Source organism: Prevotella sp. P5-50 (assembly GCF_002251295.1).
In the GTDB taxonomy this organism is placed as follows: domain Bacteria; phylum Bacteroidota; class Bacteroidia; order Bacteroidales; family Bacteroidaceae; genus Prevotella.
The window spans coordinates 1-115343 of sequence record NZ_NPJA01000033.1; the positions used below are offsets into that span (position 1 = coordinate 1).

The window sequence follows — 115343 nt, forward strand, 5'->3', positions numbered from 1 at the left end:
GAAGAATACGGCACAGATTGTACATTCACGCCATAGATCTGTAAGCAACTTTATCATGAACCTTATTTCTGCCTTGGGAGCATATTGTTTCTTTGATAACAAGCCAAAGGCATTGCAAGGATACTGCTTCGAAGACACGAAGCAACTTACATTGTTCTAAGGACAGAATAATCTCTTTCGATTCTTTATATATAGCCCATGTCTGATGGTATGGGAAGAGAGTTCACGTATCTGTCTTCACATGCAACTAATCGCTATTTTATCCCGAATTGGGGTCTGACACTATACGTGACAGGGAAGATGAAGTACTCAACTATTTTATCAACCGTGCAACAAATGCATCTGCCGAGTCACTCAACTCAAAGATAAAGCAATTTAGAGCTCAGCTCAGAGGGGTTGTAGATCTTGACTTTTTTCTCTATAGATTGTCTATGATCTTTGGGTAGACACAGGATTTTACGGGTGAGCCAGAAAAATCCTCAGAATAGTTGCTTGCGAAAGTTTAAATAAAAAAGTCGATAATTTTTGTCGTTATGAAATAAATCGTTATCTTTGCAGCGGACATCGTGACGGAGTGTTTTGCACGAAGGAAACGAGTCTAAGTCTCTGCGCATACCATGCCTCTAAGATTGAAGTCTTTAAGGTGGAAAAGGGGTGGGTGGAGATACGACATATGGAAGGCGTTTACTTGACGCTTTGTTCTTGACGAATCGGAATCTAGCAAATTACCAGTATTGTAGTCATGAACATAGCAACGGTAGATGCTCATGGTTGTGATTATGTTGCAACCAGTGGAGGCTTATACCCTGCGTATGGGCTTTCCATTTGGTGCGATAATCATATCGGCGTGGGCTCTAACGTTGTCTGTTCTACTACAACAGGCAATGCTAGCGTCTTGATTCGTGGAATAGACAATAGGAAGTTCCCACGCCTCTTTTGTGTCCAAAAGAAACCTATAACTTAATAAAAAATGTATTGGGGACGTACAAAGGAATATTGCATATGGAACAAAATGTCTAATCAATTTTAGGATTGTTGCTTTTGTCGCTTTAGCAGGAGTAAGTCGTTGGGCAATGAAAGGAGTATTGCATCTGCTTTTATACATATGACCTGCAGTAATTTGTTGGGTAGATGAACTATTTGACGAGACGACAATTAATCAAAATCTGGAAGATGATCGCCAAGTTTCGCTATGGTGAAACTTAACCGGTCAGTAGTGATATGAAAAATAAATAAAATATGAGAAATTTACGTAAGAAAGCGGTTTGCATGCTTAATTTGATAGTATCATTCTTGTTTCCTATTGTAGGTATCGTCTTTTATTTTATGTATAAGGAAAAAATTGAAAATGCGAAGTAGTGCTTATGAGTATCTTTGCTTTCTGTGTGTCTTTTGGGCCTTGGCGGAATTTTGTAAGTCAGCCATCTGTGTTTTGTGTGGATTATGGAGTGGAATTGCCGTAAGGATCGATAAGCCACAGGTAGAAAACACCTGCGTACATGGCAAATCACTACAATGATGTTTTGATTGTCGCCTTTGTCGTTTGTAATAACATTTTTTTATTGCTTATCGCTAAAAAAATATTGAAAACTAATGTGCTGTGAAATTAAAAGTCAATTTAAGTGATATGAGAAAAGGCCTCATAAATATAATCCGGCATGACTATAAGAAGGAATCACTACTGATGTTTTTCCCTTTTATGAACCTGTTGTTCATGCATTATTATTTTTACGTAAACAATTTTATAGAATGGACATGGCTTTATTCGAAAGTTATCAATCTCTGTGCCATCACTTTTGACGTTTCTGTCATGTTTCTTTTATGTCTTCTGGTCGTAAAACGAAATATGAAGTTGGCTTTGCTCATGATTCAAGTTGTTACGTTGGCTTGGGCATTTGTCAACGTTGTTTATGGTCGTTTTTTCTTTCAATACCTGCCATTGTCTGTCATTCAAGAGACATCTGGGCTAGGCAACAGTCTCGTCATTAACAGTATTTTGCCTGAATTCCATTGGTATGATTCCTATTTCATATTTACATCTATTTGCTTTTTCCTCATATACAAAAAGACTACAGACAGACGAATTGATATAAAAGTAATGGTCCGTCTTATCGTGATACCTCTTATGTCTGTCGTCATTTCTATTGTGGCATATTCCGCATATCATTTTGCTCACCCCCGTTATCGAAACAACAGCGACCTGTATTTTTTTCGTATAAAAGAATTGCTCTATGACTCCAGTTGTGGGGGGACTCCCAATTTGGCTCATTTCCAGACGGGATCTTTACGCGTAGCCTGTTTTGAAATATATGATTTGCTGAAGACCACTAATTTGACTTCCGAAGAGAAAAAAGAGATAAATGATGTTGCAACCGACTATTCTCTACGCACGACCCATCATCCACGTAATCCTGAAATACGTAATGTCATTTTTGTCTTGCTTGAATCTTTCTTGTCAGAACCGATAGGATTAGTGGTTGATGGAAAAGAGATAACACCTTTTCTCAATCAGCTAAAGAGAGAGGAGAATGTCTTCTATAATGGTTATATGAAATCTGATATAGGGTGTGGCGAATCAGGTGATGGCCAATTCATATATATGAACGGAATCCTTCCTCTCAAAACCCAGATGACTATCGGGCAAATAAAAGACAAAGCTCTGCCTTCACTTCCAAAACTTCTTCAAAAGACATGGAAAAATTGCCGTACAGAGATTTACTTTCCCACTTCTCCGAATCTTTGGCAACAGGCACACATGAACCATGTCTATGGAATAGATTATTCATATTCTATTGAAGACATCAAAGACGGCAAAGACGGCGATGTTGACGATGAGATGATTTTCGACTTCGTTTCGAAATCATTAAATAAGAATGATGTGCCATTTTTCTCTTTGATATTGAGCTTGTCAACGCATAGTCCCTATGACAAATATCATGGGGAAGATTATCTTGCAGGAAATAAAACACTACCTGTTGAATACAAAAATTATTTGAACACTTGCCATTATACGGACAGTCAGCTAAGGAAATTCTTCGATACTATCAAACAAAAAGGACTATACCATCAGTCGCTAATTGTCATCGCATCTGATCATTATGCACATGTTGATATGCTGAAAATGCAAGGAAAGCTATCAGATCGCACGCCTTTATTTATTGTAAATGGGGATATCGACAAACAATCTGCATGGGACAAAGATTTCCATCAAATTGATGTCTTTACTACTCTTCTTGATATACTGAATATTGATAGCAAATGGAAAGGACTTGGACATACACTCCTGAATCCTCATTATAAGAGTTCTGTAGATGCTACATCATATCGTGTCTCAGAATGGATTATTAATGGAGATTACTTCCCATCACGGAAATAGGGCGTAATTCCGCTTGACGATAAGAATACATAACCTGTGGGCGGAATTAATTTAGTGCATACTTAATTCTGCCAATGGGTATGATTTCTATTTCATAGAGCTGTACCAATACTTCATTCCAGGGAAAGACATGATCTGTGTTGATAATCTTAAATGAATAGAGAGGCTGTTATCCATCCACATAGAAACATGAAGAGCTTTGATAGCCGATATTATACTTAAAAACACAAAATATGAGGCATTTTTCACAATATTAAACTTTATTAACTTTCAAACTATTGCAAAGGGACACAAAATAGAGTACTTTTGTATAAGCAAAAATTTTATATATGAGGGACGAGTTACTAAAACACATTAGGAACATAAATAAAAAATCATCAGTTCAGGGTCGAATCTTGGAACAGTTTGTATCACAAGGTACTTTTACTATTCCAGAAATGTCAAAGGCTGTTGGCGTTAGTCTTCCTACTGCGACAAGCGCCATCAACGAACTCATCAAAGCAGGACTCGTAAGAGAGGTCGGAAAAAAAGACATCTCTTCCGGTCGCATTCCTATGGCTTATGATCTTGTTCCTAACGCAGGCTATTTTGTTGGTGTAAACCCTGAAATGGACTGTCTTGCTCTTGCTGCAAGCGATTTCTGCGGCAATCTGATTACAGAAAAGATAAGAGTTCCTTATACATACGAAAATACTCCAGAGAATCTGGAGCAAATGGCTAAGATTATCAACGATTTCATTGCTACACTTCCTTACGCTAAAGAAGAAATCCTCCAAATTTGCGTGAATATTGCAGAGCGTGTGAATCCTTTTGAGGGAAATGCCTACAACATGTTTACCTTCCTTGAGGAGTCGCTGACCAGTAAACTCACCAAACTCATTCAGATTCCCGTCTGCATCGAAAACGACACAAGAAGCATGACATTTGCTGAGTTTATCAAGGGACGAAGCAAAGGACTGAAGAATGTCATTTTTGCCAACGTATGTTGGGGCTTAGCCATCGGAATTATTATTGACGGAAAGCTCTACTACGGAAAGTCGGGATATTCTGGCGAATTTGGCCACATGACAGCCTATAATAATAATATCATCTGCCATTGCGGAAAGATCGGTTGCATAGAAACAGAAGTTTCAGGAAGGGCACTCAAGAGAAAACTGACAGAAAAAATCTTAAATGGCAAGACCTCTATCCTCTCGGATAAAGTGCTCAACCAAAAAGAGGAACTCACACTAAAGGACCTACTGGAAGCCATCGACAAAGAAGATGTGCTCAGCCTTGCAACGTTACAGAACATCGCTGACGAACTTGGTAAACAGCTGGCTGGTGTCATCAACATCTTCAATCCTGAAATGCTGGTCATCGGCGGCGAAATGTCGGCAACGGGCGACTACCTCACCCTCCCTGCAAGAATGGGCATCAAGAAATTCTCTCTCAATATTGTAAATGAAGATTCGCAGATTGTGACTTCAAGTCTAAAAGGACTTGCCGGCATTACAGGAGCATGCCTCATGGCAAGACACAGACTGTTGAATGATAGTATCAAAGGCTAAATAAACACTTTTTTTGTTTACAAAAAACTCCCGGCAAGCAACCGTCAACTTGTACAAATAGTCTAAAACGTTGCAGACGGGAAGTCACTCCCACCTGTCTCCCATAAATGAACATCTTTTGAGGACTCACTTGGGACTTACTTGGGACTTACTTGGGACTTACTTGGGAAGAACTACGCACATAAAAAGGATAGTTATAACCCGAATGCATCCCGAATGCATCCCGAAGACATAGAGAGAGCAATCCATTGGACGACAAGCACAAACCGCACTTTGGATTTGAGACGAAAAACTCCACAAGATAACAATTCATCCGACAATTGTTTGGAATTTCGGGAAAGAACATGTAAATTTGCAGTATCAATACAAAAAACTTAGAGCATGAAGAAATACGATTACCTCATTGTGGGAGCTGGACTATATGGATGCACCTTCGCATACTTTGCCCAACAACAAGGAAAACGCTGCCTTGTGATTGATAAACGCCCACAACTGGGTGGAAACGTCTATTGCGAAAATATAGAAGGCATCAATGTCCACAAATATGGAGCACATATCTTCCATACATCCAACAAGAAGGTATGGGATTTCGTCAACTCATTTGTAGAATTCAACAGATACACCAATTCACCTATTGCCAACTACCAAGGCAAGCTCTACAACCTGCCTTTCAATATGAATACCTTCCACGAAATGTGGGGAATCAACACACCTGAAGAGGCTTTAAACATTATCGACGAGCAGAAACAGCAAGCCGTAGAAAAGATGAAAGCCGACGGAGTGACAGAACCTCGTAATCTGGAAGAACAGGCACAATTGCTTGTAGGCCGAGACATCTACGAGAAACTCATCAAAGGATATACGGAGAAACAATGGGGAAGGAAATGTACAGAACTGCCCGCATTTATCATCAAACGCCTACCTATCCGACTGACCTACGACAATAATTATTTCAACGACAAATATCAAGGTATCCCCATCGGAGGATACAACAAACTGATTGACGGTCTGCTTGAAGGCATCGACACCCAAGTCAACGCAGACTTCTTTGAAAATCGTGAAAATTGGGAAGCGCAAGCGGACAAAATTCTCTTTACCGGAAGAATCGATGAATTCTACAACTTCCGATTCGGAAAGCTCAACTATCGTACCGTACGGTTTGAACATCAGACCTTAGACACTCCCAACCACCAAGGTAATGCCGTAATAAACTATACCGAACGCGACGTACCATACACCAGAATTATTGAGCATAAGCACTTCGAGATGTTCGGACAGGCCGTATATGACCTGCCCAAAACAGTTATTTCCAAAGAGTATTCCACAGAATGGAAAGATGACATGGAGCCCTACTACCCCATCAACGACCAAGCAAATACTGCTGTTTACCTACAATACGAAACGCTGGCAAAACAAGAAGCCAACGTGATGTTCGGTGGTCGTTTGGCAGAATACAAATACTACGACATGGCACCTATCGTGGAGAAAGTCATGAACTTGCCACTATTTGCCTCTGAAAGAGAATAGCAACTTAACTACAAAACTCAAAAACAACGGCTACATGATGTTGAGAATAGAAGCACCATTACTTCCCGTAGCCATTGCTTTGATAGTCGGCATCGTCATAGGCGAGTGGATAAAAGCCCCAATAGTGGTTTTCGCCGCAATGGCGGGAATACTTATCATAACACTCTTCCTCCGTTATCATCCCCGTTGGCAGACCACTACTATATTAATATGTGTAACGCTGTTCGGTTGCATCATACGACAATACCAAGAAAACAACATGAAAGTCTGTTGGCCGGAATATCCTGCAGAATGGCAAGCTGTAGTAATTGACGAACCGATAGAGAAAACAAAGACCATGACGGTTGATGTATTGCTGGCAAACTCCCGACAAAAGGTACGTTGCCATATTGCCAAAAGCAACGACAGCCAAGAAATATCCGTTGGCGACGGACTGATTCTGACAACACACATCCATGAGATTAGAAACAAAACATCCAATTTACACCATTCCACAACACGCCAAGACTCTAACAAGATCGCTTCTGATCATTTGAAACAACAAAATCATTCTAAAAACCAAAACCACAGCACCTTCGACTATCAACGATTTATGGCAAGCAGAGGATTCACAGGCGAAGCATACGTACGCCCCTTTGATTGGGACTGGGGAATTGTGGATATCAGCCACCTCTCACGCATCGAACGCCTACGGCTGCGCTTCATGACCTATCGCAGCATCCTGCTCAAGCATATCCAAGAATGGAAACTGGACAAAGCAACAGAAGGAGTCATCAAAGCCATGACATTAGGCGACCGCTCCGACCTCTCTCCTACCGTCAAAACCACCTATACTCAGGCTGGAGCCTCCCATATCCTCGCGCTGAGCGGCATGCACCTAACCATCATTTTCTTCATCATCAACCTTTTGATGAACTGGCGAAAAGCAGAACTCATTTCCCAAGCCATCATCGTGACCACATTATGGGCCTATGCCTTACTGGTAGGACTATCGCCAAGTGTCACACGTTCGGCATTCATGATATCTGTCTATGCCTTGCTTTCTGTTGGCTATCGTGACTCTGCCCCTATCAACACATTATCATTCACAGCCATTGTCATGCTAATAATCAATCCATTAGCATTATACGACGTCAGCTTCCAACTCTCCTACGTTGCCGTATGCGCAATACTATTAGGAAACAGTTTCTTTAAAAAAGTCATCCCCATCGAATGGCTCATGAACCATCGGATAGTCAAATGGATATGGGGCATAACCCTTGTATCCCTTGCAGCACAAATAGGAACGGCCCCTTTGGTGGCTTATCACTTCGGAGTTTTCAACCCCTGCGCCTTGTTGGCAAACTTCTTTCTTATACCCCTTGCCACCCTAACCATTATCCTCACCATCCTCGCCCTGACAACAATATGGTTTCCGTGGCTATCCGACCTATTTGTCATGGCCCTTTCGTTCGTGGTAAAAACCATGAACCACCTACTTCAATTTGTCACAGAAATACCATACAGCCACCTCAATTTTGAGCCTTTTAGTGTGGTTTTGACACTATTTATTTACATACTCATGGGATTTGCATTTATTTTATATATAAAATATCTTAAAATGCATTGTATTATCAAATAATTGTGTACTTTTGTAACCATAAAACAAAAAAAACAATATTAGTACTAAACAACAAATTCATTATGACAAGTAACAACATTCCTCAAGTCAAGCTCGGCATCGTAGCCGTTAGCCGTGATTGTTTCCCCATTGCGTTGTCAACACAGCGTCGTGAGAACATCGTTAAAGCCTACAAAGGCGAAGTTTTCAACTGCCAGACAACAGTAGAGAACGAACAAGATATGCTCAAGGCCATTGAAGAAGTAAAAACTGCAGGTTGCAACGCATTGGTTGTATTCCTCGGCAACTTCGGTCCTGAGACTCCTGAAACTTTGATTGCTAAGAACTTCGACGGTCCTTGCATGTTTGTCGCAGCAGCAGAAGGCGACGGCGACATGATCAACGGCCGTGGTGATGCTTACTGCGGTATGCTCAACTGCTCTTACAACCTTGGCATGCGCCACTTGAAGGGCTATATCCCTGAGTATCCTGTAGGTACTGCAGAAGAAGTTGCCAAGATGATGGCAGACTTCGTTCCCGTTGCTCGTACCATCATTGGTTTGAAGGGTTTGAAGATTATCACCTTCGGTCCACGTCCTCAGGACTTCTTCGCCTGCAACGCTCCTATCAAGGGTCTCTACGAACTGGGTGTTGAGATTGAAGAGAACTCTGAGCTCGACCTGCTCGTTGCCTATAAGGAGCACGCGAACGACCCACGCATCGATGCCGTTTGCGAGGATATGGCTAAGGAAATGGGTGAAGGTCGCTACTATGCAGACCTCAGCCGTCGTATGGCACAGTTCGAGTTGACTCTGCTCGATTGGGCTGAAGCTCACAAGGGTTCACGCAAGTATGTCGCATTTGCCGACAAGTGCTGGCCTGCATTCCCAAGCCAGTTCGGTTTCGAGCCTTGCTATGTCAACAGCCGTCTCGCCAGCCGCGGTATTCCCGTAGCATGTGAGGTTGACATCTATGGTGCACTCTCTGAGTACATCGGTATGTGTGCTTCTGACGATACCGTTACTCTGCTCGACATCAACAATTCTGTACCTCAGTACATCTACGACGAGGACATCGTGAAGAAATACGACTACAAACTGACCGATACCTTCATGGGCTTCCACTGTGGTAACACTCCTCAGTGCAAGATGTGTGCAAACCGCGCCATCAAGTTCCAGCTCATCCAGAACCGTCTGTTGGAGAACGGCTGCAAACCCGACTTCACACGTGGTACCCTGGAAGGCGACATCGCTGCAAGCCCCATCACATTCTATCGTCTGCAGTGCGACTCAGAGGGCAACCTTCGCAGCTACATTGCAGAAGGTGAAGTACTTGACGTTCCCACACGTTCATTCGGTGGTATCGGTATCTTCGGTATTCGCGAAATGGGTCGTTTCTATCGTCACGTCCTCATCCAGAAGGGTTATCCTCACCACGGAGCCGTTGCCTTCGACCACGTTGGCAAGACCCTCTTCGAGGTATTCAAGTATCTCGGCGTGAAGGATATCGCTTACAACCAGCCTAAGTCTCTGCCTTATCCCACAGAGAATCCATGGGCATAATACGAAAGTAACATTTCCCAAATAAAATCAGCAACGGCTGCCTCCATATCGGATGGCAGCCGTTTTCTTTATTTCCAATCTTTAAGCCCACATCTACAGAAAGGCCTATAAAACAGAAATCATTTCTATATTTGGAAACGTCCCAGACAATAGTCATTTGGTTTCACATCAATATAACCACCTTTTCCACGCACATACTCCATCAACTGACTGAAGGTATGGTTCATGCTGAGCAAAGCAGGATTGCCAACCATAATCAGATTCAACCGAGCACGAGTCATAGCCACATTGAGTTTGCGGTCGATAATCACGCCATTCTCTTCAAAAACATTATTGGTCAAGAAGTTGAGTTGATAGGGCTGATGAACAGTAAAACCATAAACGATATAATCGCGTTGACTACCTTGATAACGTTCCACCGTATCGATGGTAATATCGTGAAGGACGGAGATACCGTACTGATCGATTGCATTACGCACAGTTGAAATTTGGTTTCTATAGGGTACGATGACGCCAACAGTCGCTTCTATAGAAAACGAATGTTCCGTCAGTTTATAGATCTGAAAAACCGTTGCAGCAATCATCCGTGCCTCAATAGCATTTGTTTTTACCGATGGAGACAGACGTGGACGTTCTGCTGCCACGAAAGCGATACGATGTGTTGCCAACATCTTGACAATACCATTATCGGACTTCACTTGGAGCTGTGGCAACAACTGATGGCCGAGCGGCACTACATCGAGTTTGTCACCATAGAAGGCATGGTTTGGAAAATCGGCAATATCACGATGCATACGTCCCTGTTTGGTAAGCATATAGACAAATCGTGAATCATAACCACCTAGGGTCTTGAAATGAGCCAGCAAGCGTTCAAACAACGAATTACGACAGTCTGTGAGATGAATATCATGTAGTATGGTTTCGCTGACAGCCGACTCTCTTTCCGATTGCTGCACAACAGCGGGCAACTGTTTGTGGTCACCAATCATTACGATGCGATCTATAGCTTCCTTAGGACCATCATGCGCACTTAGCAATCCTATGAGATGTGGTTCGAGAATCTGTGACGATTCGTCGATAATGGCCAGCGAGAAATGTTTGAGAGAGAAGATAGACAGACTGGCGTTAAATGCCGCTGTTGTACCACAGAACACCCTTGTAGTATCTATCAACCGTTTGACAGCATTTCCTGTTTTCTCCTTGACTTTATTGCTGAGCAGATAATCACGATACTCTTTGGCGCAAGAGAGTTCACTACCAATACGTATAAAATCGAAATCAGCATTCTCTTCACGTATTTCCACCAGTTTGCTGCATATCTCATCAACAGCTCTATTGGTATATGACAACAACAGCACGCTGGTACCTTCTTCCAACAATTCTTCCTTGAGGAGATTGACGAGTCCATAGGAAGTTTTTCCAGTTCCTGGCGGTCCTATAATCAAGAAGAGGTCGCGTGCTTGCTTTGCACGAAGAGTCAAGGTATTGAAGTTACCATAGTTGCCTTTCAACACACACGAAGTATCAATCTTAGGATCGCGTTGCAATAGAATCAGATCACGCCGACTTTTGGTCGCAGAAAGAAAACTATGCATACCGCTATATAATGCATTGGAAGATGATTCAAACATATCATGTTCTATCGCCCACCAATCATCTTGATGGTCATCAAAGATTCTGGGATTCTGGGCATAACGAAGTCGAAGACGTATCTGTTGCTCACCAATATCCTCGATGTTCGCCCTGATAATCATCTGCTGGCAGGCATCAGGCACCTGTTCTTTCTCATAACGATAGAGGATAACGATATCGCCCACACGGAAATTGGTTGCATCAGCCGACTCCGTGTCGTTGAACTTGAAAGTGACACTACAAACACCTATTTGATTACTCTCCATACTATCGATACTGAGGCTATCAAAAATATTTCCTGCCGCTTTTTTATCTTCAAGAGTGGCATGCCAGATATTGGCAAACCCAGAGTCCTCCTTTTCTCGGTTACCCATTTTTGAGAGGAGAGTCTCATTCTCGATAAATCGCATGAATCGAAGATAGTAAGCACGCTCAAGATCTGTAGCCCGTCCGATGGGATCAAGCAAGTCCGATAGTTCTTGCCGTGTATATCTCTCCCACAATCCTGTAGTCGACTTTTTGCTGTTTAGCTTATCGGGGGTGAGTTGGGTTAGGATATCCATACCTTCTTGGGCATACATAATTTCCGACCATGCGATCATATTACGTATCTTAATGGCACGCAACAGCAGTTCGGGACTTTGCGGTACCATGAGCAGACCTTTTTCATACTTGGAATAGAGCAGCATCAGATGTTTGAGTTGTTCGGCATATTTATTGAACTGATACTGGAAAAGTGCACGATACAGGATAATCTGTACAGCATGGCATTCACGAGCTCGTGGCACATCGGGATCATAACCAGGAGTATTATAGCCAACAAACTCGCCTTTTCCTGATTTCTGCTCTATAATGGTATATGCCCCATCCTTTTCATAGAGCAGGTCGAAACGACCTTGTATGCCGAGCACATCGCTGAAGAAAGTCGGTTCGAGCATGACATCATTACTGTTATATTCACCAATAGCCTGAGGCAAATCATGTCCAATGAGTTTATCGATATTCCGCTGTTGCACGGCAGCATCATTTTTAAACTGTGCGAAACCCTGCCTAACCTCGCTACAGGCTATCAGCGCCAACACATTATCTTTAACGAACTCACGGACACTCTCATCAACAGACACATGGCGACCATGAATGGTATCGTCAAGCATACGACCAGCCAGAAGGCCGAGATGGATGGCAAGTGTATTAGACTGTGGTTTGATTTTATTGATAAGGTTGACGACAGCCGACTCTGCATAAGTGGTGAAACAGTTGGCAATATTGGTGATATTGACCAGATAGTCAGGTTCTAGGATTATTAATTCTGGATAATATATTTCACCCCTATCGTCCTTACGGAGACGCACCAGATTGAGCTGTGCTCCATCCCATAAAGCATCTTTCAAATAGCCCCAATCAAACTTTCCCTCACGCGTCAATATTCTATTGTCTTTACCATAGCAAATCTTCAGCGTACTGTTGTTTATCTCTTCCGTTGCCCAGATATAATCATCGTCCCACCGTTCGACAACTACACGCATGACACGCTCATCGAATTTTCCCCAAGTGGTTTTTCTGTCAGCAATGGGGAAATACCGCTTTAACGATTCCGGCAACGGTTTCTTTCCACAGATATGATAGACCAACAATGCAGTTGCCTTGAGGTTATGAGGGAAAGCATCTGCCAGCTTCGACTCCGTAAGAATGCCCTTTCTGTTATATTCAGGGAAGAGTTCTTTTCGCGTCAACTGTATGAGCGATGCCACCCGATATGGTATCTGATATTCCTTGATACAATAGTCTAATTTTGCAAATGCTCCCACAAAGGCGATGCGGCAGTCAGCAATGCCCTGTTCCACAACACGTCGGAACACATCTCTGACCATATCATATCTGACATTGACGGGATCGGCAGTAGTGCATGCCTTTTCTAGCAGCAGATAGAACGATGAAGCAGTATCCGGAGCTATGGTTTTTACTGCTGTATGGTTTTGCCCTACCTTTCGTTCCCATTTTTTCTGACTATATACCTTATATTTCATAATTTTGGCATTTCTTTCATATCCTTCGACGTGCAAAGATACAAAATCTATCTCACACGTCCTACACATTGACAGGATATCATGACACAAGGAAACAAAAACAAAATAGAAAAGGTAGCCTTTCGCTTGGTTGTTTCAAAAGAATTGCTTATTTTTGCAAACACATCACAAGATCCCCCCTAAGGATGTAATAGATTATCTACTAAAACAAACTACATAAACAAAATGACAAACAAGAAAAACATTTACCCATCCGGTGTCTTTAAGTTCATCATCATGGTCACACTGTTTCTGACCACTATAACAGTTGAAGCCAAAAAGAAAGCCACACCAGCCACATGGCCTGACGGAACAGTCATGGACGCATGGTTTACAAACAAAACAAAGATCAATCCGGAAACACTCGGCAGACAGTATATGGTTACTGACTACGGCGTGAACAACGACAGTACTATCGTACAAACAACAGCCTTGCAAAAGGTCATAGACAAGGCCGCCAAGGAAGGAGGCGGTGTGGTAGTTGTACCTGAGGGCACATTCCTCACCGGCGCACTTTTTTTCCGTCAAGGCACACATCTGCATATAAAACAAGGTGGAAAGTTGAAAGGTTCAGACAACATCATCGATTTCCCTGTACTGACCACCCGCATAGAAGGAGAAACCTGCAAATACTTCCCTGCCCTCATCAATGCTGACGGAATCGACGGTTTCACTATCACAGGTAACGGCACTATCGACGGTAATGGTCTGCGCTACTGGCAGGCATTCTGGACACGTCGTTCATGGAATGCCAAATGCACCAACAAGGATGAGCAACGCCCACGACTGACCTATCTATCCAACTGCCGCAACGTTACCATTCAGGATGTGCGACTTATCAATAGTCCCTTCTGGACCAACCACATCTACAAAAGCGACCACGTGCGCTACCTCGATTGTTATATCTATGCTCCTACAAGTGGCATCTATCCTCCAGATCCGAAACGCGGTGCCCCCAGTTCAGACGCCATTGACATTGATGCCTGCACCGATATTTTAGTTAGCGGTTGCTATATGAATGTGTGTGACGATGCCGTGGTATTGAAAGGCGGAAAGGGAACATGGGCCGACCGTGACTCCACCAACGGTCCATGTGAACGCATTCTTATAGAAGACTGCCACTATGGTACTGTTCATGGATGTCTGACGCTAGGATCAGAATCTCTCCACGACCGCAACATCATACTGCGCCGTTGCCATACCGACAATGCCAACCGCGTGCTGTGGCTCAAGATGCGACTCGACACCCCTCAGCACTATGAATATGTGACGGTAGAAGACATTACAGGCTATTGCCGTCGGTTCCTATTCATCCACCCATGGACACAGTTCTTCCAAAAAGGAGACCGTGATCTGCCTCCATCCCGATGCAACAACATCTCCATGCAACGCATAAAGGTAGAAACACCAGATATGTTCGATGTGAAGCCATCCGACAAATACATCCTTGATGATTTCACATTTGACGGGAAACCCATGACATTCTAACAAAAAAACGACGGATGACCTATGACAGAAACGGCGGTCATCCGTCTTTCTTTTAAGAAAACCGTCATACCATCTACTGACTCAAGAAACCAAAGACAATGCAACAACAATACCACTTTGCCGTTGACCTCGGAGCAACAAGCGGACGCACCATCATCGGTGCCATTGCCAACGGCAAACTACAACAAGAGGAACTGACACGCTTCGACAATCCGCTCATCACCACTGGCGGACATGTCTATTGGGACATCTTCGCCCTTTATCAGGAAATCATCAAGGGACTCACAACTGCTGCCAAACGACAACTCAACATCGTCAGCATAGGCATCGACACATGGGGTGTGGATTTCGTACTCGTGGGCGAAGATGATGCCATCATGCGCAATCCCCTATCCTATCGCGATCCATATACTATAGAACGCATGGAGGAATACTTGGAGCAAGTGTGCAGCAGACAACAAGTATATGAGACAACAGGAACACAATTCATGAATTTCAACTCGTTGTTCCAACTCTATGCCATGCGACAGGAAGGCAATGTAGCGCTAAGTCACGCCAAAAAGATTCTCTTCATTCCAGATGCCCTAACATGGATGTTGACAGGAACAAACATCTGTGAACGTACCATCGCATCGACATCACAAATGTTGAACCCAAGGACTGGAGACCTCGACCCGGCACTGTTAGAAAGTGTAGCATTACAACGTAATCAGTTTGGCGACATCGTAGAACCAGGCACTATCGTAGGCCATTTGACAGAAGAGGTACAGCACCTCACTGGACTGGGATCCATACCCGTAGTGGCAGTAGCTGGACATGATACCGCCAGTGCCGTGGCAGCCGTACCTGCTATTGACAAGCACTTTGCCTATCTTTCCAGCGGTACCTGGAGTCTGATGGGTATAGAAACACCAGAGGCCATCATCAACGAACAAAGTCAGGCATACAACTTCACCAATGAAGGCGGTATAGAACATACGACACGTTTCCTCAAAAATATCTGTGGCATGTGGCTCTACGAACGCTGCAGAAAGGAATGGAGTGAAGAGGTCAGACAGATGGGGCACGCCCAACTGCAGGCATTGGCCATGAAAGAGACGCCGTTCCGTTCGCTCATCAATCCCGACGACACCTCGTTTGCCAACCCAACAAGTATGACCACAGCCATACAGGAGTATTGCCACAACACCAACCAACCCATACCGCAAACCCCAGCAGAGATCTGCCGTTGTATCTTCGATTCTCTGGCACTTCGCTACCGACAGGTATTCGGATGGCTGAAAGACTTTGCGACAAGTACTATCCACGTGCTCCACATCATCGGCGGAGGATCACTCAACAAGCATCTGAATCAGATGACAGCCAATGCCATAGGCATTCCCGTTATAGCAGGACCGCAGGAAGGTACAGCCATCGGCAACATCATGATGCAAGCCCAAGCAACAGGAGGTGTGACTACTATCTGGGAGATGAGACGCATCATAGCCGATTCCATCGAGATGCAACGCTACGAACCTAAAGACAAAGACGCATGGGATGCCGCATACTCGAAATTCTTGAAAATTACAAAACAACAATAATAAAACTAACAAAACAATGAAAACAGATCTGATAGAAAAGGCTTATGCCGTAGCGAAAGAGCGCTACGCTGCCATCGGTGTAGATACAGATGAGGCTATTGCACTACTCGAAAAGCAACAGATTTCACTACATTGCTGGCAAGCTGACGATGTAGTGGGATTTGAGCGCAACGATGCCTTGAGCGGTGGCATACAGACCACGGGAAACTATCCAGGAAGAGCCCGAAACATTGACGAGGTCAGAAAGGACATCGAATTTGTAAAGACCCTGATAGCAGGAAACCATCGTCTCAACCTCCATGAAATCTATGGTGACTTCGGTGGAAAGTTCGTTGACCGTGACCAATGCGGTGTAGAACATTTCCAGAGTTGGATAGACTGGGCAAAAGCCAACAATATGAAGCTCGACTTCAACTCCACATCATTCTCACATCCCAAGAGCGGCAGTCTCTCGCTGTCTAACCCCGACCAAGCCATTCGCGACTTCTGGATAGAGCACACCAAGCGCTGTCGCCGTATTGCCGATGCCATGGGCAAGGCACAGGGCGACCCCTGCATCATGAACATCTGGGTTCATGACGGTAGCAAGGATGTTCCTGTACAGCGTAAGAAATACCGTGAACTGTTGGCTGACTCGCTCGACCAAATCATGGCAGAGAAACTCGATGGAGTGAAAAACTGCTTCGAAGCCAAACTCTTCGGTATCGGACTGGAATCATATACTGTAGGATCACACGACTTCTATACCGCCTACTGTGCTACCCGCAAACAGATGTACACCCTCGACACCGGTCACTACGAACAGACCGAGAACGTTAGCGACTTTGTATCGACCCTTCTCATGTACGTGCCCGAACTGATGCTCCATGTCAGCCGTCCTGTACGTTGGGATTCAGACCACGTGACCATCATGAACGATCAGACGCTCGACCTCTTCAAAGAACTGGTTCGCTCAGACGCGCTCGACCGTGCACACGTCGGCCTCGACTATTTCGATGCCTCCATCAATCGCATCGGCGCCTATATCGTAGGCACTCGCGCCACACAGAAATGTATTCTCCAGGCACTGCTTGAACCCAAAGCCCTGCTCCGTGAGTATGAAGACAACGGCCAGTACTTCGAGCGCCTTGCCCTGATGGAAGAAGCCAAATCAATGCCTTTTGGTGCAGTATTCGACTATTTCAACATGAAGAACAACGTGCCCGTAGGTGAAGAGTATATGGCCTGCGTGCAACAATACGAGAAAGACGTGACATCAAAACGCTGATATTTGTCACAGAGATAACACGAAAAATCACCCCAAACCGCCTCCCCCTGCATCAGAGTGAGGCGGTTTCACCTTATTTATATAGGCTGTTTTTGAAGAATACCACAAACATGGTATGCGGAATGCCCCATATAGGGTATTTCGGGTATGCAGATTTCGCCGTACCTTTGCATCGTCAATCAGACAAACAGGATGAAGCGACAGCATAACATTCCATCACCTGTTACAGAGAACGACACAAAATAAAAAACAATATAAACACAAACTAAAAAGAAAGGAAACAAGTTATGAGCAACAACAAGAAACTTCACTTCGAGACACTCCAACTGCATGTAGGTCAAGAGCAACCCGATCCAGCAACCGATGCACGTGCCGTACCCATCTACCAGACTACATCATACGTGTTCCGCAACTCACAACATGCTGCCGACCGTTTCGGTCTGCGTGACGCAGGAAACATCTACGGCCGACTGACCAATTCAACCCAAGGAGTCTTCGAAGACCGCGTTGCCGCATTGGAAGGCGGTGTGGCAGGACTGGCTGTAGCCAGTGGAGCAGCTGCCGTAACCTACGCACTGCAAAACATCGTATTGAACGGTGATCACATCGTTGCTGCCGATAACCTCTATGGTGGTTCGTTCAATCTCATCACCCATACACTTGCCAACCAAGGTGTGACAAACACGATTGTCAATGTAAACGACCTTGATGCACTTGAAGCTGCCATTCAGTCCAATACCAAGGCAGTATATGCCGAAACCTTTGGCAACCCCAATGCCGATGTCACCAATATCGAAGCAGTAGCAGAAGTGGCACACCGCCATAACATCCCCCTCATCATTGACAATACCTTCGGCACCCCATACCTCATCCGTCCTATCGAACATGGAGCCGACATCGTCGTTCACTCAGCCACCAAATTCATCGGTGGACATGGTTCAAGTCTTGGCGGCGTGATCGTTGACGGTGGAAAATTCGACTGGAAAGCCAATGCCGATAAATATCCCACACTGGCCAAGCCGGATCCCTCATACCATGGTGCAGTATTTGCTGATGTTGCAGGAGCAGCAGCCTTCGTCACCCGCATCCGTGCCGTCATTCTTCGTGACACCGGTGCCACAATCTCTCCCTTCAATGCCTTCATCCTGTTGCAAGGTCTGGAGACGCTGAGTCTGCGCGTAGAACGCCATGTAGAGAACGCGCTGAAAGTGGTAGAATTCCTCAGCAAGCATCCCAAGGTGGCTAAGGTCAACCATCCTTCGCTCGCCTCACACCCCGACCACGAGCTCTACAAGCGCTATTTCCCTCAAGGCGGCGGCAGCATCTTCACCTTCGAGATCAAGGGTGACGAGAAAGACGCATGGAAGTTTATCGACTCACTGGAGATTTTCTCCCTTCTCGCCAACGTTGCCGACGTGAAGAGTCTGGTCATCCACCCCTATACCACCACACACTCACAGATGAGTCCCGAAGAACTGGCACAGCAGCACATCACCCCCAGCACCATCCGCTTGAGCATCGGTACAGAACATATCGACGACATCATCGACGACCTATCCCAGGCATTCGACAAAATATAAACCGTAAATTCTAAATAAATATGGCAAGAATCGCAAAACAACTGACCGAACTGATCGGCCATACCCCATTACTCGAACTCACTAAGTTCTCTGCTTCCCATGGACTGCAGACCCCCATCATTGCCAAGGTGGAATATTTCAATCCTGGCGGCAGTGTAAAAGACCGCATCGCATTGGCGATGATAGAAGATGCCGAACAGCGGGGAATCCTCAAACCCGGTGCAACCATCATCGAGCCGACCAGTGGCAATACTGGTGTAGGCCTTGCATTGGTATCGGCAGTAAAAGGCTACAAACTGATCCTCACCATGCCCGAAACAATGAGCATCGAACGCCGCAATCTGGTGAAGGCATACGGTGCCGAGGTTCGGCTGACCAGTGGCAAGGACGGTATGGCAGGAGCCATCAAGGCCGCCGAAGAACTGCGCGACAGCATACCAGGCAGTGTCATCCTGCAGCAGTTTGAAAACGGTGCCAATCCAGCACGCCACTATGCCACAACTGGTCCTGAGATCTGGCAGGACACCGATGGAAAGGTAGATATCTTCGTAGCCGGTGTAGGCACAGGAGGAACCGTCAGCGGTATTGCCAAATACCTCAAGGAGCAGAATCCCAACGTAAAGATTGTTGCCGTAGAGCCCCTCTCTTCGCCTGTTCTCAACGGTGGTCAGAGCGGTCCACATAAGATTCAAGGCATTGGTGCAGGTTTCGTGCCCAAGACCTATGATGCCTCGCTGATAGACGAAGTGCTCGACATCGACAACGACGATGCCATCCGCACAGGTCGCGAACTGGCACAGCAGGACGGTCTTCTGGTAGGCATTTCTTCTGGAGCAGCAGCCTATGCCGCCTCGGTATTGGCCAAGCGCCCGGAGAACGCAGGGAAAACCATTGTCACCCTATTGCCCGATACCGGTGAACGATACCTCTCTACTGTGCTCTATGCTTTCGACGAATACCCACTATAAGCTTCATATTGACGTTATTTGATAAAAAAGAATAATAAAATTTTGTAATGTAACCTATTTTGGTTATCTTTGTGGCTGAATAACTATAAAGATATTCTCAGCAACAGATGCAAAGAAAACCAAACAAAAGGTTCATATATACATTGGTAGCCATAGTCCTTTTCAGCACTATGGCTGCCAATGCTTCGTCTTCCAACAATCATACAAGAACATACACCAACGAACATCCGCTGATCTATGAAGACTGTTGGGATATGTACCCCTACTCCTTTCTTAACGAGCAGGGCAAGCCCGACGGCTACAACATCGAGGTCATTAAGATGATCTTTGAGAAGCTCAAAATCCCTTATACCATTGTATTAAAGCCAGCCACACAAAACCAGGCAGACCTCAACCATGACAATGCCGACCTTATCGTCGTCAGATCAACAGGATTCTTCAGTCGCTTCGGCCATTATAGCCGCAACTCCATATCACTCATCACCATGAGTCTGGCAACACCAATCGACAAACCCGTCAACATCCATACGTTCAGCGACCTGAGCAAGCAGCGGGTCACTGTCCTCGACAGCGGTATGGTGCATCGCCTGATGATTGACTACGAATGGGGAGCGAATGCCATCCCCGTGAAAGACATCAACGAGGCCATTCTCAGAGTGAGCGATACCGAACAGGGGCAGGTCATCTGGTACAAGCCGTCGCTGGAGTATCTGAAGCGGACGTACGACCTCGACAACATCCAGATTACCGATGTCGATATCCCCCTGGGTGAGGCGCGTTTTGTATCCCACAACCAGCAATTACTAAACCAGATAGACAGTGTCTATACCCTGCTCAATTCCGAAGACCGCTTCGAACCGCTGCAGAACAAATGGTTCTACCCCGATCGTGGCGAATGGCAGATGCCGGCATGGGCATGGTGGCTGATGGGCATTGCCACACTGCTGACCATACCATTGCTGTATAGCCTATACTACTTCCGTCGCAAAGACAGGCAGCTTGCCAAGTCCTACGACTTGCAGAACCAGCGTATGTCGCTGATTCTTGAAGCCAGCGGCGTAAGAATGTGGACCTACAACGTCCACACCGAGTCCTTCAACTGGTATGATCGCGACAGCATGAACTATATCACCTATCCTGCGGAAGAATTCTCCCACCGCTACTACCCTGGCGACTTCAACCGTCTGATGCGTGTCATAGAGCAACTCATAGACGGGAACATCACCGACGAACAGGTATCGCTTGACATCAAGGCGATGGATGCCGAAACAGGCGACAATCAGGAACACGACTTCCAGATACAGCTCTCCGTCCTGCAGCGCAACAAGAAAGGCAACCCTATTGTCATTCTTGGCACGAAGAAAGACATTACCGACGAACTCCGCATGGAGCAGGATGCCGAAGAGCGACTCATTCGCTACAAGACCATCTTCGACAGTTCGACGATCGGCATCATCGTGTTCAACGCAGAAGGACAGCTCACCAATATCAACGAAAAGGCATGCAGCCTCTTCCAGTGCGACAAGAAAGACATCATCCGCCAGTCGCCCTCTTTCCGTACAATTTTCGAACTCGAAGAGGATCACATCGAAGCGTTGGACGGTGTATCGATGTGTCGGAAGGTGGACTTCGACAATCATCTCACCAGCAAGGAGCTGGGCCATATCATCAACCAGAGCGGCACACAGATCTTTGAGATTCACATGATGGTGGCTTGCGACGAAGCCAACGAGCACGCCAACAATCTGTTGGTGGTCGTAGAGGACATCCGCCAGCACATCGAGATCAAGAAGCAATGGAAAGATAAATTGGCAAGGAAACGAGACCTGCAGCATCAGCTCGACAACTATATCGACCATACCAACTACCTCTTGAAGGTCAGCGGCATGCGCATAGTGCACTATTCTCCAGAAACCCATACGCTGTGTGTCAAAGACAATCTCAGCCATGTGCAGTACGAACTGACCCAGACCCGTTGCATGACATTGGTTCACGAGCGTTCGCAGAAACGCGTCATGCACCTGTTGAGCAAGATGGACAACCGTTCGCAGGAACCTTTCTGCATGGAGGTGATGACCGTCATCCGTTCGGGCGAGAACCCGTTGTGGCTCAGATTCTGCATGACACCTGTTCATGATGATATTGAAGAGAAAGACGCCTATTTTGGCATCTGCTACGACATCAGCGAACTGAAAGCCAACCAACTGCGTCTGGACGAAGCCTACAGCACCGCTCGCGAGATTGAGCATGCCAAAAACAGCTTCCTCAAGAATATGTGTTACGAGATACGCACACCGCTGACCGCCGTTGTGGGATTTGCCGAAATGCTCTCTACCGACATCACCCCAGAGGACGAGCATGTATTCACCAAAGAGATACTCGACAATTCCGACCACCTCCTGCGACTGATAGACGAGATACTCTTCTACTCGCGCATCGACTCCGACATGGTGAAGATCACCCCGACACCCACTGAGTTTACCGAACTCTTCAAGACAAACTGTCAGCGGGGATGGGACATGGCACACCCCAACGGTGTCAATTTCATCATGGAAATACCCTACGACCAACTGGTTCTCAATATCGACGGCTACAACATAGCCCATCTGCTCACATCGCTCATCAGCAATGCCGCCTTCAACACGAAGCACGGTTTTGTCAGAGTGCGTTTCGACTATATCGGTCGCCGTCTCATCATCTCCGTAGAAGACACCAGCGACGGCATCAGCGACCGCGAGCTCCAACTCATCAAGCAGCATACCGGCGGCAGCATCGACGAGCGCATCGGCATCAGTCTGCCCGTCTGCAAGCAACTGGCAGAGATGATGAACGGAACACTGGAAATCAGTTCTGAATCAGGACAGGGCACCATCGTATGGGTAAGCATTCCCTGTCAGGCATCACTTATCAAACGTAAGAAGTTCATTTAACCATGAAAGTTAGTTTTCTGAGACATATCATGACATTGATTGCTGCCCTGCTGACCGTCAGCACGGCATGGGGAGACGCACCGCGACAGAAGACGCAGTACCAGCGCAGATACGACGCTGCCCACCCCGTCATCATTGTGGGCGACTGGGACAAGCCGCCCTATGAATTCCAAGACGACACGGGCAGGCCTGCCGGCACCAATGTTGAGATCATGACAGAAATATTAGACCAACTCGACATCCCTTATAAATTCGTACTGAAAGAGTGGGCCAATGCCCTCAAGACCTTCGAACGTGGCGATGCAGACCTGATTCTTGCCAATGTCAGACGCTACAGGAAACCGCCTTTTTGCTATACCCGCAACATCATCAACTACAACCGCATCGTGGCAGTCACCTGCGGCACAACATCGTCCAACAGTTCACTCAAAGAACTGGTGGAAGCCGGTACGGTATTGAAACCAGCCGACTATACGAAACATTATTTTCTTGAAGAAGACTCATCCTATCTCAGCCAATTGGAATTTCAGTCGCCCACGACAGCCCTTATGGGCGTATTGGCACACGACTTCAAATACTACGTATGGGGTGAAGAACCGCTGAAATGGAAAATCAGACAACTCAATATGGACAAGTCGGGATTCATCCTCAACGATGTGGGCATACCCGTCAGCGAGATCCACGTCATCGGACGCGATACGAAACTCATCGCAGACATCGACTATGTCTATTCCCAACTGAAACAGCGCGGACGGGTGGCACTCATCAACGACAAATGGCTGCATCCAGAGCGCATCCGTAAGAAAACCATCCCCATGTGGGGGTATCTGATGATTGGCGCGGTGATGTTTGCCCTGATGTGCTATATGGGCACCCGCATAGCGAGAGGGAGGGTGCGCGCCAAGAGCCAGCGCAACAGCGAACTCGATGCCATGATGACGCGTGCCCTGCAGATGGGCTACCACTACGTATTTCAGTACGACCTTACCTCGCGCATACTGGTCAATCAGTACGGCAGTCTGCTGCCCGACGAGGGTATGTCGTGGTTCGACTTCAGCCAGCGCCTCCACCCTGCCGAACGCAACAACTGGGTGAGACGGCTCGAACAGCTGAGAGACGGCAGCATGGACAAACACGTGGAACTGAGTGGACGATGGAATGCCGGCACTAAAGACAAGCCGATATGGAAACACCTGCGCGGCCACTTCGCCGTCGAGCAGGATGCCTACGGACAGCCAGTAAACATCTATGCCACCATAGTCGATAAGACCCACAACGTAGGACTGATCCACGAAGCCAACAAGATGGAGCGGAAGTTCCTACAGTTTTTCCAATTCTCAAAGGTGGCCATGGCAGTCTATAACCAAAACGGATGGATAGAAAACAGCAACGAAGAGATGAAACGCATCTGTAAAGCTGATGCGAAAAACGCACGATTGCTGCAGAAGACTTCACTTTTCGACATGCCGATGTTTGCCGACGCCTTCAACGAGAGTCGCCACGACCCCATCTTCCTCTGCCACCTTGCCCCCGCAGACAGCGACCAGGGTCGCGAGGCATGCGTGGAATACAACGTCGTCCCACTCTTCGACTACTTCGGCCGTGTCTCCAACTACCTCCTCATGGCTTACGACATCAAAGCCCAGAGCGACACCTACCACCATCTCATCATGTGTCAGCACGAATGTGATACGCTCCAGCGATACATCGACTATAACGAGAAGCGACTGAAATTCATGTTGAATCACTCCGACTGGACGATGTGGGAGCTCGATCTACGCAATAAGATGATCTACTATTCCCACACGCTGAAACATGCAGACTACGTCATCGAGTTTGAGAAATACCTCAGACAGCTGCCCCCGGAACTCTACGACGAATACACGATCAGCGACGAGAGCATCGGCCTCTTCCAAGGACCATTCCACGTGAAGCGGCAGCTCAACTCCTCCGCATTCAGCAAAGGTCCGTGCGCCCACGACATCTACGGTCGCCTGCGCAAAGGCGACGACGGATCCACCCTGGGCTACAGCGGCATGCTCCACGACATCACCAGACTGGAGAATATCAAGAAAGAAGTGGGCGAGATCAGCGAGAAAACCAAGAACAGCGCCCAGCAGAAGAGCGTCTTCCTCGCCCAGATGACCCACGAACTGCGCACGCCCCTCAACTCCATTGTAGGCTTCTCCGACATGCTGAAATATGCAGAATCAGCCGGGGAGCGTGAACGCTTTGTCCACATCATCCGCACCCATTGCGACATCCTGGTGCGTCTCATCAACGGCATCCTCGAAGCCTCCACCATCAACGACAACCCGATGGACGTCAAGCCCGCCGAAGTTGACTTTGCCGAAGAGTTTGAATACCTCTGTCAGTCCATCGAGATCCGCGTGCAGCGCCACCATCTGCGCTTTGTCACCTCCAAACCCCTGAAGAAGCTCAGAGTATCGATCGACATCGGTCGCGTGCGCCAGATATTCAGCAATTTTGTGAGCAACGCATTGAAATACACGAAGAAGGGCAGCATCTGGGTAGGCTATCGCCTGGAGAAGCGCAACGGTCAGATGGGCATCTATGCCTTCTGCGAAGACACCGGAACGGGCATACCCCACGACAAACAAAAAGCAGTTTTCGATCGTTTCGTCAAGCTCAACGAGTTTGTGCAGGGCACAGGCCTCGGCCTCTCCATCTGTAAGTCCATCGTCACCGCCTGCCATGGCGACATCGGCGTAGAGAGCGAAGTGGATAATGGTTCTAAATTCTGGTTCTGGATTCCTGTGGAGGTTATTGAAAAGGAATAGAGGTAAGGGCGCTTCACCCCGTTCTCATATACCAAAGTTATAGTTTTTCACAATATTTCAACCACTCGACCACGTATCCACGTAACTTACTAACATAGAGATTATTATAGAGCAGTAGATTATTAGATTATCGGCCACACATACAAGCAAACTCTTTGTCAACATCAATCCCATGTGTTGGCAATATCTTTGCCAACATTAGACAATACACTTGCTAAACGTTGGAAAACACCTTTATCAACGTTGGAAAACACCTTTATCAACGTTGGAAAACACCTTTATCAACGTTGGAAAACACCTTTATCAAACGTTAGATAACACCTTTATCAAACGTTAGATAACACCTTTATCAAACGTTGGATAATACCTTTATCAAACGTTGGATAATATTTTTATCAGGCATCGGCAAAAGTCCTGATAAACATGGGCAAGATATTCTCTGGTGGTCGAAGTGTGGTCGAAACACGTAAATATAAAGTCATCGACCACCACTTAAAGCATTGCGCAATAGCGCATTATGCCTCAGCGGTGGTCGAGTGGTCGAATATTTTTGAAAATCATAAATAAACCTCATCAGACGCTGCACCACATTGGCTACAGCAACTGATGAGGAATCATCCAACATCAGCATTGGACAGTGTGGACTTATGGGCTGGAAGTTATGCCAGCAATGCCTGTTGCAACCAATAGGTCACAATGCCTGCAAGATAGCCGACGAAGGCAATCCACGTGATGCGCTTCAAGTACCAACCAAAAGTGATTTTCTCTAAGCCCATGACAACAACACCGGCTGCAGAACCGATGATGAGCATCGAACCGCCTACTCCGGCACAGTAGGCGAGCAACTGCCAGAATAAGCCGTCGATGGCCATGGCACCTGTCTCGGCTACGGGATACATACCCATACAGCCTGCTACCAGGGGCACGTTATCGACTATGCTGGAGAGGACACCGATGATGCCGTTGATGACATAGTAGTTGCCGACAAAGACTTCGTTGAGTCCGGTGCCCAAGGCGGTGAGGACGCCGATCTCCTGCAGCACGGCTACTGCCATGAGGATGCCGAGGAAGAACATGATGGTGGAGAGGTCGATGCGCGACAGGAGGTCGCTGACGCGCTTTGCCATAGTGTCGTCTTCGCTAGTATTGTGATGGAAGATCTCGGTCACGGTCCACAGTACGCCGAGCACGAGGAGGATGCCCATGAACGGAGGAAGATGGGTGATGCTCTTGAAGATGGGCACAAAGACCAAACCGCCTACGCCGAGCCAGAAGATGATGTTGCGTTGCACCTTGGTGAACTGGCTGATTTCGGCGGTGACGAGGTTCTGCTCTTTATCAAACTTTCCACTCAACGAATATTGCAGGATGAAGGCGGGCACCAACATCGATACCAACGAGGGGATGAAGATTTCAGTAAGGATGCCCTGAGTGGTGATCACTCCCTTGATCCACAGCATAATGGTGGTGACGTCGCCAATGGGCGAGAATGCGCCTCCTGAGTTGGCGGAGATAATGATCAATGCGGCATAGATGAGACGCTCTTCACGCGACTGTACCAGTTTGCGGAGTACCATGATCATGACGATGGAGGTGGTGAGGTTGTCGAGGATGGCAGAGAGGAAGAAGGTGGCAATAGCCACACGCCACAGGAGTTTGCGCTTGGAGCGTGTCTTCATGATGTCGCGCACAAAATTGAATCCGCCGTTGCTATCGACTATCTCTACGATGGTCATGGCGCCCATTAGGAAGAAGAGGGTGCCTGCGGCATCGCCCAGATGGTGCTCGATCACTTCGGAGATGTGGTGGAGTACGCCGTCAGAGGCTACATCGGGATAGTATGCTCCAGGTGATACCATCAGCAGGGTCCAGCAGACCACACACATGAGCAGCGCAATGGCTGCCTTGTTGATTTTCGTCAGACTTTCAAGGGTTATACAGAGGTAGCCTGCAACAAAGGCGACGATGATGAACATTGTAATTGTACTCATTTTGATGTAATATTTATTGTTATTTATTCAAGTTTCGCAACTGAGGGAATTGATTGAAGTTAAAGAAGTTATCACTCCCTACGGTCGTTCGGGAAGTTAAGAGACAATAGCCTTTTGCCGTAAGACGTAGGACATTTGTCCCTTAACTTCTCTCTAACTTCCCTAACTTCCCTTAACTTCCCACATGCGATAGTTCAATTTTTTATTGTTTGTTGCGCCAACAGAAGGCCAGGCGGAGGGTGTTTGGGGATAGAAGTGCAACAGGGGTGCGCCCTGCAGTCCGCTGCGCATCAGCTGCCATCCGTCATAGCGTGTCTTCTTATAGTTGATATCCACGAAGTTGATTTCCTTGAATTTTCGCCATTCCACACCACGTCTATCGAGATCGCGTATGCGGTTGGCTGGCAGATTGGTCACTTCGATGCGCAGGGTGTTCTTGCCCTTGCGCAAGGCGTCGCGGCAGTCGAGCTGGAAGGGTGCTGCCCATGCACAGCCGATGAACTTGCCGTTGATATATACGCGTGCCGACTCATAGACTTTGCCCAGCGAGATGATGCAGGCCTGGGCGGCTTGCTTTCTGGTCAGGCAGAAGGCGGTCTCATAGACTCCAGTGCCCATGGTCACAGAGGCGGATTCGCCAAGCGTCTCCCAGGTCTGCGGAGTCGGCATGGTGTAGGTTTCGCTGACGCGTGGCGTCTCGTCGATGAACGACAGGGTCCAGGGGCCGTCCAGCGGCAGGGTCTCTGTCTCTAATGTCATACCGTATTGGCCTGTTGACAGGGGACGGTCGGCAGCTGTTCCTGTTTGCAGGATGATGCTCTCTCCCGACTGAAGACAGACGACAGGAGCATCGGCAACCATAGGCAGACGGTTCACGTCGCCCGTCATGGGATTGTAGCAGACGATGTGTTGCGTAGGTACGGAGAGACATGCTGCGTTTAAGCAACAGTCGCGGGGCGAGAGATTGACAACGAAATAGATGTAGCCGTCGTCTGTCTTTCTTCTGATCATACGCACACCGGGATTCATTCGCCATGGTTCGGGTTTGGCAAGATGCGCCATCGCCTGTCGGTCTTCACCATAAATAATATAAGGTGTGAGGTTCTGTAACAGGCTCTGAAGTCTGTCGTCAACGGTGGTACCTGTGGGGATGATGATTCCCCTGTAGCGTGTGCCGCCAGGGGTGACGAGCTGTCCGCCATCGACCTTGACCTGTGCCAGTTGGCGGTCGCTGATATAGTCGCAATCGTAGCCGAGGCTGTCGATGCGGAGGATGCTCCGGATAAACTGCGGACATTTCTCGTCCATGGTATGGATGTCGAACTGCATGAGGAGGTCTTCCCCGCCACTGCGGTCTTTGCTCTCCGACTTAGCATCATCATTGCGAGGACCGCGGATGCGCCACATGTCATGGACGGGCAGATAGACCAGGAAATCATTGTCGGGCTGTCCCATTTGCAGGAACGACTGGCAGCGTTCGATATACTGCATCAAGAAAGGGGCATCGCGCCAAATGCTGTTGGTGGGACTCATATCGACCGATGCATAGAATTTCCATCCGGGCCATGGATCATGCTCCGGGGTGTAGCAACTGCCATGAAAGAAGATGTGGTTGATGCCGCAGGAGAACATCAGGTCGATGTCAGGCTTCATCTGCGACAAGGAGGTGCGGAAGTGTTCGGTCAACCAAGTGAGCGTCTCGCTGCTGGTCAGCGGCTTTCCCATCACATGTGCTGCCGACGATGCGTATTTCAGCATCGACACATCGCTGTAGTTCCTGAGGGTCATGCCGGGGTCTCTGCGCAGTCCGCGGATGCCAAACTCGGAGCGTCCGAAACCTTCTATCTCTGGTATATCTACGGCGGCATAAAGATCGAGCAGATTGGCAGGAGAACCGTGTGCTTGGTTTCTCACCGATACCCCATTGCGGTGTGCCCAAGCCACCCACTGCTGGGTGAAGTTCTCATAGAGCAGGTCGCTCAACGTCTCACGATAGTCGTGGAGCGCCTTATTACCGTCACCACCGTCAAGAAGTTCGGGCAGATGGTCGCGCAAGTCGTAGCCACGGCGTTTGAGAAATTCGTCGAAGAGCGAAGGGGTCCAGTTGGCCTTATACACCTCATAGGAGTCGTTGAAGAAGGTATGGGGATAAGGAGTCTTGGTGTATTCAAACGCTTGGGTGAACCTATTGAGATAATGTGCCACCGCCTGACGGTCAAAATGGTCGATGACGAGTCCTTCACCACCGGGTGCAGCGCGTTTCACCTTCTGACGCGTGCGTGAGGCATAGACGCTGATGACGCGCCACTGGCGTGGTTGACTGGTGGGATATACTCTGGTGCATTGCCATTGGGCATAGGGGCGCTCCTTGGCAGGCACTGCCAGTCGGTGCTGGTCGGACGGGCGCTTGTCGGAGGTGATCATGCTGTCAACGAACACGGCCTTGCAGGCTGCCTCGTCTATCGTGACCTCAGGACCTCCGAAGGGCCATCCTGTTCCGCAGTTCATATCTACCTCGATATGATGGGCGGCGGCAATCTGCTGCACATCGCGCAATGCCGCCATCCACTGCGGAGAGAGAAATGGGAGTTCATGGGCTTCGTTGCCCTTCACACCATAGAGCGGTGTGATTTCCACTGCCCCAATGCCCACACGGGCATACTCGCCAAGGTTCCATTCCAGTCCCTGGTGGTCAACGGCAGATCCCAGCCACCACCATCGGGTGCCTGGACGTGCTTCGGGTTTGGGTGAAGGCCATGTCTGTGCGGTCGTGCCAATGGCAGTCATCATGGCGATCAGCAGTAGGATATATTTTGTTTTCATTGTTTCACACCTTAATCATATACATCGTTCATATCACAAACGGGTTTTATTCGTCCCTGGTGATCATGCGGTAATACTCCACTCCGCCAAGAAGGAAGCATCCGGTGCCGTAGTCTTCAAAATCGGGTACGCGGTCGTAACTCAAAGGCTGACCGGCAGAAGGATCTTTGCCCGTGCCTTGCATCCATCCGAGGAAGCCGTCCTTGTGAACCGCCTGTTGCACCATCCCCTGCCATGCCCGACGGCATGCCGGCTCATATTTACGTTCGTCAAGGAGTCCCTGGCGTATGCCCCATGCCATGCCATAGAGGAAAAGCGCAGTACCGCTTGTTTCGGGCATGGCATAATGGGTGGACACCAGACTGGGATTCCAAAAGCCATCCTCACGCTGACAGTTGAGCAAGGCGCGGCTCATGGCCAGGAAATCTTTTTTCAGTTCCTTATAGACCTTGTCTTTCGGCGACACCTGTTGCATGCAGCGCACCAATGCGGCATAGACCCATCCGTTGCCTCTCGACCAATAGCAGGGTTTACCATCCGGCTCATGATAGGGCGCCACATAGTCGGCATCGCGCCACCACAATCCGTCTTTGGCATTGAAGAGTCCGCCTGCCAGCATGTTTCTGCTCCAACGATACATCATCATGGCATGTTGCTGGTAACGTTGATCGTGGGTGATGGCTGTCATCTGGAAATAGAGCGGCATGGCCATCTGAATAGCATCAATCCATGTCCACCAGCCATAGAGCGCATTGTTGGCTTTAGGATTGTAGGTTTTCATCTGCAGGTCGAGATTCTCTCTCACCTTACTGATCTTCTCATCGCCTCCAACCTGCAGATAGCGCATCAGGTAGGTCTGACCGCAACACTGGTCGTCGGCATTGCACGTGGTCACACCATAGCGGGGAGTCCACTGATGGGACGCTGCCCAGCGGTCGGTATAGTCGGCATAGCGCGCATCGGGATCTATCTCGTAGAGCGCCATCAGTCCTTCATAATATACGGCACGGGTCCATAGATTGCTCGTGCGGCTGCGTTTCACCATAGTAGGCAACGTCGGGTCGGCATAGCGTCCCATGAAATAGTTGTTGACGCGACGCAAAACCTGCATTGTTTCTGCTTTTTCGCAGGTACGGGACTGTGCGGCAGTCAGTGCCAGGAAGACACAGACCACCCCTGTGGTACATCGTTTCATTCTCATGTTAAATTGGTTTTATCAGTAGTTTTGTTTGTTTTCAAGGTTCAAAGGTACGACATTATAATCGAAATACAAAATTTTATTTCCTATATTGTTTGTCATTTCGGAATTTCTCCGTATCTTTGTCGAAACAAACGATAACAGTATATAATATGATAGACGTTAAGCAGACATTATCCGCAGCCGAAGAGCGCATGGAGATGGCAACCATGTTTCTAGAAGAAGAACTGAGCCGCGTGCGTGCCGGTCGCGCCAACGTCGCCATCCTCGATGGCGTGCGTGTAGAATCCTATGGTTCGAAAGTACCCTTGAACCAAGTAGCTAACATCTCTACACCCGATGCCCGCACCATAGCTATCAAGCCTTGGGACAAAAAGCAGATTCGCGAAATAGAGAAAGCCATCATGGACTCGGATGTGGGCATCACACCAGAGAACAACGGTGAAATCATCCGTCTGGGTATCCCACAGCCTACCGAAGAGCGTCGTCGCGACTTGGTGAAGCAGTGTAACAAGATTGCTGAAAGAGCCAAGGTGGAAGTGCGCAACGTGCGTGCCGACATCAAAGACAAACTGAAGAAGGCTATCAAAGACGGACTCTCAGAAGACCTGGAGAAGGATGCCGAGAACGACTTGCAGAAATTGCACGACAAGTTCATCAAAAAGCTCGACGACTTGATGGAGGCCAAGAACAAGGAAATCATGACAGTATAAGCCCGTGAAAGGACTCGTCATAAAAAACACCGGCAGTTGGTACACCGTTCTTACGGACGATGGACCAACTGTTGACTGTAAAATCAAAGGGAATTTCCGACTACGGGGGATTCGCTCCACCAATCCGGTGGCGGTGGGTGACCGCGTGGAAATCATCACCAATCAGGAAGGCACTGCCTTCATCACCGAGATTGAAGACCGACGCAACTATATCATCCGCAAGTCTATCAATCTCTCCAAACAAAGCCACATCCTCGCTGCCAATGTGGATCAGGCTCTACTGGTCATTACCGTGGCACGACCGGAGACAAGCACTACCTTCATCGACCGTTTCCTGGCTTCGGCAGAGGCCTATCGGGTGCCTGTGATATTGACATTCAACAAGACCGACACCTTGGCTGACGATGAACTGCATTACCAGCAGATGATGATCAGCCTCTATGAAACTGTGGGCTATGAGTGTCATGCCATTTCGGCTGCAACAGGTGACGGGGTAGCTGCACTAACCGAAAAGCTCACTGGAAAGATTACCCTGCTCAGCGGCAACAGCGGCGTAGGAAAATCAACCCTCATCAACTGCATCCTTCCGGATGTCAATCTGCGCACAGCAGAAATCAGCGATGCACACAACACGGGTATGCACACCACTACCTTCAGCGAGATGCTCCGTCTGCCCGATCAGAGCGGTTGGCTTATCGACACACCGGGCATCAAAGGGTTCGGCACCTTCGACATGGAGCGCAAAGAGCTCACCAGTTATTTCAAAGAAATCTTCGAGTACTCCAAACAGTGTCGATTCAGCGACTGCACACATACCCATGAGCCGGGATGTGCCGTTATCAAGGCGGTAGAGGATCACTACATTGCGCAAAGCCGTTATCAGAGTTATCTCTCTATGCTTGACGATAAGGATGAGAATCGCTATCGCGAAGCCTTCTGACTCCACTCGCTATCGAGAAGCCTTCTGCCCCCACTCGCTTACAGACAAACACCAGATGACACCTATCGAAGCACGATATTCCAATGGAGTGTCGTGTTTTTAAGGTTTTAGAGTACTGACTAACGACTTGGTTCTTTGGGATGAAGCAGGCATGCATACCCCAAAAAGCATCAGTCGCTGCAACCCAGAGGCTACAGCGACTGACGGTATATTGAAATATCACATTTTACTCACCTATTGTAATGGTGTATTGTGACATGAATGAAGCACCGGGCTGCAGATGGTTCATTAAGACTTTGTCCTTAAATTCACCTTCCCATCCGCGTGGGTCACCCAATCCATACCATGGTTCAAGACATACAAACGGGGCTTTTTTCTGATAGGGACTCCAGAAAGCCATCACCGGACATTTGTAGTCGAGCGTTACAGCAGGACGACCGTCGGTGTCGAGCAAAGACACACGATGGGTCTGGCAACGATGGAACTTAACGGAGTCGTCCTTGAAATATTCATCGTTGAAACGAATCACACCTTGATCGGTCTCTGCAGGAATCTCTGTCATCTCATGACTACCATCGGCAAAACTCTTCAGATTGGTCATCGGCTGAGCGTTGTCCAATACAAGGGTACCTTTCAGTTCGTCGCCTTTCTTCATGCCTGGCACATTGAAAGCTGGATGACCGCCAATCTGGAAATGGATCTCCTGGGTGTCAGTATTCTCCACATGCCAAGTCACAACAACCTTGTTGCCATCAAGACGATAGCTGATGGCGAGATTGAAATGATAGGGATAGACCTTCAGGGTCTCTTCACTGTCATGAAGGGCATACGTCACGCGGTCTTTGGATTGTCTCACCAGCGTAAACTCGGTATCACGGGCAAATCCATGACGTGGCAAATGATATTGCTTGCCATCAACGGTATAGGTATCGTTGTTGACGCTGCAAACAATAGGAAACAGTATGGGTGAATGTCTCGGCCAGAAATCAGGATCTGCCTGCCAGAGGTATTCTCTTCCGTTGTTGTCTGTGATGCTTTGGAGTTCGGCTCCCAGCGGTGCCACCTTGATGGCTATCCGTTCGTTTTTAAGTTCTACCATATTGTTGTTATTTGTTTTAGATATGTTTCATTATTCGTTTGGAATGACGAAAGTAGCAAAAACTTTTGATATTGACAAACTTTCTGTAAGTCTTTTAGTGTAAATTAACGAAACAACAACCGCAGCGTAGGACGTCACAAAGGACAATCTCTACACTGCGGTTGTAACCGATAACCGATGGTTCGGCGGGAAGATTCCGCTATCAGAACTGTTCGAGCAATCGGATTCGTTCTTCGGTGCTGGGGTGTGTGGCAAAGAGGCCGTTAATCATACTCATCACACTCTGTGCGTGACGACGGGGATGGATAATGAAGAGTTGGGCTACATCTTCACGCTCCACACGTCCGAGGCCTGGATTATTGGAAATTTTACGCAAGGCGGAAGCCAAGGCCAGGGGATTCTGGCACAGTTCGGCACCACCGGCATCTGCCATAAACTCACGTTTGCGCGAAATGGCAAAACGGGTCAGCAGTACAAAGACATAGGCAATGGCTGAGCAAAGCAGGCCGATGAGCAGCACGATGATGACGGAGAGTCCGCTGTTCTTATTGTCGTCGTCACTACTTACATGACGGTTGCCGCCGCCAAACCAGAATATGTTTTGTATGACATGCATCACCATGCTCATCACAGCCGATACTATACCTACGAAGATGATGCTCGTGATAAGCAAGCGGGTATCATGGTTGCGGATATGGGTCAGTTCGTGACCTATCACACCAGCCAGTTCCTCGTCGTTGAGTACCTTCAGCAGTCCGGTGGTGACGGTGACCGTATAGCTCTTGCGGTCGATACCGCTGGCAAAGGCATTGAGCTGCGGATCGTCAACCACACACACTTTTGGCATGTCCATACCTCCTGCAATACAGAGGTTTTCCACAATATTATATACCCGCGGATTCTCCCTGCGCTCTAAAGGGCGTGCGCCTGTGGCTTGTCTGACCATGGACGAGTTGAAGCAATAGGCAATGAGAAACCATACGGCCACACCGCCAATGACCCAAGGAATGGTTTGTAGGAAATAGTCGTTGACTACTGCTGCATCGAAGACATTGACCATATTGCCATATTCGTCATAATAATATGTGCCGAAATAGCTGACCAATGCCAGAAAGATCCATACCATCCCTAAAAGAATGGCGGGAAACAGCAAGAGCAACAAGAGGGTATAAAAATTGTTGCGCTGGATTTGTGTCTGAATACCAACGTATCTCATCGTTCTCACTTAGAATTTGATTTCGGGAGCTTTCTCAAACTGCACACGCTGTTCCTGGGGTACTTCAAACATGGGTTCAGCATGGAAGCCAAACATGCCGGCGATGATATTGCCTGGGAATGTCTGTACGGCATTGTTGAGTTCACGAGTGGCTGAGTTGAAATAACGGCGTGATGCTGCTAGTTTGTTCTCGATATCCGAAATCTCACCTTGCAGTTGCAGGAAGTTCTGATTGGCCTTAAGGTCAGGATAAGCCTCAAGGGAAACTTTCAAACCTGACAAAGCGGCAGAGAGCTGGTTGTCTGCCTGTACCTTGTCGTTGATGGTCTGTGCGCCCATGGCAGCAGAACGGGCTTCGGTTACACGCTGCAGGAGTTCCTTCTCGTGGGTTGCATATCCCTTAACCGTTGCCACGAGTTGCGGTATGAGGTCAAATCGTTGTTTGAGTTGTACATCGATATTGGCAAAGGCGTTGATACGGTTGTTACGCAGTTTCACGAGATTGTTGTAGAAGAAGATAAGAATCAATGCAATTCCTACCACTGCCAAGATAATAACAAGTGTTGTACTCATAGTTTTTTCTATTAATCTATTAAATGAATATAATTCTTTTCTATTATAGACATCAAAGATACTGCCAAAGTTGCAGATTGACAAAAAAATTAAGCTTTGTTTACATCTTTACTGATAATTTATAGGAGATACAGCAAATTTATATAGGAGAAAGATGGGAGGTACATGGGACCTTCGTATTCCAAAGAGAGAAAACGGAAAAATCCGACTGGCAGTTTCCTTTACGAGGAGAAATCTGTCAATCGGATTCTGTAGAGTGACTTTAAATAATAGTCTAATTCATCTGGCGCAACACTTTCTCATAATAGTTTTGAGTGGCTCGCTTCGAGTAGTTGTGACCTCCATTCCATGCACGAATGGCATACTCCACGTTGTTTGCCTTGTTGTAGAACGACTGTATGAGAAGAAACATCTCTTTCGATTTCTTTGCATTGAATCGGTCGTTCATTGTGTAGCGCTTTTTGCTCTGCCTCATCTGCAGGATGCGATTGCATTCCTTAACGCAGATAGGTGTAATCTGCATGATGCCGCACGACTTACCACTTACGGCTTTAGGATTACCTTGACTTTCTACCTGAATAATCGCGCTGATAACAGGAGTCCAGTCAAACGAGCGTTCATTGTTCTTCGTTCCTGCCGAAGCATTGATGGAACAGGCCATCATGATGGCCAATGTAATCAATACATTTCTAGCAATCTTTGTCATAAATAATCCTGTTAAGCATGACCGTCTCACCACGAGACATTCAACCGTCACACTATTGTTAACGGGCACAAAGGTACGACTATTTTTTGGAACTACCAAACTTTACTCCGAAATGAGACGTTGATTATCAATTAATTAACATAAATCAACTGCTATTCACAGATGGAAATGCATAAAAAAAGGGGGCTTTCGCCCCCAATTATGCATGTTAACAAATCATCAATTATCCTGCTGAAAGAGTGGATCTTCTGGCATCACCATGATGGGTTTCTGATTATAGTCTTTCAGGAGTTTCTCGCTCACATATTTCTTATTGACTACGAGTCGGAACATGTATTCGCGGAACCATCTGTCGGTCATAATGAGGCATCCTTTCTGTCCCCAATCACCTCCCCAGGAGTTTTCAACTTTCCACTTTGTGGCCTTTCCGTTGGCATCAAGATCCACGGCAGTAAGTGTCATGGCATGGGTAGAGCCACTGTCGAATGTGGAAATGCGCTGGGCTTTGTCCATGGTGAATGAAGTACCGAAGAGAGAGGCATAGTCGAAATTCTCTGTATCGGCATAGCCACGTTTGCGGTCAAGTTGCTTGCCTACATCATAGCTGGAATAGAGCTTACGACCGTCTTTGAGCGATGCTACTGCGAGCTGTTCTATCTCATCCATAGGCAAGTTGAGGTACTTCCAGTTGTGCCCATCATAGGTATGGCGGTCGTATTCCACCTCATAGGTCTTATAATAAGGACGACGCGGATCGTTCATCACCATGATAAAAGTGCCATTGATAGGTCCACCAACCACTTCCTCTGCGAATGTCTTTGGAGTATAGTGTTTAACAGGAGTCTTTGCTCGTCCGTCCTTGCCTTTGAAAGCATAGTCAAACTCCTTGACGGGTTCACCAAGTGTAAGGGCAAGGATATTGTAGATTTCAGAAAGGGCGGTTACCTTAGCTTTCTGCACATCGGCTGTTTTCTTGCCATCTGCTACCATCTGGCGCAGTTTCAAACCATGTTCACGCAGTTTGGACTTGACGATAGAGGCCATCTTTGCCGTATTTTCTGCCGAGAAGCTTTCAGGTTGAACACTACTGGGCACAAGGCCGTACTTTTCTACCAAGTCTGCCACACCACAGAATGTTCCTCCGTCATTGATAGGACTTTGGAAGAAGAACTGGACGCGCTGGTCTTCAAATGGTTTCTTCGCATGATCTATCACGCCTTGAAGCATCAAGTTTGCCTTTTCAAGCTGGTCGTAGAAGAACAGATAGTTTTGCGAGAGCGAAACGGTCAACGAGTCTGTGCGTTTGGCAAAATTGCCACGCAGCACATTGAATCCGCTAAACATCCAACATCTTCCACTTGACTTTTGATTGGTGATAGACTGACTGGGTGTCTCCACACTAAAATAGGTATCGAAGGCTCCTGCATTGGCTTTGTTGACAGCCAAGCCGTCGATAGAATTGACAGCTACTGCATTTTGCAGCGCACGACTGGCAGGATTTGCCTGATGTTGCTTTTCAAATTGCTGCATCATCTGCGGAGAGATACCACCGGCATTTTGCGCCTCGGCATTGATGACGAGTAACATGGCTGCGGTTGTTGCCATTGCTGATTTGACGAAGTGTCGAGTAGTTATTTTCATTTGTGTCTTGCTTTTTTGGTTATTGATTTCTTTTTTTGCGTAGTAGTATTCTTCTTTTTGGTTTGCACAGTATTTTTCTTGTTTGTGGAAACAACAGCTTGGGGCTTATAATACTTCATAGCCTCAGGCATCCAGGCCTGTATCTGTGCTATACGTGTGGCATCGGTAGGGTGAGTGCTGAGCCATGATTTCGAGCCTCCACCAGTAGCTTGCGACATGCGTTTCCAAAAATCCACAGCTTTCTGTGGATCATAGCCTGCCATGGCTGCAAAGATAATACCGAGATGGTCGGCCTCACTCTCGTGGTTGCGCGAATATTTCGCACTTGCTCCCTTGGCTCCAAGTCCGAAAACCGTTCCGGCTATATTCTGCAGTCCGCTACTGGCACCTGCACCTTGCATCAAAACGCTGAGGGCTTGTGCGCCATATTGTTGTCTGATGAGCGTACTCATCTGCTCGGCAGAGTGCTTGGCCACCGCATGGGCTATTTCATGTCCGAGAACTATCGCAAGCGAAGTCTCGTCTTGAGTGACAGGCAACAGTCCTTCATAGACCACAATCTTACCACCGGGCATACAGAAAGCATTAACCTGCTTGTCTTGTACGAGATTGAACTCCCACTTGTAGTTGGCAACCTCACTGGAAAGGCCGTTGGCGTTGAGATAAGCCACAACGGCATTTGCAAGGTTCTGCCCCACTCGCTTCACCATGTTGGTATTTGCCACATTCGTGGAAGGTTTGGCGGTTTTCATGTATTCCGCATACTGTTGATTACTGAGGCTGAGCACTTTTTCGTCGCTCACCATCATGTGTTGTTTTCGTCCTGTGATAGGTACCGTCGTGGTGGTTCCACAACTGGCCAGTACGGCTACGGCAACTATCAAAACAATCAATTTAGCTTTATTCATTTTTTGTATTCTTAGTATCTTCTTTCTTATAGACATTAAATTGATATCAAATGCAAAGATACTACTTTTTTTGTACTTTAGCTATTTACAAAGGAAAAACATCATAATATTTACATAAAAAGCACTTCAAAAACCATTATTATACTACTAAAACAGCACGATCCCTACGGGGAAATATTACAGCGTATCAAAAACGCATAAATACGCATACCTATAAAATAAAATAGGGAATGAGACCGTATTTGTTGCATGATTCAGAAAAAAGCTGTACCTTTGTGCTGAAATTCAGAAAACTATTATGGGAAAGATTATTCTGACGGGCGACCGTCCTACAGGAAAACTGCACTTAGGCCATTACATTGGCTCGCTGCGCAGACGTGTTGAACTGCAAAATGCCGGAGGCTACGACAAGATGTTCGTATTCATGGCAGATGTTCAGGCACTGACAGACAATGCTGACAATCCAGAGAAAATCAGACAAAATATCATCGAGGTGGCCCTTGACTACCTTTCAGCAGGACTCGACCCTGAGAAATGCACCTTGTTTATCCAAAGTCAAATACCAGAACTGGCAGAATTGACCACCTACCTGATGAATCTCATCAGCGTAAGTCGCGTACAGCGCAACCCAACTGTGAAGACAGAAATCAAGATGCGCAACTTCGAGGCAAACATTCCCCTCGGATTCTTCTGCTATCCTGTCAGCCAAGCAGCAGATATCACGCTCTTCAAAGCTACTACCGTTCCTGCCGGAGAAGACCAGGAACCCATGTTGGAAGTGACTCGCGAATTGGTGCGTCGCTTCAACCAGACTTATGCACCGGTACTGGTAGAACCAGAAATCATGTTGCCCGAAAACGCAACAGCACGTCGTCTGCCCGGCACCGATGGTAAAGAGAAAATGTCGAAATCACTTGGAAACTGCATCTACCTCAGCGACTCTGCTGCTGATGTATGGAAGAAGGTGAAGAAGATGTCTAACGGAGAGCCACGTATGAGCTTGGACGAACCGGGACATCTTGAAGGAAATGCTGTTTTCACCTACCTCGAAGCTTTCAGTAGCGATGAAGACTTTGCTGAGTTCTGGCCAGAATTCAAGACTCTTGAAGAACTCAAGGCACAATATGTGAAAGGTGGTATCGGCGACGGAACAACCAAAAAGTTCCTCAACAATGTGCTCAATAAATTTATGGAGCCCATCCGCCAACGTCGTCATGAATTCGAGCAGGATATTCCTGAGATCTACAATATTCTGAAAAAGGGTACTGAAAAGGCGCGCGAGACAGCAGCTCAGACCATGTGTGAGGTACGTTCTGCCATGCAGATCAACTACTTCGACGATACCGAACTCATCCGTCAGCAGTCAGAACGTTTCAAGGGTTAAGGACTCTGATAGGCCGAGACTATAGCCGACACAAAACAGACACCAAAGAGATTATAATACAGCAACATAAAAAACGATTGGGTTATGGCAGATTACATCATGAACAACGTATGGCAGGTATGGGCCATCGCGGCCGTTATTTGTCTCATACTCGAATTATCGTCTGGTGATTTCTTTATCATCTGTTTCTCCATAGGAGCTGTGGCGTCGGCTATCGGAGCTGCAATAGGATTGAACATCTATTGGCAATTGGCAATCTTTGCAGCAGTAGCGTTGGCCAGCATCTTCTTTGTGCGCCCGATAGCATTACGCTATCTGCACAAGAACGAGCCCAACCGTCCTAGCAATGCCGATGCACTTATCGGACGAATAGGACGTGTCACAGAAACCATCAAGACGGGAGGCTCCGGAAGAGTTGCCATTGACGGTGATGTATGGAAAGCTGTCAGCAATAGCGCCACCGACATCACAGCAGGATCTACCGTAAAGGTTACGGATCGGAAAAGCACCATCATCCAAGTGGAATCAACAACAAGTATAAACGAATAAAACCAAGACATTATGGAAGCATCTTTTTTCACCTATGTGCTCATCGCCATCATCATCTGCGTAGTAGTATTCGCCAAGATGGCGCTGGTTATCATTCCACAGTCGGAAACAAAAATCATCGAACGTCTCGGTCGTTACTATGCGACACTCAAACCAGGCATCAACGTTATCATACCATTCATTGACCGTGCCAAAGCCATCGTCGTGCTGACACGTGGACGCTATGCCTACTCTGACAATATTGACCTCCGTGAACAGGTTTATGATTTCCCATCACAGAACGTAATTACGAAAGATAACATCCAGATGGAGATCAACGCGCTACTCTACTTCCAGATTGTTGATCCCTTCAAGGCTGTCTATGAAATATCAAACCTGCCCAACGCTATCGAGAAACTCACACAGACCACACTCCGTAATATCATTGGTGAACTGGAACTGGACGAGACACTCACCTCACGCGACACAATCAATACCAAGCTTCGCGCCGTACTCGACGATGCCACCGACAAATGGGGTGTAAAAGTCAATCGCGTAGAACTCCAAGACATCACACCACCAACAAGTGTGCTCAATGCCATGGAGAAACAGATGCAGGCAGAACGAAACAAACGTGCACAGATTCTGACTTCAGAGGGTGAAAAAGCTGCGGAGATTCTTGCATCAGAAGGTGAGAAAACCGCTATGGTGAACCGTGCCGAAGCACAGAAGCAGCAAGCCATTCTCCATGCAGAAGGTGAAGCACAGGCACGCATCCGCAAAGCAGAAGCAGAAGCAAAGGCCATCGAACTTATCACCGAAGCCGTAGGAAAGAGCACTAACCCTGCCAACTATCTGTTGGCACAGAAATATATCCAAATGATGCAAGAGCTGGCAAATGGCGACAAGACCAAGACTGTCTATCTGCCATACGAAGCCACAAATCTCCTGGGAAGCATAGGAGGTATAAAGGACTTGTTTAAGACCACAGAATAACCAACACCTTAATATAATATATAGAGCAAAAACAAACAACCCTATAAAAGAGATATGAAGAAACAACTCAAAAAGGTACTCGTGCTCGGTTCGGGTGCCCTGAAAATCGGACAAGCCGGAGAGTTCGACTACTCAGGCTCACAGGCACTCAAAGCCCTGCGCGAAGAAGGTATATCATCGGTTCTGGTAAATCCAAACATTGCCACTATCCAAACCTCGGAAGGCGTTGCCGACAAAGTGTATTTTCAACCCGTCAATACGTATTTCGTAACAGAAATCATCAAGAAAGAACGTCCTGATGGCATTCTGTTGGCATTCGGCGGTCAGACAGCCCTCAACTGCGGTACTGAACTCTATCTGTCTGGTGTTCTTAAAGAATATGGTGTAGAAGTGCTCGGCACAAGCGTAGAAGCCATTATGAACACCGAAGACCGCGACCTCTTCGTCAAGAAACTGGCAGAGATTGACATGAAGGTACCCGTGAGCCACGCTGTAGAAAACATGGACGATGCGCTCAAGGCAGCCCATAATATCGGATTCCCCGTAATGGTACGTTCTGCCTACGCATTAGGCGGACTGGGCAGTGGTATCTGCCCTGACGAGAAAACATTCATATCTCTGGCAGAAAGCGCATTCACCTTCGCACCACAGATTCTCGTAGAAGAGAGTTTGAAAGGATGGAAGGAAATTGAGTTCGAGTGCATCCGCGATGCCAACGACCACTGTTTCACCGTAGCTTCAATGGAAAACTTCGACCCTCTGGGCATCCATACTGGTGAATCTATCGTAGTGGCTCCTACCTGCTCATTGACCGAGCAACAGGTGAAGATGTTGCAGGATATCACTACTAAATGTGTACGCCACTTGAATATCGTAGGTGAGTGTAACATCCAGTTTGCCTTCAATGCAGAAACTAACGACTACCGCATCATTGAAATCAATGCACGTCTGAGCCGTTCATCTGCACTTGCTTCAAAAGCAACGGGCTATCCCCTAGCCTTCGTAGCTGCCAAGATTGCTTTGGGCTACACGCTCGATCAGATTGGCGAGATGGGAACAACATCATCAGCATACGTGGCTCCAAGCCTCGACTATATGATTTGTAAGATTCCACGCTGGGACCTTACCAAATTTGCTGGCGTATCACGCCACCTCGGTTCATCCATGAAGTCGGTCGGTGAGATTATGAGCATCGGACGTTCATTTGAAGAGATGATCCAAAAGGGACTCCGCATGATTGGACAGGGTATGCACGGATTTGTAGGCAATGACCACACACGCTTCGATGACCTCGACGATGCATTGGCAAACCCAACAGACCTCCGTATCTTTGCCATCGCACAGGCCATGGAAGAAGGATATACTATCAAGCGTATCGAGGAATTGACCAAGATTGACGTATGGTTCCTTGAACGATTGAAGCATATTGTTGACCTGAAACATCAGTTGATGGAATACAATGCCGTAGAAGACGTACCCGCCGCCCTTATGCTTGAAGTGAAACAGGCAGGATTCTCAGACTTTCAGATTGCACGTTTCGTACTCAAGCCACAGAGTGGCAATATGGAGAAGGAAAACCTCAAAGTACGTGAGATCCGCAAACAGATGGGTATCATGCCTTCGGTAAAACGCATCCCTACTGTAGCATCTGAACATCCAGAACTGACCAACTACTTGTATTTCACCTATACACACACACCAGCATTTGCTACCCCCGACGGCAAAGCATACAAGACCGCACACGACATCAGCTATTATAAGAACGAGAAATCTGTAATCGTTCTCGGTTCTGGCGCCTATCGCATCGGTTCAAGCGTAGAGTTCGACTGGTGTTCGGTTAATGCAATCAACACTGCACGCAAACTCGGCTACAAGTCGATCATGATCAACTACAACCCCGAAACCGTATCGACCGACTACGACATGTGTGACCGCCTCTATTTCGACGAACTGTCGTTAGAGCGTGTTCTTGACGTCATCGATCTTGAAATGCCACGCGGTGTCATCGTCTCTGTAGGTGGACAGATTCCAAACAACTTGGCAATGAAGCTCTACCGTCAGGGCGTTCCTGTATTGGGCACCTCTCCAGTTGATATTGACCGTGCCGAGAACCGCGACAAGTTCTCTGCCATGCTCGATAAACTAGGAATTGACCAGCCACGTTGGCGCGCTCTGACTTCGTTCGACGATGTCAAGGAGTTTGTAGATGAAGTTGGTTATCCCGTACTGGTACGTCCATCCTATGTACTCTCAGGTGCAGCCATGAACGTATGTTACGACGATGAAGAATTGCATCGTTTCTTGAATATGGCAACCGAAGTATCCAAGGAGTTCCCCGTAGTGGTAAGCCAGTTCATGCAGGAAACCAAAGAGATTGAGTTTGATGCTGTTGCCGACAAGGGTGAGGTTATTGAATATGCCATCTCTGAGCATGTGGAATATGCCGGTGTCCACTCTGGTGACGCAACCATGGTATTCCCCGCACAGCATATCTATTTCTCAACTATCCGCCAGATTAAGAAGATTTCCCGCAAGATTGCACAGGAACTCAACATCAGCGGACCATTCAACATCCAGTTCCTTGCCAAGAATCGTGAGGTGAAGGTTATCGAATGTAACCTGCGTGCATCACGCTCATTCCCCTTCGTATCGAAGATTCTGAAGCGCAACTTCATCGAGACAGCAACCAAGATTATGCTTGATGCTCCCTATTCTCGTCCAGCCAAGAGCGAGTTCGACATCGACCACATCGGTGTCAAGGCATCACAGTTCTCATTTGCCCGTCTGCAGAATGCCGATCCCGTACTCGGTGTTGATATGAGCTCTACCGGTGAGGTAGGCTGTCTGGGCGATGACCTCAACGAGGCTTTGCTCAACGCACTCATCGCCACTGGCTACCGTCTTCCCAAGAAGAGCGTTCTCATCTCTTCAGGAGCCGCAAAGGGTAAGGTTTCATTGCTCGAACCAGCCAAGCAACTCGTCAAGAAGGGTTACGAGGTATATGCCACACCAGGCACAGCCAAGTTCTTCAATGAGAATGGTGTGAAAGCCACTGCCGTCAACTGGCCCGATGAGGAAGGCGACAACAATATCATGCAGATGATTGCTGACCACAAATTCGACTTGATTGTCAACGTTCCCAAGAACCACACCAAGCGCGAATTGACCAATGGTTATCGCATTCGTCGCGGCGCCATCGACCACAACATCCCCTTGATGACCAATGTGCGTCTGGCAAAAGCCTTCATTGAAGCCTTCACTGCCCTCCGACTTGAAGACATCAAGATCAAGAGTTGGCAGGAATACAATGCTTAATAACAAATATGATTAGATATTATCTCATACTCCTGTGCATGTTGTTCACAATAGGGCTTCATGCACAGGAGTCTCCTAATTCACGTCAAGCGCGGCGTATGTTCAACGAGGCCTATCAAAAGGTTTATGGTCCTCAAGGTTCACGTTTAAGCTATAGTGTCAATATCATAGGCATCTACAAAGCCCAAGGAACTATCTGGACCAAAGGGAAAAGCAGTAAATTTGTAGAAGACCGCTACACAGCATGGAACGACCAAATCACCTACACCCGTGTAGATCGGAAGAAGAGAACCGTTACCATCTATCGTTCTGACGATGAATCACGCGATAAATATGCCTCAAAATTCACATTCAAGCCCGACAACTACAACTACCATATTGCTAACGACAAGCGTGGTTATGTCATCACACTAAAGGCAAAAAAGGGCGTTAAGGGCATTAAAGAGGCTGATGTACTGCTCGACCACCACACACGAAATCCCATCAGCATCCGTGTGAAGGTAGGCTTTTTCCACACTACAATAAAAATAACCAATTTCAAAACGGGTGGTATCAGCGATCAAGCATTTGTATTCCCCCGTCACCAATACAGCAATTACGGAATTATCGACAACAGATAAGACAATGGAGAAAAAAGGATTGGTACTTGAAGGCGGTGCTATGCGCGGACTATGGACTGCTGGCGTCATCGATGTGATGATGGAAGCAGGCATTAAGCCCGACGGTATCATCGGCGTATCTGCAGGCGCAGCATTCGGTTGCAACTATAAGTCACAGCAACCAGGACGCGCCATCCGTTATAACAAACGATTCGCCAAAGACAGGCGCTACAGCGGTTGGCATTCACTCTTCCGCTCTGGCGACTATTTCAATGCCGAATTTGCCTACCATATCGTTCCCCACGACTACGACATCTTCGATTCAGAGACATTCGCCAACAATCCCATTGAGTTTACTGTGGTCTGCACAGATGTAACAACAGGAAAAGCAGTCTATCATCAATTAGACCATATTGATTATGAAACATTGGAGTGGATACGTGCCTCTGCCTCCATGCCTATGGTTTCAAGAGTTGTTCCTATCGGCAATCACCAACTGCTCGACGGTGGTGTCAGCGACTCCATTCCTTTGGCCTATTACGAGAGTCAGGGTTATAAACGTAACATCGTCATCCTAACCCAACCAGCAGGCTATCGCAAGTCTCATAACGCTCTGATGCCTCTCATGCGTTTGGCACTCCGTCATTATCCCAATATGATAGAAGCCATGGATCAGCGCCATCTGATGTATAACAGTCAATTGGACTATGTGACACAAGCAGAAAAGGAAGGTCGATGCCTTGTCATTCGTCCGGAAGGCAAGATTCCCATTGGCCATCTCTGCCATGACCCCAAACGCATGCAACTGGTTTATGAACTGGGACGCGAAGTAGGTTACAAGCAGTTGGATGCCATCAAGGAATATTACCGTTAAATACCCCTCTGCATCAATACGCACTATACAGACGATTACAATTAGTGTATAGCGCAATCAGAATAAAAGAATATCAACTAGAAGGAAACAGTAGAATATGAGAATCGACATTATCAGTGTATTACCCGAAATGATTGAGGGCTTTGTTCACGAAAGCATTCTTGCACGTGCCGAAAAGAAAGGGCTGGCGGAAATCCGCCTGCACAACCTGCGTGACTACACGCTCGACAAATGGCGTCGTGTGGATGACTATCCGTATGGCGGTTCTGCCGGAATGGTCATGCAGTGTGAGCCTATTGACCGATGTATTACTGCCCTGAAGGCTGAGCGTGATTACGACGAGGTGATATTTACCTCACCCGATGGTGAGCAGTTCAATCAACATATTGCCAACGACCTATCATTGAAAGGCAACCTTATCATCCTCTGCGGTCACTATAAAGGTATTGACCAGCGCGTTCGCGACCATCTCATCACAAGGGAAATATCTGTTGGCGATTACGTGCTGACAGGAGGCGAACTGGCAGCTGCCATCATTGCCGATGCTGTTGTACGTGTAGTGCCTGGCGTGATTGGTGACGAACAGAGTGCTCTGTCTGACTGTTTCCAGGATGATCTATTGGCAGCCCCAATCTATACTCGCCCTGCCGACTATAAAGGTTGGAAAGTACCAGAGATTCTGCTTAGCGGTAACGAGGCCAAAATCAAAGAATGGGAATTGGAACAGGCCTTAGAACGCACACGCCGTCTCCGCCCCGACCTATTGGGCGAATAATCCAAACAGCCCCTACAAAATAATTTCCATCTGATTTTGCAATCAACAAGATGCAAAGTCAGATGGAATTGTTATACTCCAGTCAATTGTTCCTGATTGACAAAGCGTTCACCAAGCATAAAGCCCTCCTCATAGAGCCGTTCCAGTTTTTCCACATCACGTGTTACTCTTCCCACCTCCATGGGTCGTTCTGGACGTATGACCATGATCTCTCCCCAATCCTCCATACGTTCGATAAGTTCCAACTGGCGATTGTATTCCGCAACACGACGACTCAATGCCACACGCAGTCTGGGATAACGAGAATACACAAAACGCGGCACCTTCAAATCAGGTTCCGACGAGCGATAGCCACGGTTTCTCGTCAATATCACCACATGTTCAGTATGTCCAGTATCCATGGAACGCACAACCGGAATACTATCTACAATACCTCCGTCAAGCATCGGTATTCCATCAACCTTAGTAATCTGTGCCACAAAAGGCAAAGAAGAACTCGCCTTAACAATCTGTGTAAGACGCTGATGGTCGTAACGCTCGGAGAGATATTCCGCCCTTCCCGTCAAACAATTTGTGGTGACGGCTTCAAACACAGCTGGATTATGTTCATAGGTATCATAATCGTAAGGCACAATCTCATTTGGAAAACGATCATAAAGAATGTTTGCATCGAATATCGTACCATCTTTGATGAGTTTCTTAAGCGAAATATAATCATATTTCTTCAACATATCAATATTGGAGTAACGTGCCCTTCGTGCTTGATGGCTCATATACGACAATCCATTACAGGCACCCGCCGATACTGCCACAACATATGGAAACCATATCTCATGTTTCATAAAGGCATCAAGAACACCCGAAGTGAATACGCCACGCATTCCTCCACCTTCCAATACCAATCCTGTTTTAGCGGTTATTTTCATATTTCTCTCCCGTTATCGTTGTTCATACAATCTTATTTCGGCTGCAAAAGTAGTATTTTTTGAGTTAACAGACAAATCACAACTATAAAAACATTGAAAAATGGCATATCTATCGATTATTTTTCGTAACTTTGCGCATACTGAAAACCAATTTCTATAAGATATGAAAAAGATTCTCGTTTCTCTCTGCCTAACACTGGCAACAATGACCGTCAGCGCCAAGACTTATTCCGTCAGTTCGCCCAACGGACTGATTACCGTCAATGTGTGCACCGACAACCAACTACAATGGGATATCCGAAAGGATAATACCGTCATACTGCAACCATCCGCAATCGGACTGAAAACCGACATCATGGATTTCGGACAGAACGTCAAGGTAAAGAAGACTCGTTCGTCAAACGTGAGGAAGTCTTCCGGCAACTATGGCCTACTGCAAATGGTATGCAATGGTCTGATTGTCGAGTTTCGTGTGTTCAATGATGCAGCAGCCTATCGCATCGTCCCCACCAAACCCTTGGCAAAGGTAGTCAACGAGACCGCAGAATTTCGTTTCGCTGCAGACTATGAAGCATTCATCCCTTACGTCAACGACAATCGTGCAGGAGAGCGCTGGTGCTACTCGTTTGAGTCATACTACGACCGTCAGCGTCTCTCTCAGATGTTTGCAGACTCACTTGCTATCACTCCCACAGCCATCTGTCTCCCAGAAAAGCGCAAAGCCGTTGTGATGGAGGCAGACGTAGAAAACTATCCCGGCATGTATCTCAAAAAGGGGAAAGGCAACAGTCTTCAGGCAGCATTTCCTCCCCTGCCATTAGAAGAGGAGATAGGCGGTTACAATCGTCTGAATCTTGTACCCACACAACGTGCAGAACATATTGCCGAAAACGTAAGTCGCCTGCCATGGCGCATCATTGTGATCAGCGACTCAGACCGTGAACTATTGGGCAACGACATTGCACGCCGCCTTGGTCCTGTATGCCGGCTGACAGACACCTCATGGATTAAACCCGGGAAGGTAGCATGGGACTGGTGGAACAACACCAACCTGACAGGTGTCGATTTCCGTGCCGGCATCAATACGGAAACTTATAAATACTTCATCGACTTTGCCCGCAAGAACAAACTCGAATACATCATCATTGATGAAGGATGGAGTGATCCCGAAGACCTACTCCACTTCTCTGACAAGATGGATATGGCAGGCATCATCGACTATGCCCGTCAACAGGGTGTCGGTGTCATTCTCTGGTCGTCATGGCGCAACCTCATTCAAAGAGGTCATGAAAAGATGGAAGAGATTATGAAACACTATGGTGATATGGGTGTGAAAGGCTTCAAGGTTGACTTCTTCGACCGTGACGACCAACGTGTCATCCAGTCTGTCTATGAAGTAGCCGCATGTGCAGCACGCCATCACCTTTTGCTCGACCTTCACGGCATGCGTCCTTTCGGCGTACAGATAGCATATCCCAATATCGTCAATTTCGAAGGAGTGAAAGGTCTGGAGAACTCGAAATGGGAACCACGTGTCGGTGACGGTCCACTCCACGACCAACCCATGTACGACGTCACCATCCCCTACCTCCGTGCGTTGCCTGGTCCGTTTGACTATACTCCAGGCGCTATGGTCAATGCCGTTCGATCACAGTTCTTCGGCAACAACGACCATCCCATGAGTCAAGGCACCCGTGTTCATCAAATGGCTATGTACACCCTGTTTGACGCTCCACTCCAGATGTTGGCTGACAGTCCTTCAAAATACATGCAGAATCAAGAATGTACCGATTTCATTGCTGCCGTTCCTACCGTCTTCGACGAGACAGTCGCCCTGGCCGGTGAGATGGGCGAATATGCTGTAGTTGCCCGTCGCAAAGGTAACACCTGGTATGTAGCAGCCATGACTAACTGGACAGCACGCCATCTGACTATAGACTGTTCGTTCCTTGGCGATCACCGCGCCACAGCCGACATCTTTGCCGATGGCATCAATGCTGATCGCGAAGCAACCGACTACCAGCATCAACGCATTGAAGTAGATGGCAAGAGCCGTCTGCCCATCTATATGGCTCCGGGTGGAGGATGGACCGCCATCATCCGCTGACATATAGCTATCATCAAGAGATAAGAGTTCGATGGAATCATTACTTCCACCGAACTCTTCTTTTTGCAGTCCAAAGTAAAAGTGCTTCAACAATCACTACTGTCTTGCCTTTGTCATCAAATAAAAAAGGCAACATGCAACAATCATGACACTACTCGAAATAGCATAACAGTCACTATTGTCCCGCCTTGACACTCTTTATCACCCTTTTAGACAAAAAACACGATGGATGACCTTCATAAGAAAAGCCATCCATCGTGTTATATATTAATAAGGTGGGAATCAGCGGATGCGATCAGCTGCCCTAACCTTACGTTCATCGGAGAGAATACCCTGACGCGCCATAAAACAAAGTATAATGGCAATAGCAGGGAACACAGCAGCAATATTAACATGGAAATCTGCTGCATTAGGAGCCAGGAACTTGCTGAGCACAGCCAGTGCCACATACCATATAACATGGAGCATGATGTTAATCAGACAGAAGCTCGCCTGCAGAGTGCGCTGCGTATAGCGGAAGATGGTATATACACTCAGTGATGCTGCCAACAGCATGACCATAAACAATGGCCACGGCAAGTAGCTGAGCGCTCCACTCGGAGTTGTCATCCACAAGCTATAGACACGGTGCAGAGTAAATCCATCGGCACTTACAGTAGCCAATGGGAAACACAATGCCAAGACGCTCATCACGGCAGCCAAGAAGAGAAAGATGGTCTGCTTACGCTGTATCATGACTGTATTAGTTCAGTTCTTCGCTATTCTGTTCGCGAGCAGGATCACGCCAGTAGATTTCGCCATCTACAAACTCCTGTGTAGCGAGCAGTGTAGGTTTCGGAAGTTTCTCGTAGTAGCGTGAGATTTCAATCTGCTCACGGTTTTCAAACACTTCCTCGAGTGAGTCGTTATATGAGGCAAACTCAGCCAGTTTCTTCGACAGGTCTTCTTTGATCTGAACGCTAATCTGGTTGGCACGCTTCGCGATGATAGCAACACTCTCATAAAGGTTTCCTGTCTCGTCACAGAGATCCATGATGTTACGGGTAACGGTGTTAACCGGTGCTTTTGATTTCTTGTAATCCATTGATATTTATCTTAAACTATTTTACGCTGTTAATACTATCTTACTGTTTATTGCTGATGGAACATCAATCGCCAGTGATCTTCTTGCACTTGGCAATATACTTGTTGGCACGAGATGCTTCTTTAGAATCGGGATACTCATTGAGGAATCCATAACATTCATCCTCTGCATCGCGATAGCGCTCCAGTTTTTTCTCTTCAGAGGAATTTTCTGCGAGGTCAAACTTGCTACGCATGATAAGTACCGCAAACTCTTCGCGCAACTTGGTATAGGGGTATGTTTTCAACGCATTCTGCGCGGTAATGATACATGCTTCATAGTTACTCTCTGTATTGGCATTGATATTTCCGAAATATCCCCCGAGGTTGTAATACAGTTCAGCCGAGAGATACTCTTTCTTCACGAGATTGTCCTGCAGGTCGAACAGGCGCTGCTGTGCCTCTGCCCTCAATTTAGAATCAGGGAACACATCCAAGAACTGCTGATAGGCATTGATAGCGCCTACTGTAGGCGTCTGGTCGAGTCGTGGTTCAGGAGTGCTTTCGTAGAGCGACTGTCCCACATTGAAGGCAGCCTGCTCTGCAAATACACCTTTTGGATAGGTGGCATAATATTTCTTAAAGGTAGCGCTGGCAGCTTCAAAGTCGTGGTTGCAATATTGTGACAGTGCCAAAAGATAGAGGCTCTCTTCTGCGGTATCAGTACCTTTTCTGAAAGTTACCACATCCTGCAGCAACGAAATGGCCTGTTGAAACTTGCCTTCTGCAAAGCATTGCTTGGCAAATTCATACTTATAATCATTGTCTGGTGACTTATAGACATTGTTAAACTCTGCGGCACAACTGCACATCAGAGCAGCCATACAGAAGATAATGATTGACTTCTTGTTCATTCTCATACTTTGATTTGACGTGCAAAATTACTCATTTTCTACCGAAAAGCAAAGGTTTTCAAACGATTTTTAGCAATTAGTGCGCTGCAATAACTTTTTTTACGAGGAAAATATGTAATTTTGCATTTCTATGAAGTTTGAACTGACCTCCAACTACCGACCGACGGGTGACCAGCCAGAGGCAATCCGCCAGTTGACCGACGGTATCACCCGTGGCGATGCCGCTCAGGTATTGTTGGGTGTAACAGGATCAGGAAAGACCTTTACCGTGGCAAATGTCATTGCCAATGTCAACAAGCCCACCCTCATCCTGTCACACAACAAGACATTAGCAGCCCAGCTCTACGAAGAGATGCGGGGTTTCTTCCCACACAATGCCGTAGAATACTACGTGAGCTATTACGACTACTATCAGCCGGAAGCCTATCTGCCATCTACTGATACGTATATCGAGAAAGACCTCGCCATCAACGAAGAGATCGACCGACTGCGTCTGAGGGCTGTCAGCGCATTACTCTCTGGCCGAAAGGATGTGGTCATCGTCTCTTCTGTCAGTTGCATCTATGGTATGGGAAGTCCTGTTGCCATGCAGGAAAACGTGATAGAGGTTCACAAAGGTCAGATATTAGACCGCAATGCACTCCTTCGCCGACTCGTCTCTGCACTTTATGTGCGCAACGATATAGAACTGAAACGCGGTTGTTTCAGGGTCAAAGGCGACACGGTAGATATTGCCATGGCATACAACGAAGTCATTCTGCGCATCACCTTCTGGGACGATGAGATTGATGCCATCGAGGAACTGGACGCCATGACCATGGATCGGCTGTCTTCCTTTGACGAATACAAGCTCTACCCAGCCAACCTCTTTATGACTACTGAAGAGCAGACCTCCATCGCCGTCCGTCATATTCAGGACGACCTCATGAAGCAGATAGCCTATTTTGAGGAATTGGGCGACGATATCAAGGCGCAGCGCATCAAAGAGCGTGTGGAATACGACATGGAGATGATCAAGGAGCTGGGCCATTGCTCGGGTATCGAGAACTACTCGAGATATTTTGACGGAAGACAAGCTGGCGAGCGTCCCTACTGTCTGCTTGATTTCTTCCCCGAAGACTACCTGATGGTGATTGACGAAAGCCATGTCAGTGTGCCGCAGATCAGTGCCATGTACGGTGGCGACCGCGCCCGAAAGCGCAATCTGGTGGAATTTGGTTTCCGTCTTCCTGCCGCCTTCGACAACCGTCCGCTGACCTTCGATGAGTTTCAAGCCATGACCCATCAGGTCATCTATGTATCTGCCACACCAGCCGACTATGAACTCCAACAGGCGGAGGGTGTCGTCGTCGAACAGCTGATCAGACCCACCGGACTGCTTGACCCAGAGATTGAGGTAAGACCCACCGAAAATCAGATTGACGACCTGATGGAAGAGATCCAGCAGCGCATCCAACGCAAGGAACGCGTATTGGTGACAACGCTCACCAAGCGCATGGCAGAGGAGCTCAGCACCTTCTTGCTCAACCACGGCATTCAAACCGCCTATATCCATAGCGAAGTGGCCACGCTCGACCGCATCAAGATACTCGAAGACCTGCGCAACGGCACCTTCGATGTCTTGGTAGGAGTCAACCTGCTCCGTGAGGGTCTCGACCTCCCGGAAGTATCGCTCGTTGCCATCATCGATGCCGACAAAGAGGGATTCCTTCGTTCACACCGCTCACTCACCCAGACGGCAGGCCGTGCCGCCCGTAACGTCAACGGCAAAGTCATCATGTATGCAGACCGCATCACGGCATCCATGCAACTGACCATCGACGAGACGCTGCGCCGCCGCATGAAGCAGATGCACTACAACGAGGAACACGGCATCACCCCGCAACAGATCAAGAAGAATCTGAAGCAGAGCGACCTGCGCCAGGAGAGAGAGGGTACGGAACAGAAGGGCTGCAAAGCCTATGCCGAACCTGTCGCATCCGCTGCCTTTGCCGCCGACCCCATCATTCTTCACATGACGAAAGAACAACTGGAAAAGAGCATTGCAGAGACCACCCGACTGATGAAGGCAGCCGCCAAAGAACTGGATTTCCTTCAGGCAGCGCAATACCGCGACGAGATTATCAGATTGCAAAAGGAACTGGAATTAAAATAAATTATCACATTTTTTTAGGTCATTCGCACGATATTTCGTACTTTTGCACCATTATAAAAGAGAACGAGACAGATGAAGAAATGTATATTGATGTGTGTCGTCATGGCAATGACCCTGACCGCCACAGCGCAAAACACCTGGGAAGAACCCGAAAAGAAGGAGGAGAAAGTTGCCGTTGTCGAAACGAATCCGATGGAGAAATACCTCAAGGGTGCAGTTCCCGAAGTGAACGGCAAGGTGACTTTTACCAAGACCTTTGACGCTCCGGGCAAGACTGCTTTTCAGATTTACAACATCCTTGGAAAATACCTGCAAGGCGTGACTCGCGAACCCCAGCAGATCAACAGCCAACTCATCAAGGCCGACACCGCCACCTATGAGATTGACGTCAAACTGGAAGAGTGGCTCGTCTTCCAGAAGACAGCCCTTGTGCTCGACCAGACCCGTTTCTTCTACACCATCAAAGCCCAGTGTGCCAACGGCAAAGCCACCCTCACCCTGTCCAACATCCGCTATAATTACGATGAGGAGCGCACCCCCATCCGCATCAGCGCCGAAGACTGGATTACCGACCGTGTGGCAGTCAACAAGAAGAACACCAAGCTGTATCGCCACAGCGGCAAATTCCGCAAATGTACTATCGACAGAAAAGATTACCTTTTTGAACAAATAGAAGGATTACTCCAATGAGAACACTAAAAAACATACTCAACACCATCTTCATTTTCGGAGCCATCATCGGCATGTATCTTTATTATAAAGGAAACGATGCCGGAACCATCGTTATCATGGTGGCTATGGGTTTCAAATTTGTAGAAGTGGCATTGCGCCTCTTCAAAAAAGATAAAGATAAAGACCTACAGTTTTGAACAAGTTTATCATCACGCTGGCATGCACCCTGAGCATGACCCTCAACATCGTGGCGCAGAGCAATCCCACCCGCATCACCGATACGGGCGACGGCTTCAACGTGACCGACGATAACTCCACCCGCAGTTTCAATCCCAACCATCGGGATTCCGTGGCAGACAAAGAGATCCCCATGGGTGTCCATACCTGGACGGTTGACAGACGCTATGGCGATGTCACGCCGGCTGTTACCGACACCCTGCCCCACCTCTACCAGAACTCCATCTTCAACACGGGTGTGTTTGGCGAGTACAATACCATCGGCAACAACTATACGCCGCGCATCAGCCGTATCATCATGGATCGCCCGAAGACCTCGGAGTTCTTCTTCACCCAGCCTTACGACTTCACCATGAAGGAGCCCGATGCGTTTCAGTTTGTCAACACGCTGTCGCCTTTCACCAATCTAAGCTACGACAACTGTGGCGACAAGCAGAACGGTGAAGACCATATCGACGCTAAATTTGCTGTCAATGCCAACAAGCGGTTGGGCATCGGTTTCGACCTCGACTACCACTATGCCAGAGGTTACTATCAGAACCAAAGCACCTCCCACTTCGGTGCATCGCTCTTTGCCTCGTATATCGGCGACAAATATCAGATGCATGCCCTGTTCTCTACCTACCATCGCAAGGCGGCTGAGAACGGCGGTATCACCGACGACAACTATATCACCCACCCAGAGAGCTACGACGACCAGTTTAGTGAGAACGAGATACCGACGGTGCTCTCTAAAAACTGGAACCGCAACAATTCCAACCACCTGTTTCTCTCCCATCGCTACAATATCGGCTTCTACAAGCGCGTGGCGCTGACCGAAGCGGAAAAGAAAGCCAGGGCGTTTGCCAAGGCGTCAGCCCAAGACAGGAAGCAGCGCGACAACCTCCGCAACAATCAGGATGGTGACGATGCTAACGGCAACAAGCGCCGCAACAACAAGCGCACCACCGATCCTGTTGCCACGGGCAGACCCGACGGAGCCCGCATCGCAGGCGATCTGCCCAAGACTGGCGAGAAACCTGCCGATCCAGACTCCACCCGTATTCAGGTCACCTCCCAGCAGATGGCAGACAGCTTGCTGGCTGTGCAACACCGGAAGGATTCGCTCGACGCCAACACCAAGCGCATCTACGTACCCGTCACCAGTTTCATCCACACCCTCGACATCAATAGCTTCAGTCGCATCAATCAGGCGTATGCCTCTCCTGCCGGCTATTATGCCAACACCTATTATAAATATGATGACCGTGGCATCTATGGCAACGACTCCATCTACGACCAGACGAAATACCTCTCTGTCAAGAATACCTTTGCCGTAGCGCTGATGGAGGGCTTCAACAAGTATGCCAAGGCCGGCCTCAAGGCCTTCGTCAGCTACGACCATCGTAAATACCAGATGCCCGACCTGTTGCAGGAGGGTGACGAAGGCTACTATATGCGCAGTTGGTCAGAAGGTCTGGTGAGTGTGGGCGGACAGCTGTCGAAGACCCAGGGGCGCACCCTCCATTACAACCTCGACGGTGAGTTCTTCCTGACGGGCAGCAACGCTGGTTCTGTGAGTCTTAATTTCAATACCGACGTCAATTTCCCTTTGTTTGGCGATACTGTGCGACTGGCTGCCAAAGCCCATTTCGACCGCATCACGCCAACCTTCTTCCAGCGCCAGTACCACTCCAAACACCTGTGGTGGGACAACGGCGATATGAGTAAGGAGATCCGTTCCGGCATCGAAGGCATCTTCACCATCGACAGGACCCACACCCAGTTGCGTGTGGCTGTCGAAGAGATCAAAAACTACACCTACTTCGGCATGGAGTATGCCATCGACGAAAACCATAACTTCACAGGGCTGCAGGGCGGTGTCTATCAGGAGGGTGGCAACATCAACCTCCTGACAGCCCAACTGCGTCAGAACTTCAAGTTGGGACCCTTGCATTGGGAGAACATCGTGACTTACCAGAATTCGAGCAACAAGGACGTGCTTCCCGTGCCCACTGTCAATATCTTCACCAACCTCTTTTTCAAATTCCTGGTCGTGAAGCAGTTGACCGTAGAACTGGGTGCCGATGCCACCTTCTTCACCAAATACTACGCGCCCGACTATCTGCCTCAGATCGGCCAGTTTGCCGTACAGAAGAATGTCGAGTCGCGTGTGGAACTGGGCGGCTATCCTTTTGTTGACGTCTATGCCAACATGCACCTGAAGCGCACCCGTTTCTTCGTCATGATGAGCCATGTCAACAAGGGTATGGGCAACAAGATGATGTTCCTTGCGCCCCACTATCCACAAAATGGAAAAGTACTGCGTATCGGTGTTTCCTGGAATTTCTACAACTAAACCTCAATCGGGGTTAACCGACAGGAAATCCTCGCATCACCCTACCTGCCAGAGACTCCGTCACTCAGCGCCAATGGTTTGTTCATAACACTGTTCAAACCATTGGCGCAACTGTTTCGGATTGACCAGTATTTCGCGCAGCGCCTTGAGGTTGCGCTCGTTTTCCGACCCTTGTATCCAGAGTCGTATATATCCCGTTGCCGCATATTTGTTTTCCAGGTGCGATTTGAATCGCTTCCATTGTCCTTCGCGGTCAATGTCCGGGTAGTTGTCCAGCCCAAACTGTATCACCCGTCGGAACACCACCTCAGGGGCAAGGTCGCGGTCTGCTTCTGCCACAATCTTTCCGTAGATGCTCCGTGGGGCGTGTGAGGCAGAGGCGCGGTGATCCTCCACCGCCTCCTTCATGATTTTCAGCTGATCGGGCGAGAACCATCGTTTCAGTCGGGCGTCCTGCATCAGTATCTTGCCACTCGTCAGATGATGCACGGCGCGAGGTCCCGACAGTCCGAGGTCGTGGTATGCCGCCACGACATACGCCATGTTGATATCCGCACCTGTAGTTTTCGCCAGCGCCAGCGACCGTCTCACCACTCTCGTGACGTGTTCCATGCCGTGGGCACGGTCGAAATCAGCATACCGTGGGAGGATCTGTGTCTCCACAAAATCAATCAAATCAAGACTGGGATTATTGTTGTTCATAGAAAATGGGCTTATTTTTTGCAAATGTACGCAATAATCTGTACTTTTGCAAGACTTTACAGACAAAAAAACATATAATGAACGAAGAGAATATCAAACAAAACTCCTGGAAGGCCTGGCTGTTGGCAGTCCGTCCCAAGACCCTCACCGGTGCCGCCGTACCCGTCATGATAGGTTGCGCCTTGGCGCATGTCGATGCCCAAGCCTATGGCGACGATGTCTTCAACTGGCTGTCGGCATCCCTGTGCCTGCTGTTTGCATTGGTCATGCAGATCGACGCCAATCTCATCAACGACTTCTTCGACTATGCCCATGGCAACGACGACAGCGCCACCCGTCTCGGTCCTTTGCGTGCCTGCACCCAGGGCTGGGTGTCTCTCGATGCCATGAAGCGTGCCATCGCCCTGACCACATGCGTGGCGTGTGTGGCAGGTCTGCCCCTTATCATCTTCGGCGGTCTTGAAATGATTCTGGTCGGCATCTGCTGCGTAGCCTTTTGTTTTCTCTACACCACCCACCTGTCCTACCTGGGCTTAGGCGACATCCTCGTGCTGATCTTCTTCGGCATCGTCCCTGTCTGCATCACCTACTATATCCAGTTGCATACCGTCACGCCTTCTGTCGCTATAGCGTCCGTTGCCTGCGGACTGGTCATCGACAGTCTGCTCATCGTCAACAACTATCGCGACCGCGACAACGACCAGCGCGTCGGCAAGGTCACCCTTGCAGTGCGCATCGGTCCGCTTTGGACAGAGCGCCTCTACCTGCTGTTGGGCGTGGCGAGCTGCCTGTTGGGGATCGTGTTCTGGTATCAGGGTCATCCCCTCGCCTTCTTCCTGCCCCTGATCTATCTGGTGCTCCATGTGTTCAGCTGGTTGAAGCTGCGCCACATCAATCATGGTCGTCGCCTCAACGAGTGTCTGGGGGAGACCGCCCGCAACATGCTGCTCTACGGCATCATGGTATCGGTGGGGTTGCTCCTTCTTTGAAGCAGAAGAAGTAGAGGCATGCCAGTATCGCCAGCAACACCAGTGTCACAAGGGTTTTCAGCAGACAGCCTGCTATGCGCTTGACTATCACAAAGCCGATGATAATCATGACCAACAGTATGATATATATTTGCATGGTTTCTATTCAGCAATTACTTAAACAATAATCGGAATGAGGCGGGGATGGGTGTTTCAAACTCCATCCGTTCGCGTGTGACGGGATGCACCATGCACAACATATAGGCATGGAGGCAGAGTCTGTGGAGCGGATTGTCGCCGTTGCCGTATTTCACGTCGCCACACACGGGATGTCCCATGTCTGCCGTATGCACACGGATTTGGTTCTTGCGTCCTGTTTCCAGTTTAAACTCAGCGAGGGTATGGTCGGTGGTGCGCTGCAACACCTTGAAATGTGTCACGGCATATTTTCCGCCGTTATCCACAGGCGATGAGTAGGTGACATACGCCTTATTGTCCTTCAGCCAGTTTGCCACCGTACCGCTGTCGTCCTTCATCTCTCCGCTGACCACAGCCACATAGCGTCTGTCGAAGACGATATCGTGCCAGTTGTGTTCCAGAACCTGTTCTGTCTCGATATCCTTGGCATATACCATCAGTCCGCTGGTATCGCGGTCGAGGCGATGCACCACGTGTGCAGTACATTTCTGGTGACTCTTCTTGAAATAGTCGTCGAGCACCGTTTTCACGTTCAGCGAACTGTGTCCTGCTGCCATCGAGAGGATGCCGATATTCTTTTCTATCACGATAATCCATCGGTCCTCATATACTATTTTCAGCCATCGGCTCTTAAACTGCGTTTGGTTGCGCTTGGTGCGACTGACTGCCACTTTCATGCCTGGTTTCAGCAGGAAGTCGAATTGGGTGACGGTTTTCCGGTCCACTCTCACTCCCCTGCCCTGCAGTGTCAGTTTGATTTTGTTGCGACTCTGTTCCACGGTATCGAGCAGAAATTCCAGTAGTGGCTGTTCCCTCTTCACCGTATAATGGGCATAATCGCCCTGCTGATTATAAGGATTATATTTCATTGTCATATTGCAAAGGTACGATTAAGCGAGAGAAAAACCAAATAAATTTGTGTTTTTCCGAGCGTGAGTACCTAAAATCCGTAGGATTAAAGGTACGAATAAGCGAGCGAAGTACAAAAGAAAAATACCTTTTTCTTTTGTACTTCCGAGCGGAAGTACCTTCGACCTTCAGGTCAAAGGTACGAATAAGTGAGCGAAAAACCAAAAATAGCCTTTTGCCGTAAGACGTAGGACATTTGTCCCTTAACTTCTCTCTTACTTCCCTCTAACTTCCCTTAACTTCCCCACACCAAACCTCAAAACTAACTGTGCTTGCCCAACCGTTGGTCTATCACGCAATCCACTCCGATAAGGCTGCCGGAGAATATCAGACACTGTGCCACAAACCACAATACCGACTCGCTGATCTCGCCCGTAGGCGGAGTGAAAAATCCCATGAAGGCAAACACGATGGCTGTAACGATGCAGACCAGCGATGCCGTCTGCTTATAACGGATACTCTTCATGATAAGAATCTGCTGTTAGGGCAGTGCCCCTCTCGCCTCAGGGGAGCGAGGCACTGCGGTTAGGTTCAGCCCTCCACTCCGCTACCGCCGCTTGGGGTACCGCCAGAGGTGCTGCCAGTTGACGAGCTACCGCCGCCACCGTTTGACCCCGGGTTGTTGTCGGTCACCTTTACAGGGATGGGCAAGAGTCCCTCCTTGTTGGCCTCCTTGATACCCATGCACTCGTAGGCGTGGCGGTCTGCGCGAGTCGTTGAGGTGTTGTTAAACTTGCCGCCGAGCTTCTTGCCGCTGAAGGGGAGGAAGCGGAGGTTCACACCGGCAATCTGTGCCACATCAAACTTGGATGGGTCGCTGACCGCCTTCTTGCCGTCGTTGCGGATGGAGTTGTAGAACGTTCCGAGTTCGCCCAGCTTCACCTTGTAGCCCTGCGCCAGCAGTTCGTTGATGCAGTCAACCATTTTGGTCATCACTCCGACCACCACGTCGCGGGTATAGACTGATCCGTGGTCTGAGATGTGGGCTGCCAGCTCGTCAAGGTTCACGGTGCCCTGCGAAACGGGTTGTGCGTAATACTTGGCGTAAGCAGTGCTCTTGGTGTTCATGCACTTCTGCAGGCAGTAGCGAATAGTAGTTAGTGTACTCATAATAGAAACGATTTTAGTTAAACAGAAGAAAATTATCGCCTGCAAAGGTACAGGTATGCTTGGACGAAATGTCAGTTAATGTCACTTATTGCCACTTATGCCGTGTTAAAAGAACTTAAAGTCGGGCGCTGCGCCTCGCTTCTTTTGCCCCATTGCGGCAAAGGCAGTAACTTTGCGTAAAAATAAAATCATCTGAACATTATGCCTACACTACGTCCTTACACCTCCATGAGTCGCACCCGTCTGGCACAGCTCTACTGCCCCGATGTCACTCCTCGCCATGCCTGGCGCACGCTGAAAGCATGGATGGATCGCTGCCGTCCGCTCATCGCCCGCCTCCGATCGCTCGGCTACGACGGCCGTCAGCGCATCCTTTCGCCTGCCATGGTAGCCGCCATTACGGAGTATCTCGGAGAGCCTTAAACCGCCGAACGTCAATCGACGAGGGCGATTGGCAATATCTCCTTCGACGATTGGCGTTATCGCCACCGCCGAACGGCATACCTCGCGCGCGCCCCTGTTTACTGCCGATTCGGGCAGTTGCCCGAAAAACGGTTACGATTTGAAACCCTTGTTGCAGAAGATAGAAACTTTAACAGAAGTGTTAATGCGATTTAACGTTTTTTTTTTGTTAACGCAAAGGTTCGTACCTTTGCAGCCGAGGTTCAGCCTCACGGATACAGCGGTATTCGGCCATGTGACATGTGACATGTGACATGTGACAAACGAAACAGAAGCAACGAACGAATAGGGGATGTAAAACTTTATTATATATTATAATATATATATTATAATATATAATAAGATTATATACCTTACAAATTCTAATACTTTACCAGACTTGCACTACTTGTACACCGTATGTCACATGTCACATGTCACATGTCACTTATTCACTAACCCTCAAAATAACGAGCTATGACAAAAGAAAAAGAAAAACCCAGTACCGAGAAATCGCAAATCATCAGCGAACTGGCAAACAAACTCGGATTCAGTGTTGACCTCCTGCAAAGCGTGGTCGGTAACAGAATTAAAGGAACGTTTTCGTTAAGCCAAATGAGCTGAATTAAGCTCGCTTAAACTCTGCCATGGCGAGAAAATGAAGGGTGAAAACCAACGTTTTCGTTAAGCCAAATGAGCAGAATAAAGCTCGTTTAAACTCTGCCATGGCGAGAAAATGAAGGATGATAAGAAAATAACTTGCAACTTTTTCAAATGATGTTTTGTGATTTTTTCAACAATAGCAGGTAAAGCGCAAACAGCCGTTAAGGGGAGCGGTCGAAGTGTTAAAATGCGCCAAAAAGCAATGCCATTTTGGCAGTTTAACAGATTTTGCGTCTATATTTGCACCCAGTTTCACGAAAACGGGAATTATAACATCAAAAAAAAACATAAAAAAGAACATGAAAAAGATTGTGAAAAGCATTTTGCCAGCGGTCTATCTGATGGTGATCGCATTTTCTGCTGCATCGTGCAACAAAACCCAGGCGGCTCCTGCTGCTGCCCCGGGACAACCGGTGGATCTGACTTACGCTGCCGACAAGGCTCTGCCTTCGGTGGTTTACATTAAATCGGTGATCAACTCTAAAGTGCAGACCGTGGAATATGCCGACCCCTTTGAGGATTTCTTCTCAGACCCCTTCGGCGGCTTCTTCGGCCGCGGGCAGAACGGCAGCAACGGAAGCCGCAAGCGACAGGTGCAGACCCCGAGACAGGCCGCTGCGGGCAGCGGTGTGATCATCTCTGCCGACGGATATATCGTGACCAACAACCATGTGGTGGATGGCGCTGACGAACTGACCGTTACGCTCAACGAGAACAGTAAGGAGTATTCAGCCCGCATCGTCGGTGCCGACAAGACCACCGACCTGGCGCTCATCAAGATTGATGCTAAGAATCTGCCTGCCATCGCCATTGCCAATAGCGACAATGTGAAAGTGGGCGAATGGGTACTGGCTATAGGCAACCCCCTCGGACTGAACAACACAGTGACTGCGGGCATCATCTCTGCCAAGGCACGCCAGATGGGCGAAGGCGTTTCGTCGATGATTCAGACCGACGCTGCCATCAACCAGGGTAACTCGGGCGGCGCGCTCGTCAATACACGCGGCGAACTGGTCGGCATCAACGCGATGATATACTCTCAGACCGGACAGAACATCGGCTATGGCTTTGCCATTCCTACCGCTATCATGAACAAGGTAGTCGCCGACATCAAACAGTATGGTACCGTGCAGCGTGCCATGATAGGCATCAAGGGCAGCGACGTCAGCACCTATGTGGACGTGGAGAAGGAAAAGGGCAACCAACTCGACCTTGGCACCATGGAAGGCATCTATGTGGCCGAAGTGGTGGAGGATGGTGCTGCCGCCTCGGCAGGACTGAAGAAGGGCGATGTCATCACGAGCATCGACGGCCAGAAGATCAAGAAGTTTGGCGAACTGCAGGGCATCATCGCCCAGAAGCGCCCCGGCGACAAACTGACTGTCACCTATCTGCGCAACAAGAAGAGCCATTCTGCTACGCTGACGCTGAAGAACGAACAGGGCACTACCAAGGTGGTGAAGAATGCCGACCTCGATGTACTGGGCGGTACGTTCCGTGCCGTCACCAGCAGCCAGAAGGAGCAATTGAACATCGGCTATGGTCTGCAGGTGGCTAAGATTAGCGGCGGCAGACTGAAAGAGGCTGGCGTGCCCCAGGGCTTCATTATCCAGCGCGTGAACGAACAGCCGATGAAGTCGGTGGAGGACCTGCAGAATGCGGTGAAGGAAACTTCAACCTCCAAGGATCCTGTACTCTTCATCCAGGGTGTGTTCCCCACTGGCAGGAAGGGGTACTTCGCCGTTCCTCTGGTCAACGAGTAATACCAGTAAAACGATACGCCATCCATTACGGATGATGCACATACAGCGTGCCGCCTTGAAGCGATTCAGGGTGGCACGTGTTTTTTTTCTCCATTATTGATTTATTCAAGTTTCGCAACTGAGGGAATTGATAGAAGTTAAAGAAGTTATCACTCCCTACGGTCGTTCGGGAAGTTAAGAGACAATAGCCTTTGCCGTAAGACCTAGGACATTTTGACGTAAGACCTAGGACATTTGTCCCTTAACTTCCCTCTTACTTCCCTCTAACTTCCCTCTAACTTCCCCACATGCGCAACTGAGGGACTTGAATTAAAAAACATTAAAAGGCACTATAAATCGGTGCAAAAGCTTTGCTTATCATAACAAAATACTTACTTTTGCACACAATATCCTAATCGCGAGAAAATCATTATTAACAAAATCGTAAAATATGAAAACAAAAAATCTATTGGCAGCGGCCATGCTACTGTTAGGTGCAACACCAACGACGGCACAGCAAATGCCACCTATCCCCGTGGATAGCAAGGTGAAGATTGGTCATCTGGACAACGGACTGACCTACTACATCCGCAAAAACAATTTCCCTGAGCATGTGGCAAGCTTCTATATCGCACAGAAGGTCGGTTCTATCAACGAGAACGAGGACCAGCGCGGACTGGCACACCTCTTGGAGCATCTGGCATTCAACGGCACAGAACACTTCAAAGACAATACCCTACAGGAATATCTGCAGAGCATCGGCGTGGAATACGGTCGCAACCTCAATGCCTATACCAGTATTGACAAAACGGTGTATTTCTTCACCGATGTGCCCACCACCCGACCAACGGCTGTGGATTCGTGTATGCTGATACTGAAAGACTGGAGCAACGGCATCTCGCTGACGCAGAAAGCCATAGACGACGAGCGCGATGTGGTGCACAATGAGTACCGCATGCGCATGGTGGGTCAGCAGCGCATGATCGAGCGCAGTCTGCCTCGCCTCTACCAAAACGAGAAATACGGCTTCCGCATGCCTATCGGACTGATGAGCGTCATCGACGGATGCAACCCCGAAACCCTGCGCGACTACTATCGCAAATGGTATCGCCCAGACAACCAGGCCATCATCGTGGTGGGTGATGTGGACGTAGATCATATCGAAGCACAGATCAAGACGCTGTTTGCCGACATCAAGGTGCCTGCCGATGCCGCCAAAGTGATACCAGAGCAGGTAAGCCCCAACGATACCGCAATCTATGTGGTGGATAAGGACAAGGAACAGCAGTTTGACCTCTTCCTCATCAACATGAAGCACAAAGCTATTCCCGATGAGATGAAGGTCAACATGGACTATCTCCTCATGAAATACATGGACAATGCACTCACCCTCATGCTGAACACCCGATTCAGCGAGAAAGCCCAGGAGCCCGACTGCCCCTATCTGCAGGCTGTGGGCGACAATGGCGATTACCTCATGTCGAGAACCTGCGGTGCCTTCACGCTGACAGGACTCGCCAAGGAAGGTCAAGTCAAGGAGGCGTATGCCGCTGTATTGCGTGAAGCCAAGCGTGCGCACGACTTCGGTTTCACTGCTACAGAATATCAGCGTGCCAGGGACGAGATCAAAAGTCAGATAGAGAAAAACCTTGCCAATAAGGACAAAATGAAGAATGAGCAGTTTACCACACAGTATGTGGATCACTTCATTGCCAACGAACCTATCCCCTCGATAGAAGACGAGAGTGCTATCCTGCAACAGCTCATCCCCAACATCCCCGTGGAGGTGATCAATATGTATGCCAAGAAACTCATCTGCAACAGCGATACCAACTTCGTGACGCTGATGATGATGCAGGAGAAAGACGGTAAGGCATACCCCACCGAACAGCAGTTGGCTGACATTGTGAAAGGGGTGAGGGCAGAGAAACTCGAAGCCTACGTGGATCACGTGAAGAACGAACCCCTCATTGCCCAGCTGCCTAAGGCTGGCAAGATCAGGAAGACCGTAGAGAATAAGGTGTTGGGATATAAGGAACTGACACTGTCTAACGGTGCGAAGGTCATCATGAAGAAGACCGACTTCAAGGACAACGAGATTCTCTTCTCTGCAAAAGCCAAGGTGGGATATTCGGCATTTGAGAAAGCCGATCAGAGCAGTGTGATGCTGATGACCCAGGCACTGGATGCCAGCGGTCTGGGCAATTTCACCAACGCAGAACTGGAAAAGGCCATGGCTGGCAAGCAGGCGAGTGTCAAATTCACCATGGATCCGTTCTACCACGGATTGAGCGGTAAGAGCACTCCGAAGGATATCGAGACGCTGATGCAACTCATCTACCTCGATATGACAGCAGTGAAGAAAGACGAGAAATCGTTTGCCAACCTGCAGAACACCTATGCCACCATCCTTGCCAACCAGAGCAACAACCCCAACCTCGTGTTCCAAGACTCAGTACAGAGCACCGTATATCTGGGTAGCAAACTGGCACGCATACCTTCTGCCGACGATATCAAGGCCATCAACTACGACCGTCTGCTGGCCATAGGTAAGCAGTATTATGGCAATGCCAAAGACTTCACCTTCTATTTCGTGGGCAACTACGACGAGGCTACACTTCTGCCACTCATCGAACAGTATATCGCTTCGCTGCCTGCAAAGGGCTGCACCCTGCAAAACAAGGACATCCCCTATGCCAAAGGCAAGGTGAGCAACGTATTCACCAAGGCGATGAGCAACCCACAGAATCAGGTTCAGGAGATATGGTATGCCATGACGCCTTACACACTGAAGACTGACGTGCTGGCTGACGTGGCAGCTCGCCTGTTGGAGATGAAGTATCTGCGATCTATCCGTGAGGAACTCAGCGCTGCCTATCATGCGGGTGCCACCGCCTCTGTCTTCACCGATAAAGACGGTTTGGCTGCTGTCAATATCGTTGGTAGCGCACAGCTGAATCCTGAGAAGTCGGATGCTGCCATCCCCTGCTTCTTCCAAGGCATGAAGGAGGTCGTGGCAGGTGCTGATGCTGCCGACCTGCAGAAGGTCAAGGAGATTCTGCTGAAGCAAGCCGATGTGGACAGCCGTGAGAACAGCCACTGGCTTAGCGTGCTGATCAACTATGCCACACGCGGTGTAGATACCCATACCGACTATAAGAAGACGGTCAACGAGATTGACAGTAAACAGATATCAGACTTCCTCCAGAACACAATCCTCAAGTCTGGCAACCATGTGGAAGTCATCATGAAGGCTGTGAAGGAATAATCACCGTGACATCCGAATAACAAAACAGGAGGCAAACACCGATGATGCGTGTCTGCCTCCTGTTTGTTATTATTGTTTATGAAAACTACTTTCAGATCTTATCGAGAGCCTGACGGATGTCGTCGAGGATGTCGTCACAATCTTCAATACCGACAGAAAGACGAATGAGATCGGGAGCCACACCAGCCTCACGAAGCTGTTCGTCGGAAAGTTGACGGTGGGTATGGCTGGCAGGGTGAAGCACACAGGTGCGTGCATCAGCCACGTGGGTCACGATATTGATCATGTCGAGCGAGTCCATAAAGCGGATAGCGGTCTCACGGTCGCCCTTCAGTCCGAAGGCTATGACGCCACACGATCCGCCAGGCAGATATTTCTCTGCCAACTCATGATAGGCATCGCCTGGCAGTCCGCTATAGTGTACCCATGCCACACGAGGGTCTGCCTGCAGAAATTCTGCCACACGCTGGGCATTGCTGCAATGCTGTGCCATGCGCAGATGGAGGGTCTGAAGACCGAGGTTGAGGATAAATGAGTTCATCGGTGCAGGGATAGAGCCCAAGTCGCGCATGAGCTGGGCAACGAGTTTGGTGGTATAGCCCATTTTTCCGAATGCCTTGACATAGGTGAGTCCGTGGTAGCTCTCATCGGGAGTGCAGAGTCCGGGGAACTTATCGGCATGCGCCATCCAGTCAAACTGTCCGCTATCTACGACAACACCTCCCACCTGCGATGCCGTGCCATCCATGTATTTCGTGGTACTGTGGGTCACGATGTCGGCACCCCATTCAAAGGGGCGGCAGTTGATGGGAGTGGCAAAGGTGTTATCTACAATGAGAGGCACACCGTTACGATGGGCAATGCGTGCGAATTTCTCGATATCGAGTACGGCACAGCCGGGATTGCTGATGGTTTCGCCAAACACCGCTTTGGTATTGGGACGGAAAGCCTTTTGTATTTCCTCTTCGCTATCGTTGGGATTGACAAAGGTACATTCAATACCCAGTTTCTTCAGGGTGACGCCAAAGAGATTGAATGTGCCACCATAGATTTCGTTGGAAGTAACGATATGGCTGCCAGCCTCACAGATATTAAACACGGCATAGAAGTTGGCTGCCTGTCCGCTACTGGTCAGTACTGCCCCTACTCCACCTTCGAGTTGTGCAATCTTCTTGGCCACAGCATCGTTGGTAGGATTTTGCAGACGGGTATAGAAATAGCCCTCTTTCTTCAAATCGAAGAGCATCGCCATTTCTTCAGAGTTATCATATTTAAAGGTAGTACTCTGGATGATTGGCAACTCAATAGGTTCACCGTTTTTCGCTTCATAGCCTCCCTGTACACAGATAGAGGCAGTTTTTAGTTGTTTTTTCATTTGCAATATTTTGTTTTATCTGTTTTGCGTTGCAAAGGTACGATTAAGTAAGAGAAACTCCAAGAAAAATAGACAACAAGAATAGGAGTTTTCAAAAAATATACTTATCTTTGCAAAGGAAAACCGCCATGAGAGGCTTATACGGTTAAGAGTTGTTAAGATTGTGGCTGTCTCATGCAATCTATCCATATCATCGGCATTTACCAGATAAGAAACAATTTGAAATTAAAACCATACAACAACAATGAAGCACTACACAACAACCGCGGCGATACTATTGACTGCCGCCCTTACCGTTTCATGCAACAGTAGCAAGAAGCTCCAAAACCCCAACAACCCTTCGACAGACAATACTGTCGTTGTCACTCCCTCTAACTCTACAGATATGGATGAAGCATACCTCACACTCAGCGATGCACAGCGCGACATCGTCAACCGCAACAATGTCTTTGCACTACAGCTCTTCAATCAGGTTAGCGACCACAGCAGCAAAGTGGTGTCACCACTGAGCGTAGCATACCTCATGGGAATGTTGGCTAACGGTGCTGATGGAGTCAGCCAACAGGAAATCCTTAAAGCTATCGGCTGTGAGGGTATCGACATCAACGACCTCAACTCGCTCTATCAGAATATCCTGCAAACTGCCGACCGACTGGATCAACAGACCACGGTAAGCATTGCCAACTATATTGCCGTGAACAAGGCATATCGGCTGCGTCCGCAGTTTGTCAGCACCGTGACAGACCATTACATGGCTGGGGTGGAAAGTCTGGATTTCAGCAATCCTGCCACAGTAAAACACATCAACAACTGGTGTTCCAAACATACTGACGGCATGATTCCTTCCATCATCGACCAGACTGATCCTGCTGCAGTATCTTATCTGATGAATGCCATCTATTTCAACGGCACGTGGGAGAAGAAGTTTGATGCACGCAATACCAGTGAAGAGATTTTCCGTGGATACACCCGCGATATTCAAAAGGTGGAGATGATGCACCAACGTAACAAGTTCCTATACGCAGAAATGCCACTCTACAAAGCCGTTGTGCTGCCATACGGCAATGGTGTCTATCACATGACGGTGTTGCTGCCCAACGAAGGTAAGAGCATCAACGAGATGATGGCATCTATCGACGCTTCGACACTCTCTACCCTGACCAGCAAGATGAATATCTGCAATGTCAATCTGCAACTGCCGAAGTTCACCACCGAGACCAACATCCCGCTCAACGGCATTGTCAGCACACTGGGAGCACCCAGCATCTTCAATCCTGCCGAAGCCGACTTCAGCAAGTTTGCCGATGGTCAGTTCTATGTATCAAAGATGTTGCAGAAGGCTAAGATTGAAGTGAGCGAGAAGGGCACCAAGGCTGCTGCCGTTACTGCTGCTGTCATGCTGACGTCACTCGGTCCGACTGACTATCGTGATGTCAACTTCATTGCCGACCACCCGTTTGTCTATACCATCAGCGATTCGCTGAGCGGCACCCTGTTGTTCGTTGGCCAGTTTACTGGCAATAAGTAATCGATAAGGCGCAGCCCTTATCGCCCATTCCACTTCCGGTGATTGAATCCGCTTGGTTCAACCACCGGAAGTGTTTTTTTTATCTCCATTGCCTTTCCCATACCCGTAATACGACTGTCGTACCATTGTCATTCACTTTCAACACCAGCGTAACAGACCTGTAATAAGAGACACGTAACTTTGCAGCCGAAATCATAATAGTAATGAGAAAGAAATGAAAATGAACAAGAGAATCATTGTTGCAGCATGTCTTGCAGTTGGTTGTTTGCAGACTTGGGCGCAACAAATCAAAGGTATCGTTAGCGATGCAAAAACGCAGGAAACATTGATCGGTGCGGTCATCTCAGTAGAGGATTCTAACCTGAAAGCTATCACCGATATGGAAGGTTGCTTTACACTCGATGGACTCAAATCAGGAAAACACACCTTATTAATTAACTATATAGGCTACAAGACCTGCCAACTGCAGGTGGATGCACAAAAGGGCAACACACAAGTGGTGAAGGTGGCTCTCTCTCCCGACGAGCAACAGCTCAAGGAGGTGACGGTTACGGCGGTGGAACGCAAGAATACCGATGCTGCCATGGTACAGATGGCTAAACAGAGTGCGTTGGTCATGAACAATGTTTCGGCTCAGGAAATCAGCCGTACACAAGACACCAATGCGGGCGAGGTCATCCGCCGTGTACCTGGTGTAAGCCTCATCGACGATAAGTTTGTGATGGTGCGCGGACTCTCTCAACGCTACAATAATGTATGGGTGAACGGAGGGGCAGTGCCCAGTAGTGAAGCTGACTCAAGGGCGTTCTCGTTTGACATCATACCCAGTTCGCAGATTGACAACCTCACCATCGTCAAATCTCCTTCTGCCGAATATCCTGCCGACTACTCTGGCGGTTTCATCATCGTCAATACCAAGGAGATTCCTACATCCAATGGTTTCTCGCTGATGCTGGGTGGCACCTGGAATACCTCTACCGCCATGAAGGACTTCAGCTATTACAAGGGTTCTGCCACAGACTTCCTCGGATTCGACAATGGCAAGCGCAGCATGGACATGCCGTTCAACTACGATTGGGCGGTGAAGAGCAAAAAGCCATTCGGCGATCTGAAACTGGCGGCAAGCATGAACCACCGTTGGAACCTGAACGGACGCACCCTCGGACTGTTGGCTGCGATCAACTACACCAACGAATACCGCACATACGAAAACATGGAGAACAACCTCTTCGGCATTTATGATGCGGTGAACAACAAGCCCAACTATCTGCGCTATTCTGTTGACGACCAGTATAACAATAATGTGAGACTGGGGGTCATGGTCAACCTTACCCTGCTCTCACGCAACGGAAAGCACAAATACCAACTCAAAAATATCTTCAACCAACTGGCTACCAGCCGATACACCTGGCGTGACGGTGTTAGCGCACAGTCGGATATGGAGCGCAGCGCGGAATACTACTATCGAAGCCGTACCACGTACAACGGACAGCTGACGGGAAAACACTCGTTTACTGACGATACCTTCGACTGGAATATCGGTTATGCCTATGCCAATCGAAGATTGCCTGATCGCAAGCGCTATATGGTGAACGATGCACTTGAAACGGGAGTGTTTGCTCTCAGCACAGGCAACGATGTGAAACGCGAATGGACTGCACTCGATGAACACATCGCCTCTGTAGCACTCAACGAGAAACACCATTTCACGCTTGGTTCATGGGAACCTGATCTCATGGCTGGTACCTATGGCGAATACCGCACAAGAGCGTATGAAGCTCACGAGTTCTACTACCAATGGAATCCCGGCAACAACACATTGCCCAGCGACTTCCAATACATGGATGTGCCAACACTCCTTGGTAATCCCGACAATCTGGGCGACAATAAGCTCTACCTCTTCGAACAACTGCAGATGCGCAACAACTATCGGGGACACAACATCTTAGGGGCTGGTTATCTCAACATGATGCTGCCATTCGGCAAGGTGACTGTCAATGCTGGACTGCGCTTCGAGCACAACGATATGGAACTCATCTCCAACACTCGCGACAACGAAAAGAGCGAACAGAGTCGCCACTATCGCACCAACGACCTCTTCCCCTCACTCAATGCCACCTATCGCATGAACGATATTCACCAAGTCAGACTCTCCTATGGACGAAGCATCAACAGACCGGAGTTTCGCGAAGTGGCATCGTCGGTCTATTACGACTTCGACCTGGCAAGCGATGTGCAGGGTAATACCGAACTGAACAACTGCTACATCGACAATATCGACCTGCGCTATGAAATCTACCCCAGTCGAGGCGAACTCATCTCGCTGGCACTCTTCTACAAGCATTTCGATTCACCCATCGAATGGACCTACACCGTGGCAGGTGGCACCAACCTCATCTATTCCTATAAGAATGCACGGAGCGCAAACAACTATGGTATAGAACTCGATATCCGCAAAAACCTCGCCTTCATCGGTCTCCCTGACTTCAACTTGTCGTTCAATGGGGCACTCATCAAGAGTAAGGTGGCTTTCGCTCCTGGCAGCAAAGAGGAAAACAGACCCATGCAGGGACAGTCGCCATACCTCATCAACACTGGACTGTTTTACAAAAACAAACCACTGAACCTCGATGTGGCGGTACTCTACAACCGCATCGGAAAGCGCATCATCGGTGTGGGACGCAGCGAAGGAAGCAGTGCCTCTGACGAGAATGCTCGTGTGCCTCATAGCTATGAGATGCCTCGCAACGTGATCGACCTCTCTGCCACGAAGCGCTTTGGGGAGCACTGGGAAATCAAACTCCAGGTGCGCGACCTCTTGGCTGAAAAGGTTTACTACAAACAGTTTGCCGACGTGACATACACCGATGGTAGCCAGCGTACCGTCGAAGAGGTGGCGCGATGCTATAAACCCGGTCGCAACATTGGTTTGCAGGCCATCTACAAATTCTAATACGAAATTGATAATATACTGAAATAACAGATGTTTTGTTTAATCAAAAAAACAAGTAACAAGATGAAAAAGATGAATTTCATGGGATGCATGGGCATCCTCGCAATGACGGCTATGATGGCCGCATGCAGCAGCAGTAACGATGATCCTACACCAGACCCTAATCCACAACCTGGACAGAATTCGGTCTATAAATGGACCAAAGACGGAGGACTCAATGCCTGCGACCATATACTCTTCGATGCTGACGGCAAAGAAGATGCCAATGGTACTGTCATTGGCAACGGCGATCAGGAGTTTGTATTCACTGGCAAGCAACAACTCAAAAAAGGTACATACACGCTGAAAGGATGGATCTATATCGCAGCAGGAGCAGAACTGACCTTCGAACCGGGAAGTGTCATCAAGGGTGACAAGACTACCAAGGCAACGCTTATTGCTGAGCGTGGCGGTAAAATCATTGCACAGGGTTCGGCAACCGAACCGATCGTCTTTACTTCTGCTGCGGCTGCCGGACAGCGTCGCCCCGGTGACTGGGGGGGAATCATCCTCTGCGGTAAAGCGCGCAACAACCAAACGGAGATGCAGATTGAAGGTGGACCACGCACCAAGCACGGCGGCAATGACGATGCCGACAACTCAGGTGTTTTGAGCTATGTTCGTATCGAGTTTGCTGGATATCCCTTCAAGGCTGACCAGGAAATCAACGGTCTGACTTTGGGTAGCGTAGGTTCTGCCACCAAGATCGACCACGTACAGGTTTCATTCTCCAACGACGACTCGTTTGAATGGTTCGGTGGTGCGGTCAACTGCAAATACCTCATTGCCTACAAAGGATGGGACGATGACTTCGATACCGACAACGGCTTCTCTGGTAAGGTGCAGTTCGGTCTTGCCGTACGCGACCCGAAGATTGCCGACCAGAGCCAGAGCAACGGTTTCGAAAGCGACAACTGTTCTGATGGTTCTCAGCTTTCTCCTTACACCACTGCCACCTTCTCCAACATCACCTTCGTTGGTCCAAAATCGGCTTCTGACTTTGTCAACGACAAGAGCTATATCACTGCTGGCAACTATTTTCCCAACAACGGTTCGGGTCTCGGACGTTTCCAGGCTGCCATGCAGATTCGCCGTTCGTCACGTCTAAACTGTGTCAATTCGCTGGTTATGGACTGGCCTATCGGTCTGATTGTTGATGGTGAAAAGGGCAATACTCCTGAAGAAGCAAGCAAGGGAACACTGCATCTGCAAAACATACTGATGGCTAATCTTGACATCATCGGTTCGGATGCCAACAAGAGCTACGAGGATAAGGAATACGACTTCGCCAACAAGACGGTAAAGGCTGACAGCAAACAGTCATACTCTCACACCTTCTTCGCTGCTCAGCCTGGCAACAAGGCACTGGCAGACAAGACTTCATTGAAACTAACTGACACCAAAGGCGTTGGCGTAGCGATCATTCCACAGAGTGGCAGTGCTGTGTTTGGCGCACAGAACTTCAAGGGTCTCGACAGCTGGTTTACTTCTATCAACTACGTTGGAGCATTCAATGCCAACGACAACTGGCTCGATGGTTGGACCAACTTCGACCCTCAGAATGCCAAGTATTAATCCCAACCGACTGATTAGGGTAAAACCTTACATACATACGTTTCTTACATACGTTCTCTCGTTTAGAGGCACGACCTGTCAAACAGGTATCGTGCCTCTTTTTTATCCACATTACGACACGAACTATTACCAACTTACCGATTGAACATGAAACACATTTGCAACCCAGTTGCAGAAAATAGCAGTTGAAACTTATATCATACTTCGATATTAAGACGTTTCACTAATTTTGCACGGAATAAAAAAAAGAAAACCTGAAAAAATATGAAAGACAATATCAAACGACTGGCAATAGTGATAGCCGCAACACTGGTGGCTGTAGGTGGATTTACACTACTGTCACACGGTGACGACGATCACCACGATGCACATGCAGGACATAGTCAGGCAGAAGACGAACACCACGATGAAGAACAAGATTTCAAAAACATACCTCTAACAGCTAAACAGATTGCTACTATAGACTTAAAAACTGACTCTGTGCAACACCGTGAACTCGATGCTACCATCCGCGTCAACGGGTCGATAGTTTTGCGCCCACAGTCGATGGGTAATGTTGCCTCACTAATGGGTGGCGTGGTAAAGAACATCCTCGTGAAAAACGGACAACACGTGACAAAAGGTCAGGTGGTGGCAACCATAGAAAATACTGATGTGGTGACACTACAACGCGAATACTATGCTGCCTACAAAGAATGTGAAATGGCACAAATAGAAAAGCAACGCCAAGAAACACTGGCACAGCAGGGGGCTGGTGTGCAGAAGAACCGCCAACAGGCTGAACGCAACTATCAAGTGGCGCACGCCACCATGATAGGTATTGGTCGCCAACTGCAACAAATGGGCATCAGTACCCATGCCGTAGGACGAGGACAGTTTACCACAACATTCCCTCTGCGTGCTCCCATCAGCGGAACAGTATGTCAACTCAATGCACCACTGGGCAGCTATGCTGATATGCAAACACCACTGATGACTATCCGCAATAATGATCAAGTGGAGTGCGACCTGAACGTCTTTGAGAAAGACCTGCAGAAAGTGAATAAAGGAGACCGCGTATTGCTGGCTCTCACCAACCAACCCGGCATAGAAGTCAGCGGACAGGTTTATGGCATCAACGACTATTTCAACGATGGTACAAAGAGTGTTGCCGTACATGTGAAACTGGACGGTAACGCCAAAGCACGACTGATAGACGGTATGTTTGTCACAGGACGCATTGCCACTGGCAGAAAGCGTTGCAAAGCACTGCCCTCAAAAGCCATTATCAATACCAAGGGTAAAACCTACATCTTTGCACTCGACAAAAAAGGAAAAGACGGGGACTGTGTGTTCTCACGACATGAGGTGACGACCGGAGTGACCGATTCTGGATATACCGAGGTGGAACTCTGTAAACACATACAAGACGGACAGCAAATCGTAACAGAAAACGTGTTCTATCTGGCTTCGCTCATCGGTGAACACGGTGAACACAACCATTAATATAGCTAATACCTCTCTATGTTTCAGAAACTGATAGATTTTTCCGTCACACACAAACTGACGATAGGCATTCTGACCCTTGCCATAGCGGTATGGGGTATCGTATCATTGGTGCATCTTCCCTTCGATGCCACACCGGATATTACTGACAATCAAGTACAGGTCATCACCCAAGCTCCTGCACTGGGCGCACAAGAGGTGGAACAATACATCACCACTCCGATAGAAATGGCATTAGCCAATATCCCGCGACTGGAAGAAAGACGCAGTATCTCACGTAGCGGACTATCGGTCATCACACTTGTGTTTGACGATGCTGCCGACATCTACTGGGCTCGCTCACAGGTGAGCCAAGTACTGATGGACGTGACCAAGGAACTGCCTGCCAATACAGATACCGAGATGGGACCTATTGCCACCGGACTGGGCGAAATATACCACTATACCATAAGAGCCAAAGAGGGCTATGAAGACAAATACACGCTGACGCAATTGCGCACCATGCAAGACTGGATAGTACGCAAACAACTGTCGGGTACACCTGGTGTGGCTGAGGTGAGCGGATGGGGAGGATTTGTCAAACAGTATGAAGTGGCTATCGAAACCAACCGACTGACTGCCTACGGACTGACTGTGGGCGATGTCTTTGAAGCACTGCAAAAGAACAATGCCAATACGGGTGGCAGCTATATCGAACAGGATGCTAACCAATACTACATCCGCGGACTGGGTGTGCTGACCTCTGCCGACGATCTGCGCCAAGTGGCTGTCAAGACTGTTGATGGCAACGTGGTGAGCGTGGGTAATGTGGCTACCATACAGATGGGACATGCAACACGTTTCGGAGCAGTAACACGCAACGGTAATGGTGAAGCGGTGGCAGGTATTGCCATCATGCTGAAAGGTGAAAACTTCCAAGAAGTGAGCCAACGCGTAAAGGATCGCATCAGCCAGATACAGAAATCACTACCGGAAGGTGTGGTCATCGAACCATTCATAGACCGTACCAATCTGGTGAACCGCGTGGAACATACCATTGCACGCAACCTCATCGAAGGCGGACTCATCGTCATCTTCGTGCTGATACTCTTTCTCGGCAACTGGCGGGCAGGCATCGTTGTGGCAAGTGTTATCCCACTGAGTATGCTCTTTGCTTTCGGTATGATGAAGACATTCGGCATTGACGGTAACCTGATGAGTTTGGGAGCCATAGACTTTGGTATGATAGTCGATTCGGCGGTAATCATCGTCGAAGCGGTGGTGACCCATATCAACAGTAGTGCCGACAAATACCCTACCCTACGGCTGACACGTCAGGAGATGGACAACGAGGTGCATTTCTCGGCATCACGCATCAGGCAGAGTGCTGCCTTCGGCGAAATCATCATCATGATTGTCTATATCCCATTGATGACACTCATAGGAATTGAAGGAAAAATGTTCCGCCCCATGGCATTAACAGTATTCTTTGCCATAGTCGGCGCCTTTATCCTTTCATTGACCTATGTGCCGATGGCAAGTTGCACATTCCTCAGCAGAAAGGTACATACCCAAGAAACGGTTTCCGACAGGATGCTTGCCAAACTGCAAGAATGGTATCGACCGATATTGGAATGGACGCTGCAACGTCGCAAAGATGTCATTACCATTGCCGTTGCACTGTTCTGCGTCAGCGGTGTAGGCTTCAAGTTTTTGGGCGGTGAATTCATCCCAAGTCTGGAAGAAGGCGACTTTGCCATCGAGATGAGTATGGCACAAGGCACGTCGCTCTCACAAATGGTGGAGAGTTGCAGCAAAGCGGAACAACTCCTGAAAGCCAAATATCCTGAAGTAAAACAGGTGGTGAGTCGTATCGGCAGTGCCGAGATTCCTACAGACCCGATGCCGGTGGAACGTGCTGACATCATGGTGGCACTGAAGCCAAAAGCCGAATGGACTTCGGCAAAGACTACCGACCAACTCATGGCGATGATGTCGGAAACACTAAAGAACATTCCCGGTCTTGAAGCCGAACTGACCCAACCCATACAAATGCGAAACAATGAATTGCTGACGGGTATCAAACAGGATGTAGCCATCAAAGTGTTTGGCGAAGACCTCAACGTATTGCAACAGCAAGCTGCTAAGATTGCTGGACTGGTGCGCAACGTAAGAGGTGTCAGCGGCGTACAGGTGGAACAGGTTTCTGGACTCCCGCAAATACAAGTGCGCTACAACCACAACCGCATGGCTGCCTATGGTGTCAGCGTAGATGATGTGAACCGCATACTTGAAACAACATTTGCAGGCGCCACAGCAGGTGCTATCTATGAAGGCGAGAAGAAATTTGACGTGGTGGTACGACTCGACAATCGCAACCGCACGGTTGAAGAACTTCGACAGTTGGCAATTCCCGTTGGCGAGGGCATTACGGTGCCTTTAGAACAATTGGCAGATATTGTCAATGAGCCTGCTCCGTCACAGGTTTCCCACGAGAATGGCGAGCGCCGCATTTACGTCGGTTTCAATATCAAGGGACGCGACATGCAGTCAACCGTGGAGGAGATAGAAACGCTGATGAACGAAAAGGTGCACCTGCCCGAAGGCTATTATTACACCTATGGCGGTGAATTCCAGAATATGCAGAGTGCTATCAACAGACTGAGCATTGTAGTGCCTATCGCGCTACTGATCATTCTGCTGTTGCTCTATGCCACGGTGAAGAACCTGCGCGACTCACTCTTTGTATTCTCTGCCATCCCATTGGCTTCCATCGGTGGCGTATGGGCTTTATGGCTCAGAGGTATGCCCTTCTCCATATCGGCAGGTGTTGGTTTTATTGCCCTCTTCGGTGTGGCTGTGCTCAACGGTATTGTACTGGTGGGACAGATGAACCAAATGCAACGTGAAGGCATAGCGGACATCAACCAACGCATCACACAGAGTTGTATGATTCGCTTGCGCCCTGTTCTGATGACTGCCCTTGTGGCGTCAATGGGTTTCCTGCCTATGGCAATCTCTACAGGCGATGGCGCAGAAGTGCAACGCCCGTTGGCAACAGTAGTGATCGGTGGACTCATCACTTCCACCCTGCTCACACTTCTGGTATTGCCTGCGATTTACCGCACCTTTAAAAAAGAATAAATCACACATCTTATATATATTAAAGAGTAAGACACTATGCGACACATCATCCTCACAATAATGGGTACGATAATAAGTGGTGCTGCCATGGCACAAATGCGCCACCTGTCACTTCAAACATGTATTGACATGGCGATGAAGCAGAGCCCGACAATACGTATGGCAAACAAACAAGTGGAACGGGCGCAGGCATTGCAAGGCACGGCATGGGACTTGGAAAAGACAGAGCTGTCGCTTTCGCAAGACCCTACATCGGGAGGTAGTCCTGACAACGCACTGTCGGTAACGCAGAGTTTCGACTTTCCCACAGTATATATTGCCCGACGTCAACAGTTAAAAGCTGAGACACAAGCCGAAAGGAGCAGACTGGAGATGGAACAAAAAAACGTGGAGGCTGCTGTGGCTTCTGCCTATTTCCAACTGGTTTATCAGGAACAATGCCTTCGTAACCTAAGAAGACAAGACAGCATCATGACACGCTACCGTACCGTGGTGCGCCAACGTATGGAGGCTGGAGAGACAGGCAGACGTGAACTCATCAATGCAGAACGCTTACAGCGCGAAAACCAACTCGACATCGTAAAAGCTGAAAATGAGGCTGAGAATGCTCGATTGCAACTGATGCAGGTGATTGGCACCGATGAACCCATCACTGCCGCAGACGAACTGTTAACTCCCATAGAATTCGTCCTACCGGCCTATAACTATCAACAAACTCCAGAAGGACGGTTCTCCAACGACAAACTGCAAGCTGCTGAACGCCAGGTGAAGGTAGAAAAAAGCGGTTATGCCCCATCCCTCTCACTCTCACTACGCAATCAGATGGTTATCTCTTCATGGAATCCCTACAACGAAGATCGTAGCAGATATGACGGTGGAAACTTCATGGGCTTTGAGGTTGGTGTAGGCATTCCCTTGTTTTATGGCGCTACCAAAGCACGCGTCAAGGCTGCTAAAGCTGAGCGCGAACAATTGCAAATACAGATTCAACAGGAAGCACAACAACGTGAATCTCAATACAACGCACTATTGAGCCGTTGCAATGCTGCACGGCAACGAGTGGAATACTACGCCGAAAACGGTTGTCAGTGGAACGATGAGATGGTGAGACTTGCCACAGCTGAATACGAACAAGGCGAAATCGGATATGTAGAATATGTAGGCATACTGAAAGATGAAATCGATGTCTATCAGAAACGCGCAGAAGCCATCAATGAATACAACCAAACCGTCATAGAACTACAGCGTCTGTGCGGTACTAAATGATATTTACCACATCTATTCTTCATAGACAAACATCCTTTGTCCATAGACGAACCAGTATCCTTGCCCCCCATGATCCAAGAACAAATCAGGGAGCAAGGATACAAAAATATTATAAAAAGAGGTTTTTTGTTTTGGTCTTTCGAAAAAAATACTATACCTTTGCAAAATACACCAAACCAAAAAAACCTATGAGACAGCTGAAGATCAACACATCCATCACCAACCGAGAGAGCGAATCTCTCGAGAAGTACTTGCAGGAAATCGGTAAAGAAGAACTGCTAACAGTAGATGAGGAAGTGGAATTGGCACAGCGTATTCAGAAAGGCGACAAGCGCGCTTTGGAGAAACTGACAAGGGCCAATTTACGTTTCGTTGTTTCAGTAGCCAAGCAATATCAGAACAGAGGACTATCATTGCCCGACCTCATCGACGAGGGCAATATAGGACTCATCAAGGCTGCTGAAAAATTTGACGAGACACGAGGCTTTAAGTTTATATCTTATGCCGTTTGGTGGATCAGACAAAGTATCCTGCAAGCCATTGCAGAACAGAGCCGATTGGTCAGAATGCCACTCAATCAACAAAGTGCGTTGAGCAGAGTGACCCATGAGGCTAATAAGTTTGAACAAGAACACGAGCGGAAACCATCGTCGGAAGAACTGATGCAGCTTGTTGATTTGCCGCAGGATAAAATTGACGAAGCGCTCAATGCTCACACATGCCATGTATCGATGGATGCTCCATTTGCCGATGGTGAAGACAGTAGCCTCATCGACGTGATGGAAGATACCAACTCACCGATGGCTGACCGAGAACTCGTAAGAGAATCGCTGCGAGCAGAAATAGAGAATGCGCTGAAAACACTCTCCAACAAAGAGCGCTCTGTAATAGAAGCCCTCTACGGTATCAACTCACCAGAGATGACCATGGAAGAGGTGGGTGAAAAATACGGTCTGTCCCGCGAACGTGTCAGACAGATTAAGGAGAAAGCCATTAGGAGGCTACGTAATAATACGAACAACACGATGTTAAAATCATATTTAGGACAATGAAAACAATGACAAAAGCAATATTATTGCTTCTCATGGCGCTAACCATGCCAATGGTAGTCAACGCCAAAAACATAAAGACTCCGAAAGTCTATATCTTTGGATTTTCAGCTTCTTTCCAAGATTCCACCATCTACATGACCGATGTGCAGGAAATCACCAACGTCTGGATAGAAAGCAAAACAAAATTTCTGTTGGGCAGAGAACACTACTCACGCCAACTCAACGAATACCTCACAGCACAACAACACCCCAATAGGGTTTGCTTGGTAATATTTGCACTCAAAAGAGAAGATGCAGAGAAGAAATATCTCAAAATGAGAAAACAATACACGTCGAAGTCGAAACGCAAATACGATATGAAGTATCTCAATACCAACGACTTCAAATTCTCTACAGTCAATCTTGACATAGAAGAAGAACCAAAGAAATAAACGCAGAAAAGATAGTAAACAGTGTTTCGGTCTGCCGCTGGCATCAGCAATGGTGCGAGAGGAAAGTCCGGGCAGCATAGGACGTCCCACTTCCGAAAACAGAAGCAGTTGGCGACAGCTGGATATGGAAGAAGAGAATGACCGCCCGCAAGGGTAAGGGTGAGAAGGTGGTGTAAGAGACCACCAGCCGACGGGTGATCGTCGGGCTGTTCCATCTGGGAGCTGCAAGTTCACGTAAACCATCGTCTGAGGGTTGTCCGCCCGAGTAACAACGATGGAGGGTAGAATGCTAGAGACGTAGGGTGACCTGCGTAGTAGATAAATGGCAGACGCCTTGCCTTAGCAAGGAACAGAACCCGGCTTACAGAAACACTGTTTACTCTTTTTTTTTATATTCTTTACTTTCCTTATCTTCCTACAACATGCGCTACAACTCCTACAGTACATGGATACGGCAACAGTTTCCATTTCGCGTACAGAAGATTGCCGTTGATGCTGGTTTCTCTTGTCCCAACCGAGATGGACACATCAGTACAGGAGGGTGTATCTTCTGCGACAACCGTACCTTCAATCCATCATACTGTAATCCTGAGAAATCCATCACTACACAACTGGAAGAGGGAAAACAGTTTTTCAGTCATAAATATCCGGATATGAAATATCTGGCATATTTTCAAGCGTACTCCAACACTTATGCAGATATAGACACACTGAAACGCCGCTACGAGGAAGCTCTTGACGTAGAAAACGTGGTAGGACTGGTCATCGGCACACGCCCAGACTGCATAGACGCAACAACACTCAACTATCTGGAACAACTGAACCAACAGACCTTTCTCATCGTGGAATACGGCATCGAGTCTGCCAACAACACCACGCTGCAACTCATCAACCGCGGACATACTTTTGAGACATCATGTCAAGCAATCAAAGCAACTCATGACAGAGACATACTTACTGGTGGGCACGTCATATTGGGACTTCCTGGTGAAGATGAGAAAGAAAGCATGCGCCAAGCCGATTTGATATCTGCCCTACCACTCGACTTATTAAAAATCCATCAATTGCAAATCATTAAAGGCACACCATTGGCACGCCTATACCAACAAAATCCTTTTCCGCTCTATAACGTTGATGAATACATCCGTTTGGTTACAGCCTATTTGGAAAGACTAAGACCTGACATCGTGGTAGAGCGTTTCGTGTCGCAATCGCCAAAAGAGATGAAGATTGCCCCACAATGGGGATTGAAAAACCATGAGTTTACCGACCGCCTTCTAAACTATATGACGAGGACACATGCCCAACAAGGCCGGCTCTATCATGCACTCGGATATCAATAAGGTTTTATGACTGGCAATAGTCTTATGAACAATTGGGGATTAATAGCAATCATTATATGATGGTATCAGCCCCGTTTTTGAAGCACCCAACGCTGAGTATATATTTACACCACATTATCTTACACCCATTACAGTATTACAGTATTACAGTTTTCAAAAAGCAAAAACAATGGGTTTCCAGCATTTTTGCTAAGCAAAAACATGAAAAATCCATTATATAAGCCTAAAAAATAGTTTTCAGAAACTGTAATACTGTAATACTGTAATGGAGCTAAACGACAAATATTAGCACAATTTCTTTACATAAGATTCTCAAAGAAAAGGGCACAAATAAAAACTATGGGATTCTAAAGTACAAAGGGCAACCATCTAAAGAAACGTGGTTGCTCATTCCACGATAGCATCGTGACTGTTGAGCAACTGCTGAATAGACTTGTGTCGATTAGACTTCATATAGCGATCTATTGCATCAACTTCTGGATTACGAAAAGCACGCCTTCCAACAATCTGATTAGCAACCCATTGAATTTTTCCAGCACGCAGCTCACGATGTATTTCCGCTTTGGTCAAGCCATCAGGTGTTGGGAACATACTCAAAATATAGAATGCCACACAATCGGGAACTATCATCTGACGAGTCATCATCGCACGCTGCGCGTCAGAATAATGCTGCAGATAAAATGGATAGTCGGCACCTAAATACTTATCGAGCGAGACACCAACCATATTGCTATCTACTACTATGCTCTGGTCAAAAGAACCAATCTGAGTATAGATGGTAGGAAGCACGATATCGGGAAACTCTTTTCTCATGCGCTTGAAAGCCTTCTGCAAGTCATGCGACACATCATCAAGACTGGCAAACTCCACCTGTACATCTGCCAACAAGCGCTGAAGCGTAGAATCGCAGAAGAAATGGCGGAAACGTTGGTTGATGCCAACATCATTCACATGGCCTATATGCAACACATCCTCTATCAACATCCGAGTTTGACCAGGATAGTCGGATTGCATCTGCTGCAAAGCGGAATAATCGCCAGTGGTCAGATAAAGCATCTCAATACGATCATATCGGTCTATCAACGACTGGTCATGCCCCATTTCAGTATCGCCCGATTTCAGGCGCCACTCGCAACCGAGGCATATCAGCATCACAACCGACAAAAGTATATAAGTTTTCCGCATTGATATAAAAAAGGCCGTCTTTGTAATATTATATAATGTTAAAATACACCGCAAATTTACTAAAAAATATTTTATATTCCAAGTTTTAAGCAAAAAAAAGATAAAAAACAAGGTAAAAAGGCTAATTTTGCACAAGAAAAACTAATCAGAAAACAAACATAAGAGATTTTCGGTATATGAAACGTAAAATAGCAACTATTGCCCTCTGTGGCTTGTCTTGCTGTGTACTTATGGCACAGAAACAATTAGACATTACTGTAAAAAACACCATGAAGACGGAGCGTACCGCCCAACCCATCGTGATTAATCTTGCTCCATACGGTACTGACATCCGTCAAGCCATCGTTAAAATGAACGGGCAGGAAATTGCATCTCAGCTGGACGACCTCAATGGTGACGGCTGTTACGATGAACTCTGTTTCATGGCAGATATGCCAAAGAAATCTACGACAACCTACAACGTAGAACTGCTCAACAGCGGAAAACCAAGAAAATACAAGCCTCTGGTGTATGCTGATATGATACTGCTCAACAAGAAAGTAAAGTCCAACAACGAGCAAAACCTGTTTATCAGCAGTCTGACCGTTGAGAACGGCACAAACCCTTACTGGCAGATGCATCACCACGGACCAGCCTTTGAAAACGAGTTAGTGGCTTATCGCATCTATTTCGATCATCGTCAGACCGTAGATCTCTATGGAAAATACCGTAAGGGACTGGAACTGAAGGAAACACAATTCTACACCAACAAGCAGCAAAAGGAGGCAGGCTATGGTGACGACGTGCTCTGGGTGGGTAACACATTTGGACTGGGCACTATGCGCGGATGGGACGGACAGCAGCCTACCCTGTTGGAGGATGTGGATCATCGCACAGAACGCATCATCAGCTACGGGCCCTTACGCACGATAGTAGAAGTGGTGGACGATGGTTGGAAAGACAAAACGGGCAACAACGCTTTCCATCCCTATCCTATAACGATGACCACACGCTACACGCTCTATGCTGGTCGCCGAGACTGCCAAGTTGATGTATTTTTCAGACAAGCAGTTGCCAACCATCAATTTTCTACAGGTATCATCAATATAAAAAACTCAACGGAATATTCCGATCATGAGGGACTACGCGGTTGTTGGGGTTCTGACTGGACGGTATCTGCCAAAGATTCTGTAGGTCATAAGCGCGAAACAGTTGGATTGGGCATTTGCCTTCCCATGAAACATGTTGTGAGCGAACAGCCTGCCAACAAAGACAACTATCCTTATGTCATCGGCGGTATCGATAAGGCCATGCGCTACTATATCACGTTCGGTTCTGACAACGAGACCTTTGGCTATCATTCTGCCAAAGACTGGTTCGACTATCTCCAGTTGTGGAAGAAAGACCTCATGAATCCCGTTGTGGTAACGGAAAAGCTCCGTCAAACAAAATCCGAATAACGTTTGCGCCCTTTGGCATAATACTGCCAAAGAATACTAAACGTACAAGTATCCGTCAGGCTGGCAGAAGTTCTGCCGGCCTGAATTGTTTTACGGTCTTCTGCAAAATCCTTACGCCAACGGCGGAAGGCATGGCGTGCACGATAAACAGCCAGGAACTCGCTGACATTACGGTCAAGCAGGAGCGACTTCCATGCAGCCACATAGTCAAGCACCCAACGTATCAGCATCACCTTGTGAAGCTGTTTATCGGGCAGACATTTATAAAGCATGGTAAGATTATTGCGGAAATTGAGGAAGGTCTTCATGGGATTGCCCTTAGGGAGCGTTCCTCCTCCCACATGATAGACGTAACTCTCTGGCAAGCAATATATCTTTCGTCCGCTAATACGCAATCGCCAACAGAGGTCGATTTCCTCATTATGCGCAAAGAAACGACCGTCAAGTCCGCCCACAGCCCAATAGTCGGCAGAACGAATCATCATAGCAGCACCTGTTGCCCAATGTATTTCCTGCCGGAAATCATATTGTCCGTTATCCTGTTCTACCGTCTCGAACACACGTCCGCGACAGAAGGGATAACCATAACAGTCGATGAAACCTCCGCTTGCTCCAGCATACTCAAATCGGTCGCGGTCATAGATGGAAAGGAGCTTAGGCTGACAGGCTGCCACTTCAGGATGTACATCCATAAACTCGATAAGGGGTGTCAGCCAATGATGGGTCACCTCAATATCAGAGTTGAGCAGCAGATAATACTCTGCGTCTATCTGTTTCAACGCTTTATTGTAGCCTTCAGCAAATCCCCAGTTTTTATCAAGAGGAATGGTTCTGCACGATGGAAACTCGCTGGCAAGCATAGCGAGCGATTGGTCTGTCGAGGCATTATCTGCCACATAGATTACAGCTTCATCCTTGGAGTATTGTAGAACGGAAGGCAGATATTGATGCAACATTTTCTGTCCGTTCCAGTTGAGAATAACAATTGCCAGTTTATCCATCTTTTGCGGGTTGTGATATTGAGTTGTGATGTTCTTGTTTATTTTAATGTAACACGTAGGGCACTATGATCGTGATTGAAGTCGCCAAGTCTGACGGTCATCAGCTGGTTGTCATATTCCTCACGTGCTTCTGCGGCAGGAAGTTCCACACGAACGTAGTTTTTGGTGAATCCATGCATGGCTTTGCCTCGTGGTGCCTTTTCAAACAGAACTTCGGCTGTAGTGCCAATAAACTGGCGATAGAAATTTTCGGTCTTCTGATCGGAGAGTTCCAACAGTCTTCTACTACGCTCACGCTTATCTTGATCGCTGACCACATAGGGAATGGAGAGTGCCGATGTTCCAGGACGCTCTGAATAAGGGAACACGTGAAGCTGGGTAACATCAAGCGATTGCAGGAATTCAAATGTTTCCTCAAAGCATTCTGGTGTTTCGCCTCTACACCCCACCATAACATCCACACCGATAAAAGCTTCAGGTGTTACTTCCTTGATGCGATGTATCTTATCGGCAAAGAGTTGACGGTCGTAATGGCGGTGCATCAATTTCAATACCATATCACTTCCACTCTGTAGCGGTATGTGATAATGGGGCATGAAAGCACGACTCTGAGCACAATAGTCGATGAGTTCATCGCTCATCAAGTCGGGTTCAAGACTACTGATACGGTAACGTGAGATTCCTTTCACTCCATCCAATGCCTTAACCAAATCTACAAAGCTTTCACCGGTAGTCTTTCCAAAGTCTCCGATGTTCACACCAGTCAACACAATTTCCTTGCCGCCTTCGGCAGCTGCCTGCTCTGCTTGTTCCACCAGAGAGGCGATGGTTGGATTGCGGCTGAAGCCACGTGCGTATGGAATGGTACAATAGGTGCAAAAATAATCGCAACCATCCTGTACTTTCAAGAAATAGCGAGTGCGATTGCCTCGTGAACAACTGGGTGCAAAACTCTTGATATCTTTGGTTTTCTGCACAAAATAGTGGCCTTCTCCGGATTTAGTCTTTTCATCCTGCCCATCGGAAACAGAAATATCGGCTCTACCCAACTCTTCACCCCATTTCTCTGAGAGGAACTGGATGAGTTGCGCCTTCTCGTTAGCACCAAGCACAAGACTTACCCCTTCTATTTCACTCACCGTTTGAGGTTTCAACTGAGCATAACACCCCGTAACGACAACAAAAGCACCAGGATTCTGGCGCACCAAACGATGAATTGCCTGACGGCATTTATGGTCGGCAACCTCCGTAACAGAGCATGTATTAATGAGACAGAGGTCTGCCCGTTCACCTTTCTGTGCTGTTGTCACTCCCATATCATGGAGCATCTTTCCAAAAGTCGATGTTTCAGAAAAGTTCAGTTTACAACCCAAAGTAAAATAGGCGGCTCGTTTACCTTGAAATGCCGATGTATCAATCATACCTTATTTATATATATTACGTTTTCTCGTGCAAAGGTACGATTAAGTGAGTAGAATACAAAAAGAAAATTAAGTTTTTCTTTTGGATTATCGAACGTGAGTACCTAAGACCGACAGGTCAAAGGTACGATTAAGTGAGTAGAATACAAAAAGAAAATTAAGTTTTTCTTTTGGATTATCGAACGTGAGTACCTAAGACCGACAGGTCAAAGGCACGATTAAGTGAGTAGAATACAAAAAGAAAATTAAGTTTTTCTTTTGGATTATCGAACGTGAGTACCTAAGACCGACAGGTCAAAGGTACGGTTAAGTGAGTAGAATACAAAAAGAAAATTGAGTTTTTCTTTCTACATTCCATTCTCCGGACCCTAATTAAGCACTTCCAATAATTACTATACCTATCTTATACCGTCGGGATGAGTTCGGGATGTCTTCGGGAACTCAGTTCCTATAGGCACACAGCCTATTTACCACGTCAATCCCAAGTAAGTCATAAGTAAATCCCAAGCAAGTCCCATAACTGACGGACGATAATAGGAACACGATGGGAGAACAAAAGTAAGTAAGAGAGAGACGCAACCTACACAAAACTGCTAATACAGGGATAGTAAAAAGCGATATAAACGGCGCTTTCTTGGTTGATGATTGCCTAAATTGCCCATAGAACGGCAATTTAGAGGCAAATTGGGTAAAAGACAATGTGCTCAAGTAAATGCAAAAAACGGGTTTTTCGCTGTTTTTTAAGAAATGCGCCAAGATTATCCAAATTTTAACATTTCGTATATACCTGTATATCAACACTTTGCGAAAAAGTTACAAAACAACACTAAAAAAAGTCTTAAAAAAAAGAACAACGTATTGAAAAAATGCCTACCTTTGCAACGTTTTAATAAACAAATGATTGTTTTACAGATTTAAAAAGCAAAGAAAAATGAAAAAATTGGTATTTATGTTCGTAGCTATTGCAGCTATCTCTTTCGCATCATGTGGTAACAAAGCTCAGACTGCTGAGGTTGACACCGATTCTGTAGCTGCTGTTGACAGCGTTGCTGACAGCACTGCAGTTGATAGCGTTGCAACTGATAGCGTAAACTAATTCGCTACGAATTGAGAGAAAAAGCCGCTAGACGAGAGTCTAGCGGCTTATTTTTTGTCCTTATGCAACAAAAGGGAAAAGTTCTACTTCACCTTTCCCCTACGTTCTAAACCATAAACATGATAATCACCTGAGCAATTATCACTCTTACAAACATACCGAGAGGATAAACCGAAGTATAGGCCACGGCAACATGTTCGCCCTCAATGGTCTCGTTGGCATAACCCAACGCCATGGGGTTTGCCATCGAACCACAGAGCAGACCACATATAGTACCGAAATCAAATTTCTTGGCCTTCAGGGCAATAATGCCTATGATAAGAAGTGGAAGCATAGTAAGCAATAGACCAACTCCTACCCACAGTAAACCTTCAGGACGTATGATGGTTGCAAGGAAATCCTTACCGGCAGCCAGGCCCAGACAGGCCAGATAAAGCGAAAGTCCCAACTTGCGCAACATGAGCGACGCCGACCGCGTAGTATAACTAATGAAATGTACACGAGGCCCCAAGGCACCTATCAAAATTCCCATAATAATCGGACCACCGGCAATTCCAAGTTTCACAGGAGTACTCATTCCTGGAATAGAAAACGGAATCATTCCTAAGGCAAGTCCCAACAGTAATCCGAAGAAGATGGCTCCGAGATTAGGTTCGTTGAGCACTTGTACTGCGTTACCTAAGAAAGCTTCTGCATGGTCAAGATTATCTGGAGTACCAACCACGGTCACTCGGTCACCATATTGCAAATGGAGAGCATCGGTAGCAAGCAGTTTGATATCGCCACGCATCACACGACTCACATTAACCCCATAAGTCTGTCGGATATGGAGTGAACCGAGCGTTCTACCATTGAGTTTTACTTGTGTCATGACAATTACACGACTCTCCACCGATGAATCTATAGAGTTCCAGTCTATCTGCTCCCTATTCCAGTCTTTCACTACGCGTTTACCAAAGAGAATATCCATGGCAGACACCTCATCACGTTTAGTCACCACAAGCACATTATCACCTATTTGTAATTCGGTAGAGGCAATAGGTACTATCACACGGTCTCCACGCCATATGCGCGAGATAATAAACTGACGGTGTGTCATCTGCGATATTTCAGCAATCGTTTTACACGAAATGGCAGGATTCACCACTTCATACTGCCCAACAAATGTCTGGTCTTCATCATCTTTATTATGAGGTTGCAAATCTTCCGGTTTGACAAAGAATTTTCGCAACAGAATCATAACAAATATCACACCAACCACACCAAGCGGATAGGTCACAGCGCAACCCAGTGCAGCACCGCTATGCGACAGATGGGCATTGGAAAGTGCCTGTTGGGCTGCACCAAGTGCCGGAGTATTGGTGGTAGCACCACAGAGGAGTCCGACCATATCAGGTACTGAAATGGGCAATACCAGACATAACGATAGCGCCATGACCGTGCCAAGCGCAATTACTCCCATACTCCATATATTGAGTTTCGTACCTTCGTGACGCATCATACCAATAAAGTTGGGACCCACATGCAGTCCTAAGGCATAAACAAATAGCGACAAGCCGAATGTCTCAGCAAATGTCAGCATTTGTTCGTCAGCAGAAAAATGCAGGCTTCCTGCCACAATACCTATAAAAAACACAAAAGCCATGCCTAGCGAAATGCCTCTGATATGAATTTTACCAAGGGCAAGTCCTAAAGAGGTAATGAGCGACAGCACCACTACAGTCTGTACTGCTGAGTGTATAGTAAAAAGACTTTCAATCCATTCCATTTTTTGTTGTTCTTTTAACGAGTAGTTTTCTTATTTATTCTCTGTTTCTTGATATTCCATACGCTATTTTCCCCCCATATCTATTCTGCCTCACAATAATCAAGGCATGGGTGAAAAGAATTCTTATGCAAAGATAAACAAAAAGTTTGAATTACTCAACATTAAGCCTCAAAATACCAATAAGAACTGGTACGAATGAAAAAATAAACACAAACCCCAAATCGGTCATCAGAAAAAGTTGTCTTGCGAATTCTAACGACCGATTTGGGTTAAATTCAATCTAAAACTTCATATTCTCTTTTAAAAGAAATATGCCCAGAAAGAATTAGGGAGCAAGTTGGGAAGTTGCGATTTCTGTCCACTGTTGAGCAATTTCATCACATTCTGAAAAGCATCCTGCGTCTGCTGACTAATCTTGTAGAGTTGCATCACCTCGGGTTCTGAGGCCGCTACCAACATCAATGCCTGCTCATAATAGGCAGGAATAGGTTCTCCGTGCGCATATTGTCGTTCAGCAATAACCTTAAAGGCTGGATAAAACTGATTACCGTCTTTATTGGCCAATAGAGCGCAAAGCAGCACATCTGCATATTTCCGTTCTGTCGGATAGCGGTCTGCCATAGCTACCATAGCTACCAGAAGATCAGCAGAATAGAATTGATCCAACCGTTGTTCATAGTCGGGCTTAGCATTTTTAATGGCTTCCAACTGCGGACGACGTTCTTCTGCCCATGACTTCATCACGGTCGAATGACTCAATATATCAAGGTATTTCTTTGCCAACGGATAGTTTTTTATTTCCAAATTGGTTACTGCCAATCGTCGAAGTACATTAAAACTGGTACCGAAGGTTGATAGTATCTGCTGTTGAAAACTCTGTCTAACAACCTCATTGGGCATATTCATCGAACGGAAAAACAGGCTATTGAAATGGCGGCAGAGCGGTTCGTCATGATCTTTGAAGATAAAGTCCTCCGCAGATGTCACGCCATAGAGGAACATCTCTTTGTTCAAACGTCCCTTCTCTATCAAAGCCAGTAAGGCAAATCGTCTGGCTATAAAACTCTCTTGTGCAACCCCAGGAGGTGTAAGTTCCAGTATTTCATCCCATTGCCGGTCTTCTGCAAGACATTCCAACTGACAATAGAACGCATGTATATTGTTGGATTTATCTTTATAACCAAGTTGATAGACCGAAACCAATAAGAGCATTAACGTGGCCACCACAGCCACATAACCATTCGAGATAAATGACGGGAAATGGAATATTCTGCGATTTTTTAGTGTTAGGATGAATACTATCAAGGCTACGCCCCATGAAACCAATACGGCAGTAAGTGTCTTGTCCAATTCATTATCCCAGAACTGGCTGCCCACAACATAGACCACAGGAATCATGGCTATCCACAAGAGTTTACGCGATTCCTTGAAAAGGCGCACCACAACAATAGCTGCAGCCAGAAACACCATGACAGGAAGCAATGCCTGAACAGTAGCACCTACTACTGGATAATAATAGAACTGTATCAGCCAGGCTCCAACAACCTTCAACACGTCTCCTGGCATTACCGCACCAAGGAATATCATGTCAGACGAAGAACTATAGAAAGTATAATTCTCCATCCATTTCAGGACATAATAAAAATTATTATACCATACGAGCCAAAGGCTTACAAAGAGAGCAAGGGCAGACAAAGCCATTGCCACAGATGTTGATATTTTGGGAATTTTCATCATTGTATCAGTTTATCGGGACAACGAAATAGTTCTACTACCTCTTGGGGCATTTCCACCCTGCCATCCACAAAGTCAGGAATATTATATGATTTCAATCGCAGCGTATTGCTGCGCGGATCTTTCTGTGGCAACAAGAAAGGCTTGTGTGCCTTGCCATTAGCATCGAGGTAACCGAAATATACACGAGTATAACGACCATCAAGACGCCGGCTGGCAATCATTGCCCATCTGCTATTGGCAGACCACGCATGATAGCTATCTGTCTGATCCTTTGCATTCCACGCATCCACATCCACAGGTTTACCCGTAGTTAAATCTATCATTTTCAGGTCAGCCTCGTTGTGCCAAATAGGAAATGTGCCATAGTCCGCCAAAGTAAACAACAGGTATCGACCATCGGGAGAGATTCGTGGGAACGAAGCACTTCCTCCTTCCATACGTGCATTATATAAGGTATCGACCTGTTCTCCCAACAGTCCTGTTTGACTGTCGAAAGCCACGCGCAGGATAGAATAATGCATCTCCTTGCGCTCATCAGGAAGTTTCTTGGCAGGTGCCGAACAGAAATAGAGCCACTTACCATCGGGTGACCAAGCAGGGAAGGTCTCCATTCTTTCTTCATTGAGAAAACGATTGTCTGCAGTCACCTGATTCTCTTTAGTATCATACAATATCAAGTCTGAGGCACGGTCATAGACTTCTAGTGGCTGACGCCCCTGACCGAAGAAGGTTTGGTTGGTGGTGTTCGATGAAAAAGCGATGTATCTGCCTTCGGGATGCCATGCAGGATAGACAGCACCTTTCTGTGGTCCCATTTTCTTTGGATCCACCTTTTTCAGTTGCCCCTGATCAAGAATTATTGTGCCACCATTCTCTCCACGGGCATGAAACATCATGCGTTTCGCTGAGCGTCGGTCGAAATGATGACAGTTGATGCAAGCACTTGTTGTAGTTTTATTAGATACGATCTCGCGCTCACAAAAACTACCAAGCTCACGTTGGTAGATGCCCATGAATTGCCATGCTTCATACCCCGGTTCTATCAGTCGATAGGCAATCCAAGGATCAATACTATCCTTTGCCACAGAAATATTAAATGGACGATAACCGATACCATCTGGATGCTTTTCATCCCAGACAGCCACCTCTACCTGCATTTTCCTTCCAACTGTCTGTTGTAACAGGTGTTTCCAGTCGTCTTCGGGAATATCAATAACTTCGTCGCCATACACAGCCAATAATTCCTTTTCCGCCACAAGGAAACGCGCCTGAATATGTTCAGCTCCTTCTATCATGAAGTTGAGTGGTGCGATATTTGATGGAATAGTCACATCAGTATAATCGGGAAAAATGCTGGGCAGCGCTTGGCTTTGTTTTGCAGGTTTACGCATACCGCCACACCCCATTAGGAATAGCAGGAAGCAACAAGCCCCCACCCCAATAATCATTTGTTTTAAATCATTCATCTATCCATAGTTTTAGACATGCAAAGATACTCAATTTTTGTCAGATAAGAGCATCTTTACACCATAAAAGTAGATAAACAAACGAGGACCGTGTCAGAGACACAGTCCTCGTGCCGGATAAACACGTTATCCTTGAAGTATTAATAAAAACTAGTTTCTTATTCTACGGTGCCTTTGCCAGCCAGACCGTCAGCATAACCAGCATAGCAATGTTTGCGGTTGTAGTTGCTGTCCCAAAGTCCAACAGGCTCGCCTGGACGCCATCCACTGTTGGCAGGAGCATCGGTAATACACCAGTTGGTGATACCGTATTGCTGTGCAGCAGGCACATACTTGAAGTATGCTGCAATAACATTCTTGTAGTATTCAGACATCTCTCTGTGTTGCTCATCAGTAAGATCCTGTGTCTTCAGCTTGTTACCGTCTGCATCCACATAACCCAGATCAAGTTCAGAGATCTTCACGAGTTTACCTGAAGCTGCAAGGATTTCGAACATCTTCACAATGTGCTGGAACTTCGAGTTGCGTGTAGCCTCGTTAGCATAGTAAGAGATGTGCATCTGCGTACCGATACCATCAATCTTAGTACCGTCTTTCTCCCATTCCTCAATCCACTTCACGAGCGAATTAGCCTTCATATTATCATCCCAATCAGACTCGAGATTATAGTCGTTGATGAAGAGTTTCAGTTCACCTTCACCACCATTCTCAGCGAAGCGCTGACGAGCCAGTTTCACAGCGGTGCGCACATAGTCAACATCACCGAGGTAATCCTGCCAATAGAAGTTGTTGGCAGCATCTTTCTCGCTCACTGTACCACGAGTAGCCGACTGCAAGTCATACTTGCCATCACCATCAAGGTCATCACCAGCAAGAGGCTCATTGACAACGTCCCATGATGTAACATAGCCGTTGGTTGCCTTCATCATACCAGTAATCCACTGATCCATAGCCCAAGTCAAGGTATCCTTCTTCTCTTCATCGGTGAGTTCAATCTTGTTGGTTTTCTCCATTACGCCCCAATGTACGTCAGCGAAATAGTAGTCAACAGCGTGATCAACCTTACCTATGTTGAGATTGAAGGCAATGGAGTGCATGGGGTTAGCATCTGTAACCTGTGAGGGGATGGTTCCTGTCATCTCATACTTCTGCCACTTGGTAGTAAAGTTGGGATTGGCAGGGAGACAAGCCCAGTGGATATAACCGCCAGGAGCACCGTGACACTGAGTAGCAGAACCGATGTTCTCGGAAGCCTTGTAGTAGAATGAAATCTTATATTGGTCACCAGCCTTCCAATTTATCTTTGGAGTATAGATGAAGAACTGAGTATCCCATTCATTTGCAGCATTAGCATTACCATGGATTACGATGCAGTTCTTACCTTCTGGACCTCCGGCAACAGCTGTTGGAGTGAATTGCCCTTTACCAGCTTCAGCCACCACAAAGTTATCCATTGACTTACCGCTTTCCATTGCGCCATTGGTGATATAGTCTTTGAAGACTTCCATTACAGGAGATTCAGAGTGAGTAATCTGAACGTTCTTGATATAGATGGAACCTACAAACTGACCAGTCTGACAGAGAACAAATCCACCATCGGCAGTGGCCACAAACTCTTTCTCAAACTCTTTCCATTCTGTATCGAAACCGAAAGAGCCTTCTGCACGACCACCCCAGCCGCCAACGCCCCAACTCATGGTACCTTGACCAGTAGCCTTGATAGTCATCTTCAACTTATAGGTATTACCAGCAACAGTGGGCAGACGATCAGCCACATGATACTGAACCATCCAGTTGTCAATAGCTTTAGCGTTGTCAATCTGAAGAGCACCTTCTACGGTGTTAACCTTGATATTGGCCTTTACCTCATCTGGAGCCCAGAAATAATAGCCAGAGGCAGTACTCCAATCTTGCTCATAGTCAATCTTATCAACCTTAGCATCTGGATCCACCTCAATTTCCTTGGCAGCTATAATACCATTGAGATAGTTATTGTTCTGCTGTGCATGCCAAGCCAGCGTATGACCATAGATGGTAATACCATTTTCTTTAGCGTTGTTGACAAAGGCTTCAACGGTACCGAAGTCCATCTTGCCATCATCTTTCACACATGAAGCGTACTTCATAGCGTTGCCCGCAGTCATCTCGTCATAGTTAGAGTTGGCCAAACGGGTCACCAGACCGTCAGCATTATAGTCAGAGGCAGCCAAAGCCACACCCAACTTGAAGTTGGGGTGCTCTGAACGGTTGACGTATGTTTTTAATGCGTCGTAGTCTGCAAGATATTCCATGCCTGCAATAGAGGCTGGTTTTTCGAAAGCATAGCCCAGCTTGTCGTCATCGACACACGAAGTGGCGAGAGCGGCAGTAGCCAGCAGCATAGCTCCTAAAATCTTGTTTGAATGTTTCATACTTTTGTTATTGTTTAAATCAGAAACCTAATTACTTTTCGAAGGCGAACCAATCGGATTTCACACCACGGTCGCGAACAACTAATGTATCCTTGGTAGCACACTTGATGCCGCTATACTCAACGGTGTAGTCAAGATAGAGCACATCGCGGTCTTTACCACCCCAACTGTTCTTATCACCTTTATCAGCATACTGGCCTGTACCAGTAGCAGTTACACCTTCTACATTCGACGATACGGTACAAGTACCGTTGCCATCGAAGTCGAGTTTCAACAAGCAATCAATATTGTTGCCGGCATTATCCTTTGCAGGACGATCCCACTGTACACTATTGATACCAAGAGTCTTAAACTGGTTGAGCACTACTTCGTCCTTCTCTACGAATCCAGCATGACGTACCACTGTTCTACCGTCAGCGTAGTTATCAACACCACGACGCAGATAGTTTGACTGGTACTTGCTGATATATTTCACAGCATAGAGCACGTAGTTCTTTGGAGCCACATCCCAGTCACCAAGGTTGGTTATTGAAGGATTCTCAATACCTTCTTTGGGTTTACCAGAGAGGATACTGTCAACACCCACAGCGCTAACCATCTTCACAGGAATCACGTAGTTGAGTTCAGTAGCTTTAGGATCGTTGAAGAAATCATCGGTCAACTGTACAGTCACACCACCGATCACCTTACCTTTAGGGATAACGATCTGATTGGCAGCAAGTTTATAATAGTTGGAAGGCATAGCCACTACAGGCTGATCTGTGCCTTTAAACTTCATACCGTCGCAAAGCGAGTTGTCAACAGCAATCTGGATAATCACATCGTTTTTGTTGTCATACACACCACCCATTGTGGCAATGATCTGACACTGGTGGTTATTGTCCAGTTTGGTATCATACTCAGGATCTTCACCCAGAGTAATGGTACGGATAGGGTTCTGTTCCCCCTGATAAGCGAAATAAGTTGTCGAATATTCGAAATCGGGGAAATCCCAATCGCCATTCTCACAAGAAGTAGAGGCAAGAGCCAGAACCCCAAGGGCAACCATCGCTTTGATATTATTCATTTTCATTGTTTTTCAGTTTTTATTAATAATGTCATTGATTACCAGCCCTTATTCTGTTGGAGCTGATCATATTTCAGGGTCTCACTGTAAGGGATAGGACCCCAGTACATATAGTCTTTGTATGAACGTGTTTCTACGTCAACCACCTCATAGTGTGCGGGGTCGCCAGTAATCTTCATACCTTTGACAGTCTCATTCAAGTCTGCCTTCCAACGACGGAGATCCCAGAAACGGAATCCTTCGAAGCAGAGTTCTATACGACGCTCGTTGTGAATCAGTTCACGCATCTTATCTTTATCGGCAGCACATTCGTTCAGATAGGGGTCGTCAACGTTGGCACAGATGCCAGCACGTTCACGGATAGCCTTCATCACATCGTATGCTGAGAAGCCCATACGACTGTCTCTTGGTCCCCATGCCTCATTAGCAGCCTCAGCAAATCCGAGGAAGAATTCTGTGAAGCGCATGAGTGGTTTGATGTGGTGTTTACCCTGCTTTGAAGTAGGATTACAGTTTACATCACCATTGAGAAGTTTACGCATGTAGTATCCAGTACGTGTTGACTCACCATCCTTCTTGTCCATAGCATTGTTGTCAGTACCATCGAAAGCAGTAACGATTTCCTTGCCACCAAACATAGACTTGTTCAGCACAATGAACTTAGCCAAACGTGGGTCGCGGTTTGCGTATGGATTCTGAGCATCATAGTTTGCTGCAGCAGCGCTGATGGGATAACCGTTTGCCATGGGGAAAGCATCGACGAGGTTCTGTGAAGGATTGATACGACCTTTACCAAACATAGTTGGTGGGAAGTTATTCTCCTCCATGCCAGAGCTTTCGCCAGCATTAGTACGCCAGAGCCATTCATTAGTATTCTGACCATTAGCGAGGTTCTTCAGAGCGTCGGCATTGGTAAACCAGTCATCACCCTTAGGATCGAGTTGTGAGACAGGATTAGAACCTAAATATTTGCAAACGTCAGCCATAGCCTTGGCAGCTTGTTCCCAGGTCACACCAGAACCTTCTGCAAAAGCAGGACTGGCTGCCAAGAGGTAAGCCTGTGCACGTACAGCTTTAGCAATGCGTGCGCTCATACGGTTCTTTGCAGTCACACCAAACACACGGTTGTACTGCGAAGCAGCAGCACCGAGTTGCTGGTATTTGGCAGGCACATCACCATCAGCATTGACGTCACCATATTCTTCAGGCAGCAATTCCACAGCCTTATTCACGTCGGCATCAATCTGAGCGATACACTCTTGGAATGTGTTACGTGGATAGTTGAACTGTGAATTCACATTCTCAGGCTCAGTCAGAATGGGCACACCCAGCAGTTTGCCATCTTCTGTCCATCCAGCGTGAGCACGGAGCAGGTGATAGATATAGAGGGCGCGCATACCATAGGCATCACCTTGGAAACGCATCTTATAGAGTTTTGACGAAACTTCGTCAGCTGCCCAAGTCACGTCCTCAGAAGTTTTGAGGAACAGGTTGATATACTGCATAGAGGCACGCAGATGCTGCCACTGGTCGAGAGGATTATTGTCCTTGCGCCATGCACCGCCTGCAATTTTACGGAATCCGTTGTTCACATCGTTTGAAACAGCATCGTCCGTAGCGGTTTCCGACCAAGGATAGCTCTCACCACCGTTACCCAAAGGATTGCTGATATAGGCATGTGCCAACAGTCCGGCAGCCCATGAAGGCATATCCTTCAGGTCTTCCTCGCCTTTAAAGTTCTCTGGAGCTGGATTGAACAAGTCATCACAGCTGGTCAACGAGAGCATCAAAGGAGCTATCATTGTTGAAAGTATTGCTACTTTTTTGAATGTTTTCATTTTTCTTTGATTTATGAGTTACTAATTAGAACGAAGCTCTGAAACCAATGTTGTAAGAGCGCATCTGAGGTGCACCACCGATGTTGGTCTCCAGAATCTTACGCTCCTTGGCAATGGTCAGCAGGTTGCTTCCACCCACATAAACGTCGATACCACGTACGAACGAACCTTCGAAGAGGTTGCTTGGAAGTGCGTATGTAATCTGTACGCGCGAGAGGTTGAAGCGATCAGTGCTGTACATCCAGAAGTCTGAATAGCGGAAGTTGTTGTCACCATTGGTAGTGGTCAGACGTGGATAAGTGGCAGTAGCAGCAGTCTCGGGAGTCCAAGCGTTGCGAACTACCTCAGAGTACTTACCTGTACCACGAACCCACCAGTAAGAGTCGCTCTTCATGGCATGGCCACCCAACCAGAGGTTACCCATTGCAAAGAAGGTGAAGTTCTTCCACTTAGCAGTAAGGTTCAGACCCATGCGGAATGGAGTGTCCCAACGTCCGAGGAATACGCGGTCGTTATCATCAATCTTACCGTCGTTGTTCATATCAACATACTTGATATCACCAGGTTTTACCTCACCGAAGGTCTGCTCAGGAGCTGCATCGATTTCTTCCTGTGAGTTGAAGAAACCATCGCTCTTCAAGCCCCAAAGTCCGTTGAGCGGACGACCAATAGCTGAGAGATAATCAAACTCTATGTTCTCGTCGCGCTTGTCGGCAGTACTCTTATACCATGTACCGCTTACACCGAGGCTCAAATCCACTTCACCGATCTTCTTGTTTCCATATACACTGAAGTCAACACCAATACGTTTGTCAATGTTGTAGTTCACATAAGGAATAATAGAAGAGGTAGGATAACCAGTCTGTGTGAAGTAGTTCGGGAAGAGCGAAGTGGCACGTGTCAACATACCATCCATCTTGCTGGTGAAGAAGTTCACGTCAAAAGTGATAAGTTTGTCGAGCAACGAACCGCGGAGACCTACAGAGAACTCCTTACGCTTTACGAAGCCCATGTCATAGTTGTCACCACGCTGGAACTCAGTAGCAGCACCGCCTTCGAGGTCACCCCATGAATACCATCCACCAGTCTGTAAGATGGTCTTATACATGAAGTATCCGTCTTCGTTATCGCTGGCAGTGATGTCGATATCCTGGTTGATGATACCACCAGATACGTTCACCATCAAATCATCTACGAAAGTATCTTTCAGCACATCCTTAGTAGGACGCCATCCCAAAGTCACTGTGGGAGAGATTGCAGCACGGTTGCCTGCAGGCAACTTGGTTGAATATGGCATAGCAGCGCTGAAGTCAAAATAGTAAGTGTGGTCGTAGTTATACGACAACTGCAAGCCGAGGTTGGCATTGGTAGTGCGATGGTAGTGACCATTGCGCTGAGTCTGCCAAGCATTGGCGAGTGCCATAGCGAACACGTTGTGTACGCCATCAAATGTACGAGCCCAATCAAACTGTCCGCTAACATTATAAGTATAGCGGTAAGAAGAATCGCTGATATACTGCTGACCGGTCTTCTTGTCTTCACCATACTGGGTGATGCTACCAATCATGTCAGGACCGTTATAGTTAGTCCAAGTTGGTGAGAAGGTAGCATAGCTGTTGCTATAACCCTGGTTGTAGGTAGAAGCATAGTCGATACCGTATTTAGCACGGAACATCAGACCCTGTGTCAGTGCAGCGAGATTTATGTCAAACTCAGTATTGAACTGGAACTGACGACTTACAAACTTGTTGTCACCTGCTGCGAAAGCATCAGCATAAGGGTTGGTGGGGTTCGACTGTGTACCACCGAAGAAGAATCCATTTTGCAGGTAGTTACTGTTCATCACCGAACCGAGCGATACTTTGTCGGTTGACTCGATGAAACTGATGGGAATCAATGGAGAAACGAGATGTGGACGCAATGTAGCGGCCTGTCCCCACCAATCAGTCTTTGCAGCGAATGCATCGTAGAAGGTCACATTAGCATCGGCCTTAGCAGACAACCAGTCGTTGAATTTCACGTCCATGTTACCACGCACGAAGAAACGGCTGGTAAAGTTGTCCTTGGTATTACCCACCTTCAACAGTTCGTTGTTGCGATAGTAACCTAAAGTAGTGTAGTACTTCACACGCTCTGTACCACCGGTAACTTCGACGATTCCCTCATAGCGAGTGGTGAAGTCACGACGATACTGGCTGTCGTACATATCAAAGTTAGGATAACGGTATGGATTCTTTCCAGAAGCGAAGTTATAGATTTCCTCGTCTGAATAGTTCTTATCATAACCGTCATTGATACGAGCTTGGTTATAGTAACTCATATATTCAGCAGATCCCAGATACTTGGGGAACGAGATGGGAGTACCAATACTCATGTCAGCATGTGCGTTGATACGGAGGTCGCCCATCTGTCCGCGCTTGGTAGTAATCTGCAACACACCCTTAGCAGCACGTGGTCCGTAGAGCACTACGGCAGCCGAACCTTTAAGCAGGGTAACTTGGTCTATTTCCTGTGGAAGCACGTTGTTGGCATCGCGAACCATTCCATCTACCACAACGAGATAGTCGCCATATCCCCAGAGACCGCCATTGACACCGCCGACCACGTTTTCGATATACTCGATACTGCTGGTGGCATAGTTCTTTTTGGCCATCTCCTTCATGTCTATTACCGACACACCGCCCATAAGGTCTTGTTTATCGACAGCGCGGAATGCCACTTGCACCTTGTCGAGCGTATCGGTCTCGGCTTCTTGGGCATAAACACCTGTTGAGCCTGCAACCAAAGCTGCACACAACGCAAGTCCTTTATATATATGTCTCATTTGTTATTCTGTTTAATCATTAATATTACCATTACCAACCAGGATTCTGGCCGAATTCAGGATACATCGTAACATCATCGATACGGAATGGCAACCAATAGTGCTTAGCCGAAAGCTTACGTGTCACGAGAACTTCCTGTCCAAAGTTGACCACAGCATTGTCCTTTGGTGCATTACCATCGAAGGGCACACTTGGATCACGGTCAAATGTCTGCTTGGTCTTGATAGTGTAAGGATAAACGGTGAGGAGTTTCCAACGACGGAGGTCATTGAAGCGATGGCCTTCGAAAGCCAACTCTACAGCACGCTCACGGCGTACTTCACTCATAAACTTCTCTACGCTACCAGTAAAGCTTGCATCAACATGAGCCACACCTGCACGGTCACGAATCACATTGATAGCATCCTCGGCAGAGAGATTGCATCCACTGGCTTTCGCTGTGGCACTTCCATAACCCTCTGCAGTAGCCTCTGCATAGAGCAGATAAACCTCTGCCAAACGCAGCCATGAGAGGTGCATGTGGAATCCCCAACCATAATCGTTATCAGCCAAGTTAGCACCGATGGGTATAAACTTATAGTTCAGATAACCAGTACGTGAGGTTGACTTCGGGTCGTTCACGCCATTACCACCATTATAGAAGTTGGCAAACTCGTAAGGACCATACTTGTCTTTATCGGCAGCCACGTTTTTGATCATCTTCACACCATCATAGACAATGTCGTGATAGAAACGTGGGTCGCGGCCTTTCCAAGGATGATGCTCATCGAAACCAGAAGCAGCGTTGACAGTTCCATCTTCGTTATAGAGAGGTTGTCCGTTAGCCATACCATAGTAGTTTACATAGTTAGCAGTAGGACAGAGAATGATACCGTCACCGTTACAGATAGCAGAGATCTGGTATGAGTTCATCTGGCGCCAGTATGAGTCAGCACCGAATGAAGGGCTACGCATGATAGCTTCGGTAGAACCAGGCATCAAGAAGTCCTTACGCTCATAGAACAGTTTGCTGTAGTCAGCAAAGTCAACAAGTTTATACTGGCACTGGCCTTTATCTACCATAGAGATCACTTCACCGAGCGCATCGGCAGCAATCTTACAGTAGTTGGCATCATAAGTGCGCAAATCGTTGTCTGTTCCATTGACCATCAGTGGGCTACCGGCATAGAGGGCAGCTTTACCAAGATATGAGAGTGCCCAGATCTTGTTAGGACGGAAGATGTTGTTACCCTTGGTAGGACGACCAGTATCGGTATCATCCCAATTGACAGGCAACAGTTTAGCGGCTTCACGGAAGTCTGCAATCATGTGGTCTGCACACTCCTGATAGCTCATACGTGGAAGTCTGAACTGCTCCTGTGGATTGAGAGGTTCAGTCATGTAAGGCAGACCTCCCCAATAGGTAGTCAGTTCGAAATAGAACCATGCACGGAAGAAGAGCAACTGACCTTTGATAAAATTGCGTTGTTCCTGAGTAGCATCAGTGAGCATACCATCTTCAAGGGCCTTCAGACCGATGTTTGCCTGACGGATGGCATACCATCCACCACCCCAGAGTGACTTCTTGAAACGGTCGTCTTGGTTGGAACCCTGATCAATAGACCAGTCACGGTCCAAGAAAGTACTACCGTTTTTACCCGAACCGTAAAGGAAGTCGCGGTATGAACCTTTATCAACTGAGTAGCCAGCCAGATATTCGCCGGCACCGGTAGTGATGATTTCATCTTCTCCCCAGTTGAATGAGCTTACCCAGTAGTGCTTGGCAACATCGGGGATGACGTTATACATCACCTCGACATATCCCTGGAAATTCTTGAAGTTCTTGAAGGCGTCTTCTTTCGACAACACGGTCTGCTCATCACGATCCAGATAATCGGTACATGAGCTGAGTCCGAGTGTCATGCAGAAAAGTGCACCAAGAACATATATAAATGTTTTCTTCATTTTCTTTGCGTTTAAAGTGTGATTTTGAAACCTAAGTTGAAACGCTTCTGAGTAGGATAAGCACTCCATCCACCGGTATTTGACTCACGGTCGTCTGGCATATCAGTCCAGAGGGCGAGGTTGTTACCGTTGACGAAAAGCTTCAGACTCTGAAGTCCAAGTGAGTGGAGCCATTTCTCCTTAGAGAAGGTGTAGGCGATTTCTGCATATTTCAGACGGAGATATGAACCGTCGAACATGAAGCGTGTACCATCTGTATATGGGCTCTTCTTAGTCAGCCATCGTGGCAGGGGCACATCACCGTTCTGGTTTTCCTTAGTCCAATAGCTACCTTCGTGGTAAGCGGTGTTACGTGTACCGCCGAGACTGCTCAAGCCCACTGAACGTGATACGTTGTTGGTGCCATAGAACTGTACGAAAGCAGAGAATCCCTTGAAGTCAACACCAATCTGGAAGTTACAGGTATTCTGAGGGATACTGGTGAATCCGTAAGGAATATAGTCGTTAGAGGTAATCTTACCGTCACCATCATAGTCAAGGATGATATAGTTACCGGGCATACGCTCGTCGTCGTTTTGGTCGTGAGCGGTACTACCATAGAGTTCGTCCCAGTTGTTATAGTAGCCCTTGTCAACATAGCAGTAGGTCTGACCGATACCCTTGCCAGCGTTCTTCTGGTAGATAGGTTTCAGTTCTGGGTCATCGCGGTCGATGATTTCACTCTTAGCGTGGGTGAACGATACGTTACCCCAGAGACGCCAGTCCTTATTGAGTTGTTTATTGAAGCGGATGTCAACTTCATAACCTTCACTGTTCACTTTACCCTTATTGACTGCAGGAGCACCACCGCCGAAGTATGAAGGAACGGCACGGTTGTTACCTGTAATCAAAATATCGGAACGCTTCTCCTTGAAGTAGTCGAACGATCCAGTGATCAGGCCACCGAAGAATCCGAAGTCGGCAGCGATGTCGAGCTTCTTAGCTTTCTCCCAGTGGAGGTCGGGGTTACCAAACTGTGTCTGTTGCCACCAAGTATAGGGGCTCTTTGCAGGATCCACACCTGTACTGTTCTGACGGAAGGCACCTGAGTTAGCCCAGAGGTCCATATAGAGCCAGCGCTGATTTGACACCTGGTCGTCACCGATTTCACCGTAAGAAGCACGGAACTTCAACATATCAATAATGTGCTTATCGCGAAGCACCTTCATGAACTTCTCTTCACTGATAGTCCATCCGATAGCGCCTGAGTTGAAGAATGCGAAACGGTTGTCGGGTGAGAAGAGCTCAGATCCGTTGTACGCACCGTTATACTCAATCATATATTTATGAGCATAGTCGTATGTGGCACGGAATACCCAGTTCTCACGATAGTAAGGCTGCTGGCTACCGGTAGCATACTGTTCACGGTTGAAGTTACCCATGGCACCTACGTTGTGCTGACCGAACTGACGCTGCCAGTTAACCTGTGCAGAATAGTTCAAGCGACGATATGACATCCAGTCGTTCACGCTACCAGCACCTGTTTTCCAAGCCTTGTTGTTCTTAAAGTCAAACTTGTAGTTCTTGTCGGTAGTAACATTGGTTACAATCTTACCGGTCTCAGGGTCAATCCACTGTGTGAAGTCATCCTCCCAGTCGGTGGTATCATCAATACCGCGGCCTGTTTCATTGAAGGCGTTGTCGAATGCCAAACGTACCTGTGCACGCAATCCCTTGGTGATGAAGCCGAGGTCTTGTTCCAAGGTGAAGTCGGTGTTCAAACGGTCGTTAGTAGTATAACCGATACCGTTCACGATCAAGTCCATCATAGAGTTGGTAGCAGCCTGGTCGGGGTTCGGAGCATAGTAACCGAAAGCACCATTGCTGTAGATAGGACGGAAGGCATCAGGTGAGATACCATAGAAAGCAGACCAAACGAGATTTTCATACTGACCCTGTGTAGCTTTCTTCACTGCGTGTGAACCAGAGAGGTTTACGTGCAATTTAGTTGTCTTGGTAAGATTGAAGTCCAAGTTGCTGCGCACGTTGACACGGTCGTAAGAAAATCCTGGCTCGTAACCACGCAGTGAAGGCATCTTCTTATAGATGTCACCTTCATGAGCGTAATCGACACTTGCGAAATACTTGGCAAATTTAGTACCGCCAGAGACATTCACGTTAGCCTGATACGAAACTGCGACGTCCTTCAGCAACTCATCGACCCAGTTTACGTTAGGATAACGTTCAAACTCCTCCTGGTTGGCAGGATGGCGATACTTATTAATACGGTCACGAGTCAGATAGTAAGCCCAAGCCTCAGGACGGTAGGGCAACTCAGCCTCGATTACATCATTACGCAGACTGAGCGCATCGTAAGCATCCATCATATCAGGAAGCTTCGAATAACTCTTCAGCGTAGTGCTTGCACTAACATTGACCGTAGCCTTGCCCTCTTCACCACGTTTGGTGGTAATCAAGATTACACCGTTGGCACCACGTACACCGAATACTGCTGTGGCTGATGCGTCCTTCAGCACGGAGATGGTAGCAACGGAGTTGATATCAACGCTCGACATGGGGCGCTCGATACCATCAACAAGGATAAGAGGTGCACTGTTGTTCCACGACGTCACACCACGAATGGTGATGGTTGGATCTTCATCACCAGGCTGACCAGTAGTCTGCATGGTAACAACACCAGGCAGGTTACCCGCCAAGGCCTGTCCCAAACTGGTCACACCACCGGTGCGCTCCAACACTTTCGCCGTGGTTTGCGTAATGGCACCGACCACAGACTCTTTCTTCTGTTGACCGAAACCAACAACAATTACCTCTTGCAGAGCGTTATCGTCAGAAAGTTCGATACGCAGATTGCGCTGCTTACCAACCTTCACGCTCTTGGTAACCATGCCGACGTATGAGAATTCCAGAACGGAAGCCTCAGAAGGCACGTTGATAGAGAAATTACCGTCGAAGTCGGAAACCGTACCTGAACTGGCATCTCCCTTAATTCTCACTGTAGCTCCGATGAGACTTTCACCAGAACCATCCACGATCGTACCCTTGACCGTGATTCCCTTCTGGGCAAATGCGCCCAAAGTGAAGAGCATCAGCATCGCGATCAAAGAGAGCGAACGCTTCATTGTTAACACTTGTTTACACATGTTTTTTTCATTTTTGATTCATATTTTGTTTTAGGTTGCTGAATTCACAAGCTTATTTCTGCGTACAAAGTTACGTATTTACTATAGTTTTCACTTTTCACAGAGTAACAAATACTTTATTTAGACGATAACACCTTGCGATTGCGCATAGTTCCATCCTTTAACACTTGTTTAATGATATAAACACCCTTTTGCGGTTTTTCCACCCGTTCACCTCTTATATTATAATAATAGGTGTGAGCCACTTCCTGTGAAGAAGCCACCGAACCGATGCCCGAAGCGTTTTGTTGTTTCTCCCACCATTCTTTATACCATTGGAAGCAGGCATAGGCACAGCACTCCTCAAAGAGATTATACTTTTTGGCATTCTGGAACGCTGGTCGCACAGTGCCATTGGCGAGATATTCATCAATATCGAGATAGTCATGGGTATGGGTGAGTGTCATACCGATATTACCGAAGTGGTCATGCACGGCTTTCCAAGCTGCGCCCCATTTCGACGTCGAACCAGTTGCCCAACTGCCAAAGTTGGGAACGACCCATTGGTTCCACTCATTATAGTGTCCCTCCGATGTTCGTCCGGGATCTTCTGGCGACCAATCAATCTCGGTCACCATGACGGGTTTGAAATCCACTACAGGCACATCATTATGAAAATTGGTAATGAAAGTCTGTGGATTGCAGTTATTATCGGTAATGTTGCCATACCATCCAGAATAGACATGAACGGCATAACCAAAGTTATTATCACTGATAGGATACTCCTTATAGCCCACATAGTTCGACTGATAACCTGCACCAGGCACCCAGATTATTCCGGTGAATCCTGCTTGACGAATAACATCTACTACGGGTTGGAAGAAATCGTGCAAGGCATTGGGAGCGAGGAATTGTCCTTTACCATAGTCATACCCATACTTTACGCCATTAGCCGAATATACATTGACGGGTTCGTTGGCGAGTTCGATAGACACTTTACCTGCCAACGCTTTAATCTCTTCATGTTGTGCAAATTCCTGCCAAACGGTCTTCAGATAATTCTGATAACCATCACCCACCTTAATATGCTGCGGACAAACTCCTGGAGGGCGCACAATGACATAAAGTCCGTGGGCAAGCGCTTTCTTTATAAGAGGTATATAAAGCTGATTGAGGAAAGTCTTATAGCGAGCAAGCGAGAATTTAGAAATATCCGCCTCATTGGTTGCATTTCCGCTATTGGTCCAACAAGGATCCATGTGCAGACGGAACACATTGCAATAAGACCCTTGCGACTTGTCGGTAATAGCCGTGAAGATTTTCTCAAAGAAATTCAGACATGGTGGAATGTCGGCTGTGTCGTAACCGGGTTTCCACGATTGCCATCGCCATCCGTTGAAATAGCGGTTGGGGGTATCCATCACACCGTGCAGCTGAATAGCCTTACCAGTGGGATCAACCAACTGTTTGCCGCTAACCTTCAGAGCAGGCAATTCGGTTGTGGTCTGTGCCCCTGCTCTTGCAACATTTGCAAAAAGCAGGAGTATCAGCCACAGCCGAATTGATTTTGAATAGTTGAATAGTTGCATTGCTTCTTTTTTAGTTTTAGGAAACCATGTACCATGGTTTTTCCTGTTTTACATAACCCAGACTGCATTGGAGTCTAAATGGTTTGTTTAGTTTGATTGCAAAGTTACGAAGTATTTCGCACGAGTAGTTTACAGTGTGTAACATACACTTTATATAACCTATATCATGTATCAAAACCTTTTCATCATGTACCAAACAACACATTTTCCCCATATAAAGGATGGTTTTGGGCCATTTTGTGTCGTTTTATAGAGGTTTTAACACTTTCATATAAAAATACATGTAACATAGAAAAAAACACCGCCAATGATGGTTTATTGCGGAAAAAGCAGTAATTTTGGACCAGAAACAAATATCTAACCCAAACATCTCCTAATGGTCTAACGACCCTTGGGGGCTAAAACAAGAAAAAGACAATGAAACAAATCCATTCAGAACAGGCTCCAGCAGCCATCGGTCCTTACAGTCAGGCCATCGAAGTAAACGGTTTCGTATTCGCATCTGGACAGATTCCTGTAGATCCTGCCACCGGCAACTTTGTAGAAGGCGGTGTTAAGGAACAGACTCGCCAGTGCCTCACCAATGCCAAACATGTACTCGAAGCCGCAGGCACCGATTTGAGTCATGTGGTAAAAACCACTGTCTATCTCGACTCTATGGACGATTTTGCTGCTATGAACGAGGTTTATGCCGAGTTTTTTGCTCAGCCCTACCCTGCCCGTTCGGCTGTTGCCGTTGACCGTCTGCCCAAAGGGGCTTTGGTCGAAGTAGAGGTTCTGGCTGCCAAATAAGCATTGCCATGGTATATAGCGACCGCCGGGTCATTATCTCGTTGCTCATCGTGGGTATCGCCATGATGGGAATCCTTTTTGTGCTGACCGACGACAACCATACAGAATCGGTACGCGCACGTAAAGAAGCTCCTGAAAAGTCCAAGCATCGCTATTATCACACCCAAGGACAGCGGGTGGAGTCGTTTGTGTTTGATCCAAATACAGCCGACTCTACCCAACTGCTCCGTTTGGGACTGCGCCCATGGCAGGTGCGCAACATTTATAAATACAGGTCGAAAGGTGGCATCTATCGCACTAAAGCCGATTTTGCTCGCCTTTACGGACTGACCGTCAAGGATTACCGCCGACTGGAACCCTATATCCGCATCTCGGCAGACTATCAGTCGGCAGCATCACTGGTTGCCGACGACCGTCACCCACGCGACACATCTCGTATGCGACGTGACTCGCTCTACCAGCATCGCGACACTACGAAATGGATTAAGAAGATTACCAACACCCAACGCATCGTGCTCAACACTGCCAACGAGGAAACGCTGCGTCAAGTGCCTGGCATCGGCACGTTCTATGCCAAGGAGATTATTCGCCATGGTAAATGGATTGGTGGCTATGTGGATGTCAACCAACTCGACGAGATTGAGAATTTTCCCAAACAGGCCAAACAGTATTTCGTCATCAGCAAGCCCAATCCTGCCAAACTGAAAATCAACGAGTTGTCGTTCTCTGCTTTGCGGCGTCACCCCTACATCAATTTTTATCAGGCTAAAGATATCATAGACTATCGCCGGCTCTATGGTCGGATCCACTCGCTGGCAGACTTAGAGTTTTCTGCCGCATTCAGCGAACATGATTTGAAACGCTTGGAACCCTACGTGGAGTTTTGATTTCACACCGCACGGATATGTTTTTCCTACATTCTATTGTGCGATTCATTTTTTTATAGTACCTTTGCCAGTGCGGAACATCCGCCTAACCTATACATAAAAGAAATGAAAAAACTAACATTACTATTGTTTATGGCTATACAGACCATGACTCTACTCGCTCAGGAAAAACTGGTGGCCCTCAGTTTTGACGATGGTCCCAACACCACCACTACTGTCCACATGCTCGATGTATTGAAGAAACATGGTGTCAAGGCATCTTTCTTCGTCATTGGCAACAATATCACCGAAGAGAGTGCCGTAGTGATGAAACGTGCCCACGACGAGGGCCACGAGATTGAGAACCATAGTCTTACCCACAGTCCAATGTCGCAACTCACGCCCGACTCTATCCGCAAAGAAATCAAGACAACCTCGGCTTTGGTTGAGAAATATGTGGGTGAGGCGCCTGTATTCTTCCGTCCACCATATATCAATGTCAACCAGACACTATATGATAATGTCGATTTGGGATTCATCTGTGGTGAAGGTTGTGAAGACTGGCTCGACCATGTCACTGCCGAACAGCGTGTAGAGCGCCTGACAGCTTGTGCACGTGACGGTATCATCTTCTTGCTCCACGATTTCAAGGGCAACGAACAGACTGTTGCTGCTGTCGATCAGCTCATCCCCATACTGCAAGCCAAAGGTTTCCGCTTTGTCACAGTCAGAGAACTCTTCAAGGCAAAAGGTGTTAAAGCACAGAAGAATCTGATTTACAGCGATGTTATGCATCCAGAGCATCGCATCCAGTAGTACCACACTGCTCTTCTAACCGCACCATCTATGTAGTTTCTACACTTCGTGGAAAGCCGCCATAGACGAAAAGAGTTGAAAAGATTTGCATAATTGAGGATAAATCTTTAATTTTGCCCACATAACGTGCAAAATCGATGACATTCGAACAAGAAATAGCCGAATACGAGAAGTTGCGACAACAATATCAAAACATTGTCGTCAACAAGATGGACAGAGCAGAATACCTCAATTACAATGAGATACTCTACTCTACCCATTCATGTGCCATAGAAGGCAACACTTTCTCTGTAGATGACACACGCGAACTGAAAGAAAAAGGACTGGGCATGATTCCAGCAGGCAAGAGTTTGCTTGAAGCATTCGAAATGCTTGACCATTTCGATGCATTCGAATACATCGTCCAGCATATCCAAACACCACTCAACGAGGAACTTCTGAAAGAAACCAATAGGCGAGTGACTTGCCACACCCTATCCTATAAGTCACCAGATGCTACACCTGGTGAATATACCACAACAGATATGGCAGCAGGCGACACTGTCTTTGGCAGTCACGAAAAACTTGTGGCAAAGGTTCCCGAACTTCTCGCTTCTACCGAAAAAGCTATTCTTGCTGCGCAGACTTCACAGTCTGCTGCAACATCGTCGATAGCAATACCACACCCTATGGTCATTGCTGCACGCTTTCATGGTTTCTACGAATACCTCCACCCCTTCCGCGATGGCAACGGACGAACAGGTCGCCTCATCAGCAACTACATCTTGCTACGTTTAGGCCATCCACTACTGATCATCCCAGCAGAACAGCGACAAGAGTATATCTCTGCACTACGTATGATTCGCACCGAAGCCACTGATGAGCACCTTATACTTTTCTTCTTCAAGATGGCAACGGAAAGAATGCGCAACGAACTGAAACAGAAAGAGATCAACACCAATCTATTCAGCACATTTCTCTTCTAACCGTTGCTATCAGCAAAGATGTTTCGCGTGGTCAAAGCCCTGACCGGCGTACATAAATTTAGTTTTCAAGAAATATTTGAACACCGAACACCACATTTTGCTAATACATTGACATACAACAAACTACATGGTGTTCGATGGTGTTTATAACGCATTTATCGAACACCCATCGAACACCATAGATTGATTAGTTCCTCACAGGCGTTTCACAAGATAGTCAGTGCTGTATTTGGTTCTGCGTCTTTTGAAACCAGCAATCTGTTTCAAGTGACGACCAAGTGTTTGTATATTCGCCACACTCAAGCCACTGCCGAACCGAGTTTTCAGTTCGGCATAGATTTTTGCTACTGACAGATACTCACCCTCCATCTCATTGGCTGCCGGTGAGAAACATGCTGCGAAACACTGTTCAACAGGGATGATGGTGGTAAACCGCTCGTTGTTTTCCATGACCAGTTTAGTTTGTTCCTCGTCAAACCATGTTTTCTCACCATTTTCTATTGCCTCAACTGCCTGTGCATAAAGTTGTTCGTGGTTGGGACGACAATCCACACGTATAGGAGCAGTCAACTCGATAGCCATAAAACGGCGATTGCCTGACGGATCTGCCAAGATATCGTCCATATTGCTGGTGGCAATAAACGAGGCGAGACGCGGAAATTCCTCAACATGAGTGCCATAAGCGCGTTTGATCTTGATATTAGACAACTGGATGAGGTTTTTCAGAAAACCCTGTTGCACCTTGGGCGATATCTGGTTGAACTCGTCGAGATTGATCAGCAGAAACTGCGACATAGCCTGCAACACCTGGCGTTTCTCGTTGAGTAAAAGATTGTCGTTATAGCCCCATTGCAGTTCGGGCGGTAGCAAACTGCGACAAAACGTACTCTTATGGTAACCCTGTGGCGAAATGAGCAGAGGCACCATACTGTTGCCATATCGTCGGTTATACTGTCCTCGCCATTGGTTGACCATGGCGAGAAACCAGATGCGAAACCATGTTTCCCAGTGTGGATTGGCGGTTGGCACGGTTCGTGCCAATGCTCCGATATGGTCTTGTCCGTCCCATTTTCCATGCAGTCGGTAGAGATAATGGTCCATAGGATTGTATTTGCGTATGATATCCGACTCAAGATAATTTCTCACATCTTTATAGGAGACATTGATTCCTGCCAGAAGGAGTTCGACCGCCATGCGTTTTTTCACGC

80 protein-coding genes, 1 other RNA gene and 2 pseudogenes (1 of these 83 running past the window's edge) are annotated in these 115343 nt (G+C 47.4%); 49 read left to right on the forward strand and 34 right to left on the reverse strand.

Annotated elements, in window-relative coordinates; translation table 11 throughout:
• The 7 genes and pseudogenes from CIK88_RS12600 to CIK88_RS07270 form a co-directional block, all read left to right on the forward strand.
• A pseudogene (locus CIK88_RS12600) lies at positions 1-160 on the forward strand (IS982 family transposase); the annotation flags it as partial.
• A 130-nt stretch (positions 161-290) separates the two neighbouring features.
• A pseudogene (locus CIK88_RS07245) lies at positions 291-446 on the forward strand (transposase); the annotation flags it as partial.
• Positions 447-1600: 1154 nt separating this feature from the next.
• Positions 1601-3376, forward strand: a complete 1776-nt coding sequence (locus tag CIK88_RS07250; RefSeq protein ID WP_144269596.1) for an LTA synthase family protein — start codon at positions 1601-1603, stop codon at positions 3374-3376.
• Positions 3377-3771: 395 nt separating this feature from the next.
• A complete protein-coding gene (locus CIK88_RS07255) occupies positions 3772-4926 on the forward strand; it encodes an ROK family protein (protein WP_254046867.1) in 1155 nt (384 codons plus the stop codon).
• A gap of 381 nt (positions 4927-5307) precedes the next feature.
• Complete coding sequence (gene glf, locus CIK88_RS07260) at positions 5308-6453, forward strand: UDP-galactopyranose mutase (protein ID WP_094435508.1); 1146 nt, start codon at positions 5308-5310, stop codon at positions 6451-6453.
• A gap of 34 nt (positions 6454-6487) precedes the next feature.
• Entirely contained in the window at positions 6488-8074 is a 1587-nt protein-coding gene (locus CIK88_RS07265; protein WP_094435510.1) for a ComEC/Rec2 family competence protein, read from the forward strand.
• A gap of 62 nt (positions 8075-8136) precedes the next feature.
• Positions 8137-9615: an L-fucose/L-arabinose isomerase family protein gene (locus CIK88_RS07270; RefSeq protein ID WP_094390450.1), complete on the forward strand. Its 1479-nt coding sequence runs from the start codon at positions 8137-8139 to the stop codon at positions 9613-9615.
• Positions 9616-9740: 125 nt separating this feature from the next.
• On the opposite strand, the gene CIK88_RS07275 is transcribed toward CIK88_RS07270, so the two are convergent.
• Positions 9741-13274: a DEAD/DEAH box helicase gene (locus CIK88_RS07275; RefSeq protein WP_158214659.1), complete on the reverse strand. Its 3534-nt coding sequence runs from the start codon at positions 13272-13274 to the stop codon at positions 9741-9743.
• 225 nt (positions 13275-13499) lie between these two features.
• Here CIK88_RS07275 and CIK88_RS07280 point away from each other — a divergent pair, with 225 nt between their 5' ends.
• The 7 genes from CIK88_RS07280 (at position 13500) to CIK88_RS07310 (ending at position 25927) form a co-directional block, all read left to right on the forward strand.
• On the forward strand, positions 13500-14801 hold the full coding sequence (locus tag CIK88_RS07280) for a glycoside hydrolase family 28 protein (RefSeq protein WP_371591526.1): 1302 nt from the start codon (positions 13500-13502) through the stop codon (positions 14799-14801).
• Between the two features lie 98 nt (positions 14802-14899).
• Entirely contained in the window at positions 14900-16381 is a 1482-nt protein-coding gene (locus CIK88_RS07285; RefSeq protein ID WP_094435514.1) for a rhamnulokinase family protein, read from the forward strand.
• A gap of 16 nt (positions 16382-16397) precedes the next feature.
• A complete protein-coding gene (locus CIK88_RS07290) occupies positions 16398-17648 on the forward strand; it encodes an L-rhamnose isomerase (RefSeq protein WP_094390447.1) in 1251 nt (416 codons plus the stop codon).
• Between the two features lie 287 nt (positions 17649-17935).
• Positions 17936-19228: an O-acetylhomoserine aminocarboxypropyltransferase/cysteine synthase family protein gene (locus CIK88_RS07295; RefSeq protein WP_094435516.1), complete on the forward strand. Its 1293-nt coding sequence runs from the start codon at positions 17936-17938 to the stop codon at positions 19226-19228.
• Positions 19229-19248: 20 nt separating this feature from the next.
• Complete coding sequence (gene cysK, locus CIK88_RS07300; RefSeq protein WP_094390445.1) at positions 19249-20196, forward strand: cysteine synthase A; 948 nt, start codon at positions 19249-19251, stop codon at positions 20194-20196.
• Positions 20197-20303: 107 nt separating this feature from the next.
• Positions 20304-23126: a histidine kinase dimerization/phospho-acceptor domain-containing protein gene (locus tag CIK88_RS07305; protein ID WP_094435518.1), complete on the forward strand. Its 2823-nt coding sequence runs from the start codon at positions 20304-20306 to the stop codon at positions 23124-23126.
• 2 nt (positions 23127-23128) lie between these two features.
• Positions 23129-25927, forward strand: coding sequence for an ATP-binding protein (locus CIK88_RS07310; protein WP_094435519.1), 2799 nt, complete (start codon positions 23129-23131; stop codon positions 25925-25927).
• A 659-nt stretch (positions 25928-26586) separates the two neighbouring features.
• Here the strand turns inward: CIK88_RS07310 and nhaD are convergent.
• The 3 genes from nhaD to CIK88_RS07325 all read right to left on the reverse strand — a co-directional run bounded on the left by nhaD (position 26587) and on the right by CIK88_RS07325 (position 31936).
• Positions 26587-27918, reverse strand: a complete 1332-nt coding sequence (gene nhaD, locus CIK88_RS07315; RefSeq protein WP_094435521.1) for a sodium:proton antiporter NhaD — start codon at positions 27916-27918, stop codon at positions 26587-26589.
• Positions 27919-28080: 162 nt separating this feature from the next.
• Positions 28081-30741, reverse strand: coding sequence for a glycosyl hydrolase (locus CIK88_RS07320; RefSeq protein ID WP_094435523.1), 2661 nt, complete (start codon positions 30739-30741; stop codon positions 28081-28083).
• Between the two features lie 46 nt (positions 30742-30787).
• The gene (locus tag CIK88_RS07325; protein ID WP_094435525.1) at positions 30788-31936 is read right to left on the reverse strand and encodes a glycoside hydrolase family 88 protein; all 1149 of its coding nucleotides are present in this window, start codon (positions 31934-31936) and stop codon (positions 30788-30790) included.
• Between the two features lie 155 nt (positions 31937-32091).
• Here CIK88_RS07325 and frr point away from each other — a divergent pair, with 155 nt between their 5' ends.
• Both frr and rsgA read left to right on the forward strand, forming a co-directional pair.
• Entirely contained in the window at positions 32092-32652 is a 561-nt protein-coding gene (frr, locus tag CIK88_RS07330) for a ribosome recycling factor (RefSeq protein ID WP_094390439.1), read from the forward strand.
• Between the two features lie 4 nt (positions 32653-32656).
• Positions 32657-33592 carry a ribosome small subunit-dependent GTPase A gene (gene rsgA, locus CIK88_RS07335; protein ID WP_094390438.1) on the forward strand — a complete coding sequence of 312 codons (936 nt, stop codon included), beginning with the start codon at positions 32657-32659 and terminating at the stop codon, positions 33590-33592.
• A 226-nt stretch (positions 33593-33818) separates the two neighbouring features.
• Here rsgA and CIK88_RS07340 read toward each other — a convergent pair whose 3' ends face one another.
• From CIK88_RS07340 to CIK88_RS07365, 6 genes are all read right to left on the reverse strand, one after another.
• A complete protein-coding gene (locus tag CIK88_RS07340) occupies positions 33819-34691 on the reverse strand; it encodes an aldose 1-epimerase family protein (protein WP_094390437.1) in 873 nt (290 codons plus the stop codon).
• Between the two features lie 202 nt (positions 34692-34893).
• On the reverse strand, positions 34894-35907 hold the full coding sequence (locus CIK88_RS07345; protein WP_094435527.1) for a M48 family metallopeptidase: 1014 nt from the start codon (positions 35905-35907) through the stop codon (positions 34894-34896).
• 9 nt (positions 35908-35916) lie between these two features.
• A complete protein-coding gene (locus CIK88_RS07350) occupies positions 35917-36480 on the reverse strand; it encodes a LemA family protein (protein ID WP_094435529.1) in 564 nt (187 codons plus the stop codon).
• 274 nt (positions 36481-36754) lie between these two features.
• Positions 36755-37186, reverse strand: coding sequence for a lytic transglycosylase domain-containing protein (locus CIK88_RS07355; protein ID WP_094390256.1), 432 nt, complete (start codon positions 37184-37186; stop codon positions 36755-36757).
• Between the two features lie 219 nt (positions 37187-37405).
• Positions 37406-38791 (reverse strand): aminopeptidase C, encoded by a 1386-nt coding sequence (locus CIK88_RS07360; protein ID WP_094390257.1) that lies wholly within the window; start codon positions 38789-38791, stop codon positions 37406-37408.
• Between the two features lie 32 nt (positions 38792-38823).
• Positions 38824-39735 carry a M48 family metallopeptidase gene (locus CIK88_RS07365; protein ID WP_094435792.1) on the reverse strand — a complete coding sequence of 304 codons (912 nt, stop codon included), beginning with the start codon at positions 39733-39735 and terminating at the stop codon, positions 38824-38826.
• Between the two features lie 298 nt (positions 39736-40033).
• On the opposite strand from CIK88_RS07365, the gene trpS reads away from it, so the two are divergent.
• From trpS to trmD, 7 genes are all read left to right on the forward strand, one after another.
• Positions 40034-41119, forward strand: coding sequence for a tryptophan--tRNA ligase (gene trpS, locus CIK88_RS07370; protein WP_094390258.1), 1086 nt, complete (start codon positions 40034-40036; stop codon positions 41117-41119).
• Positions 41120-41203: 84 nt separating this feature from the next.
• Complete coding sequence (locus tag CIK88_RS07375) at positions 41204-41668, forward strand: NfeD family protein (protein ID WP_094435531.1); 465 nt, start codon at positions 41204-41206, stop codon at positions 41666-41668.
• 12 nt (positions 41669-41680) lie between these two features.
• Positions 41681-42643, forward strand: a complete 963-nt coding sequence (locus CIK88_RS07380; RefSeq protein WP_094390260.1) for an SPFH domain-containing protein — start codon at positions 41681-41683, stop codon at positions 42641-42643.
• Between the two features lie 54 nt (positions 42644-42697).
• On the forward strand, positions 42698-45958 hold the full coding sequence (gene carB, locus CIK88_RS07385; RefSeq protein ID WP_094435533.1) for a carbamoyl-phosphate synthase (glutamine-hydrolyzing) large subunit: 3261 nt from the start codon (positions 42698-42700) through the stop codon (positions 45956-45958).
• An 8-nt stretch (positions 45959-45966) separates the two neighbouring features.
• Entirely contained in the window at positions 45967-46578 is a 612-nt protein-coding gene (locus tag CIK88_RS07390; protein WP_094390262.1) for a hypothetical protein, read from the forward strand.
• Between the two features lie 4 nt (positions 46579-46582).
• The gene (locus CIK88_RS07395; protein WP_094435537.1) at positions 46583-47431 is read left to right on the forward strand and encodes a patatin family protein; all 849 of its coding nucleotides are present in this window, start codon (positions 46583-46585) and stop codon (positions 47429-47431) included.
• 97 nt (positions 47432-47528) lie between these two features.
• Positions 47529-48206, forward strand: coding sequence for a tRNA (guanosine(37)-N1)-methyltransferase TrmD (trmD, locus tag CIK88_RS07400; RefSeq protein ID WP_094390264.1), 678 nt, complete (start codon positions 47529-47531; stop codon positions 48204-48206).
• 71 nt (positions 48207-48277) lie between these two features.
• Here the strand turns inward: trmD and CIK88_RS07405 are convergent, their stop codons facing one another.
• Positions 48278-49132: a patatin family protein gene (locus CIK88_RS07405; RefSeq protein WP_094390265.1), complete on the reverse strand. Its 855-nt coding sequence runs from the start codon at positions 49130-49132 to the stop codon at positions 48278-48280.
• Positions 49133-49295: 163 nt separating this feature from the next.
• On the opposite strand from CIK88_RS07405, the gene CIK88_RS07410 reads away from it, so the two are divergent.
• Positions 49296-51239, forward strand: coding sequence for a glycoside hydrolase family 97 protein (locus CIK88_RS07410; protein WP_094435539.1), 1944 nt, complete (start codon positions 49296-49298; stop codon positions 51237-51239).
• A gap of 282 nt (positions 51240-51521) precedes the next feature.
• On the opposite strand, the gene CIK88_RS07415 is transcribed toward CIK88_RS07410, so the two are convergent.
• The 3 genes from CIK88_RS07415 to CIK88_RS07425 all read right to left on the reverse strand — a co-directional run bounded on the left by CIK88_RS07415 (position 51522) and on the right by CIK88_RS07425 (position 53215).
• Positions 51522-51974, reverse strand: coding sequence for a DUF4293 domain-containing protein (locus CIK88_RS07415; protein WP_094390267.1), 453 nt, complete (start codon positions 51972-51974; stop codon positions 51522-51524).
• 7 nt (positions 51975-51981) lie between these two features.
• Entirely contained in the window at positions 51982-52323 is a 342-nt protein-coding gene (locus CIK88_RS07420) for a DNA-directed RNA polymerase subunit omega (protein WP_094390268.1), read from the reverse strand.
• Positions 52324-52387: 64 nt separating this feature from the next.
• Positions 52388-53215: an outer membrane protein assembly factor BamD gene (locus CIK88_RS07425; RefSeq protein WP_094390269.1), complete on the reverse strand. Its 828-nt coding sequence runs from the start codon at positions 53213-53215 to the stop codon at positions 52388-52390.
• Between the two features lie 130 nt (positions 53216-53345).
• Here CIK88_RS07425 and uvrB point away from each other — a divergent pair, with 130 nt between their 5' ends.
• The 4 genes from uvrB to CIK88_RS07445 all read left to right on the forward strand — a co-directional run bounded on the left by uvrB (position 53346) and on the right by CIK88_RS07445 (position 58617).
• Positions 53346-55370 carry an excinuclease ABC subunit UvrB gene (uvrB, locus tag CIK88_RS07430; RefSeq protein ID WP_094435541.1) on the forward strand — a complete coding sequence of 675 codons (2025 nt, stop codon included), beginning with the start codon at positions 53346-53348 and terminating at the stop codon, positions 55368-55370.
• A gap of 72 nt (positions 55371-55442) precedes the next feature.
• Positions 55443-56060, forward strand: coding sequence for a DUF4468 domain-containing protein (locus tag CIK88_RS07435; protein ID WP_094390271.1), 618 nt, complete (start codon positions 55443-55445; stop codon positions 56058-56060).
• Positions 56057-56239, forward strand: coding sequence for a hypothetical protein (locus CIK88_RS07440; protein WP_094390272.1), 183 nt, complete (start codon positions 56057-56059; stop codon positions 56237-56239). Before CIK88_RS07435 ends, CIK88_RS07440 begins: the two co-directional genes overlap by 4 nt.
• Complete coding sequence (locus CIK88_RS07445) at positions 56236-58617, forward strand: putative porin (RefSeq protein ID WP_254046868.1); 2382 nt, start codon at positions 56236-56238, stop codon at positions 58615-58617. Before CIK88_RS07440 ends, CIK88_RS07445 begins: the two co-directional genes overlap by 4 nt.
• 60 nt (positions 58618-58677) lie before the next feature.
• Here the strand turns inward: CIK88_RS07445 and CIK88_RS07450 are convergent, their stop codons facing one another.
• Positions 58678-59319, reverse strand: coding sequence for an HD domain-containing protein (locus tag CIK88_RS07450; RefSeq protein ID WP_094435545.1), 642 nt, complete (start codon positions 59317-59319; stop codon positions 58678-58680).
• A 77-nt stretch (positions 59320-59396) separates the two neighbouring features.
• Here CIK88_RS07450 and menA point away from each other — a divergent pair, with 77 nt between their 5' ends.
• A complete protein-coding gene (menA, locus tag CIK88_RS07455; RefSeq protein WP_173815654.1) occupies positions 59397-60308 on the forward strand; it encodes a 1,4-dihydroxy-2-naphthoate octaprenyltransferase in 912 nt (303 codons plus the stop codon).
• On the opposite strand, the gene CIK88_RS12400 is transcribed toward menA, so the two are convergent.
• The 4 genes from CIK88_RS12400 to CIK88_RS07470 form a co-directional block, all read right to left on the reverse strand.
• The gene (locus tag CIK88_RS12400; RefSeq protein ID WP_158214660.1) at positions 60277-60444 is read right to left on the reverse strand and encodes a hypothetical protein; all 168 of its coding nucleotides are present in this window, start codon (positions 60442-60444) and stop codon (positions 60277-60279) included. The genes menA and CIK88_RS12400 overlap by 32 nt on opposite strands.
• 16 nt (positions 60445-60460) lie before the next feature.
• Positions 60461-61354 (reverse strand): RluA family pseudouridine synthase, encoded by an 894-nt coding sequence (locus tag CIK88_RS07460; RefSeq protein ID WP_094435796.1) that lies wholly within the window; start codon positions 61352-61354, stop codon positions 60461-60463.
• Between the two features lie 302 nt (positions 61355-61656).
• A complete protein-coding gene (locus CIK88_RS07465; protein WP_094435547.1) occupies positions 61657-61860 on the reverse strand; it encodes a hypothetical protein in 204 nt (67 codons plus the stop codon).
• 65 nt (positions 61861-61925) lie between these two features.
• Positions 61926-62504: an HU family DNA-binding protein gene (locus tag CIK88_RS07470; RefSeq protein ID WP_094435549.1), complete on the reverse strand. Its 579-nt coding sequence runs from the start codon at positions 62502-62504 to the stop codon at positions 61926-61928.
• A gap of 201 nt (positions 62505-62705) precedes the next feature.
• Here CIK88_RS07470 and CIK88_RS07475 point away from each other — a divergent pair, with 201 nt between their 5' ends.
• From CIK88_RS07475 to CIK88_RS07485, 4 genes are all read left to right on the forward strand, one after another.
• The gene (locus tag CIK88_RS07475; protein ID WP_094390561.1) at positions 62706-62927 is read left to right on the forward strand and encodes a DUF4248 domain-containing protein; all 222 of its coding nucleotides are present in this window, start codon (positions 62706-62708) and stop codon (positions 62925-62927) included.
• A 495-nt stretch (positions 62928-63422) separates the two neighbouring features.
• On the forward strand, positions 63423-63569 hold the full coding sequence (locus tag CIK88_RS12405; RefSeq protein WP_158214661.1) for a hypothetical protein: 147 nt from the start codon (positions 63423-63425) through the stop codon (positions 63567-63569).
• Positions 63570-63907: 338 nt separating this feature from the next.
• Positions 63908-65371 carry a trypsin-like peptidase domain-containing protein gene (locus CIK88_RS07480; protein ID WP_094435551.1) on the forward strand — a complete coding sequence of 488 codons (1464 nt, stop codon included), beginning with the start codon at positions 63908-63910 and terminating at the stop codon, positions 65369-65371.
• 430 nt (positions 65372-65801) lie between these two features.
• Positions 65802-68618: a pitrilysin family protein gene (locus CIK88_RS07485; RefSeq protein WP_094435553.1), complete on the forward strand. Its 2817-nt coding sequence runs from the start codon at positions 65802-65804 to the stop codon at positions 68616-68618.
• A 91-nt stretch (positions 68619-68709) separates the two neighbouring features.
• Here the strand turns inward: CIK88_RS07485 and CIK88_RS07490 are convergent, their stop codons facing one another.
• Positions 68710-69993: an O-acetylhomoserine aminocarboxypropyltransferase/cysteine synthase family protein gene (locus CIK88_RS07490; protein ID WP_094435555.1), complete on the reverse strand. Its 1284-nt coding sequence runs from the start codon at positions 69991-69993 to the stop codon at positions 68710-68712.
• 244 nt (positions 69994-70237) lie between these two features.
• Between CIK88_RS07490 and CIK88_RS07495 the strand changes: the two genes are divergently transcribed.
• From CIK88_RS07495 to CIK88_RS07540, 10 genes are all read left to right on the forward strand, one after another.
• The gene (locus CIK88_RS07495; RefSeq protein WP_094435557.1) at positions 70238-71521 is read left to right on the forward strand and encodes a serpin family protein; all 1284 of its coding nucleotides are present in this window, start codon (positions 70238-70240) and stop codon (positions 71519-71521) included.
• A gap of 214 nt (positions 71522-71735) precedes the next feature.
• Positions 71736-74474, forward strand: coding sequence for a TonB-dependent receptor (locus CIK88_RS07500; RefSeq protein ID WP_094435559.1), 2739 nt, complete (start codon positions 71736-71738; stop codon positions 74472-74474).
• Between the two features lie 63 nt (positions 74475-74537).
• Positions 74538-76088 (forward strand): hypothetical protein, encoded by a 1551-nt coding sequence (locus CIK88_RS07505; protein WP_094435561.1) that lies wholly within the window; start codon positions 74538-74540, stop codon positions 76086-76088.
• Positions 76089-76352: 264 nt separating this feature from the next.
• On the forward strand, positions 76353-77573 hold the full coding sequence (locus tag CIK88_RS07510; protein WP_094435563.1) for an efflux RND transporter periplasmic adaptor subunit: 1221 nt from the start codon (positions 76353-76355) through the stop codon (positions 77571-77573).
• Between the two features lie 18 nt (positions 77574-77591).
• Positions 77592-80696 (forward strand): efflux RND transporter permease subunit, encoded by a 3105-nt coding sequence (locus CIK88_RS07515; RefSeq protein WP_094435565.1) that lies wholly within the window; start codon positions 77592-77594, stop codon positions 80694-80696.
• Positions 80697-80732: 36 nt separating this feature from the next.
• Positions 80733-81962, forward strand: a complete 1230-nt coding sequence (locus CIK88_RS07520; protein WP_094435567.1) for a TolC family protein — start codon at positions 80733-80735, stop codon at positions 81960-81962.
• Positions 81963-82150: 188 nt separating this feature from the next.
• Positions 82151-83014 (forward strand): RNA polymerase sigma factor RpoD/SigA, encoded by an 864-nt coding sequence (locus tag CIK88_RS07525; protein WP_094390571.1) that lies wholly within the window; start codon positions 82151-82153, stop codon positions 83012-83014.
• 5 nt (positions 83015-83019) lie between these two features.
• Positions 83020-83445 carry a hypothetical protein gene (locus CIK88_RS07530; RefSeq protein ID WP_144007364.1) on the forward strand — a complete coding sequence of 142 codons (426 nt, stop codon included), beginning with the start codon at positions 83020-83022 and terminating at the stop codon, positions 83443-83445.
• 18 nt (positions 83446-83463) lie between these two features.
• Positions 83464-83825, forward strand: an RNA gene (gene rnpB, locus CIK88_RS07535) — RNase P RNA component class A.
• Between the two features lie 42 nt (positions 83826-83867).
• Positions 83868-84788, forward strand: a complete 921-nt coding sequence (locus CIK88_RS07540; protein WP_094435569.1) for a TIGR01212 family radical SAM protein — start codon at positions 83868-83870, stop codon at positions 84786-84788.
• Between the two features lie 387 nt (positions 84789-85175).
• Here CIK88_RS07540 and CIK88_RS07545 read toward each other — a convergent pair whose 3' ends face one another.
• The gene (locus CIK88_RS07545; RefSeq protein WP_094390574.1) at positions 85176-85973 is read right to left on the reverse strand and encodes a hypothetical protein; all 798 of its coding nucleotides are present in this window, start codon (positions 85971-85973) and stop codon (positions 85176-85178) included.
• Positions 85974-86149: 176 nt separating this feature from the next.
• On the opposite strand from CIK88_RS07545, the gene CIK88_RS07550 reads away from it, so the two are divergent.
• On the forward strand, positions 86150-87412 hold the full coding sequence (locus CIK88_RS07550) for a DUF4861 domain-containing protein (RefSeq protein WP_094435571.1): 1263 nt from the start codon (positions 86150-86152) through the stop codon (positions 87410-87412).
• Here the strand turns inward: CIK88_RS07550 and CIK88_RS07555 are convergent.
• The gene (locus CIK88_RS07555; RefSeq protein WP_094435573.1) at positions 87394-88413 is read right to left on the reverse strand and encodes a glycosyltransferase family 2 protein; all 1020 of its coding nucleotides are present in this window, start codon (positions 88411-88413) and stop codon (positions 87394-87396) included. The two genes, CIK88_RS07550 and CIK88_RS07555, sit on opposite strands and share 19 nt — an antisense overlap.
• A gap of 38 nt (positions 88414-88451) precedes the next feature.
• Positions 88452-89834, reverse strand: a complete 1383-nt coding sequence (mtaB, locus tag CIK88_RS07560; protein ID WP_094435575.1) for a tRNA (N(6)-L-threonylcarbamoyladenosine(37)-C(2))-methylthiotransferase MtaB — start codon at positions 89832-89834, stop codon at positions 88452-88454.
• Between the two features lie 931 nt (positions 89835-90765).
• Between mtaB and CIK88_RS12460 the strand changes: the two genes are divergently transcribed.
• The gene (locus tag CIK88_RS12460) at positions 90766-90930 is read left to right on the forward strand and encodes a hypothetical protein (protein WP_173815123.1); all 165 of its coding nucleotides are present in this window, start codon (positions 90766-90768) and stop codon (positions 90928-90930) included.
• Positions 90931-91036: 106 nt separating this feature from the next.
• Here CIK88_RS12460 and CIK88_RS07565 read toward each other — a convergent pair whose 3' ends face one another.
• From CIK88_RS07565 to CIK88_RS07610, 10 genes are all read right to left on the reverse strand, one after another.
• Complete coding sequence (locus CIK88_RS07565; protein WP_094390578.1) at positions 91037-92698, reverse strand: putative transporter; 1662 nt, start codon at positions 92696-92698, stop codon at positions 91037-91039.
• Between the two features lie 300 nt (positions 92699-92998).
• Entirely contained in the window at positions 92999-94435 is a 1437-nt protein-coding gene (locus CIK88_RS07570; protein WP_094435577.1) for a DUF6057 family protein, read from the reverse strand.
• The gene (locus CIK88_RS07575) at positions 94432-95901 is read right to left on the reverse strand and encodes a PD40 domain-containing protein (RefSeq protein WP_094390580.1); all 1470 of its coding nucleotides are present in this window, start codon (positions 95899-95901) and stop codon (positions 94432-94434) included. The genes CIK88_RS07570 and CIK88_RS07575 overlap by 4 nt, the downstream gene beginning before the upstream one ends.
• A 158-nt stretch (positions 95902-96059) precedes the next feature.
• Positions 96060-98312, reverse strand: coding sequence for an endo-1,4-beta-xylanase (locus CIK88_RS07580; RefSeq protein ID WP_094435579.1), 2253 nt, complete (start codon positions 98310-98312; stop codon positions 96060-96062).
• A 31-nt stretch (positions 98313-98343) separates the two neighbouring features.
• Entirely contained in the window at positions 98344-99384 is a 1041-nt protein-coding gene (locus CIK88_RS07585; RefSeq protein WP_094390582.1) for a DUF5627 domain-containing protein, read from the reverse strand.
• A 32-nt stretch (positions 99385-99416) separates the two neighbouring features.
• Entirely contained in the window at positions 99417-101216 is a 1800-nt protein-coding gene (locus CIK88_RS07590; protein WP_094435581.1) for a RagB/SusD family nutrient uptake outer membrane protein, read from the reverse strand.
• 25 nt (positions 101217-101241) lie between these two features.
• Complete coding sequence (locus CIK88_RS07595) at positions 101242-104040, reverse strand: SusC/RagA family TonB-linked outer membrane protein (RefSeq protein ID WP_094390584.1); 2799 nt, start codon at positions 104038-104040, stop codon at positions 101242-101244.
• A gap of 31 nt (positions 104041-104071) precedes the next feature.
• A complete protein-coding gene (locus CIK88_RS07600) occupies positions 104072-105985 on the reverse strand; it encodes a RagB/SusD family nutrient uptake outer membrane protein (protein ID WP_094435583.1) in 1914 nt (637 codons plus the stop codon).
• A gap of 11 nt (positions 105986-105996) precedes the next feature.
• Positions 105997-109107 carry a TonB-dependent receptor gene (locus CIK88_RS07605; protein ID WP_254046870.1) on the reverse strand — a complete coding sequence of 1037 codons (3111 nt, stop codon included), beginning with the start codon at positions 109105-109107 and terminating at the stop codon, positions 105997-105999.
• Positions 109108-109244: 137 nt separating this feature from the next.
• Positions 109245-110696 carry a cellulase family glycosylhydrolase gene (locus tag CIK88_RS07610; protein WP_094435587.1) on the reverse strand — a complete coding sequence of 484 codons (1452 nt, stop codon included), beginning with the start codon at positions 110694-110696 and terminating at the stop codon, positions 109245-109247.
• Positions 110697-111113: 417 nt separating this feature from the next.
• Between CIK88_RS07610 and CIK88_RS07615 the strand changes: the two genes are divergently transcribed.
• The 4 genes from CIK88_RS07615 (at position 111114) to CIK88_RS07630 (ending at position 114135) form a co-directional block, all read left to right on the forward strand.
• Entirely contained in the window at positions 111114-111488 is a 375-nt protein-coding gene (locus CIK88_RS07615) for a RidA family protein (RefSeq protein WP_094390588.1), read from the forward strand.
• Positions 111489-111496: 8 nt separating this feature from the next.
• Positions 111497-112375, forward strand: coding sequence for a helix-hairpin-helix domain-containing protein (locus tag CIK88_RS07620; RefSeq protein WP_094435589.1), 879 nt, complete (start codon positions 111497-111499; stop codon positions 112373-112375).
• A gap of 105 nt (positions 112376-112480) precedes the next feature.
• On the forward strand, positions 112481-113170 hold the full coding sequence (locus CIK88_RS07625) for a polysaccharide deacetylase family protein (protein ID WP_094435591.1): 690 nt from the start codon (positions 112481-112483) through the stop codon (positions 113168-113170).
• A 137-nt stretch (positions 113171-113307) separates the two neighbouring features.
• Entirely contained in the window at positions 113308-114135 is an 828-nt protein-coding gene (locus CIK88_RS07630; RefSeq protein WP_094435593.1) for a Fic family protein, read from the forward strand.
• A 195-nt stretch (positions 114136-114330) separates the two neighbouring features.
• On the opposite strand, the gene CIK88_RS07635 is transcribed toward CIK88_RS07630, so the two are convergent.
• Positions 114331-115343, reverse strand: the 3' portion of a protein-coding gene (locus CIK88_RS07635; RefSeq protein WP_094435595.1) for a VapE domain-containing protein. It continues 802 nt past the right edge of the window; the window shows 1013 of its 1815 coding nt (coding positions 803-1815); its start codon lies off the right edge, out of view; it ends in the stop codon at positions 114331-114333.

What these genes read in the sequence shown, in the direction of transcription:
- CIK88_RS07275 (WP_158214659.1), bottom strand. Translation starts at nt 13,274, where the DNA reads ATGAAATATAAGGTATATAGTCAGAAAAAATGGGAACGAAAGGTAGGG.
- CIK88_RS07625 (WP_094435591.1), top strand. Translation starts at nt 112,481, where the DNA reads ATGAAAAAACTAACATTACTATTGTTTATGGCTATACAGACCATGACT.
- CIK88_RS07270 (WP_094390450.1), top strand. Translation starts at nt 8,137, where the DNA reads ATGACAAGTAACAACATTCCTCAAGTCAAGCTCGGCATCGTAGCCGTT.
- CIK88_RS07605 (WP_254046870.1), bottom strand. Translation starts at nt 109,107, where the DNA reads ATGAAGCGTTCGCTCTCTTTGATCGCGATGCTGATGCTCTTCACTTTG.
- CIK88_RS07295 (WP_094435516.1), top strand. Translation starts at nt 17,936, where the DNA reads ATGAGCAACAACAAGAAACTTCACTTCGAGACACTCCAACTGCATGTA.
- CIK88_RS07325 (WP_094435525.1), bottom strand. Translation starts at nt 31,936, where the DNA reads ATGAAACGATGTACCACAGGGGTGGTCTGTGTCTTCCTGGCACTGACT.
- CIK88_RS12405 (WP_158214661.1), top strand. Translation starts at nt 63,423, where the DNA reads ATGACAAAAGAAAAAGAAAAACCCAGTACCGAGAAATCGCAAATCATC.
- CIK88_RS07450 (WP_094435545.1), bottom strand. Translation starts at nt 59,319, where the DNA reads ATGAACAACAATAATCCCAGTCTTGATTTGATTGATTTTGTGGAGACA.
- CIK88_RS07390 (WP_094390262.1), top strand. Translation starts at nt 45,967, where the DNA reads ATGATTAGATATTATCTCATACTCCTGTGCATGTTGTTCACAATAGGG.
- CIK88_RS12400 (WP_158214660.1), bottom strand. Translation starts at nt 60,444, where the DNA reads ATGCAAATATATATCATACTGTTGGTCATGATTATCATCGGCTTTGTG.
- CIK88_RS07490 (WP_094435555.1), bottom strand. Translation starts at nt 69,993, where the DNA reads ATGAAAAAACAACTAAAAACTGCCTCTATCTGTGTACAGGGAGGCTAT.
- CIK88_RS07310 (WP_094435519.1), top strand. Translation starts at nt 23,129, where the DNA reads ATGAAAGTTAGTTTTCTGAGACATATCATGACATTGATTGCTGCCCTG.
- carB (WP_094435533.1), top strand. Translation starts at nt 42,698, where the DNA reads ATGAAGAAACAACTCAAAAAGGTACTCGTGCTCGGTTCGGGTGCCCTG.
- CIK88_RS07360 (WP_094390257.1), bottom strand. Translation starts at nt 38,791, where the DNA reads ATGGCAACAACCGCAGCCATGTTACTCGTCATCAATGCCGAGGCGCAA.
- CIK88_RS07280 (WP_371591526.1), top strand. Translation starts at nt 13,500, where the DNA reads ATGACAAACAAGAAAAACATTTACCCATCCGGTGTCTTTAAGTTCATC.
- CIK88_RS07265 (WP_094435510.1), top strand. Translation starts at nt 6,488, where the DNA reads ATGATGTTGAGAATAGAAGCACCATTACTTCCCGTAGCCATTGCTTTG.
- CIK88_RS07575 (WP_094390580.1), bottom strand. Translation starts at nt 95,901, where the DNA reads ATGAATGATTTAAAACAAATGATTATTGGGGTGGGGGCTTGTTGCTTC.
- CIK88_RS07515 (WP_094435565.1), top strand. Translation starts at nt 77,592, where the DNA reads ATGTTTCAGAAACTGATAGATTTTTCCGTCACACACAAACTGACGATA.
- CIK88_RS07525 (WP_094390571.1), top strand. Translation starts at nt 82,151, where the DNA reads ATGAGACAGCTGAAGATCAACACATCCATCACCAACCGAGAGAGCGAA.
- CIK88_RS07365 (WP_094435792.1), bottom strand. Translation starts at nt 39,735, where the DNA reads ATGAATAAAGCTAAATTGATTGTTTTGATAGTTGCCGTAGCCGTACTG.
- CIK88_RS07520 (WP_094435567.1), top strand. Translation starts at nt 80,733, where the DNA reads ATGCGACACATCATCCTCACAATAATGGGTACGATAATAAGTGGTGCT.
- CIK88_RS07570 (WP_094435577.1), bottom strand. Translation starts at nt 94,435, where the DNA reads ATGATGAAAATTCCCAAAATATCAACATCTGTGGCAATGGCTTTGTCT.
- CIK88_RS07460 (WP_094435796.1), bottom strand. Translation starts at nt 61,354, where the DNA reads ATGAAATATAATCCTTATAATCAGCAGGGCGATTATGCCCATTATACG.
- CIK88_RS07595 (WP_094390584.1), bottom strand. Translation starts at nt 104,040, where the DNA reads ATGAGACATATATATAAAGGACTTGCGTTGTGTGCAGCTTTGGTTGCA.
- CIK88_RS07405 (WP_094390265.1), bottom strand. Translation starts at nt 49,132, where the DNA reads ATGAAAATAACCGCTAAAACAGGATTGGTATTGGAAGGTGGAGGAATG.
- uvrB (WP_094435541.1), top strand. Translation starts at nt 53,346, where the DNA reads ATGAAGTTTGAACTGACCTCCAACTACCGACCGACGGGTGACCAGCCA.
- CIK88_RS07615 (WP_094390588.1), top strand. Translation starts at nt 111,114, where the DNA reads ATGAAACAAATCCATTCAGAACAGGCTCCAGCAGCCATCGGTCCTTAC.
- cysK (WP_094390445.1), top strand. Translation starts at nt 19,249, where the DNA reads ATGGCAAGAATCGCAAAACAACTGACCGAACTGATCGGCCATACCCCA.
- CIK88_RS07500 (WP_094435559.1), top strand. Translation starts at nt 71,736, where the DNA reads ATGAAAATGAACAAGAGAATCATTGTTGCAGCATGTCTTGCAGTTGGT.
- CIK88_RS07395 (WP_094435537.1), top strand. Translation starts at nt 46,583, where the DNA reads ATGGAGAAAAAAGGATTGGTACTTGAAGGCGGTGCTATGCGCGGACTA.
- CIK88_RS07465 (WP_094435547.1), bottom strand. Translation starts at nt 61,860, where the DNA reads ATGAAGAGTATCCGTTATAAGCAGACGGCATCGCTGGTCTGCATCGTT.
- CIK88_RS07565 (WP_094390578.1), bottom strand. Translation starts at nt 92,698, where the DNA reads ATGGAATGGATTGAAAGTCTTTTTACTATACACTCAGCAGTACAGACT.
- CIK88_RS07550 (WP_094435571.1), top strand. Translation starts at nt 86,150, where the DNA reads ATGAAACGTAAAATAGCAACTATTGCCCTCTGTGGCTTGTCTTGCTGT.
- CIK88_RS07480 (WP_094435551.1), top strand. Translation starts at nt 63,908, where the DNA reads ATGAAAAAGATTGTGAAAAGCATTTTGCCAGCGGTCTATCTGATGGTG.
- CIK88_RS07630 (WP_094435593.1), top strand. Translation starts at nt 113,308, where the DNA reads ATGACATTCGAACAAGAAATAGCCGAATACGAGAAGTTGCGACAACAA.
- CIK88_RS07510 (WP_094435563.1), top strand. Translation starts at nt 76,353, where the DNA reads ATGAAAGACAATATCAAACGACTGGCAATAGTGATAGCCGCAACACTG.
- CIK88_RS07345 (WP_094435527.1), bottom strand. Translation starts at nt 35,907, where the DNA reads ATGAGATACGTTGGTATTCAGACACAAATCCAGCGCAACAATTTTTAT.
- CIK88_RS07350 (WP_094435529.1), bottom strand. Translation starts at nt 36,480, where the DNA reads ATGAGTACAACACTTGTTATTATCTTGGCAGTGGTAGGAATTGCATTG.
- CIK88_RS07620 (WP_094435589.1), top strand. Translation starts at nt 111,497, where the DNA reads ATGGTATATAGCGACCGCCGGGTCATTATCTCGTTGCTCATCGTGGGT.
- CIK88_RS07590 (WP_094435581.1), bottom strand. Translation starts at nt 101,216, where the DNA reads ATGAAAACATTCAAAAAAGTAGCAATACTTTCAACAATGATAGCTCCT.
- CIK88_RS07530 (WP_144007364.1), top strand. Translation starts at nt 83,020, where the DNA reads ATGACAAAAGCAATATTATTGCTTCTCATGGCGCTAACCATGCCAATG.
- CIK88_RS07540 (WP_094435569.1), top strand. Translation starts at nt 83,868, where the DNA reads ATGCGCTACAACTCCTACAGTACATGGATACGGCAACAGTTTCCATTT.
- CIK88_RS07610 (WP_094435587.1), bottom strand. Translation starts at nt 110,696, where the DNA reads ATGCAACTATTCAACTATTCAAAATCAATTCGGCTGTGGCTGATACTC.
- CIK88_RS07375 (WP_094435531.1), top strand. Translation starts at nt 41,204, where the DNA reads ATGGCAGATTACATCATGAACAACGTATGGCAGGTATGGGCCATCGCG.
- CIK88_RS07555 (WP_094435573.1), bottom strand. Translation starts at nt 88,413, where the DNA reads ATGGATAAACTGGCAATTGTTATTCTCAACTGGAACGGACAGAAAATG.
- trmD (WP_094390264.1), top strand. Translation starts at nt 47,529, where the DNA reads ATGAGAATCGACATTATCAGTGTATTACCCGAAATGATTGAGGGCTTT.
- CIK88_RS07580 (WP_094435579.1), bottom strand. Translation starts at nt 98,312, where the DNA reads ATGAAACATTCAAACAAGATTTTAGGAGCTATGCTGCTGGCTACTGCC.
- CIK88_RS07320 (WP_094435523.1), bottom strand. Translation starts at nt 30,741, where the DNA reads ATGAAAACAAAATATATCCTACTGCTGATCGCCATGATGACTGCCATT.
- trpS (WP_094390258.1), top strand. Translation starts at nt 40,034, where the DNA reads ATGGGAAAGATTATTCTGACGGGCGACCGTCCTACAGGAAAACTGCAC.
- CIK88_RS07420 (WP_094390268.1), bottom strand. Translation starts at nt 52,323, where the DNA reads ATGGATTACAAGAAATCAAAAGCACCGGTTAACACCGTTACCCGTAAC.
- CIK88_RS07435 (WP_094390271.1), top strand. Translation starts at nt 55,443, where the DNA reads ATGAAGAAATGTATATTGATGTGTGTCGTCATGGCAATGACCCTGACC.
- glf (WP_094435508.1), top strand. Translation starts at nt 5,308, where the DNA reads ATGAAGAAATACGATTACCTCATTGTGGGAGCTGGACTATATGGATGC.
- CIK88_RS07475 (WP_094390561.1), top strand. Translation starts at nt 62,706, where the DNA reads ATGCCTACACTACGTCCTTACACCTCCATGAGTCGCACCCGTCTGGCA.
- CIK88_RS07355 (WP_094390256.1), bottom strand. Translation starts at nt 37,186, where the DNA reads ATGACAAAGATTGCTAGAAATGTATTGATTACATTGGCCATCATGATG.
- CIK88_RS07425 (WP_094390269.1), bottom strand. Translation starts at nt 53,215, where the DNA reads ATGAACAAGAAGTCAATCATTATCTTCTGTATGGCTGCTCTGATGTGC.
- nhaD (WP_094435521.1), bottom strand. Translation starts at nt 27,918, where the DNA reads ATGAGTACAATTACAATGTTCATCATCGTCGCCTTTGTTGCAGGCTAC.
- CIK88_RS07410 (WP_094435539.1), top strand. Translation starts at nt 49,296, where the DNA reads ATGAAAAAGATTCTCGTTTCTCTCTGCCTAACACTGGCAACAATGACC.
- menA (WP_173815654.1), top strand. Translation starts at nt 59,397, where the DNA reads ATGAACGAAGAGAATATCAAACAAAACTCCTGGAAGGCCTGGCTGTTG.
- CIK88_RS07495 (WP_094435557.1), top strand. Translation starts at nt 70,238, where the DNA reads ATGAAGCACTACACAACAACCGCGGCGATACTATTGACTGCCGCCCTT.
- CIK88_RS07485 (WP_094435553.1), top strand. Translation starts at nt 65,802, where the DNA reads ATGAAAACAAAAAATCTATTGGCAGCGGCCATGCTACTGTTAGGTGCA.
- CIK88_RS07285 (WP_094435514.1), top strand. Translation starts at nt 14,900, where the DNA reads ATGCAACAACAATACCACTTTGCCGTTGACCTCGGAGCAACAAGCGGA.
- CIK88_RS07585 (WP_094390582.1), bottom strand. Translation starts at nt 99,384, where the DNA reads ATGAAAATGAATAATATCAAAGCGATGGTTGCCCTTGGGGTTCTGGCT.
- frr (WP_094390439.1), top strand. Translation starts at nt 32,092, where the DNA reads ATGATAGACGTTAAGCAGACATTATCCGCAGCCGAAGAGCGCATGGAG.
- CIK88_RS07305 (WP_094435518.1), top strand. Translation starts at nt 20,304, where the DNA reads ATGCAAAGAAAACCAAACAAAAGGTTCATATATACATTGGTAGCCATA.
- CIK88_RS07290 (WP_094390447.1), top strand. Translation starts at nt 16,398, where the DNA reads ATGAAAACAGATCTGATAGAAAAGGCTTATGCCGTAGCGAAAGAGCGC.
- CIK88_RS07600 (WP_094435583.1), bottom strand. Translation starts at nt 105,985, where the DNA reads ATGAAGAAAACATTTATATATGTTCTTGGTGCACTTTTCTGCATGACA.
- CIK88_RS07380 (WP_094390260.1), top strand. Translation starts at nt 41,681, where the DNA reads ATGGAAGCATCTTTTTTCACCTATGTGCTCATCGCCATCATCATCTGC.
- CIK88_RS07440 (WP_094390272.1), top strand. Translation starts at nt 56,057, where the DNA reads ATGAGAACACTAAAAAACATACTCAACACCATCTTCATTTTCGGAGCC.
- CIK88_RS07340 (WP_094390437.1), bottom strand. Translation starts at nt 34,691, where the DNA reads ATGGTAGAACTTAAAAACGAACGGATAGCCATCAAGGTGGCACCGCTG.
- CIK88_RS07415 (WP_094390267.1), bottom strand. Translation starts at nt 51,974, where the DNA reads ATGATACAGCGTAAGCAGACCATCTTTCTCTTCTTGGCTGCCGTGATG.
- CIK88_RS07470 (WP_094435549.1), bottom strand. Translation starts at nt 62,504, where the DNA reads ATGAGTACACTAACTACTATTCGCTACTGCCTGCAGAAGTGCATGAAC.
- mtaB (WP_094435575.1), bottom strand. Translation starts at nt 89,834, where the DNA reads ATGATTGATACATCGGCATTTCAAGGTAAACGAGCCGCCTATTTTACT.
- CIK88_RS12460 (WP_173815123.1), top strand. Translation starts at nt 90,766, where the DNA reads ATGAAAAAATTGGTATTTATGTTCGTAGCTATTGCAGCTATCTCTTTC.
- CIK88_RS07505 (WP_094435561.1), top strand. Translation starts at nt 74,538, where the DNA reads ATGAAAAAGATGAATTTCATGGGATGCATGGGCATCCTCGCAATGACG.
- CIK88_RS07545 (WP_094390574.1), bottom strand. Translation starts at nt 85,973, where the DNA reads ATGCGGAAAACTTATATACTTTTGTCGGTTGTGATGCTGATATGCCTC.